This window comes from Pseudomonas sp. zfem004 (assembly GCF_032621715.1).
Classification (GTDB): Bacteria; Pseudomonadota; Gammaproteobacteria; order Pseudomonadales; family Pseudomonadaceae; genus Aquipseudomonas; species Aquipseudomonas sichuanensis.
Genome location: NZ_JAVYJF010000006.1, coordinates 48696 through 160343 on the forward strand (window position 1 = coordinate 48696; position 111648 = coordinate 160343).

Below are 111648 nucleotides of genomic sequence, written 5' to 3' on the forward strand. Positions count from 1 at the left end.
GNCAGGCAAGACTGCGTGGGAGCGGGCTTGCCCCGCGATGCATTCTGCAACCAACCGCTGGCCTCCAGGCGAGGCAAGCGAACGGCAATACGCTACAATCCCGCCCTTGTCGTTCAGCACTGCTACAGGACTTTCCATGTCGGTCTCCTTCATTCACCTTCGCGTGCATTCCGAATTCTCCCTGGTCGACGGCCTGGTGCGGATCAAGCCGCTGGCCAAGGCCCTGGCCGGGATGAACATGCCGGCGGTGGCGATCACCGACCAGAGCAACATGTGCTCCCTGGTGAAGTTCTACAAGACCGCCATGGGCGCCGGTATCAAGCCGATCTGTGGCGCGGACCTGTGGCTGGCGGGCAGCGATCCCGAGGCACCGCTGTCGCGGATCTGTTTCCTGGCCATGAACCCCCAGGGCTATCGCAACCTCACCGAGCTGATCTCCCGTGGCTGGACCGACGGCCAGCGCAACGGCCTGGTGATCATCCAGCGCGACTGGATCGCCCCGGCCAGCGAGGGCCTGATCGCCCTGTCCGCAGGCAAGGAAGGCGATATCGGCGCGGCGTTGATGGCGGGGCGCGAGCATGAGGCCGAGGCCTTGCTCGGCGACTGGATGGGCATGTTCCCGGAGCGCTTCTACGTCGAGGTGCAGCGCACCAACCGCGCCGGTGACGAAGAATACGTGCACGCCGCCGTGGCCCTGGCCGACAAGCTCGGCGCGCCGCTGGTGGCGACCAACGACGTGCGTTTCATCAAGCAGTCGGACTTCGACGCCCATGAAACCCGGGTCTGCATCGGCGAAGGCTGGACCCTCGACGATCCGCGTCGGCCACGTGGCTACAGCGACCAGCAGTACCTCAAGTCCGCCGAAGAGATGGCCGAGCTGTTCAGCGACCTGCCCGACGCCATCGCCAACACCGTGGAAATCGCCAAGCGCTGCAACATCACCGTGCAGTTGGGCAAGTACTTCCTGCCCGATTTCCCCACGCCCAATGGCATGGGCATCGACGACTACCTGCGCCATGTCTCCCACGAAGGCCTGGAAGAGCGCCTGGCGGTGCTCTGGCCGAAAGAGACCACGCCAAACTACGAAGAGAAGCGCCAGGTCTACCTGGACCGCCTGAAGTTCGAACTGGACATCATCATCCAGATGGGCTTCCCCGGTTACTTCCTGATCGTTATGGACTTCATCAAGTGGGCCAAGAACAACGACGTGCCGGTTGGCCCGGGCCGGGGCTCGGGTGCCGGCTCGCTGGTAGCCTATGTACTGAAGATCACCGACCTCGACCCGCTGGCCTACGACCTGCTGTTCGAACGTTTCCTCAACCCTGAACGTATTTCCATGCCCGACTTCGACGTCGACTTCTGCATGGATGGCCGCGACCGGGTGATCGACTACGTGGCCGAGGCCTATGGCCGCAATGCGGTCAGCCAGATCATCACCTTCGGCACCATGGCCGCCAAGGCGGTGGTGCGCGACGTGGCGCGGGTGCAGGGCAAGTCGTACGGCCTGGCCGACCGGCTGTCGAAGATGATCCCGTTCGAAGTGGGCATGACCCTGGAGAAGGCCTACGAGCAGGAAGAAATCCTGCGCGACTTCCTCAAGAGTGACGAGGACGGCCGTGAAATCTGGGACATGGCACTCAAGCTCGAAGGCGTCACCCGTGGTACCGGCAAGCACGCCGGTGGTGTGGTAATCGCCCCGACCAAGCTCACCGACTTCTCACCGATCGCCTGTGACGAAGAGGGCGGCGGCCTGGTGACCCAGTTCGACAAGGACGACGTCGAGGCTGCAGGCCTGGTGAAGTTCGACTTCCTCGGCCTGCGTACGCTGACCATCATCAAATGGGCGATGGAGATCATCAATCGCGAGCAGAAGAAGAACAATCTGCCCCACGTGAACATCGACTTCATCCCGCTGGATGACCGCAAGACCTACGAGCTGCTGCAAAAGGCCGAGACCACGGCTGTGTTCCAGCTCGAATCCCGCGGCATGAAAGAGCTGATCAAGAAGCTCAAGCCCGACTGCCTGGAAGACCTGATCGCACTGGTGGCGTTGTTCCGCCCGGGCCCGCTGCAGTCGGGCATGGTGGACGACTTCATCAACCGCAAGCACGGCCGCGCCGAGCTGGCCTACCCGCACGCCGACTACCAGTACGAAGGCCTCAAGCCGGTACTGGCGCCCACCTACGGCATCATCCTGTACCAGGAACAGGTGATGCAGATCGCCCAGGTGATGGCCGGCTACACCCTCGGCGGCGCCGACATGCTTCGCCGGGCGATGGGTAAGAAAAAGCCCGAGGAGATGGCCAAGCAACGTGGCGGTTTCATCGAGGGTTGCGTTGGCAACAACATCGATGCCGACTTGGCCGGTAACATCTTCGACCTGGTAGAGAAATTCGCCGGTTACGGCTTCAACAAGTCCCACTCCGCGGCCTATGGCCTGGTTTCCTACCAGACCGCCTGGCTGAAGACTCACTACCCGGCGCCGTTCATGGCCGCGGTACTGTCGGCGGACATGCACAACACCGACAAGGTGGTGGTGCTGGTCGAGGAAGTGCGCAGCATGAAGCTGCGTCTCGATGCGCCGGACGTGAACTTCTCCGACTTCAAGTTCGCCGTCAACGACGATGGCCGCATCGTCTATGGCCTGGGTGCGATCAAGGGCGTGGGCGAGGGGCCGGTGGAGGCGATTGTCGAGGCGCGGGCGCAAGGTGGCCCGTTCAAGGACCTGTTCGACTTCTGCGAACGCATCGACCTCAAGCGGGTCAACAAGCGTACCCTCGACGCGCTGATCCGCAGCGGTGCGCTGGACCGCCTGGGCCCGCACTTCCATGACGAGATCAAGGCCTACCAGGCCAACATCGACATCAACCGCGCCACCTTGCTGTCGGCGCTGGGCGAGGCCGTCAAGGCTGCCGAGCAGGCGGCGCATACCGCAGACAGTGGCCACGTCGACCTGTTCGGCAGCATGTTCGACGCGGCGGATGTCGACGTCTACGCCAACCACCGCAAGGTGCGCGAGCTGACGCTCAAGGAGCGCCTCAAGGGCGAAAAGGACACCCTCGGGCTGTATCTTACCGGCCACCCAATCGACGAATACGAGACCGAGATCCGCCGCTTCGCCCGCCAGCGCATCGTCGACCTCAAGCCGGCGCGTGACACCCAGACCATTGCCGGGATGATCATTGCCCTGCGGGTGATGAAGAACAAGAAAGGCGACAAGATGGGCTTCGTGACCCTGGACGACCGCTCCGGGCGCATCGAAGCCTCGCTGTTCGCCGACGCCTTCATGGCCGCGCAGGCGCTGCTGCAGACCGACGCCATGGTGGTGGTGGAAGGGGAGGTCAGCAACGATGACTTCTCCGGCGGCCTGCGCCTGCGGGTCAAGACCGTGATGACCATGGAGGATGCACGCACCAAGCTGGCCGAGAGCCTGCGCCTGAAAGTCGCCCATGAGGCGCTCAAGGGCGATCGGCTGAAGTGGCTGGGCGAGCTGATCACCCGTCATCGCGGGGGCTGCCCGATCACCCTGGAGTACACCGGCAGCGACGCCAAAGCCATGCTGCAGTTCGGCGAGCAGTGGTGTATCGACCCGGCCGATGGCTTGATTCAGGCACTGCGTGACCAGTTCGGGCGTGAGAACGTCTTCCTGCAATACCGTTGAAACGACGCATTTTAATCTCGACCTTTATGCGCCTGATCCCTTAAGGTAGGGCGCCACACGGATCAACCGGCCGGCCGCCTGGCCGTAGACCCAAGACGGAAGCCTATGAACCCGAATTTCCTCGATTTCGAACAGCCGATTGCCGACCTGCAAGCCAAGATCGAAGAGCTGCGCCTGGTGGGCAACGACAACTCGCTGAACATCAGCGATGAAATTGCCCGTCTGCAGGACAAGAGCAGCACTCTGACCGAGAGCATCTTCGGCAACCTGACCAGCTGGCAGATCGCGCGCCTGGCCCGTCACCCGCGCCGCCCGTATACCCTCGACTACATCGACCACATCTTCACCGAGTTCGAAGAGCTGCACGGCGACCGTCACTTCGCCGACGACGCCGCCATCGTCGGTGGTACTGCGCGCCTCAACGACAAGCCGGTGATGGTCATCGGTCATCAGAAAGGCCGCGAAGTGCGCGAGAAGGTTCGCCGCAACTTCGGCATGCCGCGCCCTGAGGGCTACCGCAAGGCGTGCCGCCTGATGGAGATGGCCGAGCGCTTCAAGATGCCGATCCTGACCTTCATCGATACCCCGGGCGCCTACCCGGGCATCGACGCCGAAGAGCGCAACCAGAGCGAAGCCATCGCCTGGAACCTGCGTGTCATGGCGCGCCTGAAGACCCCGATCATCGCCACCGTGATCGGTGAAGGTGGTTCCGGCGGTGCACTGGCCATTGGCGTGTGCGACCAGCTGAACATGCTGCAGTACTCGACCTACTCGGTGATCTCGCCGGAAGGCTGTGCCTCGATCCTGTGGAAGACCGCCGACCGTGCCGCCGACGCTGCCGAGGCCATGGGCGTGACCGCCGATCGCCTGAAGAGCCTGAACATCGTCGACAAGGTCATCCAGGAGCCGCTGGGCGGCGCCCACCGTGATCCGGCCAAGGTCTCTGCAAGCATCCGTGCCGACCTGATCGAACAGCTGGACATGCTCGGCAAGCTCGACAACGAAGCGCTGCTCAAGCGCCGTTACGATCGCCTGATGAGCTACGGCCTCTGATCGTAGTCTGACGCCCTCGATCGCGGGGCTAGCCCGCTCCCACGTTCTGTAGCGTGGGAGCGGGCTAGCCCCGCGATGCGATTTGAAGAGGGACTACTATGCTCGACCTCGCTGCGCAACTCTCTCCCTGGCTCAACGCCCCCGCGTGGTACATCGCCTTCTCCGGCGGCCTCGATTCCACCGTCCTCCTGCACCTGCTGGCCGACTACGCCCGCCACCACCCCGCGCCGCCGCTGCGTGCCGTCCATGTGCATCATGGTCTGCAGGCTGCCGCCGATGCATGGCCCGCCCATTGCAAAACCGTCTGTGATGCCCTGGGCATCGAGTTGGAAGTCATTTGCGTGCAGGTAGCCCCGGGTGCCAGCCTCGAGCAGGCTGCCCGCGATGCGCGCTACACCGCCTTCGAAAAGCTGCTCGCCCCGGGCGCCGTGCTGTTCACCGGCCAGCACCGTGATGATCAGGCCGAGACCCTGCTGTTCCGCCTGCTGCGCGGCGCCGGATTGCGTGGCCTGTCGGCCATGCCCGAGGCGCGACCGCTGGGGCAGGGTGGGCTCGTTCGCCCAATGCTCAAACTGTCGCGCGAGCAATTGCAGGCCTATGCCCGGAGCAAGGGGCTGGTGTGGGTCGATGATCCCAGCAATACCGACACCACCTTCGCCCGCAACTACCTGCGTGGTGAGGTGTTGCCGCTGCTCAGGCAGCGCTGGCCCCAGGCCGAAGCCAATCTGGCGCGCAGCGCCGAGCACTTGGGCGAGGCATTGGGCTTGCTGGACGAGCTGGCCGCAGCCGACCTGGCGACGGCCTGCGGCAATGCGCCGCTGCCCTGGCTCGGGCTGGACTCCCTCGACCTCGCCACCCTCGCGGCGTTGTCGCCGGCGCGCCAGCGCAATGCCCTGCAATACTGGCTTGGCCGGCGCACCCGGTTGCCCGACAGCCGCCACTGGGCGGGCTGGAACGATCTGCGCGACGCCGCAGCCGACGCCCGGCCGGTGTGGCGCCTGACTGATGGCGAGCTGCAGCGCAGCCATGGACGCATCTGGTGGTTGAGTGGCGAGTGGCAGCGCACGCCATCGGCGCAGCCGGCCTGGCAGGATCCGACCCAGCCGCTGGCATTGCCGGGCAACGGCCATGTGCGCTTGGCCGCGCAATCAACCGCTGCGGGCCTGCGCATTGCCTATCGCCAGGGCGGCGAAGTGCTGGAGCTTCCCGGCCGTGGCCGACGCGACCTCAAGCGCCTGCTCAACGAGCTGCAGGTCCCGCATTTCGTGCGTCCGCGTCTGCCGCTGCTGTATCAGGGCGAGCGCTTGCTGGCGGTGGCCAACCTGCCCGAGCTGGGGGCGGCAAATTGCCAGTTGCACTGGCAGCCGCCGACCAGCGTGCAAGGTTTGAGCTGAAGGGTACATTCCGGTAGACTACCCTCCCTTCTTGATACAACTTCTGTGGGTTCCTCGAAAACACAGGGGTTGCCGATTACCAAGCAGTTTTTTGCTGGGCTGATTCTTAAAATGACGAGCGAGCTCCATGCCGGGGATACCCCTGGTCTGTACAGACGCGGCAGTTGTTCGAGATGCACTGTGATTGACGCAGGTGATCGGGGGCTTCGGCCTTCCTTCGCTTTCTCCGGCGGCCCATGCCGCCTTAACGCAGACTTCTAGGGTTTTTCATGACGCGCTACATATTCGTCACGGGCGGTGTTGTTTCTTCATTGGGGAAAGGCATTGCCTCGGCTTCCCTGGCGGCCATCCTGGAAGCGCGGGGGCTCAAAGTCACCATGCTCAAGCTGGACCCGTACATCAACGTCGACCCGGGCACCATGAGCCCGTTCCAGCACGGTGAAGTATTCGTCACCCACGACGGCGCCGAGACCGACCTCGACCTGGGCCACTACGAGCGGTTCATCCGCACCACGATGACCCAGAACAACAACTTCACCACCGGCCGTATCTACGAGCACGTGCTGCGCAAGGAGCGCCGTGGTGACTACCTGGGCGCGACCATCCAGGTCATCCCGCACATCACCGACGAAATCAAGCGCCGCATCATCAAGGGCGCCGGCGATGCCGACGTCGCGCTGGTCGAGATCGGCGGCACCGTGGGTGACATCGAGTCGCAGCCGTTCCTCGAGGCCATCCGCCAGCTGCGCGTCGAAGTGGGCTCCAAGCGCGCCATGCTGATGCACCTGACGCTGGTGCCGTACATCGCCACCGCCGGTGAGACCAAGACCAAGCCGACCCAGCACTCGGTCAAGGAGCTGCGCTCCATCGGCCTGCAGCCTGACGTGCTGATCTGCCGTTCCGACCACCCGGTCGACGCCTCGTCGCGCCGCAAGATCGCGCTGTTCACCAACGTTGAAGAGCGTGCGGTGATTTCGCTGGAAGACGTCGACACCATCTACAAGATCCCTGGCGTACTGCACGCACAAGGCCTGGACGACTTCGTCGTCGAGCGCTTCGCCCTGCAGTGCAACAGCGCCGACCTGTCCGAGTGGGACAAGGTGGTCGATGCCAAGCTCAATCCTGAGCAGGAAGTGACCATCGCCATGGTCGGCAAGTACATGGAGCTGCTGGACGCGTACAAGTCGCTGATCGAAGCGATGAGCCACGCCGGCATCACCAACCGCACCAAGGTCAACCTGCGCTACATCGACTCCGAAGACATCGAGAACCAGGGCACCAGCCTGCTCGAAGGCGCCGATGCCATCCTGGTCCCGGGCGGTTTCGGCCTGCGCGGTGTGGAAGGCAAGATCACCGCGGTGCAGTACGCCCGTGAGAACAAGGTCCCGTACCTGGGCATCTGCCTCGGCATGCAGGTGGCCGTGATCGAATTCGCCCGTAACGTGATGGGCTGGAAAGACGCCAACTCCACCGAGTTCGACCGCAACAGCGGCCACCCGGTCGTCGGCCTGATCACCGAGTGGGCAGACGCCACCGGCGCGGTCGAGACCCGTACCGAAGCTTCCGACCTGGGCGGCACCATGCGCCTGGGCGCACAGGACTGCCAGCTGGCATCGGGCTCGAAAGTGCACGACTGCTACGGCAAGGACATCATCACCGAGCGTCACCGTCACCGCTACGAAGTGAACAACAACCTGCTGCCGCAACTGGTCGACGCCGGCCTGGTGGTCTCGGGTCGTTCCGAAGACGGCGCGCTGGTGGAAGTGGTCGAGTCCAAGGACCACCCATGGTTCGTCGCCTGCCAGTTCCACCCGGAGTTCACCTCGACGCCGCGTGACGGTCACCCGCTGTTCAGCGGCTTCGTCAAGGCAGCCCTGGCACAGAAGAACAAGGCCTGATCCATGACTCAGAAGATCATTCGCGTCGGTAACATCGAGATCGCCAACGACAAGCCGTTCGTCCTGTTCGGCGGCATGAACGTCCTGGAATCCCGTGACCTGGCCCTGAAGGTCTGCGAGGAGTACGTGCGGGTGACCGAGAAACTCGGCATCCCGTACGTGTTCAAGGCCAGCTTCGACAAGGCCAACCGCTCGTCGGTGACCTCGTACCGTGGCCCGGGCATGGAAGAAGGCCTGAAGATCTTCGAAGAGATCAAGCAGACCTTCAACGTGCCGGTGATCACCGACGTGCACGAGCCCTACCAGTGCGAGCCGGTGGCCAAGGTGTGCGACATCATCCAGTTGCCGGCCTTCCTGTCACGCCAGACCGACCTGGTGGTGGCGATGGCCAAGACCGGTGCGGTGATCAACATCAAGAAGGCCCAGTTCCTTGCGCCCCACGAGATGAAGCACATCCTCGCCAAGTGCGTCGAAGCCGGCAACGACCAGCTCATCCTGTGTGAGCGCGGTTCGAGCTTCGGCTACAACAACCTGGTGGTGGACATGCTCGGCTTCGGGATCATGAAGCAGTTCGAGTACCCGGTGTTCTTCGACGTCACCCACTCGCTGCAGACGCCGGGCGGCCGTGCCGACTCCGCCGGCGGCCGCCGTGCCCAGGTCACCGACCTGGCCAAGGCCGGCATGAGCCAGGGCCTGGCCGGGCTGTTCCTCGAAGCCCACCCGGACCCGGACAACGCCAAGTGCGACGGCCCGTGTGCCCTGCGCCTGGACAAGCTGGAGCCGTTCCTCGCCCAGCTCAAGCAGCTGGACGACCTGGTGAAAAGTTTTCCGACGGTAGAAACCGCGTAAAGCTCATTTCTCGGGTAAAGTACCGCCCGTTCCACCCCCTGACCTATCGGTCAGGGGGCTCCCTTCATCAGGCCTGCCCGTGCCATGTCGCCTGGTGAACGGCAAGAATTCCCAAAAGTTGCGTTAGTTTCGTCAATTCTGGAGTGCTTACAACAATGGCAAAGATCGTCGACATCAAAGGTCGTGAAGTTCTCGATTCCCGTGGCAACCCCACCGTGGAAGCCGACGTGCTGCTCGACAACGGCATCATCGGCAGCGCCTGCGCGCCGTCGGGTGCTTCCACTGGCTCGCGCGAAGCGCTGGAGCTGCGTGATGGCGACAAGAGCCGTTACCTGGGCAAGGGCGTGCTGAAGGCCGTCGCCAACATCAACGGCCCGATCCGCGAGCTGCTGCTGGGCAAGGACCCATCGGACCAGAAAGCCCTGGACCGCGCCATGATCGAACTGGACGGTACCGAGAACAAGGCCAAGCTGGGCGCCAACGCCATCCTGGCTGTCTCGCTGGCTGCCGCCAAGGCCGCCGCCCAGGACCACGACCTGCCGCTGTACGCGCACATCGCCAACCTCAACGGCACCCCGGGCCAGTACTCCATGCCGGTACCGATGATGAACATCATCAACGGCGGCGAGCACGCCGACAACAACGTCGACATCCAGGAGTTCATGGTGCAGCCGGTCGGCGCCAAGACCTTCTCCGACGGCCTGCGCATGGGCACCGAGATCTTCCACCACCTCAAAGCCGTGCTCAAGGCCCGTGGCCTGAACACCGCCGTCGGTGACGAAGGTGGCTTCGCGCCGAACCTGGCATCCAACGAAGACGCCCTGGCCGCCATCGCCGAAGCCGTCGAGAAAGCCGGCTACAAGCTGGGCACCGACGTGACCCTGGCCCTGGACTGCGCCGCTTCCGAGTTCTACGAAGACGGCAAGTACAACCTGTCCGGTGAAGGCAAGTCGTTCGACGCCGAAGGTTTCGCCGAGTACCTCAAAGGCCTGACCGAGCGCTTCCCGATCATCTCGATCGAAGACGGCCTGGACGAGTCCGACTGGGCTGGCTGGAAAATCCTCACCGACAAGATCGGCAAGAAAGTCCAGCTGGTGGGCGACGACCTGTTCGTGACCAACACCAAGATCCTCAAGGAAGGCATCGAGAAGGGCATCGGTAACTCGATCCTGATCAAGTTCAACCAGATCGGCTCGCTGACCGAAACCCTGGAAGCCATCCAGATGGCCAAGGCCGCCGGCTACACCGCGGTGATCTCGCACCGTTCGGGTGAAACCGAGGACTCGACCATCGCCGACCTGGCCGTGGGTACCGCTGCTGGCCAGATCAAGACCGGCTCGCTGTGCCGCTCCGACCGCGTCAGCAAGTACAACCAGCTGCTGCGTATCGAAGAGCAACTGGGTGCCAAGGCCGTCTACCGTGGCCGCGCCGAGTTTCGCGGCTGAGCAAGAGATGGTAAAAAGGCAGCAGCCGAGGCAGCCTGAACATTCGTACTGAATGTTCAGATGCTTCACACGGGTTTCTGTCGACGAAGCCTGGCCTCGGCCAGGCTTCGTGCTATCGGAAGCTCGCTGCGGCGGCCTTATACCCTGGATATCTTCATGCGCAGTCCCTATTGGTTGTTTCTCGTTCTGCTCCTGCTGCTCGGCGGCCTGCAATATCGCCTTTGGGTGGGCAATGGCAGCCTGGCGCAAGTGACCGAGCTCAAGCAGCAGATTGACGAACAGCACGCCGAGAACGAACGGCTGCTGGAGCGTAATCGCGTGCTCGATGCGGAAGTCACGGAGTTGAAGAAAGGTATGGAGACCGTGGAAGAACGGGCTCGACATGAACTGGGGATGGTCAAGGAGGGCGAAACCCTCTACCAGCTGCCGCAAAAATGACCCAGCAATTGCCGGCCTTCTGGGCCGTGATTCCTGCCGCGGGCGTTGGTGCCCGCATGGCTGCCGACCGGCCCAAGCAGTATCTGCAATTGGGCGGGCAGACAATCCTCGAGCATAGCCTCGACTGTTTTCTAGGCCACCCCGCGCTCAAGGGCGTGGTGGTCAGCATTGCCGATCAAGACCCTTACTGGCCCGGCCTGCGCTGTGCCAGCGATGGGCGCATCCAGCGTGCCCCGGGCGGGCGCGAACGTGCCGATTCGGTGCTCAATGCCTTGCTGTTGCTGCATGCCCAGGGGGCGTCGGACGACGACTGGGTATTGGTGCACGATGCGGCGCGGCCGAACCTGGCACGTAGCGACCTGGACCGCCTGCTGGCTGAGCTTGCCGACGATCCGGTGGGCGGCCTGCTGGCGGTCCCGGCCCGAGATACCCTCAAGCGTGCCGGCGCCGATGGCCGGGTGAGCGCCACGGTGGATCGCAGTACCGTCTGGCAGGCGTATACGCCGCAGATGTTCCGTTTGGGCATGCTGCACCGGGCGCTGGCCGAGTGCCTGGTGTCGGATGTGGCGGTCACCGATGAGTCCTCCGCCATCGAGTGGGCCGGCTACGCACCACGGCTGATCGAAGGGCGCAGCGACAACATCAAGGTGACCCGGCCGGAAGACCTGGAGTGGTTGCGCCAGCGCTGGGCAGGGCGCCGTTGAAAGTCGTACTCCTGTACCGGCCCCTTCGCGGGTAAACCCGCTCCCACAGGGTCCTGCGGGCTTCTGATCCTGTGAGATCCTGTGGGAGCGGGTTCACCCGCGAAGAGGCCAGCAAGGCCACCACTCCGTTTCAGCCCTGCCGATACTCCGGCAATTGCGCCAGCCCTTCCTTGAGATAGTCCACCAACCGTCGCACCTTCGGCGACAGATGCCGCTGCTGCGGATACAGCGCCCACACCGCCGTATTGGGCGGCTGGTGCGCCTCCAGCAATGACACCAGCGCGCCACTGTGCAGGTGCTCCAGCACGTAATAATCCGGTAGCTGACACAAGCCCATCCCCTGCAACGCCGCATCCAGCACCGCCTGCCCGCTGTTGCAACGCCAGTTGCCCTGCACCCGCTGGCTGAATTCACGCCCATCCTGCTGCAGTGCCCACAGGTCGGAGCTGCCGATCAGGCAATTGTGCCGCGCCAGTTCCGACAGGCTGTGGGGGCGGCCATAACGCTCAAGGTAGGCGGGCGAGGCGCACAGGTACATGCGCCGAGGCGCCAGGCGCGTGGCGACCAGCCGCGAGTCCTGCAGGCGGCCCAGGCGGATCGCCATGTCCATGCCTTCATGCAGCAGGTCGAGGGTGCGGTTGGTCAGTTCCACCTCGACCCGCAATTGCGGGTACTGCGCCATGAACCGCGTCACCAGCGGCACGATGAACCGTTCGCCGTAGGCAACGGCGCAGGTCATGCGCAGCAGGCCTTTGGGTTCGCTCGCCAGGTCGCCCATGGCGCGCAGCGCTTCTTCACGGCCATCCTGCAGGCGCTGGCAATGCTGCAGGAAAGTCTGCCCGGCTTCGCTCAGGGTCACCCGCCGGGTGCTGCGGTACAGCAGGCGGGTTTGCAGGCGTTCTTCAAGGCGGGCGATCTGCCGGCTGATATGGGACGAGGACACCCCCAGGCGCTCGGCGGCCGCGGTGAACTGGCCTGACTCGGCGACCGCGACGAACTCGTCGATGCCTTCCCAGCGACTGCTCATGGATTATCCCTGTATGGCAATAATGTTTTTTAGTTGGCCTGATTATTCATCAAATAGGCATGAATTACACTGCGAGACTGATATCGACACTCTGTCTGGAGACCCATGATGATCAAGTCCCGTGCTGCCGTAGCCTTCGAGGCCAAGAAACCCCTGGAAATCGTCGAAGTGGACGTGGCCATGCCCAAGGCCGGTGAAGTGCTGTTGCGCGTGGTCGCCTCCGGGGTCTGCCACACCGACGCCTACACCCTGTCCGGCGCCGACCCGGAGGGTATCTTCCCGTCGATCCTCGGCCATGAGGGCGGGGCGATCGTCGAGGCGGTTGGCGAGGGCGTCACCTCGGTGGCGGTCGGTGACCATGTGATCCCGCTGTACACCCCGGAATGCGGCAAGTGCAAATTCTGCCTGTCGGGCAAGACCAACCTGTGCCAGGCGATCCGCGCCACCCAAGGCAAGGGCCTGATGCCCGACGGCACCACCCGCTTCAGCTACAAGGGCCAGCAGCTGTTCCACTACATGGGTACCTCGACCTTCTCCGAGTACACCGTGCTGCCGGAAATCTCCGTGGCCAAGATCCAGAAGGAAGCGCCGCTGGAGAAGGTCTGCCTGCTCGGCTGCGGCGTGACCACCGGCATCGGTGCGGTGCTCAACACCGCCAAGGTCAAGCCGGGTGACACCGTGGCCATCTTCGGCCTGGGCGGCATTGGCTTGTCGGCGGTGATCGGTGCCGTCAAGGCCAAGGCCTCGCGCATCATCGCCATCGACATCAACCCGGCCAAGTTCGAGATCGCCCGCCAATTGGGCGCCACCGACTGCATCAACCCGAAGGACTACGACCGCCCGATCCAGGAGGTCATCGTCGACCTGACCGACGGCGGCGTGGACTTCTCCTTCGAGTGCATCGGCAACGTGCAGCTGATGCGTGCGGCGCTGGAGTGCTGCCACAAGGGCTGGGGCGAGTCGGTGATCATCGGCGTGGCCGGTGCCGGCCAGGAAATCGCCACCCGTCCGTTCCAGCTGGTCACCGGCCGCGTCTGGCGCGGTTCGGCGTTCGGTGGCGTGCGTGGCCGCAGCGAGCTGCCGAGCTACGTGGAGATGTCCGAGAAGGGCGAGATCCCGCTGGACACCTTCATTACCCACACCATGGGCCTGGAAGACATCAACAAGGCCTTCGACCTGATGCACGAAGGCAAGAGCATCCGTAGCGTTATCCACTTCTGAGGCCCCTGCCATGACGCTGGAAAACATCTCCTGCCAGAAAAGCTTCGGCGGCTGGCACAAGCGCTACCGGCACAGCTCCAAGGTGCTCGGTTGCGACATGGTGTTCGCCGTGTACCTGCCGCCCCAGGCCGAGCAGGGCGAGAAGCTGCCGGTGCTGTACTGGCTCAGCGGCCTGACCTGCACCGACGAGAACTTCATGCAGAAGGCCGGCGCCCAGCGTCTGGCCGCAGAGCTTGGGCTGATCATCGTCGCCCCTGATACCAGCCCGCGTGGCGAAGGTGTGCCGGGTGATCCGGAGGGCGCCTGGGACTTCGGCCTGGGTGCCGGCTTCTACCTCAACGCCACCCAGCAGCCCTGGGCCCAGCACTACCGCATGCACGACTATGTGGTGGACGAACTGCCGGCACTGATCGAGGCGCACTTCCCTGCGTCCGATCAGCGCAGCATCAGCGGCCACTCCATGGGCGGGCATGGCGCGCTGGTCTGCGCCCTGCGCAACCCGGGGCGTTATCGATCGGTGTCGGCGTTCTCGCCGATCAGCAACCCGATGGATTGCCCTTGGGGCGAGAAGGCCTTCAGCCGCTACCTGGGCGAAGACCGGGCGCGCTGGCGCGAGTGGGATGCCAGTGTGCTGCTGGCCGAGGCGGGTGAATGCCCGCCGCTGCTGGTGGACCAGGGGGATCGCGACGACTTCCTCGAAAAACAGCTCAAGCCAGAGGCGCTGGAGCAGGCCGCCCGCAAGGGCGGGCATGGGCTGACCCTGCGTTTGCAGCCGGGTTACGACCATAGCTACTACTTCATCGCCAGCTTCATCGATGAGCACCTGCGCCATCATGCGGTGGCACTGGGCAGGGTCTGACAACCTCGCGGGGCAAGCCCGCTCCCACTCCGAGCGTGGGAGCGGGCTTGCCCCGCGATAGGCCTGCTCCAACCCCCCAATCCCCTGCAAAGCAGGTAGAATCACGCCCTGTCTCAATCAGGGCGTTTTTCTATGCGTATTGGCCATGGCTACGATGTCCACCGTTTCGCCGACGGTGATTTCATTACCCTGGGCGGGGTGCGTATCCCCCACAAATACGGCCTGTTGGCCCATTCCGATGGTGACGTGCTGCTGCACGCCCTGAGCGATGCCCTGCTTGGCGCTGCGGCGCTGGGCGACATCGGCAAGCACTTCCCCGACACCGACCCGCAGTTCAAGGGCGCCGACAGCCGCGTGCTGCTGCGCCATGTGCTGGGTGTCGTGCGCAACAAGGGCTGGAAGGTCGGCAACGTCGACGCCACCATCGTCGCCCAGGCGCCGAAAATGGCCCCGCATATCGAAACCATGCGCCAGCGCATCGCCGAAGACCTGCAGGTCGAGCTCGACCAGGTCAACGTCAAGGCCACCACCGAAGAAAAGCTGGGCTTCACCGGCCGTGAGGAGGGGATCGCCGTGCACGCGGTTGCCCTGTTGCTGCCGGTATGAACGAACTGCAACTGCTGGGGCCGCGCGCCTCGGGTGACGCCCTGGGTACTGCGGTGCTCAAGGCGGTGGCCGAAGATTTCCAGGTCGACGAAGTGCTCGACATCCCGCTGTCCGGCCAGGGCGAGCACCTGTGGCTGTGGGTCGAGAAGCGTGACCTCAACACCGAAGAAGCCGCCCGCCGCCTGGCGCGCGCCGCTGGCGTACCGGTGCGTTCGATCAGCTATGCCGGCCTCAAGGACCGTCAGGCCCTGACCCGCCAGTGGTTCAGCCTGCACCTGCCGGGCAAGGCCGACCCAGACCTGTCCCGTGCCGAAGACGAAACCCTGCGTGTGCTCAAGCAGGTGCGCCACCAGCGCAAGCTGCAGCGTGGTGCCCATGCGGCCAACGGTTTCACCCTGCGCCTGACCGCGCTGCGGGCCGACCAGCAGGCCCTCGATGCGCGCCTCGAACAACTCAAGCAGCACGGTGTACCCAACTATTTCGGTGGCCAACGTTTCGGCCATGCCGGAGGCAACGTATACGATGCCCAGGATTGGGCGGCGCGCCAGGCGTTGCCGGAGCAACGTAACGTCCGTTCGCGATTGCTCTCGGCGGCGCGCAGCTACCTGTTCAACCAGGTGCTGGCCGCGCGCGTGGCCGATGGCAGCTGGCAGCGCGCCCAGGTCGGCGATTTGCTGGCCTTCACCGACAAACGCAGCTTCTTCCCGGCAGGAGAGGCCGAATGCAGCGATCCGCGGCTGGCGATTCTCGACCTGCACCCAACCGGCCCTCTGTGGGGCGAAGGCGATGCCCCGAGCAGTGGCGCCACGCTGGCGCTCGAATCGGCCATCGCCGAAACGCACCCGGCACTGTGCCAATGGCTGGCGCGTGCCGGCATGGATCACGAACGACGTATTCTGCGGCTCCCTATTGGGCGGCTGACGTGGCATTATCCCGAGCCTGATATCCTGCAACTGGAATTCGTCCTTCCGGCCGGATGCTTCGCCACCGTGGTGGTGCGCGAACTCGTCGATCTGGTGCCGGCAGGGCAGACGGACAGCCCATGCGTATTCTGATTTCGAATGACGACGGTGTTACCGCACCCGGCCTCGCCGCGCTGCATGCTGCGCTGGCGGATTACGCCGAGTGCGCGGTGATTGCCCCGGATCAAGACAAGAGCGGCGCCGGCAGTTCGCTGACGCTGGACCGGCCCCTGCACCCGCAGACATTGGCCAATGGCTTCATCAGCCTCAACGGTACCCCGACCGACTGCGTGCACCTGGGGCTCAACGGCCTGTTGCCGCAAACCCCTGACATGGTGGTGTCCGGTATCAACCTGGGCGCCAACCTGGGCGATGACGTGCTGTATTCCGGCACGGTCGCCGCCGCGCTCGAAGGGCGCTTCCTGGGGGGCACGTCACTGGCCTTCTCGCTGCTCTCGCGGCAAACCGACAACCTGCCGGCGGCGGCCTACATCGCCCGACGCCTGGTCGAGGCGCAGGCACGCCTGGAGCTGCCGCCGCGCACCGTGCTCAACATCAACATCCCCAACCTGCCGTTGGAGCATATCCGTGGCATCCAGCTCACCCGGCTGGGGCATCGGGCACGCGCGGCGGCACCGACCAAGGTGGTCAACCCGCGGGGCAAGGAAGGCTACTGGATCGCCGTGGCCGGCGATGCCGAGGATGGCGGGCCGGGCACTGACTTCCACGCGGTGATGCAGGGCTATGTGTCGATCACCCCGTTGCAGCTGGACCGCACCTTCAATGACGCCTTCGAGCGCTTCGACGGCTGGCTGGAGGGCGTGCTCTGATGCGCGAACAGGACGATCTGATGCGCCGAGGCATCGGCATGACCTCGCAGCGTACCCGGGAGCGGCTGATCCAGCGCTTGTGCGAGGAAGGCGTGTCGAACCCCAAGGTGCTCGACGCGATTCGCCGTACCCCGCGTCACCTGTTCGTCGACGAGGCCCTGGCGCACCGTGCCTATGAAGACACCGCGTTGCCGATCGGCCACAACCAGACCATCTCGCAGCCGTTCATGGTTGCGCACATGAGTGAACTGTTGCTGGAGGCCGGGCCGCTGGACAAGGTGCTGGAGATCGGCACCGGTTCCGGCTACCAGACCGCGATCCTGGCGCAGCTGGTGGAGCGGGTGTTCTCGGTGGAGCGCATCAAAGTCCTGCAGGACCGTGCCAAGGAGCGTCTGGTCGAGCTCAACCTGCGCAACGTGGTGTTCCGCTGGGGCGATGGCTGCGAAGGCTGGCCGGCGCTGGCACCGTACAACGGCATCATCGTCACCGCGGTGGCGCCGGAGGTGCCCCAGGCGCTGCTTGACCAACTGGCGCCCGGCGGGCGCATGGTCATCCCGGTCGGGCCGGCAGGAGAGGTGCAGCAGTTGATGCTGATCGTCCGCGAAGAGCACGGGTTCTCGCGCCGTGTGCTGGGGGCGGTGCGCTTCGTGCCGTTGCTCAACGGCCCGCTGGCCTGACAAAACACGGAATATTTGCGTCAGCAGCGAATTCCCGCGGTCGGGCCCTGTCTATCTGGCGGGGTATCTGGCGTTAGCCGGTTCACTACGGGCCACCCCAAGCGAGGCGGCTCGGTTATAATTGCAACATTATTGCATTTTGCATCGTCATCTTTCGGCACCATGAGGGGAGCGCGGGTGGGTCACACAGGCATTCGGCAGCGCAAGGAACGATCGGTTTTGAAGCTTGTGGTGATTGCGCTGGCCATGGGAACCCTGTTGGCCGGCTGCTCCAGTACCGGCTCGAGCGGTGCGCGCGTGGTCGACCGCAACAATGCTGCGCCCAAGCGCCCGGCCGTCACCTCTGGGCAGTACGTGGTCAAGCCCGGCGACACGCTGTTCTCCATCGCCTTCCGCTATGGCTGGGACTACAAGGAGTTGGCGGCGCGCAACAATATTCCCCCGCCCTATACCATTCGTCCGGGCCAGCCAATTCGCTTCAGCAGTGGTGCCGGTGGCAGTACCACGGTGGTCACCAGCGGCCCATCGTCGTCGAGCAAGACCACCGTCACTCGCCGCCCGGTCGGTACCCCGCCACCGCCGGCGAACAATGGCAAATCGGCCACTTCGGCGTCTTCGTCTTCCTCGCAAACGGTTGCTCAGGTGCCCGCCGCAGAGCGCGCCGTTGGCGGCTGGACGTGGCCGGCGAACGGCGTGCTGATTGGAAAATTCGCTTCAAACGGCAGTTTGAATAAAGGCGTTGATATCGCCGGTGATTTGGGACAGCCTGTTTTTGCTGCCGCTGATGGTGCAGTGGTTTACGCGGGGAGTGGCTTGCGGGGCTACGGCGAGCTGATCATCATCAAGCACAGCGATACCTACGTCAGTGCCTACGGTCACAACCGCAGGCTTTTGGTTCGGGAGGGGCAGCAGGTCAAGGCAGGGCAGACGATCGCAGAGATGGGATCCACGGGCACTGATCGGGTGAAGCTGCATTTCGAGATTCGCCGCCAGGGCAAACCCGTCGACCCACTCCAGTTCCTGCCACGCCGTTGATCATTGTCCCAGCCTGTTCCTCCGACGTAGAGGGGACAGGCTCCAGCGCTACCACGGAAAGGTGACGCTCGAGTCTGAGTTCGAACTCAGCAAAGGACTATAACAATGGCTCTCAGTAAAGAAGTGCCGGAGTTTGACATCGACGACGACCTGCTCTTGATGGAGACAGGCATCGTTTTGGAAACGGATGTGGTGTCAGACGAACCTGCTGTACCTTCGGTTCGGACCAAGTCGAAACAGAGCACATCGCTCAAGCAGCACAAGTACATCGATTACAGCCGGGCGCTCGATGCCACCCAGCTGTATCTCAACGAAATCGGCTTCTCGCCTCTGCTCTCGCCAGAGGAAGAAGTGCATTTCGCGCGCCTGTCGCAGAAGGGCGACCCCGCAGGGCGCAAGCGCATGATCGAAAGCAACCTGCGCCTGGTGGTGAAGATCGCCCGTCGTTACGTCAATCGTGGCCTGTCGCTGCTCGACCTGATCGAGGAAGGCAACCTGGGCCTGATTCGTGCGGTGGAGAAGTTCGACCCCGAACGCGGCTTCCGCTTCTCGACCTATGCCACCTGGTGGATCCGCCAGACCATCGAGCGGGCGATCATGAACCAGACCCGCACCATCCGCCTGCCGATTCACGTGGTCAAGGAGCTCAACGTCTACCTGCGTGCTGCGCGGGAGCTGACGCAAAAGCTCGACCATGAGCCGTCGCCGGAAGAGATCGCCAACCTGCTGGAGAAACCGGTAGCCGAGGTCAAGCGCATGCTCGGTCTCAACGAGCGGGTCTCGTCGGTGGACGTCTCGCTGGGCCCGGACTCCGACAAGACCCTGCTGGACACGCTCACCGACGACCGCCCCACCGACCCTTGCGAGTTGCTGCAGGACGATGATCTGTCGCAAAGCATCGACCAGTGGCTGGGTGAGTTGACCGACAAGCAGCGTGAGGTCGTTGTGCGCCGTTTCGGTCTGCGAGGCCATGAAAGCAGTACCCTGGAGGACGTGGGGCTGGAGATCGGCCTGACCCGTGAGCGGGTGCGGCAGATCCAGGTCGAGGGCCTCAAGCGCCTGCGCGAAATCCTCGAGAAGAACGGTTTGTCCAGCGAGTCCTTGTTCCAGTAGCACTGACGCCGTTGCAAAAAACGCCCCGATAATTTCGGGGCGTTTTTGTTCGCGCAGGCGAAATGTTTAGTTATCTACCCTTGTGCTATCGCGTGTAAGTGATCGCTTACTCGTCATGTAAGTAATCGTTGTAGGGGTTGGTAAATCAATGTCGTTTTCACTGACGTACTTTTTCTAAGTTGCTGAATATAAAGCTATTTTATGGTGTTAACGATTGTTGCGCCTGAAATCTCTTGAGAGATTCGTCGCTTGCCGGCCCCGTGGGAATCGCTAGTATTCGAACTGTGCCGACGGACAGGCACAGGTGCTCAGGATGAGTACCAGGACATCGCAGGAAGCGATTCATCAGGACGATGAGTGGGATATACAGGGACTACGGAAAAAATGTGGGCGGGTCAAACCGCCCCTTTTTTTTGCCCGCTGAAAATGAAAAAAGGCCCGTTACGGGCCTTTTTTGTATCTGGACGATCAGCGCTCCAGATCGGCGATCTTGCCGGTCTTGCCGTCCCACTCTTCAGCGTCGGGCAGGGCGTCCTTGCGCTCGGTGATGTTCGGCCAGATCTCTGCCAGCTCGGCGTTCAGCTCGATGAAGTTCTCCATGCCGGACGGCACTTCGTCTTCAGAGAAGATCGCCTGGGCCGGGCACTCTGGCTCGCACAGCGCACAGTCGATGCACTCGTCCGGGTGAATCACCAGGAAATTCGGGCCTTCGTAGAAGCAGTCCACCGGACAGACTTCCACGCAGTCGGTGTATTTGCATTTGATGCAGTTGTCGGTGACGACGAAGGTCATTTCTAATTCTCTCCTCAGGCGACGGCAGCTTGCCCTTCCTTCCAGGGCAGCGCGGTTCACGGTGGTGGCTGCAGGCCAGGCTAATAACCTGCAGCGCTCGCGAACCGCGCCGGATTCTACCAGCTTGTTTGGGTGGCCGTTATAACAGGTTCTTCAGTTGATATAGCATTTCGATAGCTTGGCGCGGGGTCATGTCGTCCAGCTCCAGCTTGCCCAGCTTCTCGATGGCCGGGTGTGGCAGGCTGGCGAACAGGTCGCTCTGGTGCGGCACGCCCGGCTCGCCCTTGCTCTTGCTGGCAATCGGCGTTTCATGGGGCAGGCTGGCGGTTTCCAGCCGGCCCAGGTGCTCACGGGCACGCTGGATCACCGGCCCCGGCACGCCCGCCAGTTGCGCCACGGCCAGGCCATAGCTCTGGCTGGCAGGGCCAGGCAGCACGTGGTGCAGGAAGACGATGCGTTCATTGTGTTCGGTGGCGTTCAGGTGCACGTTGGCCACCAGCGGCTCGCTCTCCGGCAGCACGGTCAGCTCGAAGTAGTGCGTGGCGAACAGCGTGTAGGCACGCAACTGGGCCAGGCGCTCGGCGGCGGCCCAGGCCAGCGACAGGCCGTCGAAGGTACTGGTGCCGCGGCCCACTTCGTCCATCAGCACCAGGCTGCGGTCGGTGGCGTTGTGCAGGATGTTGGCGGTCTCGCTCATCTCGACCATGAAGGTCGAGCGCCCGCCGGCCAGGTCATCGCTGGAACCGATACGGGTGAAGATGCGGTCGACCAGCGACAGCTCGCAGCTGGCGGCGGGCACGAAGCTGCCGATATGGGCCATCAGCACGATCAGGGCGGTCTGGCGCATGTAGGTGGATTTACCGCCCATGTTCGGGCCGGTAATGATCAGCATGCGGGTACTGTTGTCGAGCCCCAGGTCGTTGGCCACGAACGGCGTGGTCAGTACCTGCTCGACCACCGGGTGACGGCCCTGCTCGATGCGCAGGCAGGGTTCGTCGACGAAGCTCGGGCAGTTCAGGTCAAGGTTCAGCGCGCGCTCCGCGAGGTTGCTCAGCACGTCCAGTTCAGCCAGGGCGGCAGCGCTGTCCTGCAGCGGTGCCAGGTGGCCGATCAGGGTTTCGAGCAGGGCGTCGTAGAGCATCTTCTCGCGGGCCAGGGCGCGGCTCTTGGCCGACAGCGCCTTGTCCTCGAAGGCCTTGAGCTCAGGGGTGATGAAGCGCTCGGCGCCTTTGAGCGTCTGGCGGCGAATGTAATCGCCTGGCGCCTGCTCGGCCTGCTTGGTCGGCAATTCGATGAAATAGCCGTGCACGCGGTTGTAGCCGACCTTGAGGTTGGCCAGGCCCGTACGGGCTTTCTCGCGGGCTTCCAGGTCGATGAGGAACTGGCCGGCGTTCTCGCTCATCGCCAGCAGTTCGTCGAGCTCGCTGTCGTAGCCGGTCTTGAGCACGCCGCCGTCGCGGATCACCGCGGGCGGGTTGTCGATGATCGCCCGCTCGAGCATGCCGGCCAGTTCGGGGTAGGTGCCGGTGATCGCGGCCAGGCGCGCCAGGTGCGGCGCTTCAAGCTCGGCCATGGCGTTCTGCAGCTCGGGCAGGGCGCCGAGGGCGTCGCGCAGGCGCGCCAGGTCCCGCGGGCGCGCATTGCGCAGGCCGATACGCGCCAGGATGCGTTCGAGGTCACCGATCTCCTTGAGCTGCGGTTGCAGCTTTTCGAAGCGGTAGCCGTCGAGCAGGCAGCGAATCGAGTCCTGGCGCGCCTTGAGTACCTTGAGGTCGCGCAGCGGGCGGTTCAGCCAGCGGGTCAGCAGGCGGCTGGCCATGGCGGTCTGGCAACGGTCCAGCACCGACTGCAGGGTGTTGTCGCGGCCACCGGCCAGGTTGATGTCCAGCTCCAGGTTGCGGCGGCTGGCGGCATCCAGGATGACCGTGTCGTCCATGCGCTCGTGGCGCAGGCTGCGCAGGTGGGGCAGGGCGGTGCGCTGGGTTTCCTTGGCGTAGGTCAGCAGGCAGCCGGCGGCGCCGATGGCCAGGGTCAGCTTGTCGCAGCCGAAACCTTTGAGGTCCTTGGTTGCAAACTGCTGGCACAGGCTCTTGCGCGCCGAGTCACGGTCGAAGTCCCACGGTGCACGACGGCGTGCGCCTGGGCGCTTCTCGGCCGGCAGGCCCTGGGGCCAGTCATCGGGGATCAGCAGCTCGACCGGGTTGATGCGCTCGAGCTCTGCCAGCAGGTTCTCCCAGCCCTTGATTTCCTGCACGCTGAAGCTGCCGCTGGTGATGTCCAGCACCGCCAGGCCGAACAGGCGCTCATCGCCCAGCAGGGCGGCGATCAGGTTGTCGCGGCGCTCGTCGAGCAGGGCCTCGTCGCTGATCGTGCCGGGGGTGATGATGCGCACCACCTGGCGCTCCACCGGGCCCTTGCTGGTGGCCGGGTCACCGATCTGCTCGCAGATCACCACCGATTCGCCGAGCTTGACCAGCTTGGCCAGGTAGCCTTCCAGCGAATGGAACGGAATCCCGCACATGGGGATCGACTGGCCCGCCGACTGGCCGCGGGCGGTCAGGGTGATATCCAGCAGTTTCGCGGCTTTCTTCGCATCTTCGTAGAAGATCTCGTAGAAATCGCCCATGCGGTAGAACATCAGCTGGTCCAGGTGCTGGTTCTTCAGCTTCCAGTACTGCTGCATCATCGGGGTGTGTGCGGAGAGATCAGACATTCAGGGCCTTACAGCGGGTGGTCTGGTGGCAAATTGCGAAACGCGTAATGGTACAGGCTTTTTACGCCTGCTGCAGGGCGTATGGGTGGGGCAAAACTACGCGGCGCAGGGTGATTGCATTTACCTTGGGCGGGCGGCATTATGCACGCTATGCAAAAACGCAACGTAGCATCCACTCTCAAAGCGCTGCTCGAGCGCCACGGCCTGTCCCCGACAGAGCTGCACCGGCGCACGGGTATTCCGCAATCCACGCTTTCGCGCATTCTCAGCGAAAAGATCGCCGACCCTTCCGACAAGCACGTGTCGAAGATCGCCGAGTATTTCGGCGTGAGCACCGATCAGCTGCGCGGCCGTGCCGAACTGGGCGACACCCGTGAAGCGGCGCCGCGCACCGAGTCGCATGCGGCGCTGAGCGATATCAGCCTGTGGGACGATGAAACCCCCGTCGAGGATGACGAGGTGTCTGTTCCTTTTCTTCGTGAGGTCGAGTTGGCAGCAGGATCAGGAAGATTCGTCATCGAAGAAAGCGAGCATGCACGCTTGCGCTTCGGCAAACGCAGCCTGCGCCACAACGGCGTGCAGTTCGACCATGCCAAGTGCGTGACGGTGCGCGGCAACAGCATGCTGCCGGTGCTGCGTGACGGCGCTACGGTAGGGGTCAACACTGGCAGGTGCACCATCGGCGATATCATCGATGGCGATCTTTACGCCATCAACCACAACGGCCAACTGCGGGTGAAGCAGGTCTACCGCTTGCCCACCGGCATCCGTCTGCGCAGCTTCAACCGCGATGAGCACCCGGACGAGGACTACAGCTTCCAGCAGATGCAGGACGAGCAGATCAGCCTGCTGGGCCACGTTTTCTGGTGGGGCATGTACGCACGCTGACCCACCTTGATACCCGACGAAAACCCGCCCAGGCGGGTTTTTTTTCGTCTGCAGAAAAGCCCTACACCCCGCGTCCAGCAAGCCCTTCATGCATTTCAGCAAAATCCAACGCATAAATAGTTGAATAAATGCATTGACTGCATATGCATTGATGCATAACCTGTGTCTCAAGCCGGTCAGCAACCGGTTGTTACACAGGCAGCGATGAACAGGCCTCAACTGTTCAGAGGGTTGGCAACTGGCCCGGGTGTGCAGCGTAAAGCACCACGATCAGTTATCCGGCGGGCAGGCGGCCGCGGTCGGAGACACCAATTTGAAGCGGAACCGCGCGGCGTCACCAGTCGTGGCCAGCGGTTCGCCAACGCATTACTGAAAAGCCTGCAAGCCGGGCTTTTTGGAATGCCGAAGGCAACAAACATCCGTTCGCCGGCATGTCGCCGGCGGGCATCACACAAGGAGTACAGGACAGTGACGAACGAGCAACAGACGTTGCTGGAAATGCCGCTCTGGCTGGTGATCGTCCTGGCATTGCTGGGCGGCCTCAGCGGCGAAATGTGGCGCGCCGACAAGGCCGGTGCCCGGGGCTGGTCGCTGATCAGGCGGCTGGCGCTGCGATCCGGGGCCTGCATGGTCTGCGGGGTTTCAACGGTCATGCTGCTGTATGCAACGGGCATGTCGATATGGAGCGCCAGCGCCTTTGGTTGCCTGACGGCGATGGCCGGCGCCGATGTGGCCATCGGCCTTTACGAACGATGGGCCGCCAGGCGCCTGGGTTTGCGCGAACCGATCAACGGTGATCAACCCTGGAAGGAGGATGCATGAGCCAGCTGGCGATGTTGCAAACGACGCTGACCCAGACCATTCGTGAGGCGATACCCAATCTTGCGTCGGTAGAGGCCCAAGCAACTGTAGGAAGCAACTCGGCGTTACCGGCCCTGCGCCACGGCATCGTCGCCATGGTCGCCGACACCGCCCCCCGGGATGGCCGTTCGGTACTGGCGGTGACTTTCGAGGCCGATATCACCCTTGACGCAGCCAGCACGGATGCTCGGTTGCAAGGCAGCGAACTGGCGGCGCAACTGATGGACCTGCTGCGCCAGCAACTCTGGGGCCTGGAATTCGTCGAAGCGACCCGCAACGTCCAGGCGCAGTACCTCGGGGCCCAGTGGAAGGTGCGCTGGGAGCAGCCGGTGCTGTTGGGCGAGCCACGCTGGGAGTGGCCTGACCAGCCGCCGGGCAGCCTGGTGCTGGGCTTCGAGCCGGATACCGGGCCGGGCAACGAAGGCCGCTATATCAACCCGGAGGATCTGGCATGAGCTACGCCAGTGCCATGCACGATCGCATGCTGGCCGCTCTGGTGATCCCGTGCCGGGTAGTGGCGGTGGACCTGGCCGCTGCCCGGGTACGTGTGAGTGACGGCGGAGGCTGGACCAGCACCTGGGTGCGCTGGCATGCACTCGCTGCCGGCAAGGCCCGCCACTGGCGGGTGCCCAGCCTGGATGAACAGGGGGTTCTGGTAAGCCCCAGTGGCGAGCCCGCGCAAGGCACCTTCGTGCCGGGCCTGTATGGCAATGCCGGGGCTGCGCCGGACAACCGCGAGCATGTCGAGATCTGGCGTTTCGACGATGGCGGCTCGCTGAGCTACGACTGGCAGGCCAGCCGCTACGAGATCCAGCTGCCCAATGGCAACGCCAGCATCAAGGTGGGCGCCAGCACACTGCAGGTCAGCGATGCCGGCATCACGCTCGAGACGACAGCCATCACGCTGGATGCCTCGTCCATCAACCTGGATGCCACGTCCATCAAGCTCACTGGCAACGTCGCCATCGAGGGCCCGCTGCTGGTCAGCGGTGACATCAACGGCGGCGGTCGGATCATCGATACCGCCGGCAACACCGCCAATCACAAGCACTGAGCCCACCCCATCGGTGCCAGGGAGGCACGCCCATGCTCAAAGACCTGCGCTGCGGCCATTGCGCGCGACTGCTCGCCCGCACGGGCGATTTCACCGAACTGCAGATCAAGTGCCCGCGCTGCGGCACCTTGAATCATGCCAAGGCCTCGAGCCCTGCGCGATCGCCTGCGAGCGACCAGAGTGCGCAGCTTTGCGCACGCCATCACGCTCTTCTACAGGTAGAGAACGCCATGCATATTCATGAACGGGATGCGCCTGCGTCGGGAGGTGCCCCATGATCGGCCTGGACCGCCGTACGGGGCAGCCCCTGAGCGGCATCGCCCACCTTCGCCAATCCATCGAAGACATCCTCACCACCCCCCTCGGCAGCCGGCGCATGCGCCCCGACTATGGCAGCCAGTTGCGCCGCTACGTCGACCTGCCGGTCAACGACGGCTGGAAGAGCGCCGTGCAGGCCGAAGTTGCCCGGGCCCTCGGGCGCTGGGAGCCGCGCCTGGCACTTGAACGGGTGCGGGTGGTTGCGGTGCTCGATGGCCAGGTCAGCCTGGCCCTGAGCGGCCGTTATCTGGGCGACGACGCACTGCTGGAGGTGAGCGTATGAGCCAGGTCGACCTGTCCAGGCTACCGGCACCCCAGGTGCTCGAAGACCTCGATTTCGAAGCGATCTACCAGGATGACCTGGACACCTTCCGCAGCCGTCTGGGCGACGGCTGGAACGCCTCGCTTGAGAGCGACCCGGTCACCAAGCTGTTGGAAGTAGGGGCTTACCGCAAGCTGCTCAACCGGGCGCGGATCAACGACGCGGCCAAGGCGCTGCTGCTGGCCTACGCCGAAGGCAACGACCTGGAGCAGTTGGCCGGCAACGTCGGCCTGCAACGTCTGGTCATCCAGACAGCGGACCCAACCGCCTCGCCACCTGTCGAGGCCTTGCTCGAATCCGACGACGCCCTGCGCGAGCGGGTGCAGTTGGTCTACGAGGGCCTGACCACCGCCGGCCCGCGCAACAGCTACATCCTGCATGCCCGCAATGCCTCGGGGCAGGTTGCCGATGCCACGGCCGAAAGCGCGTCGCCGGCCGTGGTGGACATCACTGTACTGAGCCTGGACGGCGACGGTACCGCCAGCCCGGCACTGCTGGCCGAAGTGGCCAGCTACCTCAACGACGACGACATCCGCCCGGTCGCCGACCGGGTGGTGGTGCGCAGTGCCGAGATATTGCCGTACCGCATCGATGCCGTGCTGCACATGGCCGGCAGCGGCCCGGAGTACGAAGCGATCCTCGCCGAGTGCCGACGGCGCCTTGAGGCTGCGATCAACCCACGGCGGCGCCTGGGCGTTGAGGTAGCGCGTTCGGCTATCGACGCGCTGCTGCACATTGATGGCGTCAGCCGGGTCGAGCTGATCGGCTGGGCCGACCTGCAGCCGAGCAAGGCGCAGGCGGCCTGGTGCAGCGGCTTCGACCTCAAGCGCGGAGGCTGACATGCAAAGCCTTCTGCCGCTCAACCGCACACCCCTTGAACGCGCCCTCGAGGCGGCCGCCGACGAAGACCTCAAGGCGCAGCTGCGCACCTTGTACAACCCCGACAGCTGCCCGGCGCATCTGCTTTACCAACTGGCCTGGGCCTGGTCGGTGGACCGCTGGGACGACAGCTGGAGCGAGACCATCAAGCGCTCGGTGATCCGCTCGGCGTTCTTCGTGCATGCCCACAAGGGCACGCTCGGCGCGTTGCGGCGGGTGGTCGAGCCCTTCGGCTACCTGATCGAGGTGCGCGAATGGTGGCAACTCGAGCCGGTCGGCGTACCCGGCACCTTCGCTTTGAAGGTGGGGGTGGAGGAGGCCGGTATCGATGAGCAGACCTACCAGGAACTGAGCCGCCTGATCGACGACGCCAAACCGGTCAGCCGCCACCTCATCGGCCTCGACATCAGCCTCGAAAGCCTGCTGCCGGCCTATCAGGCGGTTGCCCTCAACGAGGGCGAACTGCTCGAGGTGTACCCCTGGGAAGCGGCGGACATCGACGTGCACCTGGGCGCTGCGCACTGGGTAAACGAAACCACTCTGGACATACTGGACATCTACCTCAATGGCTAACTCAACCACCCAATTCGGTGGGTTCCTGACCAACGTCGGCATCGCCCAGCAGGCCAACACCGCCGCGCTGGGGCTGCCCTGGAACATCACCCACATGCTGATCGGCGATGCCGGCGGCGAACCCTCGCAAACCCCCGATCCGACCCCGAAGCCAACCCAGAATGCGCTGGTACGCCAGGTCTATCGGGCGCAACTCAACGCGCTCTACCAGTCGCCTGCCGACCCCGGCGTGCTGGTGGCCGAGCTGGTGCTGCCGCCGGAGACCGGCGGCTGGTGGATCCGCGAACTGGCGCTGGAAGATGCCAACGGCAATTTCATTGCCGTGGCCAAGCCGGCGCCGAGCTACAAGCCACTGCTGGCGCAAGGTTCGGGGCGTACCCAGACCATCCGCATGCACGTGGTGTTCGGCAACCTGGCCAACGTCACCCTGAAGATCGACCCGAGCATCGTGCTGGCCACCCGCGACTACGTGGACAAGGCCCGTGAAGCGGCCGAGCTCTATGCACGCAATCAGCTCAAGGCCCATGTGGAGGCAGCCGATCCGCACCCGCAATACCTGCGCCGCGCCGATGTGGCCAAGGACGCCGGGCCGCTGGCCTGGCTCGGAGCCGCGGCTGGCACGGCTGATGCCTTGGTGCTGACGCTCAAGAGCAGCGAGGCGGCGCTACCTGCCTACGCGGCTGGCCAGCGCTTCCAGTTCCAGGCCGTCGCCACCAACACTGGTGCGGTAACGGCAAGCATCAATGGCCGGCCGGCGGTGGCGGTGAAGAAGGCCGGCACCGCCGGCCTGGTCGACCTGGTCGGCGGTGATGTGCGCGCCGGGGCGCTCTATGACCTGAACTACGACGGCACTTACTTCCAGCTGGGGGGCGGTGTCAGCAGCGGCAAGGCCTTCGAGCGTTTCTCGTTCGAAGCCTCGGTCGGGCAGAAAGCGTTCAGCGCCCCGCACACCGTGGGTAACCTGATCGTCATGCGCAACGGGCGTGAAATCATCGATTTCAGCGCTGATGGACAAAAGGTCACCCTGCACACTGCCTGCAACCTGGGCGACACCGTCGTGATCCTGGCTTTCGGTGCATTCCGCTCGGTAGACGGCTACACCAAGGCCGAGGTAGATGCCCTGCTGCGAACCTCGTCCGGCTTGCCCGTCGGCTCCATGCTGCCGTTCCCGCGCGATGTTGTGCCTACTGGCTTCCTTGAAGTCGACGGTAGCGTCCACAGCATCGCGATGTACCCAGATCTTGCGGCTTACCTGGGCGGCGCCTTCAACAAAGGTGATGAGAAGGCTGGCGAGTTTCGTCTGCCGGATTCACGTGGCGAGTTCTTGCGTGGCTGGGACCATACGCGCGGTGTCGATGCCGGCCGAGGTCTCGGAACCAATCAGGCTGACGAGTACAAGGCGCATACGCATACTCAACAGGGTATTAATAACGTTGCAAGCGGCACCGGTGGGATCGGAGCCCTCAACGTTGCGGGCAACGGTGTGGACGGCGTGCAGACGCGGAGTGCAGGTGGAGGCGAAACCCGGCCGCGAAACATCGCCGTGATGTGGTGCATCAAGGCCTGGAATGCACCGGTTAATCAGGGGCAGATCGACGTAGCCGCCCTAGCCGCTGAGGTCGGGAAGCAGAAGGCCGTATCTGTGATCGGTGGACACAAAGGGCTGAAAGTCTCGGCGACGGGGGCGTCGTCGCTGGTGTCGGTGATGGCGAATCAGCTGGTGCTGGGCAGCGCAGCCGAAGCAAAGAGGCTGACGGCTATCAGCCTTAGCATTGACTCTTCAAGGGTCGGCGCGGGTGGCCTTGATGCGGGCGTGCTCACCGCTTCTGCTTGGTACAGCATCTGGGTTATCTGGGGTGATACGCCTGGAGTTGCTGGGCTGCTTTCCCTGAGTGATACAGCGCCCACGCTGCCGGCTGGTTACACGCACAAAGTGCGAATTGGTTGGACTCGCACCGATGCTACCGCCAACAAGTTCCCCCTCGGCTTCGTGCAGAACGGTCGGGATGTTCAGCTTCTCGTGTTGCGTGACATGGCGGCTGGCGTGCTTTCTCAGTGGACGGCTATCGCGACCGGCAATTTCGTGCCGACTACAGCTGTCGCTGTTACAGGTCGTGTCCAGAACTCGAACCTGATTGCTGCCGTGGCGCCCAATGCGTCTTACGACCCTTACGGGGTTGCGTACGTCTACCTGCCGTCGGGGAACGGCTCGGCGGCGCAGCAATTCAGGGTTCAGCTGGAGTCCGCAAATATTTATGGGTCCAGCACTGCGAGCGGTAGCAGGATTTCGGTGCTGGGTTGGGAGGACGATCTATGAGCTTTGCAGTGAGAAACGACCTGCGCGGATGGCGGGCGGTTGGTGGGGTCGAGGATGTTGCCCAAGACGAGCACTATTGCGAGGAGCGGCCCGAACTGCCCGTAGATGTCGAAGCCGAGCGCGCTTGGCGCGACGGGGCGCTGACTGCGCTGGTCTGGCTGCGTGATCGCCACCGCGATCAGCTGGAGATTGGCGCGGCCACCACGCTGACGCCCGAGCAGTTCACCGAGCTGCTGGAGTACATGCAGCAACTGCGCGACTGGCCCCAGTCCGAGGCCTTCCCAGACTCGTCGGCGCGTCCCGTACCGCCAGCATTCCTTAAGACTGTAGGGGGTGAGCAATGAGCCGTGCCAACGATCTCGCCGCAATGGAAAGCGGTTTGCTCGCAATGCGCGGGCTCAATAACGCGGCCATCACCGCGAATAAGGTACTGACTGCTGACGAAACCGGCGTGCTCCTGGTCGACGCCTCGGCTGGGGCTGTGACCATCACGTTGCCGCCGTCCAGTCGGCCAATGGATGTGCGTGTTCAACGCGTCGACAACAGCGGGAATCGCCTTGTGGTGCAGGCCGCCGGTGATGAGGCGATCAAGTTCCACACCCGCCTGCGTGCATCGGGGTACGCCTTCTTCGTGCTGATGGGGGCCGGTGATTACTGGCACCTGCGCAGCGATGGTGCCGGTGCCTGGCTACCGTTGGACCGACTCGACCGCGCCGCCCTTGGCCGGCCGATTTTTGAGACATCGACCACGATCAGCCCAGGTGGATGGGGGTTGGCCAACGGTGCCTTGCTGAATCGAGTCGAATGGCCCTGGCTGTGGGACTACGCCCAGCAATCCGGACTGTTCATAGGTGAGGCCGAGCGCGTTGGTATGGAAGGTGCTTGGACCAGCGGTGACGGTGCTGCCACGTTCCGCACGCCGGAGCTGCGGGGTGAGTTCTTGCGAGCACTGGATGAAGGGCGCGGCATTGACAGTGGCCGGGTCGGCGGCGGTAGCCAGAAAGGTTCGCTGATGATGTCCGACTACCCAAGCTCCGGACAGGGAGCCACTACCCTGGCCCCGACTGCATCCCAGGCTGCAGCGGATTATGGGCAGGATCCTTCGGTGCATACCGAATGGCCGACAGCCTGGGGGGTCAACACGGCCTCGTTGACGCCGTTCAAGCCGAGCACCAGCTTCATGCTGGGCACTTCCAGGCCGCGCAACCTGGCGTACCCCGCGCGTATCAAACTGATCTGAGGGCAGTTATGTATATCTACTTGATTGAATCATCCGGCGCCCTGTGCGGCCCGGTGGATGTCCCGAACGTGCCAGGTATTGGTCTGCAACTGCCGGGCAATGCCATTGCTCTCGACGAAGCATTGGCGAAACCGAACGCGGGACAGGTTTGGGCCAAGATTGATAGCCAGGCGCCGGTACAGGTCGAGGATCGCCGGGGTTTGTACTTCCGTACGGACTCTGGCGAGCAGGTAAACCATTTCGAATTGGGGCCGTTGCCTCGAGAGCTGACCGAGATGCCACGTCCCGATTCGCTCCATTTCTGGGATGGTCAGGCCTGGACACTGGATACGGCCGCCAAGGCGGCGCATGATGCCGCAACCGAGCGCGATTGGCGCGATGCGCAAATCCTGGGCCACGAATGGTTCATCTCACGTCATCGCGCCGAGCGCGACTTGCAGCGCGCGACCACCCTGAGCACTGAGCGCTTCAATGAATTGCTCGCCTATGTGCAAACCCTGCGCGACTGGCCCGCCAGCGAAGCCTTCCCATCCATCGATAACCGCCCTGTGGCACCGCCGTGGGTCGCCGAATACATCCAATGAAGCCCCGCACCGCCGGGGCTTTTTTTCACCTGTAACAACCTCTCAAGGCCCTGCACCCGCAGGGCCTTTTCATACCCGAACCTGGAGTAAACCTGTATGAGTGGATTCTTCCACGGCGTCACCGTGACCAACGTCGACACCGGTGCGCGCAGCATCGCGCTGCCGTCTTCCTCGATCATCGGCCTGGTCGATACCTTCACCGAAGGCCCGAACGTCAGCGCCAAGGCCAACGACCTGGTGCTGATCACCAGCGAGCGCGACGCGGTCGCGGCGTTCGGCCTGAATGCGCCGATCACCAAGGCCTGTCGCGCCATCTACAGCCGCGCCAAGGCGGTCATCGTTGCCTGCGGCGTGGCCAAGGTCGAGGACGCCGCCGAGCAGACCTCGGCGATCATCGGCAACGTGCTGGCCGACGGCAAACGTACCGGCCTGCAGGCGCTGCTCGACGGCAAGAGCCGCTTCAACGCCCAGCCGCGCCTGCTGGTTGCGCCGAAACACAGCGCGACCCAGGCCGTCGGCACCGCGCTGGTGGCCCTGGCCGACAAGCTGCGCGCCATCGCCATCATTGACGGCCCCAACAGCACCGATGAGGCGGCCATCGCCTACGCCAAGAACTTCGGTGCCAAGCGCGCATTCCTGGTCGACCCGGGCGTGCGCTACTGGGACAACGACGCAGAGGCCACTGTCGACGCGCCCGGCTCGGCCTGGGTCGCCGGCCTGTTCGCCTGGACCGACCGTGAATACGGTTTCTGGGCTTCGCCGTCGAACAAGGAGTTCGTCGGCATCACCGGCACCACCCGCGCGGTGGAGTTCCTCGATGGCGACGACAGCTGCCGCGCCAACCTGCTGAACAACGCCAACATCGCCACCATCATCCGTGACGACGGCTTCCGCCTGTGGGGCAACCGCACCCTGTCCAGCGATCCGAAGTGGGCCTTCGTCACCCGCGTACGGACCATGGACATCGTCATGGACGCGATCCTCTATGGCCACAAGTGGGCCGTCGACCGCTCCATCACCGCCACCTACGTCAAGGACGTCACCGAGGGCCTGCAGGCCTTCATGCGCGACCTGAAGAACCAGGGCGCGATCATCAACTTCGAGGTCTACGCCGACCCGCAGCTGAACACCGCCAGCCAACTCGAGCAGGGCAAGGTGTACTGGAACATCCGCTTCACCGACGTACCGCCTGCCGAAAACCCCAATTTCCGCGTTGAAGTCACCAACCAGTGGCTGACCGAAGTCCTCGATTCCGCCGCTTAAGGAGCGCATTTACATGGCAATGATTCCCGAAACCCTGGCCAACCTGAACCTGTTCGTCGATGGCGTCAGCTTCCAGGGTGATGTACCCAGCCTGACCCTGCCCAAGCTCACCCTGAAGATGGAGGAGTACCGCCCTGGCGGCATGGACATGGCGGTCGAGATGGACCAGGGCATGGAGAAACAGGAAGCGGCCTTCACCACCACCGGTGTGCGCCGCGAAGCATTGAAGTTCTTCGGCCTGGCCGATGGCAACGGCTTCAACGGCACCTTCCGCGGTGCCTTCAAGGGCCTCAAGGGGCAGATCAATCCGGTGGTGGTCACCCTGCGCGGCACCCTCAAGGAAGTCGACATGGGTGACTGGAAATCCGGCGACAAGGCCGAGATCAAGCACAGTGTCGGCGTCACCTACTACAAGCTCGAAGTGGACGGTCGACTGGTCTACGAGATCGACGCTCTGGGCATGAAGCGGGTGATCGACGGTGTCGACCAACTGGCCGCCCAGCGCGCCGCCCTTGGCTTGTAAGGAGAACCTGCAATGGCTCAAGCGAAGAAATTGCCGCAATGGATGATGCTCAGCGCCGAGCGGGTGACCGTGCGCCTGTCGCGCCCCAGCGAGGCCAATGGCCTGCAGGTGGACAGCCTGTCGCTGCGGGCACCGACCGTGCGTGACATTCGTAACGCGCAGCTCGGTGGGGCAGGGGACGACGAGCAGCGTGAGCTGAACCTGTTCGCCTCCCTCGCCGAAGTTGGCGTCAAGGACCTCGAAGGCCTGGCACTGAAGGACTACAGCCGCCTGCAGAGTGGCTACTTTCGCCTGGTGCAGGACGACGAAGTTTGATCCGGCCCGGCAGAAGGCCGCTGCACGGCGGCTGGCCAAGGAGCTGAACTTTTCCGCCAGCGAGATCATGGGCATGTCGTTCAGCGACATGCTCTGGTGGCTGGCGGAGTGACAAGGAGGAACGCATGGCGAATACATCGGTATTCACCCTCGGCGTCACCGCCCCCCAGCCGCTGGGCAGCGTTGTCGATGCGCTGCGCCAGTCGCTCGAACGGCTGCGCAGCCAAGCTGATGACACCCGTCTCGGGCGACTGATCGGCGAGGTCATTCGCCTGGGGCTGGAGCTGGACAAGGTGCGCTTGGTGGAGCGGCAGCTCACCACCGAGCAGGCGTGGGCGCATGAAGAACAGATTGACCGACTGCGCCGGGAGGGTGATGAGGTCGAGCGTTTGCGCAGGCGCTATTTGTCGCTCGGGCGCAAGCCGATAGTGCTGACCACGATTTACCTGAGGGTGGGCTTCAACGACGGGGCCGGGTCTGCGCCGCAGACGGCCAGCCCCGTCACGCCTGAAAACGAAAGCCCGTCACCTGATGCATCAGGCTCCGAGCCTGGGGCCGAACCGTCGGAACCGACAGGTTCAGGGCGGCAGGCCAAGACTTGGGTAGTCCTCGGGTCGATAGGCAGCGGTCTTGCCGGAGTACTGGCCTACGGCGGTTATCGCAAGTTGCCTGGCCATCTCAAGACAAGTGTCCGTGAGGCGGCCGATGAGGGGGCGCCCACAGCGATTGGCAAGGGATTGCTGGCGCTGGGTGAGGAGAAGGGTGAAGACAAGGCCAAAGGCCTTGGCGCTGCTTTTGGAGAACTGGCCGGGGGTGTGTTGGGCACGCTTCTTGGCGCAGTGACCAAGAACCAACGGGCCAAGAAATATGGAGGCAAGATTGGAGAGCTGCTAGGGGAGAACCTCGGTGGTGCGTTCGGTACCTTCCTCTATGACGAGGTTTACGCCGAGCCTGCTGGCAAGGACAAGCCCGCCGATGGCAGCAAGGCTTCCGGGGCATCCACCGCTGAGGTCAAGGCAAAGCGCACTGCGGCGTCGGGGGGTAAACAGGAGCAAGTAGAGGAAGAAGAGGAAGAAGAGGAAGAAGAGGAAGAAGAGGAAGAAGAGGAAGCGCAGTTTGAAGCAAAAGACAGCGTTTCGCGCAGGCCATCGGAAAGCGCAGGCTTGGTGTCGATGGCCAGCTCGGCCGCGCTTGGCGCCACCTCGCTTGTTGGGATGATGGGCAAGGCTGGGGCGAGCCCTGCCGGTGCCTCTTTAACGGGTCGGGTTTTGCGGCGCCTACCGGGAATGAGCCAGCTCACTACTGGGCTACAACTGGCCGAAACCTACAACAGCGACGCCACGGCTGAGCAGAAACTCGAAGGTTACGGAACAGCCGTAGGTGGTCTGGGCGGTGGCCTGGCCGGTGCTGCCGTGGGCGCGGCGGTCGGTTCGGTGGTGCCTGTGATTGGTACTGCGATCGGCGGCCTGATCGGTGGTGTGCTCGGCAGCATGGGCGGGGAAAGCCTGGGTGGCTTGCTGGGTAAGGCACTGGGGGCTGGAAAGGATGATCTCCCCACCCAGCCGGCAATGGGCAATGCGGCCCGGGCTCTGGATACTCCGGCAGCGCCGGCGAACGCTCAGGTGCAACCGGCGCAGACCGCTGCACCTGCGCCCCCGGTCAATCAGCAGTTCACCTTCAACGCCAACGTGCCAGTGACTTTCACCAACAGCCTGAGCGACCCGAGTGTGGTGCAGCAGCTGGAGGCCATGATGCGCCGGCAGTTGGACGAGCTCATGCGTCAAGCCCGCTCGGTGCAGATGACCGACACCTCACATATCGCACTTTAAGGAGCATGCATGACCTATCTGGAGCAGCTGCAAGCCACGCTGCACGCCCTGGTCAAGGCGGGAGAGGCAGGGCGTCGGCGTGCCGACGCCATGCTCGACCCAATGAACGAGGCGATCGACCATATCCAAGGCGCGGTCGTCGAGCTGGAAGGGTTGCCGGTGGTCGGTCCGATCATCGGTGCCAAGTTGCAGCGCACGATGCGCGCCATCGAAACCGCCCAGGCACGGGTGGCCAAGGTGGTGGCCAAGTATGACCAGGCCGTGGCCGTGGTCCGCCAGGTGCGTGACCGCATCGACGGGTTCGCCGGCCATGTGGCCAAGGCCGGCGCGGCCATTCGGCGGATGGTGGGGGAGGTGCGTTCGACCGTCAACCGCGTGCTGTCGACCTTGGGCTTCGCGCCCCAGGCGACACCGGCGGCCGAGGCGATCAAGCCATTCCCCCATCTGCTGGTGCTGCAACCCCTCAAAGCCGGGGCCACACCTTACTACTTCAACCTCGACACCGCCGCCTTCGACCAGTTGCGCCGGCAAACACGCTTCCGTTGGGCGGGGCAGGAGCGCCTGAGCCGCGAAAACGCGCAACAGGCCGTCAGCCTGGGCGAAGAAAGCATCAGCATCCGCGGGGCGATCTTCCCCGGCTTCAAGGGCGGCCTTGGCCAGTTGCAGACGCTGCGCAGCATTGGCCGCCAGCTGTTGCCGCTGTCGTTGACCAGTGGCTACGGCGAGGTACTTGGCACCTGGTGCCTGACCAGTATCGAAGAGGAGCAAAGCCTGCTGCAGGCCGGCGGCATTCCTCGCAAACAAGGCTTTTCACTGGAGTTCGTGAGCTATGGCCAGGATCTGCATAACGTCTGAAGGCGACCTGCTCGACACCCTTTGCCAGCACTACTACGGGCAGCTCGAAGGGATGGTCGAGGCGGTGCTGGATGCCAACCAGGGGCTCGCGGACCAGGCCCAGCCGTTTCGCGCCGGGGTAAGGATCGTGCTGCCGGAACGGCCTGTGGTGGCGAGCAATACCCTTCAACTGTGGGACTGACAGGGGGCTACGCAGCCGTTTGCGCAGCGTAGCCTCCAGGGAGGCAGAATCATGAAACCTGTGTTCAGCATCCAGGCCGATGGCAAGGACATCACCACGCTGATCAATGACCGCCTGTTGCTGATGCGTACCACCGACAAACCGGGCCTTGAGTCGGACGAGTTCGAACTGCGCATCGATGCCCGTGATGGCGCCGTTGCGTTGCCGGCCCGGGGGGCGGTGCTCGAGGTGTTGCTTGGCTATGCCGGGCAGCCCATGAGCCGCCTGGGCCGTTACACCGTCGATGAGGTGGAGCTGTCCGGCCCGCCCGACGCCTTGGTGATCCGTGGCAAGGCCTGCGACCTGCGCGGCAGTGGCAAGACCATCCGCAGTGGCAGTTGGGAGAATGTGACGCTGCAGCGTATCGTCGCCGAAATCGCTGCCCGCAACGGCTGGCAGGCGGTATGCCCGGTGACGGTGCAGATACCGCGTGCCGACCAGTACAGCGAGTCGGATTTCAACTTCATCACCCGCCTGGCCCGGCTGCACGATTGCACCGGAAAACTCGCCAATGGTCAGTTGTTGGTGCTCCCGCGTCAGGGGCGACAGAGCGCCAGCGGCAAGGCCTTGGGGGTGGTCACCATTGCTCGCGACGAGGTCAGCCAGTGGCAGTTCCGCCTGGCTGACAGGAGCACCCACAAGGCCGTCCGTACCCGTCATCTGGACAGTGCCAGCGGTCGCCTGCAGGCCGTGGAGCTGGTCAACGGCGATGCCCCGGATGGCTTGCAGGCGGTGCACACCGACCGCCATCTGTACCCCAATCGCGCCGCAGCCGAACAAGCCGCCAGGGCGCGGTTGGCGAGCTTTAACCGCGATACTGCCAGTGTGCGCCTGGACATGCCCGGGCGTACCGACCTGTTCGCCGAACGTGAAATCGAGGCCCGAGGGTTTCTGGCCGGGCTCGATGGGCCGTACCTGATCGAGTCGGTGGAGCAGGTGTTCACCAGCAGTGGCTGGCGCACCACCGTGCAGTGCAGCGGTGGCCGGCAGGGCAAGGCCAGGGCCAAGGGGGCGGCGCCGCGCCGCGCGACGTCGCTCAAGGCCCAGGGTACAGGGTGAAGGTTTCCTGATGCCTGTGGGGCGGCAGGGTTTCTATAGTCGGCGCAGGCGTGGCTTTGAATTCAAGGCCGCCCAAGCCGACATCAGGGGCCAACTCGCCAGGACCTGCGCCTATGTTCATCGATTTTCGTTGTGGCCAGTGCCGCAAGCTGCTGGTCCGCATCACGCCCGCTTCCGAGCTCCAGATCAAATGTGGCCGCTGCCGCACCTTGAATCATGTGAAAGCCATGCGCTTCGAGCCATCGCCCCTGAGCGAATCACCGGCGGCACTGGCCGCCATTCGATCAGACCGTAATGGAGCCGCTATCGATGGTGTTAACCGAACCGCAATTGAAAGAAATCTATCCCGCAGCCGGCCAACGGGTCACGGCCTTCCTGCCGTCTCTCAACGAGGCCATGGCCCGTTGGGAAATCGACCACCCAAAGCGCGCCGCCGCGTTTCTTGCCCAGGTCGGCCATGAGTCCGGCCAACTGCGCCACGTCAAGGAACTGGGTGGTGATAGTTATCTGGCACGCTATGACACCGGCAGCCTGGCCCTGCGCCTGGGCAACACGCCCGAGGCCGATGGTGACGGCCAACGCTATTGTGGCCGTGGCCTGATCCAGGTGACCGGGCGCAACAACTACCAGGCATGCAGCCGCGCCTTGTTCGGTGACGAACGCTTGCTGGCGCAGCCGCAGATGCTCGAGCAACCACGCTGGGCCTGCGAATCGGCAGCCTGGTTCTGGCACTCGCGGGGGCTGAACGCGCTGGCCGACCAAGGTGAGTTCAATCGCATCACCCGCCACATCAATGGTGGCCTCAATGGCCTTTCCGATCGTCTGCTGCTGTGGCAGCGAGCCCGTGAGGTGCTGTGTTGAGCCGCTGGCAGCTCGGGCTTTGCGCGCTGCTCCTGCTGTTGGGGGCGGCGCTGGCCTGGCAACTGCAGGCCTGGCGCTATGGACGGTTGCTGGCGCAGCAGGAGCAGCAGTTGGTGCAGCAACGGCTGGATCAGGCCGAGGCGCTGCATGGCCTGCTGCTCGCCGAGCGTGAGCAGCGCCAGGGGCTGGAGCAAAAGCTGCATGACAGTGAATCGAGACATTTTCAGGAGCTTACCGATGCGCAACAGACTCAGGCTCGCCTGCGTGACCGCCTTGCTACTGCCGATCTGCGCCTGTCGGTCCTGGTCGAGCGCGGCGCCAGCTGTAGCGCAGTGCCTGCCGCCACCGCCGCCAGCGGCCTGGATCATGGCCCCGTACGCGCCCGACTTGACCCAGCGCATGCTCGACGAATTATCGCCATCACCGACACCGGCGACCGCGGACTGATCGCCCTGCGCGCCTGCCAGGACTATGTTCGTGCCCTGTCGCAGTGAGCCCTTGCCGGGTGTTAGGGTAGGGCGCAATTCACTCAGGAGCCCGTCATGGATCCGATCACCGCGCTATCCACCCGCCTGGGCGAGCACCTGCGACGCCTCAATGCCCAGGTGACCACCGCCGAATCCTGCACCGGGGGTGGCATCGCCGAAGCCATCACTCGCATCCCCGGCAGTTCGGCCTGGTTCGAGGCGGGCTATGTCACCTATTCCAATACTCAGAAGACCCGTCAGTTGGGCGTCCCGCAACCCTTGTTCGCCGAGGTGGGCGCGGTCAGCCGGGAGGTGGTCGAGGCGATGGCGCGCGGGGCCCAGCAGGCCAGCGGTGCACGCTTTGCCGTAGCGGTCAGTGGTGTGGCCGGGCCTGATGGTGGCTCGCCGGCCAAACCGGTGGGCACGGTGTGGCTGGCCTGGGCCGATGGAGCCCATGTCAGCAGCGAACGGCGTCACTTCGAAGGTGACCGCGAAGCGGTGCGCCGACAGACGGTGATCGCCGCGTTAGACGGCTTGTTACAGCTTGGCTTGGAGTAAATCGCCAAGCGGGGGTTTGCGGAAACGAATCCCTGTGGAATAATACTGGCTACTTATACAGTTATTCCGGCCGTCAGGGCCAAGTCGAACACGTGAGGATTTCAATGGACGACAACAAGAAGCGCGCCTTGGCTGCGGCCCTGGGTCAGATCGAACGCCAATTCGGCAAAGGCGCCGTCATGCGCATGGGCGACCACGAGCGCCAAGGCATCCCCGCCATTTCCACCGGTTCCCTGGGCCTGGATATCGCCCTTGGCATCGGCGGCTTGCCCAAGGGCCGTATCGTCGAGATCTACGGTCCGGAATCCTCCGGTAAAACTACGCTGACCTTGTCGGTCATTGCCGAAGCCCAGAAGAACGGCGCCACCTGCGCCTTCGTCGACGCCGAACACGCCCTCGACCCGGAATACGCCGGCAAGCTGGGCGTCAACGTTGACGACCTGCTGGTTTCGCAGCCGGACACTGGCGAGCAGGCTCTGGAAATCACCGACATGCTGGTGCGCTCCAACGCGGTCGACGTGATCATCGTCGACTCCGTGGCTGCACTGGTACCCAAGGCCGAGATCGAAGGCGAGATGGGCGACATGCACGTCGGCCTGCAGGCTCGCCTGATGTCCCAGGCGCTGCGCAAGATCACCGGTAACATCAAGAACGCCAACTGCCTGGTCATCTTCATCAACCAGATCCGTATGAAGATCGGCGTGATGTTCGGTAGCCCGGAAACCACCACCGGCGGTAACGCCCTGAAGTTCTATGCTTCGGTACGTCTGGACATTCGCCGTACTGGCGCGGTCAAGGAAGGCGACGAGGTGGTCGGCAGCGAAACCCGCGTCAAGATCGTCAAGAACAAGGTCTCGCCGCCGTTCCGTCAGGCCGAATTCCAGATTCTTTACGGCAAGGGCATCTACCGTAACGGCGAGATCATCGATCTGGGTGTTTCGCAGGGGCTGGTGGAAAAGTCCGGTGCCTGGTATGCCTACCAAGGCAACAAAATCGGCCAGGGCAAAGCCAACGCTGCCAAGTACCTGCAAGAGAACCCGGCCATCGGCGCCGAGATCGAGAAGCAAATCCGCGATAAGCTGCTCGCCACCAGCGCTGTCGCTGCTGCTGGCAAGACCGCTGCCGCTGAGGCCGATGCCGACGACATGGCTGACGCCGACGCCGGTTATTGATCTGCCCCATGTCCGCCGTACTCGACAACCCGGTCGCCGTGCGGCGGACAGCCATGGACCTGCTTGCACGCCGCGAGCATGGTCGCGTGGAACTGACGCGCAAATTGCGTCAGCGCGGCGCAACGGATGAGCTGATCGAGCCCGCGCTCGATCGGCTTGCCGAAGAAGGGCTGCTCAGTGAGGCCCGCTATCTCGAAAGCTTTATCCGCTACCGATCCAATGCAGGCTACGGCCCCGCGCGTATTCGCGAGGAGCTGGGGCAGCGTGGACTCGCCCGCAGTGATATTGACCAGGCCCTGCGTGAAAGTGAGGTGGACTGGGCGGCGCAGTTGCAAGATGTCTGGCAGCGCAAGTTCGCCGGTCAGCGCCCACATGACCCACGCAGCCGTGGGCAGCAGACACGCTTTCTCGCTTACCGTGGTTTTTCCATGGAAATGATCGGGCGGCTGCTCAGCGGCCGGGATCTCGACGACTACTGATGCCCCGCATGGCCTTCCGAAAGGAGGGCCATGCGGGGCATTTTGCGTTCAGCTCACCTTCAAAGCTTCCCGTGCCCGCTGGGTGGTGTGCATCGGCTGGGGCTTGGCCCAGTTTTCCGGCAAGTTGATAAAGTCCACCAGCTCACGCAGGCGCCCCTGGTCGCGGCCATTGAACGCGAAAGTCAGGCGTGTCAGGTGGCTGAAATTCCCCTCCTCATGTTCGGCGCCACTGTCCGGTTGTTGGTGGTAACGGCCACTCAGGCGCAAGTCGGCGAAACCTTCCTCGACGTCATGCAACGCCGCTTCGCTGAGGGGATGGTGCATGCGGATGACGAACTGGTTCTTCAACCAGCGGCTGGAGTGGTAGTTGCTGTAAAACTGGTTGATCTCATCCACGGCCTCGTCGGCACTGTGTACCAGGCGCACCAGCTTGAGGTCGCTGGGCAGGATGTAGCGGTTCTCTTCCAGCTGGCGGCTGATGAAATCAAGGCAGTCGCGCCAGAAGCTGCCACCGGGCGAATCCAGCAGCACCACAGGCACCAGCGGGCTTTTGCCGGTCTGGATCAGGGTCAACACTTCCAGGGCTTCGTCGAGGGTGCCGAAACCACCGGGGCACAGCACCAGCGCGTCGGCTTCCTTGACGAAGAACAGCTTGCGAATGAAGAAGAAGTGGAACGGCAGCAGTTTGTCGGTGCCACCGACCGTGGGGTTGGCGTGCTGCTCGAAGGGCAGGGTGATGTTGAAACCCAGGCTGTGGTCGGCGCCGGCGCCTTCGTGGGCAGCGGCCATGATGCCGCCCCCGGCACCGGTGATGACCATTAGATCGGAGCGTGCCAGCGTAGCGCCCAGCTCCCTGGCCAGGGCGTACATCGGGTGTTCCAGCGGGGTGCGCGCCGAGCCGAAGACTGTCACCTTGCGCCTTCCTTTGTAGCGTTCGAGGGTGCGGAACGACTGGTCGAGCTCGCGCAGGGCCTGCAAGGTGATCTTGGCGTTCCAGCGGTTGCGGTCGTCATGCGCCATGCGCAGGATGGTCAGCATCATGTCGCGGTACAGCGGCAGGTTGGGGCTGTTCGGGGCGACCAGCTGCAGTTGCTTGTCGATGTTGCCCAGGTCGATACCCTGGTCTCTGAAGTGGTTGAACAGAAGCTCATTCGGTTGGTAAGGCATTCAACGTCTCCTTCTGCAGCAAAACCTCTGACCGGGTCGATGGTGTGTCCCGGCCGCGGCACTGCGTGTGCCGCTGGCTGCTATGGCTCGAGTGTGCACCCCGAGCATTGCAGTAGGCCTTCAAGGCCATGATGCAGTGGCAATTCCATCTTGTTGTCGTTGTTGTGGGTCTCGTTATCAATCTAGACGCTGGCGCGCCATTGCGCCGCTTACCCTGCAAGCGGGCCGTCGGTCAGGTCAGGCCCAGCCTTTACGGGGCTTTGGTTTACTGGAGGGGTGAAAAAGCGCGACACGGGAGGTGGCGGTATGCATCGACTGGTGATCGAGGTGGATGGGCAACTGTTTCAGTGGCTGGCGCGTGAGGCGCAGGCCCATCACCTGAGCCTTGAAGGTGAATGCCTGCGTCGTCTGCAAGGTACAGAGCGGCAATCACGCTATCTACAGGCCTTGCTGGCCGAATTGCGCGCCGAGGAGGAGCAACGGCGCGCCAGCGATCAGGTGGCCTGAATCACTTCTTCTTGTTGCCGGCCACGCAACTGGCGGCGTCGAAGGCCTGATCCATGATGGGCTGGTTGGTCTTGTAGACGGTGAAACGATAGACCAGCACCGCGCCCTTGGACATCAGCTGGCGGTAGCCGGTATTGCGGCAAACGCTGTCGCCCAGCTGGCTGCGGACCTGCTGCGGGTTGGCGCGCATGCGTTCGGCATGGCTTTCTCGCACGCTGAGGTGGTTGACCAGCGCCTTGCCTTTTTCGACGGTGTAGCCTTGGTCGAGGATATCTTCGTTGATGGCGCGTGGAGTGCCGACGCTGCTTTCCTTGGCGACCTTCTCCAGCGTCTGTTTCAGCTCGTATTCCTGCTTGGAGGCGGCCTGGGCGGCCAGGGGCAGGGCGAGCAGCAGGCTCAGGGTCGGGGCAATTAGACGCAGCATGGATCTCTCCTGGTTCGATGACTGGCGCTTTGACCTGCGCCGGCAGGCGGCGTTCCCTGAAACTCGGTGTTTCCGGCCGCCACAACCGGCGATTATAAAGGAGCCGTAGGCGGGGCTGCACGGCAAATGACGCGGCCTCTGGTAGACTGGCGCCTTGTCATCCGTAGAGTCGTTTTTTGTGTTCGTCCCTTCTCAACGCCAAGGCCTGCAGCCATGAGCCATGCGGTAGCGCGGCTGCGCGCCGAGCGCCTGGCACGCAGCATCAAACCGTTCGTCGCCCGCGGCTCGCGTGCCGAACGCTGCCCGCAGTGCCGGGTCATCGCCACGCATTGCCTGTGTGCCTGGAAGCCCAGGGTGCAGGCCGAATCCGGCATGTGCCTGCTGATGCATGACACCGAGCCACTCAAACCCACCAATACCGGCTGGCTGATCGCCGACCTGATCGAGGACACCTCGGCCTTTGGCTGGCTGCGCACCTCGGTGGACGAGGCTTTGCTGGCGCTGCTGGAACATCCGCAGTGGCAGCCCTATATCGTGTTCCCCGGTGAGTTTGTCGCCCAGGAGCGGGTGGTCAGCGAGGTCGTCTGCGCACCGGGCAAGCGCCCGCTGTTCATCCTGCTGGATGCCACCTGGACCGAAGCGCGCAAGATGTTCCGCAAGAGCCCGTACCTCGACAAATTCCCGGTACTGAGCCTGCAGGCCGAACAGATGTCGCGCTATCGTCTGCGTCGCTCCAAGCGCGATGACCATTTCTGTACTGCGGAAGTGGCGGCCATGTGCCTGGACCTGGCCGGCGACAGCCAGGCTTCGCAGGCCCTGGATGCCTATCTGGATGTGTTCAGCCTGCATTACCTCAGTGGCAAGCGACGGCTGCCGCTCGATGAGCAGGATGAGGTACATCGGCGTTTGCATACCTTCCTATAGTCCAAGGGGCGGGCGCTGCGGATTGGTTCATACTGACGGAGCTGGCAGCCAGGGAGGTGGGTACGACCGGGCAATTGGCTTGACCACTCGGTGCGTGCTCGTCATCCTTGGCGCCGATTCGGGCACGACGAAGCTGCTGTTACCCCGGACTTCGCCGTGCCGTCCCGACCGGCGGCCCTGCCGTTCGCGCCTTGAGTTGCCTGCCAGGCGTATCCCGTATCCCCGCGCCTGGCACAGAACAGGATCCATAGATCGATGGCCACATACGAAATCCTGATTGCCGATGACCACCCGTTGTTTCGCAGCGCACTGCGCCAGGCCGTTACCCTCGGCCTCGGGCCGGACGTGCGGCTGGTTGAAGTGGCGAGCATCGCCGAACTGGAAGCCAGTCTGACGGAGAAGTCCGACTGGGACCTGGTCCTGCTGGACTTGAACATGCCCGGTGCCTATGGCTTCTCTGGCCTGGTCCTGTTGCGTGGGCAGTACCCGCAAGTCCCGGTGGTAATGGTATCGGCGCAGGAAGAAGCGGCGGTCGTGGTTAAATCCCGTGAATTCGGCGCCAGTGGTTTCATTCCCAAGTCCAGCGAGCTGAGCAAGATTCAGGAAGCGGTGCGCAACGTGCTCGATGGCGATGTCTGGTGGCCACCCCAGGCATTCGAGAAGGTCGATGTATCGGCTGAGGCCAAGGCCGCCAGCGAGGGGCTCGCCAGCCTCACGCCCCAGCAGTTCCGGGTGCTGACCATGGTCTGCGAAGGCCTGCTGAACAAACAGATCGCCTACGAGCTGAGCGTGTCGGAAGCGACCATCAAGGCCCATGTGACTGCAATCTTCCGCAAGCTCGGGGTGCGCACGCGCACGCAGGCCGCGTTGCTGCTGCAACAACTTGAATCGGTTTCGGCCAGCTAAGTCCCTGCGCCTTCACGCTTTTTTGACCAGTGTCGGATTAGCCTGCCAGGCTTTCATCGATGAAGTGAGTGACACATGTCGCCATTCAAGGGCCAGACCGGCCTCAAACGGATCGTCAATGCTGCCGGTTACTCGCTGGACGGCCTGCGTACCGCCTTCAAGGGCGAAGCCGCTTTCCGCCAACTGGTGTTGCTCAATGTGCTGCTGATCCCGACGGCTTTCTGGCTACCGGTGAGCCGTGTCGAGCGGGCGATCCTGATTGCCGTGTGCCTGCTGGGGCTGATCGTCGAATTGCTCAACTCGGCGGTGGAGGCGGCCATCGATCGTATTTCGCTGGAGCGCCACCCACTGTCGAAAAACGCCAAGGACATGGGCAGCGCCGCACAATTGGTGGCGATGTCCATGGTGGCGGTGGTGTGGGGCGTGATCCTGCTGGGTTGACCTTCAGGCGATCGGCGGCAGGACGATTTCGTCGCTACGCTGCACGCCTGCGGTGAAGTTGCGGCACAGTTCGAGGAACTCGCGCATGGCCGAGGTCTGGTACTTCTGCTTGTGCCAGATGAAGTAAAACTGCCGCGCCAGGTCCAGGGCCGGGGTTTCCACCGCTACCAGGCTGCCGCGGCGGAAGGCGTCGCGCAGGGCCAGGCGCGAGATGCAGCCGATCCCCAGGCCTGACTCCACCGCGCGCTTGATCGCTTCGGTGTGTTCCAGCTCAAGGCGAATATTGAGATTGGCGCGATGGTGGCGCATGGCCTGGTCGAAGGTCAGGCGTGTGCCAGAACCCTGTTCACGCAGAATCCAGGCCTCATGGGAGAGCTGCTCGATGCTGGCGTGGCCGACTTTGGCCAGCGGGTGCTGCGGGGCGCAGAACACCACCAGCTCATCTTCCACCCAGGGCTGTACTTCCAGGTCAGGGTGGTTGCAATCACCTTCGATTAGACCCAGGTCAATTTCATAGTGGGCGACCTGTTGCACGATATGCGCAGTGTTCTGCACGTGCAGTTTGACCTGGCTCTCCGGGTGTACCTGCATGAAACTGCCGATCAGCAGGGTGGCCAGGTAGTTGCCGATGGTCAGGGTGGCTCCGACCGCCAGCGAGCCGAAACCGGACTTGCCATTGAGCAGGTCCTCGATCTCTTTGGCCTGGTCGAGCAGGGCCACTGCCTGGGGCAGTAGCTGATGGCCCAGGGCGTTGAGGCTCAGGCGCTTGCCGGCGCGGTCGAACAGTTGGCAACTGGATTGGCGCTCCAGTTCGGTGATCGAGGTGCTGGCGGCTGACTGCGACAAGGCCAGCACGCCCGCAGCCCGGGACACGCTCTGGTGCTGGGCGACGGCGACGAAGACCTGAAGTTGACGAAGTGTAAATCGCATATCTATATAACCGATAACACATATCTTAATAATTCAGTTAACAGATATTGTCGCTGCCCCTAAACTATCGCGCAACTGTGCGCCTTGTGCGCGCTGCGTTTTTCTTCAGGAGCCCCATCAATGAGCAACATGAACCACGAACGTGTCCTCAGTGTTCACCACTGGAACGACACCCTGTTCAGCTTCAAGTGCACCCGCGACCCGGGCCTGCGCTTCGAGAACGGTCAGTTCGTGATGATCGGCCTGCAGCAGGAAAGCGGCCGCCCGCTCATGCGCGCCTACTCCATCGCGTCGCCGAACTGGGAAGAGCACCTGGAATTCTTCAGCATCAAGGTGCCGGATGGTCCGTTGACCTCGCAGCTGCAGCACCTGAAGGAAGGCGACGAGATCATCATCAGCAAGAAGCCTACCGGCACGCTGGTACTTGACGACCTGAATCCGGGCAAGCACCTGTACCTGCTGAGCACCGGCACTGGCCTGGCGCCATTCATGAGCGTCATCCAGGACCCCGAGACCTACGAGCGTTTCGAGAAGGTGATCCTGGTCCACGGCGTGCGCTACGTGAACGAAGTCGCCTACCGCGAGTTCATCACCGAGCACCTGCCGCAGAACGAGTTCTTCGGCGAGTCCGTGCGTGACAAGCTGATCTACTACCCGACCGTGACCCGTGAGCCGTTCGAGAACCAGGGCCGTCTGACCGATCTGATGCGCAGCGGCAAGCTGTTCAGCGATATCGGCCTGCCACCGATCAACCCGCAGGACGACCGCGCGATGATCTGCGGCAGCCCGAGCATGCTCGACGAGACCAGCGAAGTGCTGGACAGCTTCGGCCTGAAGATCTCGGCGCGCATGCGCGAGCCGGGTGATTACCTGATCGAGCGCGCCTTCGTCGAGAAGTAAGGCGAGCGCGGTAAACGAAAAACGCAGGCCTTGGCCTGCGTTTTTTTATGTCTGGATAGAGCAAAGCCATTGAAGGCTCAACTATCCCGCACGACCTCCAGCACCCGGATCTGATCGGGCTGAGGGTAGTGCCAGCGCACCTGCACATCCCAGAACTTCACCCCGTACACCCGCTCGACGGGCGGTACCTGATAGGCGGGCCGCGGGTCCTGTGCCAGGCATTGCTCGATCAACGCCACCAGCGGCTCATCCAGGCGCAGCGCATGTTCGCGAGCCTGGGGCAGGGCGCTGTCACTCCACTGTACGGCGATGGGCGCCGGTGCCGCGCCAGCCATCTGGTTGGTCGCCTCAAGGATGCTGTCGGCATAGGGCACGTAGGGTTTGATATCCAGCACCGGCGTGCCGTCGAGCAGGTCGATGCCTGAAAGCAGCAGGCGCCCGGGCTCGACGCCTTCCAGGCGCACCACCGACTGACCGATGCCGTTGGGGCGGTGGGTGGCGCGGGTGGCGAACACCCCCATGCTCTTGTTGCCTCCCAGGCGCGGCGGGCGCACCTTCAGCCGTGGCTTGTCTTCCAGCGCCTCGTGGAACAGGAACAACAGCCAGACGTGGCTGACCTGCTCCAGCCCCTCTACCGCGTCCCCCTGGTCGAACGGCGGCAGCAGTTCGAGCACGCCCCGCGCTGCTGGCGCCAGTTGTGGCTGGCGCGGGATGGCGAACTTCTCCTTGAAGCAGGAGCGGACGATGCCGACCGGCGAGACCGTGTGTTGCATCAGCCACGCACGCGCTGGGTGAGGCCCTTGAGGAAGTTGCGCAGCAACTGGTCGCCGCAAGGGCGGTAGTTGTCATGGCCGACCTTGCGGAACAGCGCGCTCAGTTCGGGCTTGGACACCGGGAAGTTGACCGCCTTGAGCACCGCGTGCAGGTCGTCTTCCTTCAGCTCGAAGGCCACTCGCAGCTTCTTGAGAATGGTGTTGTTGGTCACCGGCAGCTCGACAGGCTGTGGCGGGCGGCTGTCGTCGCGGCCGCGGCGGTGGATCACCAGACCGTCGAGGAAATACGCCATGACCTTGTCCGGGCATTGTACGAAGCCGGGCTCTTCTTCTTTCTTCACATAGCCGGCAATCGCCTCTGCGGTTACCTGCAGGCCGGCCAGGCCGATGATCTCGGCCATTTTCTGGTCGTTGGCTTTGATCATGTAGCGCAGGCTACGCATGACGTCGTTGTGGTTCATTGCAGCAAATCCTGTTCAAGAGCCGCACCTGTGCGCGCGGCAGTAATGCTAGAAACGTTCGGTGGCGGCGACATAGCGCCATTGCCCCGCAGGCAGCTTGCCCATCGACACGCCGCCCAGGCGGATGCGGCGCATGCCCAGCACCTTAAGGCCCGCGGTTTCGCACAATGCCTCGATCTGCCCGCGTTGCGGGTTCTTCAGCACCATGCGCAGGTGCTGCTCGTTCTGCCAGCTGGCCTTGGCCTTGGGCAACTCCACGCCCTTGCGCTCCACGCCGCGGGCCAGGCGTTCCAGCGCACCAGGCTTGGCTTCGCCGCTGACCTGGACGATGTATTCCTGCTCGAGGCGACGCAGGTCGGCGTCGATCTTGCGGCTGACGCGCCAGTCCTGGGTGAACACCTGCAGGCCACTGGCGCCCGGCAGCAGTGGGGCAATGCAATCCTGGCGGTTGAAATGGCCGTGCAGCGGGCGCAGGCCTTCGCGGTGGGCTTCGCTGAGGTTGGCCATGGACATGCCTGCCTGGGCGATTGCCACGCTCTGGCCAGCTTGCTGGTTGAGCAGCAAGGTCACCGGCTCCAGGGTCTCGGCGCGGGCGCCAGGCAGCAGTTCCACGCGCTGGTCGAGGATCTTGAATTGCGGCTGTTCGACCACTTCGCCATCGACCGTGACCCAGCCTCCTTCGATGTACAGATCGGCCTCTCGGCGCGAGCAGCCAAGCTGTTCGATGAGGCGTTTGGACAGGCGGATAGGCTCGGACATGGACAATGAGTTCGCAGGGCAGGGAAAGCGCTCATTGTACCTGCCCCGGTAGGTTTGGGGCTGCAAATTGGTGTCATTTGCGCCATTTCGGCAAAGCACTGCTACCTCGTAGGCAGCGCCTCACGGCGCCGTTGCATGTGCAGCAATGGATAAGGCTGCCCCAGGCCGTCCGTTGCCGAGCGGCCAATCACCTCGAAGCCTTCGTGCAAGTAGAAGCCAAGGGCCTCGGAGTTCTGTTCGTTTACGTCCAGGCGTTCGGCATTCAATTCCGCCACTGCATAACGCAGTAGCCGTTGGCCAACGCCCCGGCCGAAATGTTCGGGCGCGACGAACAGCAGGTCGACGCGACCATTGGCCACGCCGGCAAAGCCAAGGATGCGCCGCTCACGGTCCTTGCAGCAGACCAGCATCACGGCATCCAGGTACTGGGCCAGCACATGCTCACGCAACAGTTGGATGTAGGCGTCGGGGAGGAAATCATGGGTAGCCCGTACCGATGCCTCCCAGATCCGCACCAGTTCCGGGTAGTCGGCATAGCGGGGTGTGTGCAGGGTCAGCGTCGGCTTCATCCTCGGCGGCTCCGGTGTGCGTTGGCCTCTGCACAAACATAGATGCAAAAAAATACCCCGCCAGTGGGCGGGGTATTTTCAGTGCAGGGGGCTGTCAGACAGGCTCTGCCCACATGTCGTATTCATCGGCATCGACGATGCGGCAACGCACTTTGTCGCCCGGCTTGAAGCCGTGATCGCCATCGATGAACACGCTGCCGTCGATTTCCGGCGCGTCGAAGAAGCTACGGCCTACCGAGCCTTGCTCTTCGACTTCGTCGATCAGCACTTCGATTTCCTTGCCGATGCGCAGTTGCAGGCGGGCGGTGCTGATGGCCTGCTGGTGGGCCATGAAGCGGTCCCAACGTTCCTGCTTGACGTCATCCGGTACTTCGTCCAGGCCCAGGTCGTTGGCCGGGGCGCCTTCCACCGGCGAGTACTGGAAGCAGCCGACGCGGTCGAGCTGGGCTTCGGTCAGCCAGTCCAGCAGGTACTGGAAGTCTTCCTCGGTCTCGCCAGGGAAGCCGACGATGAAGGTCGAACGGATCACCAGCTCGGGGCACTGTTCGCGCCAGTTCTTGATACGGGCCAGGGTGCGGTCTTCGAAGGCAGGGCGCTTCATTGACTTGAGCACCTTGGGGCTGGCGTGCTGGAACGGGATGTCCAGGTACGGCAGGATCTTGCCGGCGGCCATCAGCGGGATCACGTCGTCCACGTTCGGGTACGGATAGACGTAGTGCAGGCGCACCCAGGCGCCCAGGCTGCTCAGCGCTTCGCACAGTTCGAGCATGCGGGTCTTGACCGGGCGGCCGTTCCAGAAGTCGGTCTTGTACTTGACGTCGACGCCGTAGGCGCTGGTGTCCTGGGAAATCACCAGGATTTCCTTGACGCCGGCCTTGACCAGGCGCTCGGCCTCGCTCAGCACTTCACCGACCGGGCGGCTGACCAGCTTGCCGCGCATCGACGGAATGATGCAGAAGCTGCAGCTGTGGTTGCAGCCTTCGGAAATCTTCAGGTAGGCGTAGTGGCGCGGGGTCAGTTTCACGCCTTGCGGCGGCACCAGGTCGATCAGCGGGTTGTGGTCCTGGCGTGGCGGTACCACTTCGTGCACGGCGTTGACCACCTGCTCGTACTGCTGGGGGCCGGTGACCGACAGCACACTCGGGTGCACGTCACGGATGCTGCCCTCTTCGACACCCATGCAGCCGGTGACGATGACCTTGCCGTTTTCCTTGATGGCTTCGCCGATCACTTCCAGCGACTCGGCCTTGGCGCTGTCGATGAAGCCGCAGGTGTTGACCACCACCACGTCGGCGTCCTCGTAGGTCGGCACGACTTCATAGCCTTCCATGCGCAGCTGGGTCAGGATGCGCTCGGAATCGACCAGGGCCTTTGGGCAACCCAGGGAAACGAAGCCGACCTTAGGGGTGGCGGGAGTGGTGGACATGGCTAACCTCGGTATTGAATACAGGTCGCCCGGCCGGTAACGGGGGCGATCCTGGCGGGCGCTTTTCGCGCCTCTGATCAAAAAGTGCGCAATTCTAGCGAGCGCAAGGTCGCTTGACCAGCAGAAATACGACGAACGCTGCGCTATGCTTCGCGCCGTTGCGCGGGGGCCTGTGGGATGCCCCGACGCGGATGGGAATTCAATCGGTCTAACAGGCCTTCTGCGGGAGTGGTCGATGGTTCAGGCAAGCAGTCACGCCGAGGGCGGGCACGAAGGAAAGCAGGGCGCGACGCGGTCGCTGGGCCTGCTCGTGGCAGCTGTTGGGGTGGTCTATGGAGATATCGGCACCAGCCCGCTGTACACCCTCAAAGAGGTCTTCAGCGGTGGTTATGGCGTACCGGTCAACCACGATGGGGTGCTGGGCATCCTGTCGCTGATCCTCTGGTCGCTGCTGTGGGTGGTGTCGTTCAAGTACGTGATGTTCATCCTGCGCGCCGACAACCAGGGCGAGGGCGGCACCATGGCGCTGACCGCGCTGGCGCGGCGGGCCACGGCCAGCCATCCCAAGCTGCGTGCGTTGATGGTCATCTGCGGCCTGATCGGCGCCTCGTTGTTCTATGGCGACAGCATGATCACCCCGGCGGTGTCGGTGCTGTCGGCGGTGGAGGGCATGGGCCTGGCGTTCGACGGTATCGATCACTGGGTGGTGCCGATCTCGCTTGTGGTGCTGGTGGCGCTGTTCCTGGTGCAGAAGCACGGCACCGAGACCATCGGCAAGCTGTTCGGCCCGATCATGGTCACCTGGTTCCTGGTGCTGGGGGCGCTCGGCGTGCATGGCATCTCGCAGAGCCCGGAAGTGCTCAAGGCCTTTAACCCGGGCTGGGCGTTGAATTTCTTCATCGTTCACCCGGGCATGGGCGTGGCGATCCTCGGTGCCGTGGTGCTGGCGCTGACGGGGGCCGAGGCGCTGTATGCCGACATGGGCCACTTCGGCCGCAAGCCGATCGCCCGCGCCTGGTTCATCCTGGTGCTGCCGGCGCTGGTGCTCAACTACTTTGGCCAGGGGGCAATGCTGCTGCAGAACCCCGAAGCCGCCCGTAACCCCTTCTACCTGCTGGCACCGAGCTGGGCATTGCTGCCGTTGGTGGGCCTGGCCACCATGGCCACGGTGATCGCCTCGCAGGCGGTCATCTCGGGTGCCTTCTCCCTGACCCGCCAAGCCATCCAGCTCGGTTACATCCCGCGCATGCAGATCCAGCACACCTCCAGCGACGAGCAGGGGCAGATCTACATCGGTGCGGTGAACTGGACGCTGATGGTCGGCGTGGTGCTGCTGGTGATCGGCTTCGAATCGTCCGGCGCCCTGGCTGCGGCCTATGGGGTGGCGGTGACCGGCACCATGTTGATGACCACCATCCTGGTGTCGGCGGTGATGCTGCTGCTGTGGAAATGGCCACCGGTGCTGGCGGTACCGATTCTGGTGGGCTTCCTGTTCGTCGATGGGCTGTTCTTCGCCGCCAACGTGCCGAAGATCGTCCAGGGCGGTGCTTTCCCGGTATTGGCGGGGATCGTGCTGTTCGTGCTGATGAGCACCTGGAAGCGCGGCAAGCAGATCCTGGTCGACCGCATCGACGAAGGCGCGTTGCCGCTGCCGCTGTTCATCGGCAGCATCCGTGTGCAACCACCGCACCGGGTCGAGGGCACGGCAGTGTTCCTCACCGCGCGATCGGACGCCGTGCCCCACGCGCTGTTGCACAACATGCTGCACAACCAGGTGCTGCACAGCCAGGTGGTGTTGTTGACCGTGGTCAGCGAAGACCGGCCGCGGGTGCCGGAGAGCGAGCGTTTCGAAGTGGAGGCCTATGGTGACGGGTTCTTCCGCGTTCTGCTGCATTTCGGCTTCATGGATGAGCCTGATGTACCGGCAGCATTGAAGCTGTGCCACCTGGACGAGCTGGATTTCAGCCCGATGCGCACCACCTATTTCCTCAGCCGGGAAACGGTGATCGCGTCGCGCCTGGAGGGAATGTCGCGCTGGCGCGGCAACCTGTTCGCGTTCCTGCTCAAGAATGCCAACGGTAACCTGCGCTTCTTCAACCTGCCGTTGAACCGGGTGATCGAGCTGGGAACCCAGGTCGAGATCTAGAAACAGCAAGGGGCCGCATAGCGGCCCCTTTTCACATCACTTCTCAGCGACGCTGGACTTCCCCTGGCGGGTCTCGATCTCGTTGATCAGACGCTTGGCCAGTGCCGGGTAGTTCTCGTCGAAGTGGTGGCCGCCGGGCAGCTTCATGCGCTCGCCCACGGCAGTCTTGTCGGTGCAGCCGCTTTCGTCGGTTTCCTCGACACCGTACACGCACACCACCTTGGCGGCGGGCAGCTTGGCCATCTCTTGCCCGGTCGGGGCTTCCTGGCCTTCCTTGCCCAACCAGCCCTCGACCTCGATCTCGAAGCTGCCGCTGCGGGCGAAGGCCAGCAGGATCACAGCATCGACGCGCTTCTGGTCTTCTTCGGGCAGGCGGTTGTAGATGGCTGGCAGTACGTCGGCGCCGAACGAGTAGCCGGTCAGCACGAAGCGCTTGGTGCCCCATTTCTGGCGGTAGTGCTGCATCAGCTCGGACAGGTCGGCGGCGCTCTGTTCCGGCGTCTTGTGCTGCCAGTAGTAGCGCAGGGTATCGATGCCCACGACTGGGAAGCCGAGCTTGGCCATCTCGCCGGCGACGTCACGGTCCAGGTCGCGCCAGCCGCCGTCACCGGAGAGGAACAGGGTGACGGTGTCGGTGGTCTGCCCGGCTGGCACTTCCACTACCGGGATCGCCAGGGCATTGCCGTCCTGGCCGACCAGGGCCTGGGTGAGCTGGGCCTTGAGTACCTGGGGCAGGTGGATGTCGTAGTCGGCAATGCTGGTTTCGGCGTTGGCCTGGTCGCGCACGAAGGCGGCGCTGGCATCGTCCGGGTTGTCGTTCCAGGCCACGTTCCAGTGGCCGTGGGCGGCGGATTTGGGCAACGCAACCTGGCAGCCCGGCTGTTCAAGGGTGAAGTCCGCCGAAATGGCGCGGGCCTTGTCGTCGCTTTGTGTAGCCAGCCAGCGCCAGGCCTGGGCGGCGCCGGGGCCGATGCCGGCGACCACGGTGGGTTTGTCGGACAACTGCGCCAGTGCCTCAGTCATGGCCGCCTGCTGTTTGCCGCAGTCGGCCGGCGGCAGGATCACCTGCACCAATTGAGCTTCGCCGGCCTGGCTCAGGTCCAGCAGCTGCTTGTCGCTCAAGGCCTGCTCCTGCGGCACGCCGATGGCTACCCGGGCCTTGGCATGCACGCCAGGGGTGGCCCGGGTCAGGCTGCTGCCGTCGCCCAGGGTCAGGTGGTCCAGGCGCGCCTCCGGCGCAGGGCGAGTCCACAGCCAGAAGGCCGCGCCGCCGGCCAGGGCGGCCAGCAGCAGGGGAATCAGTACGTACAGCCAATAGCGTCGGATCATCAACGTTTCACCAATCCAGTCAGGCCACCAGCGATCAGGGCGGCGGTATCAGCCAGTGCCACCAGCGGGTCGAGCCCGGCCGGCACGGCCATGTAACGGGGTTCCCAGTCCGGCTGGAACTTGTCCTTGAAGCGCCGCAGGCCCTGGAAGTTGTACAGCTGCTCGCCACGCTGGAACACCATCGAACCCAGACGTTGGGTCAAGGGTGCGCCGCGCCGCGGCTGCAAGCCGGAAAGGGGGACCATCCCCAGGCTGAAACGGCCATAGTCATGGCTCTTGTAGTGGAGGATCAGGCCAACCATCATGAATTCCATGGTCAGCTTCGGCGCGTCCGGGTGGGCGCGCATCAGGTCCAGGCTGGCCAGCTCGTTGCTGTGGGTTTCCAGCAGGTTGGCAAAGGCCACCGGGCGGCCCTGGAAGCGGATCAGCGCGATGCGAAAGTGCTGCAGGTATTCAGGGCTGAAGCGGCCGAGCGAGAAGCCTTTCTCGCGCACGTTCTTGCCTTCGAGCCAGGCGTCGGAGATTTCCTTGAGCTCCGCCAGCGGCGCATGGCCAGGCTCGTGGACCTCAAGGGTCAGGCCGTCGCGTCCACCGCGGTTCCAGGTGTAGCGCAGGTCCTTCATCTCCTTGCCCTTGGCTTCGAGGTCGAAGCGGCGCAGGTCGACGCGGGCTTCTTCGCCCAGCTTGATCGCGGTCAGGCCGATGTCCATGTAGAACGGCAGGTTCTCCGCGCGTACCTGGTAGAACACCGGGCGCGCGTGGTGCAGGTCGCACAGGTCGCGGAACTGCCAGATCATCTCGGCGCGCTCCTGAGCCGGCCCGATCGGGTCGTACAAAGCCACCAGGCTGCGACCACGGCGGGCGTACATGAGGAAGGCGTTGCCACTGGGATGGAACAGCAGGGCCTTGTCGCCGGTCAGCGCCAGGCCTCCGTCGGGCTGGTCCGAGGCCAGCAGGATGCGGTTGGCGCGTTGCAGTTCGTCTTCGCTGGGCAGGTGGATCACCGGGCGCGCGGTGCGCAGCAGCCAGGTCAGGGCGACGATCACCAGCAGCACGGCGCTGCCCATGGCCGCGCGCAGGCCGCGTGGGGCATCGGCATCAAGGGTGAACTGCCACCACAGTTTGTGGGTGTAGGGTACGTCCTGGTAGGCAAACAGCAGCAGCCAGATCGACGCACCGACCACGCAGGCGCTGGCCACCAGGTACACCGGCGAGAACGGCAGCTCGAGCAGCCTGCTGGGGCGATAGAACGAACGGCGGAACAGTGCCAGCAGGGCAGCGGTGAGGCACATGAGCGTGGCTTCTTCCCAGTCGAAGCCCTTGAGCAGCGACAGGACTGCGCCTACCAGCAGCAGCACGGTGGTCAGTAGCCAGGCGGCTGACAGACGGCGGCGCAGGCCCTGGGCCAGCAGCAGGCACAGCACGCCGATGAGGCTGGCGCCGAAGTGAGACGCATCGATCAGTCGGTGCGGAATCAGGAAACCCATGTGTTCCAGGCGGCTGTCGATCTCGGGGGTGGCGCCGGAGAACAGCAGCACCACGCCGGAGAGGAACACCAGGATTGCCAGGACCGGTGCCGCCAGCCCGGAAGCCGCGCGGATGGCTTGTTGGGCGAACAGCAGGCGGCGCGCTTCGTTGGCCAGCAGCAGTACGCACGCCAGCAGCAGCGGCAGCACAACGTAAATGAGCCGGTACAGCAGCAGGGCGGCGGCCAGTGGTGCGGCGCCCAGCTGGTTGGCAAAGGCGGCCAGCAGGATCGCCTCGAACACACCGACACCGCCCGGTACATGGCTCAGCACACCGGCAGCCAGTGCCAGCAGGTAGACCAGGACGAATGCGCCGAATGGCGGCGCCTCCGGCAGCAGCAGGTACAGCACGGTCGCGGCGGCGGCTACGTCCAGCGCGGTGATCAGCAGTTGCAGGCCGGCCAGGCGAGCGCTTGGCAGGCGCAGGGTGCGGCGGCCGAACTGAACCAGCAGGCTGTCCTTGAGCGGTTGCTCTGCCAGGCGGCGACGGTACAGGCCCATTACCAATGCTGCGGTCATGACCAGTACTGCCACGGCAATCCCACCCAGCAGCGGCGCGGGCAGGCGCAGTGCAGTGGCTGCTGCCGGCAGGTCGCTGAGGGTGGCCAGGGCCGCCAGCGGCGGCAGCGCGCAGCCCAGTGACAGGCTGGCGAACACGGTCATGCGTGCGACTTCCGCGGCGCTCAGGCCCTGGCGGGCATACAGGCGATAACGTACCGAACCACCGGAGAGCATCGACAGGCCGATGGCATTACCAATCGCGAAGGCGCTGAAACCACCTAGCACCAGGGTTCGCGGCGGTAACCGCACCGCCGCGAAACGGCTGGCCGACCATTCGTAGCCCAGCAGGATCAGGAAGCCGACTGCGGTAGCCAGCAGTGCTCCCAGCAGCGCGTTGGACGGCACGCTGAGCATGGCGTCATGCAGCGCGTAGATGTCCAGCTCGCTCAACAGGTGGCGGCAGGCAATCAGGCCCATGGTGAACAGCACCAGGGTCAGCGCGAGGCCCAGGGGTTGGCGGTACTTGCTCAGGCGTTCCAGCCAGGGCAGGCGTTGCGCGGCCGTAGGCAAGGCCGCAGTCAGCGGTGCCTGGGTTTCGGGGGTGGGGGCGGTCATGGGGTACCCCGTGCGGTCAGCGCGAGGTGCAAGCGAGCTACGGCCAAGTGAAAATCCCTTTGGAAAAACGTGTCCAGATATTACTCCGGCCCATGTAGTTAATCTGTTTCAGGATAGTTAAAGATAGTTCATTCAGCTATGTGGATCAGCGGCGGGGGCGAGGCGGGAGGCGCACTGCGCCTGGTCTGCATGGCTCAAAGCGATGGGCCGGAATGCAACAAGCCCCGCACTATCTTTCGATAGGCGGGGCTTGCTCTGACGAATATGGTTGCGGGAGCCGGATTTGAACCGACGACCTTCGGGTTATGAGCCCGACGAGCTACCAGGCTGCTCCATCCCGCGTCAGTGGTGCGCATTCTACCGATTGGCGAATAGCTGTCAAGCACAAACGCTTGATTTATTTGAATTTTTCTAAAAGCCTGGGCGAGGGCAATAAAAAAGGCCACTGTCGAAACAGTGGCCTTTCTAGAATCTGGTTGCGGGAGCCGGATTTGAACCGACGACCTTCGGGTTATGAGCCCGACGAGCTACCAGGCTGCTCCATCCCGCGTCAGAGGGGCGCATTCTACGGATTCTTCGAAAGCTGTCAAGCATTAATGCTCAATACCCTTTACGGTTAATCCGAGATACTTTTCAGGGATCAATAAAAAAGGCCACTGTCGAAACAGTGGCCTTTTCTTGAATCTGGTTGCGGGAGCCGGATTTGAACCGACGACCTTCGGGTTATGAGCCCGACGAGCTACCAGGCTGCTCCATCCCGCGCCTGTGAGATCGAATTCTACGGAATTCCTTCCTGATGTCAACATTTAAATCAAAAAAACCTTTCCCGTTCAAACTCTTAGCGTGCCAGATCGGTAGCTGACCCAGTGTTGGCGGGGGTTCCAGGCTGATTGTCGTGTACGGGCTGTCTGCGCTCATGGGGCTTGGGGTACTATCTGTATGAATTTACAGTACTGGCTGTCGTCCATGTCCTTGCGCAAGATCATTCATGTCGACTGTGACTGCTTCTACGCCGCCATCGAGATGCGTGACGACCCGCGTCTGGTGGGGCGCCCCATGGCAGTAGGTGGGCAGCCAGGGCAGCGCGGGGTGATTGCCACCTGCAATTATGAGGCGCGGGCCTATGGCGTGCGCTCGGCGATGTCCTCGGGGCATGCCATGAAGCTGTGCCCGGACCTGCAGATCGTCAAGCCTCGCTTTGAGGCCTACCGTGAGGCATCCCGAGAGATACACGCAATCTTCCGTGACTACACCGAGCTGATCGAGCCCTTGTCGCTGGACGAGGCTTATCTGGATGTCAGTGACAGCCAGTGGTTTGCTGGCAGCGCCACGCGCATTGCCGAAGATATTCGCAGGCGTGTCGCACAGCAGTTGCATATCACGGTTTCTGCCGGGGTGGCACCCAACAAGTTCCTGGCCAAGATTGCCAGTGACTGGCGCAAGCCCAACGGCCTGTTCGTGATTACGCCGGATCAGGTGGAGGCGTTCGTTGCCGCGCTGCCGGTCGCGCGTCTGCACGGGGTAGGTAAAGTCACGGCGGACAAGCTGTCGCGCTTGGGCATCGATACCTGCCTATCCTTGCGTGACTGGTCGCGCCTGGCATTGGTCCGGGAATTCGGCAGTTTCGGTGAGCGCTTGTGGGGGCTGGCGCGGGGTATCGATGAGCGTGCGGTGCAAAATGACAGCCGTCGCCAGTCGGTCAGCGTGGAAAATACCTACGATCATGACCTGCCGAACCTGGCCAGTTGCCTGGAAAAACTCCCCGACCTGCTGGCCAGCCTGAACGAGCGCATTGCACGGATGGACAGCAGCTATCGGCCCGACAAGCCGTTCGTCAAGGTGAAGTTCCACGACTTCAGTCAAACCACCCTGGAGCAGGCAGGGGCAGGGCGTGACCTTGAGAGTTACCGGCAGTTGCTCAGCCAGGCGTTCGCACGCGGCGGCAAGCCCGTGCGCTTGTTGGGCGTAGGGGTGAGATTGCGCGATTTGCGCGGCGCCCATGAGCAGCTGGAATTGTTCGAAGACCAATAAAGAAGGGGCGCGATGTGCGCCCCTTGCGGTTATTGCGTCAAGCCATTCATTGCGCGCCAGGGTCGGCGACCAGGCGGCCGGTTTCCTTGGTCAACGTCTTGAGGAAGTCCTGCTGCAGTTCCGGATCGTTGCGAGTCAGCTCGATCAGGCTCTGCTCCAGCTCGCTGGCTTCTTCTTCCAGGCCCAGCTCCGAGAGGCGCTTGACCCGATGTACCCACTGGCCAACGTCGTCGTCTTCGAGGTCATCGAAGATCAGCTCGTGCGCTTCCAGCAGCTTGCCGCGCAGGCTGCCGCTTACCAGCAGGCTGGCATCGCCACGCACGCCGTTGTCCTCGTCGACCACCTGCAAATGCAGGGTGCCTACGTGCTTGAGGTTCTGCTCGGAGAACGGGCTGTCGAGCAGGTTCAGGCGTAGAACACCGTTCTTGTCGGTGGTCAGCTCGTGGGTCATCTTGCCGGCCTTGACCTCGACCAGGCGCTCGTTCCAGGGCACGCTGGTGAACTCTTCGCGCTTGCCTTTCTCGACTTCGCTGATGCCGGCCAGGTTCTGTTGCGCCCGGCCGTTGGACGGCGTGTTCATGAAAGGGTTGAGCCCGGCCACGCCATAGCTGAGCCAGTCGTGGGTCATGCTCTCGGGCAGGTTGCCGAGGGCGAACACGTTGGCCACGTTGGCGCCGATACCGGCGACCACTGCAACCGCACCCAGCGGGATCTCGTAGATCTCCCGCCAAGGCTGGTAGGGCGTGTAGCGGTCGTATCGACGGGTCACCTCGAATTCGGTGACCTCGAAGCGCTGCTGTTCGTGAATGCGCACGCGCCGTTGCGGAAGCTCCATGACCTTGGGCTCGCCGACATCGATCTGCAGACTGTGTTCGAGCAGCTTGCGCTCGACGCGCTCTTCATGGTCGCTGCGCTGGGGCATCTGGTTGGCGCAACCGCTGAGGAGCAGGGCGCCGCACAGTGCGGCGCCCCCCAGGGTGTAGGTACTTCGCTTGGACATGATCACTCGCGCAACGGTTTATCAGCGGCGGATACGGGCCTGCAGGAAGCTCAGCACTTCGTTGAGCGGCAACGCCTGGGCGTCTTGCTCGGTGCGGTGCTTGTATTCCAGGTTGCCTTCAGCCAGGCCGCGATCGCTGACGACGATGCGGTGCGGGATGCCGATCAGCTCCATGTCGGCGAACTTGATGCCGGGGCTGGTCTTCTTGTCGCGGTCGTCCAGCAGCACGTCGAAACCGGCAGCGGTCAGTTCGGCGTACAGCTTGTCGGTGGCTTCGCGTACCACGTCGGTTTCGTAGCGCAGCGGTACCAGGGCGATCTGGAAAGGCGCCAGGGCGTCGTTCCAGATGATGCCCTTGTCGTCGTAGCTCTGCTCGATGGCGGCGGCGACCACGCGGGATACGCCGATGCCGTAGCAACCCATCGACAGCACCACCGGCTTGCCGTTTTCACCCAGTACCTGGCACTTGAGTGCCTCGCTGTACTTGGTGCCGAGCTGGAAGATGTGGCCGACTTCGATGCCGCGCTTGATGACCAGGGTGCCTTGGCCGTCCGGGCTCGGGTCGCCTTCGACGACGTTGCGCAGGTCGGCGACTTGTGGAACCGGCAGGTCACGCTCCCAGTTCACGCCGAAGTAGTGCTTGTCGTCGATGTTGGCACCGATGCCGAAGTCGCTCATCAGGGCGACCGAGCGGTCGATGATGCATTCCAGCGGCAGGTTCAGCGGGCCGAGGGAGCCAGCGCCGGCACCGATGGCGGCGCGCAGTTCGGCTTCGCTGGCCATGACCAGCGGCTCGGCAACCTGTTCCAGCTTGGTGGCCTTGATTTCGTTGAGCTCGTGGTCGCCACGGACGATCAGGGCGATCAGCTTGCCCTCTTCGGCACCATGCACAATCAGGGTCTTGACGGTCTTCTCGATCGCCAGGCCGAAGTTTTCCACCAGCTGCGCAATGGTCTTGGCGTCTGGGGTGTCGACCAGGCGCAGTTCTTCGGTCGGGGCCGGGCGCACGGTTTCGCGCGGGATGGCCTCGGCCTTCTCGATGTTGGCGGCGTAATCGGAGCTGTCGCTGAAGATCACGTCGTCCTCACCGGAAGAGGCGAGCACGTGGAATTCGTGGGAGTAGCTGCCACCGATGGAGCCGGTGTCGGCCTGTACTGGGCGGAAGTCCAGGCCCAGGCGGGTAAAGATGTTGCTGTAGGCCAGGTGCATGCGGTCGTAGGTTTCCTGCAGGGAAGCCTGGTCGGCATGGAAGGAGTAGGCGTCCTTCATGATGAACTCGCGGCCGCGCATCAGGCCGAAGCGCGGACGGATCTCGTCACGGAACTTGGTCTGGATCTGGTACATGTTCAGCGGCAGCTGCTTGTAGCTCGACAGCTCGTTGCGCGCGAGGTCGGTGATGACCTCCTCGTGGGTCGGGCCGACGCAGAAGTCGCGGTTGTGGCGGTCCTTCAGGCGCAGCAGCTCCGGGCCGTACTGTTCCCAGCGGCCGGATTCCTGCCACAGCTCAGCGGGCTGGATGCTTGGCATCAGCACTTCAAGGGCACCGGCGGCGTTCATTTCCTCGCGGACCACGGCCTCGACCTTGCGCATCACCCGCAGGCCCATCGGCAGCCAGGTGTAGAGGCCGGAGGCCAGTTTGCGGATCATGCCGGCACGCAGCATGAGCTGGTGGCTGATGACCACGGCATCTGCCGGGGTTTCTTTTTGGGTGGCGAGCAAATATTGACTGGTGCGCATGGTGAGCCGTGTCGATTGCCTGAATGTGAAATGACCCCGCATTGTACGGGGGCGAGACGAAAGCGTACAGAATGCAGCAGTCGTGCGCTTGTGTCAGCCATGAAAAAGCCCGGCCTAGGCCGGGCTTCTTCATTCGCGAAGCGTTGCAAGCACAGGCTTACAGGATGCTCAGCGGGTACTCGACGATCAGGCGCAGTTCGTCGATCGAGCTCGAACCGTAGTACACGCCGTCGGCGGAGCGGTAGGTGGCTTGACGGACGCGGAAGCTCAGGTCTTTCGCCGGGCCTTCCTGCAGCACGTACTTGATGTCTACGTCGCGTTCCCATTCCTTGCCGTTGTCGGTGCCAGTAACGTTGGCGCCGGTACCACGCACGTAACGGGTCATGAACGACAGGCCTGGAATGCCGTACTCGGCGAAGTTCAGGTCGTAGCGAGCCTGCCAGGACTTCTCGTCTTCGGCGTTGAAGTCGGAGCGGGCAATGGAGTTGGCCAGGAAGATGGTGCCGCCGCCGTCCACGCCGTAGGCGTAGTCGCCGTCACCGGTGACCTTCTGGTAGGCCAGGGTGAAGGTGTGTGCGCCGATGTTATAGGCGCCGGACAGGCTGAATGCACGGTTGTCCAGTTTGTCGCCGTCGTAGGCCTTGACCAGGGCTGCGCCGTCGCTCTTGGTGTCATAGATGTTGAAGTCGAACACCAGGCCTTGCTTGTCGGAGATCGGCAGCGCCCAGTTGATGTTGGCGTAGTATTTGCGCCAGTAGTCTTCAACGTTGGAGTAGTACAGGCTGGTGCTCAGGGTATCGGTAAAGGCGTAGGTGCCGCCGATTACGTCAGCTTCCTTGAGGTGCAGGCTGTCGCGGTTGGTCTCGGCTTGCGCGGTCAGGCTGGTGAAACGACCGGCGTGCAGGGTCAGGCCCTTGATTTCGTTGCTGGTGATCAGGCCGCCCTGGGCGATCTCTGGCAGCAAGCGGCTGTCGTCGGTGGCGAAGACCGGCAGAGCGGTGAACTGGTCGCCAACCTTCAGCACGGTGTCGGATACGCGGAATTTGACCGCGCCGCCGGCTTTAGAGTAGTCGTCCTGCGAGCGGCCGTCGGAGCCGGTCGGGAACAGGCCGGTGCCGGCGCGGCCTTTGCCGCTGTCCAGTTTCAGGCCCAGCATGCCGATGGCGTCGACGCCGACACCGACGGTGCCTTGGGTGAAGCCGGATTCGTAGGTGCCCAGGAAGCCCAGGCCGGTTTCTTCCACGCGGCTCTGACGGTTGCCGTCTTTGTCACGATCGTTGTTGCGGAAGTCACGGCTGAAATACAGCATCCGGGTCTTGACGTTGAGCTTGCTGTCTTCGAGGAAGCCCTTGGACTCATCCTGCGAAGAGGCGACAGCAAACTGCGAGGTCCCTGCTGCTACTGCCAGGGCGATCATGCTCCACTTCATCACGCGCATCGTGATTTGCTCCTTTGGTTTTTAGGAAGAGTACCGCTGCGCCCTGGTGTTTTAGTTATAGGGGGCAGCTCTTTCTTGTTATGTCGGCGAAAATGTATATCACGCAGACTATTCTTGGCGATACGGGCAAAAACAACCTTTCGATAACTTTATGGCCGTGTCGCGTACAGTTATTTCCATGTCGCAAATCACGCCCTGTTTAGTTGGGCGTACAACGCCAGCGCTGTTGTCAAGCCATCAAGAGTGCGTAATCACAAAGTTGTGGCTTGAAAACTCCCTGGTGGATCCGATGCCGCTGTTGTTATTTGTCGCGTCCACCCGACGATGCAGGTGTCGTGCCGACTTGGCGTCAAACGAATGCAACAAGCGTGCTCAAAATCACGAACGCTTGATGAAATTTTCACAATTGCCGAAGCGCCAGGGTGGAAATCACCGTAAACACGGGGCGGCGCCTGTCTTATGGTGTGCCAAGGATCAATGTCCTGCTTGTCGCCAACAGTTGCCTTCAAAGTCAAGGTGTTACCCGTGACTGTTGATCCTGCGTGTTTTGTGTGAAGAAAGTGTGGTGATGCGGTGACGATTGGCATCATTTTGGTGCGAAAAGTAGCGTGGTGTTACCGTCGCCGGCTCAAACGGGTGCGCGTAGCTGTTGGGTGCCTGTTCTCGCTGATGTGGCACAAGAGGAAGCAGGGTATCCTTCGCCCCTGTTTTCGCCCTGTGGGGCGTCATTGTTTTTCAGGAGGTACGCCGTGTTCACTCTCGATTCGCGCCTGCAGCAGGATTCCCTGGTGCTGGGCGACCTGCCGCTATGCCGCTTGCTGTTGAGCAAGGATGCCAACTACCCCTGGTTCATCCTGGTTCCGCGTCGCGCCGACATCAGCGAGCTTTTCGACCTCGAAGAGGCTGATCAGCAGCAGCTCTGGCAGGAAACCAATGCCTTGGCCGAAGCGTTGAAGGATGCCTTTGCTGCCGACAAGATGAACGTTGCCACGCTCGGTAACGTTGTCAGTCAGTTGCACATGCATGTCATCGTCCGTCGCCACGGCGATGCTGCTTGGCCTGCGCCGGTATGGGGCAAGGTGCCGGCCATCGACTATGCGCCGGAACAGGTGGAAGGCATTCGCCAGCGTATGCGTGCGTTGCTCGGTGAAAGCTTCAAGGAGGCCTGAGGCATGTCGCTGGAAATGCAGATCGTCGAGCTCCAAACCCGGCAGGCGTTCCAGGATGACACCATCCAGGCGCTGAATGACGTGGTGGTCGAACAGGGGCGGGTGATCGAGCGCCTGCAATTGCAGGTGGCCGAGTTGATCAAGCGTTACGAAGAGATGGTTGGCCAGTACGGCAGCGAGGGAGAAGAGGCTCCGCCGCCTCATTATTGAAGGCGGCGGAGACTGTGGTCAGCGGCGCGAGACCGCGACCACGTCTTCGGCCTGCAGGCCTTTGTCACGGTGCATCACAGAGAATTCCACGCGCTGGCCTTCGACCAGGACGCGGTGGCCTTCGCCACGGATGGCGCGAAAGTGCACGAAGATATCGTCACCGGTGTCGCGAGAGATGAAGCCGAAGCCCTTCGAGGTATTGAACCACTTCACCGTACCGGTATCGCGCAGGCCTGCGTCTTGCGCTACGCCCTGGCTGCGGGCCTTGCGTGGCGTGCGGGCAAAACCCGCCGCCAGGTGCAGGGCGCAGGCGAGGATGGCGCAGGCCAGTGCAGGCAGGCTGCCCAGTTCCGGACGCGCCAGCAGGGTGAGTGTCTGCAGGGCGACGGCCAGTACCAGCAGGATGCTGGTCGCGCGCTGCAATTGCTGGCGCATGCCGTTGTAATACAGCGGCAGGGCCGGGGCCAGGATCAGGTTGAGCAGCCCGAGCAAGGCCAGGTATACGGCCTCGGGTTGTTGCAGCAGGGGTGTTGCGTCGGTTCTGAGGCTGGGTATGAGCGATAGCAGCAAGGCAGCCACGCCCGTCACCAGATGGACGATCTTGAACATTTGATTTGGCTCGCATTGATAAGGCCGATCACAGGATGAGCTGGCTGCACGGTGCGCGTGAGGTGTAAGCGCAAAAACGTGACATCCCAGCCTATGCACCCGGCAATAACAGTCCGCACGGGTGGCACGCTGCCTATTTAACAGCAAAGGCGCAGGCATCTCAAACCGCGTGCGCCGGCTGGCCGTCGCGGCCTGCGTGGCGGGGAATCTCTTGCTAGGGTTTGTAGGGTTGTCGCGCAGGCTCGTTTCGCAGTGACTGGCGCCCGCTTGATCAACCAGGCCTACAAGGAGAGGGGAACGTCATGGCAATCGATATCGGTATCAGTGAAGAAGATCGCAAGTCCATTGTCGAAGGGTTGTCCCGGCTGCTGTCGGATACCTATGTGCTGTACCTGAAAACCCACAATTTCCATTGGAATGTCACCGGGCCGTCGTTTCGCACGCTGCACCTGATGTTCGAGGAGCAGTACAACGAGCTGGCGCTGGCGGTGGACTCCATTGCCGAACGCATCCGTGCGCTGGGTTTCCCCGCGCCGGGTTCCTATGCCTTTTATGCGCGCCATTCGTCGATCAAGGAGGAAGAGGGGGTACCCGTCGCCGATGAAATGATCCGGCAGCTGGTGCAGGGCCAGGAGGCGGTGGTGCGTACCGCGCGCAGCATCTTCCCGGTGGTGGACAAGGTCAGCGACGAGCCAACCGCCGACTTGCTCACCCAACGCATGCAGGTGCATGAGAAAACCGCGTGGATGCTGCGGGTTTTGCTCGACGGGAAGTAATTGCTGCTTGACCCTTGCGCAAGCATTGAAGGCAGGGGCGGCGCCACAGTGGGTGCCGTGCCCTGTTCGTTTAAGGGGAAGGCTTTGCTGCTGCTACCGACATGCGTGGCGGCGCTTCATTGACGTCTAGGTCTCGTCCGGAGCGACGGACGGGGATGGTTCGTGTCGATGGAGCGAAGCGATGTACGGTATTACGCAAGGTGTGAATGCTGGGAGCAGGCAGGGGCTGGGAAGTGGTCGGCCGCGTATTGATCCGTTCAAGATGGATTTCGACATGCAGCAGGCCGGGCCGGTGTCGCGTTCCGTGCGGCTCAATGGTTTTGCAACCTGCCTGCGCCTGGAGGCTGTCTACTGGCGGATCCTTGAGCGGATTGCCGAGGCCAATCGGTGTTCGGTGAGCGCCGTGCTGTCCTATGTTGATCGTGAGGTGCACCTGCGCCATGGCGGGGTGAGGAACTTCAGTGGCCTGATCCGGGTGATCTGCGTGGCATGGTTGCAGGATGCGCCGGATTCACACTGATCGCCGGGCGGGCTGCACTGCTCCGGTTAACCATATATAATCCCGCTCTTTGCTGCCGTGGGCAGCCTGCAATGTGGTTGACGAGAGACACCATGCCCCTTTACGACTATCAATGTGCATCCTGCGAACACCGCATGGAGGTGTTGCAGAAGATCAGTGCCGCGCCGCTGACCGATTGCCCGGCGTGTCAGGCCCCGGCATTGAAAAAGCTGCTGTCGGTCCCCGGCTTTCGCCTGAGTGGCAACGGCTGGTACGAGACCGACTTCAAGACCGGGGCAAAAAAGAATCTGGCAGGCGGCGACAAGGCCGACTGAGTTGAATTGCACCGACCGGGTCTTGCAGTATTAGCCCCTTGGGCGGCGAAGACCTCCACCGAATACACGAATCACGAGAAGCGAAACCACGACCATGATGCGCAGCCATTATTGCGGCCAACTGAACGAGAGCCTGGACGGCCAGGAAGTCACCCTTTGCGGCTGGGTCCATCGTCGTCGCGACCACGGCGGGGTGATCTTCCTCGATATCCGTGACCGCGAAGGCATGGCCCAGGTCGTATTCGACCCGGATCGCGCCGAAACCTTCGCCGCCGCCGACCGCGTGCGCAGCGAATACGTGGTGCAGATCACCGGCAAGGTGCGCAAGCGTCCGGAAGGCGCGGTGAACGCCAACATGGCCTCCGGCGCCATCGAAATCCTCGGCTACCAGCTGACCGTGCTCAACGAAGCCGAAACGCCGCCGTTCCCGCTGAACGAATACTCCGACGTTGGCGAGGAAACCCGCCTGCGTTACCGCTTCATCGACCTGCGTCGCCCGGAGATGGCCGAGAAGCTGCGCCTGCGTTCGCGCATTACCACCAGCATCCGCCGCTTCCTCGACGAAAATGGCTTCCTCGACGTCGAGACGCCGATCCTGACCCGCGCCACTCCGGAAGGCGCCCGCGACTACCTGGTGCCGAGCCGCACCCACGCCGGCAGCTTCTTCGCTCTGCCGCAGTCGCCGCAACTGTTCAAGCAGTTGCTGATGGTCGCCGGCTTCGACCGCTACTACCAGATCGCCAAGTGCTTCCGTGACGAAGACCTGCGTGCTGACCGTCAGCCGGAATTCACCCAGATCGACATCGAGACCAGCTTCCTCGACGAGTCCGAGATCATGGGCCTCACCGAGAGCATGATCCGCAAGCTGTTCAAGGAAGTGCTGGACCTGGAATTCGGTGAATTCCCGCACATGACCTTCGAAGAGGCCATGCGTCGCTACGGTTCCGACAAGCCTGACCTGCGCAACCCGCTGGAACTGGTTGACGTTGCCGACCAGCTGAAGGACGTGGACTTCAAGGTCTTCGCCGGCCCCGCCAACGATCCGAAATGCCGCGTCACCGCCCTGCGTCTGCCAGGCGGCGCGAGCATGCCGCGCAGCAAGATCGACGAGTACACCAAGTTCGTCGGCATCTACGGTGCCAAGGGCCTGGCGTACATCAAGGTCAACGAGCGCGCCAAGGGTGTCGAAGGCCTGCAGTCGCCGATCGTCAAGAACATCCCTGAGGCCAACCTCAACAACATCCTCGACCGCGTGGGTGCGGTCGACGGCGACATCGTGTTCTTCGGCGCCGACAAGTTCAAAGTCGTCAGCGAAGCCCTGGGCGCACTGCGTATCCGCCTGGGCCACGATTTCGAACTGCTGACCTGCGAGTGGGCCCCAATGTGGGTCGTCGACTTCCCGATGTTCGAAGAGAACGAAGACGGCAGCTTCACCGCACTGCACCACCCGTTCACCGCGCCGAAGTGCACCCCGGAAGAGCTGGAGGCCAACCCGGCCACCGCGCTGTCCCGCGCCTACGACATGGTGCTCAATGGCACTGAACTGGGTGGCGGTTCGATCCGTATCCACCGCAAGGAAATGCAACAGGCGGTCTTCCGTCTGCTGGGTATCGAGGCGGCGGAACAGGAAGAGAAGTTCGGCTTCCTGCTCGACGCCCTGAAATTCGGTGCGCCGCCCCACGGTGGCCTGGCCTTCGGTCTGGACCGTCTGGTCATGCTGATGACAGGCGCCCAGTCGATCCGTGAAGTGATCGCCTTCCCGAAAACCCAGAGCGCCGCGTGCGTGATGACCCAGGCCCCTGGCCTGGTCGACGCCAAGGCCCTGCGCGAGCTGCACATCCGTCTGCGCGAGCAGACCAAGGTCGAGTAATCACGGCCTCGGGCGCATCGATAGCGCTGCGCCCATGTATTTCATGCGTTCCGCCCTTCGGGGCGGAACCTGTTTCTGTTTCAAGGATTTGGAGTCGTTATGGCTGGTCATTCCAAGTGGGCGAACATCAAGCACCGCAAAGAGCGCCAGGATGCCAAGAGAGGCAAGATCTTCACCAAGTGGATCCGCGAGCTGACCGTCGCCGCCAAGCAAGGCGGTGGTGACCCGGCTTCCAACCCGCGTCTGCGCCTGGCGCTGGACAAGGCCCTGGGTGCCAACATGAGCCGCGACATCATCGACCGCGCCGTGGCCCGAGGGGCCGGCACCAACGAAAGCGACAACGTCGAAGAGCTCAGCTATGAGGGTTACGGCCCGGGTGGCGTGGCGATCATGGTCGAAGCCATGACCGACAACCGCAACCGTACCGCCGCGGCCGTGCGCCATGCCTTCACCAAGTGCGGTGGCAACCTGGGCACTGACGGTTCGGTGGCCTACCTGTTCGAGCGCAAGGGGCAGATCAGCTTCGCCGCAGAGCTGGCCGTCGACGAAGATGCGCTGATGGAAGCCGCGATGGAGGCCGATGCCGACGACGTGGTGGCCAACGACGACGGCTCCTTCGATGTGTTCACCTCATTCAACAGCTTCTACGCGGTGCGTAATGCACTGGAAGAAGCCGGCTTCAAGGCTTCGGATGCCGAGATCGTGATGCAGCCGACCACCAGTGCCGAGCTGGATCAGGAAGGCGCCGAGAAGGTGCTCAAGCTGATCGACATGCTCGAGGATCTGGACGACGTGCAGAACGTCTACTCCAATGCACAGATCTCCGACGAGATCATGGAAGCGCTGGGCTGACAGTTTCGGCGACAGGCGCTATCGCGGGGCAAGTCGCAACGGCGCACCGCCGCTCCCACGAGGTCTGGGTGGGAGCGGGCTTGTCCCGCGATAGGGCCGGCAAATTCGTAAATACCTGTAGGCGTTATGACTCTGATTCTTGGTATCGACCCCGGTTCGCGCATCACCGGCTTCGGTGTGGTCCGGCAGACTGCGCGCGGCTGCGAGTACGTCACCTCGGGCTGTATTCGCACCGGTGATGGCGAGCTGCACGATCGGCTGCTCGTGGTCTTTCGCGGTGTCAGCGAGATCATTCGTCAGCACGGGCCGGTGACCATGGGTATCGAGCGGGTGTTCATGGCGCGCAATGCCGATTCGGCGCTCAAGCTGGGGCAGGCGCGCGGTGCCGCAATCGTGGCCGCCGCAGAGGCGGGCCTGGAGATCGCCGAATATACCGCCAGCCAGGTCAAGCAGGCGGTGGCGGGCACCGGTGGGGCCAACAAGGACCAGGTGATGTTGATGGTCATGCACCTGCTCAAGCTCACCCAGAAGCCGCAAGTCGACGCCTCCGATGCCCTGGCCATCGCCCTGTGCCATGCCCATACCCGCTCCAGCCTTATTCCCCATGGCTTGACCACGGCGCGGCGGCGCGGCGGGCGCTTGCGTCTGTAACCGCTTCATGCGCTGATACACATTTTGTCCGGGTGGCCCGTTCACCCGAAGCATTTGCTGATAGGGTTGTGCGGTTTCTGACCGGCGCCCCAGAGAAAGGATCGGAACGTGATTGGACGTTTGCGCGGCACCTTGGCGGAAAAACAGCCGCCGCACCTGATTGTCGACGTCAATGGCCTGGGCTACGAGCTCGAAGTGCCGATGACCACCCTCTATCGCCTGCCCAAGGTGGGGGAGGTCGTGACCCTGCATACCCACCAGGTGGTGCGTGAAGATGCCCACCTGCTTTATGGCTTCGCTGAAAAACGTGAGCGTGAACTGTTCCGTGAGCTGATCCGGCTCAATGGCGTTGGCCCGAAGCTGGCGCTGGCGTTGATGTCCGGGCTTGAAGTCGACGACCTGGTGCGCTGTGTACAGGCGCAGGACGCCGCCGTGCTGGTGCGCGTGCCGGGCGTTGGCAAGAAGACCGCCGAGCGCTTGCTGGTCGAGCTCAAGGACCGCTTCAAGGCCTGGGAAGCCTCGCCGGCGATGTTCGCCCTGGTGTCCGACGGCCCGCTGCCGGTGGCCAGCGTCAACACGGCCGAGGCCGACGCGGTGAGTGCGCTGGTATCGCTGGGCTACAAGCCGCAGGAGGCCAGCAAGGCCATTTCCGCCATCGAAGGCAAGGCCAACCTCAGCAGTGAAGAGCTGATCCGCCGCAGCCTCAAAGGGATGATTACCAAGTGATCGAGACCGACCGCCTGATTGCCGCCTCCGGACGCGACCGCGAAGAGGTCCAGGACCGCGCAATCCGTCCGCTGCGCCTGGAGGAATACATCGGCCAGCCAGTGGTTCGCGAGCAGATGGCGCTGTTCATTCAGGCTGCGCGCGGTCGCAACGAGTCCCTCGACCATACCCTGATCTTCGGCCCGCCGGGCCTTGGCAAAACCACGCTGGCCAATATCATCGCCCACGAAATGGGTGTGTCGGTCAAGAGCACCTCAGGGCCGATCCTCGAGCGCCCGGGCGACCTGGCGGCGATGCTGACCAACCTGGAACCGCACGATGTGCTGTTCATCGACGAAATTCACCGCTTGTCGCCGGTGGTCGAGGAAGTGCTGTATCCGGCCATGGAAGACTTCCAGCTGGACATCATGATCGGCGAAGGGCCGGCTGCGCGCTCGATCAAGCTCGATCTGCCACCGTTCACCCTGGTCGGTGCCACCACCCGCGCAGGCATGTTGACCAACCCCCTGCGTGATCGTTTCGGTATCGTTCAGCGCCTGGAGTTCTACAGCGATCGGGACCTGGCGACCATCGTCAGCCGTTCGGCCGGCATTCTCGGGTTGTCGATCGAGGACACCGGTGCCTTCGAGATCGCCCGCCGTGCGCGCGGTACCCCGCGCATTGCCAACCGCCTGTTGCGCCGTGTGCGTGACTACGCCGAGGTGCGCGGCAAGGGCGAGATCACCAAGGCCGTTGCGGACATGGCGCTCAACCTGCTGGACGTCGACGAGCGCGGTTTCGACCATTCCGACCGGCGCCTGCTGCTGACCATGATCGAGAAGTTCGACGGTGGCCCGGTGGGCGTGGACAACCTCGCCGCAGCTATCAGCGAAGAGCGCCATACCATCGAAGACGTGCTGGAACCGTACCTCATCCAGCAAGGCTATATCATGCGCACCCCGCGAGGCCGCGTGGTCACTCGCCATGCCTACCTGCATTTCGGCCTGAACATTCCCGGGCGCTTCTGTGAAGGCGGGGAATATTCCGCGCAGGACGACGAATGACAGATCGAACCGGCGATTTCGTGGTCCTACCGCAGGCATGCCCACCAAACGCTGGCAATACGACATTAACCCGGCAAAAACAGTTGCCTGGGCGGATTGGCAAGTTCAGGAGTAAGCACTAGAGTATGCGCGCGCAAAATGGGCTGGAACCGTTCGCACACCGCTGTCGCGTCTATTACGAGGATACCGACGCGGGTGGGGTGGTGTACTACGTCAACTACCTCAAGTTCATGGAGCGAGCGCGCACCGAGCGCCTGCGTCACCTGGGTTTTTCCCAGGCGCAACTGGCGGGTGACAATCTTTTGTTCGTCGTGCACTCCAGCGAAGCGCGCTACCACGCGCCGGCGCGGCTGGACGACGAATTGCGGGTAACCGCGCAAGTGCTTGAATTGAATCGCGCCAGCCTGCGCTTCGTGCAGCAGGTATGGCGAATAAAGGATGAAGTGCTGCTCTGTGAAGGGCAGTTCCTTGTGGCCGCCGTGCGTGCCGACACTTTCAAGCCCCGGGCCATTCCCCCAGAACTGCGCGATGCGTTCCTGGCGGATGGTACGGGTACTCAATCCAACGCAGGAGAATAAGCGTGGAAGCAAACGTCGTCGACCATACCTCCATGTGGAGCCTGGTCGCCAATGCCAGCGTCGTGGTTCAGCTGGTAATGCTCACCCTGGTGGCCGCTTCGGTCATGTCCTGGATCATGATCTTCCAGCGCAGCACCATGCTGCGTGCCGGTCGTCGTGCCCTGGATGCCTTCGAGGAGCGCTTCTGGTCGGGTATCGACCTGTCCAAGCTGTACCGCCAGGCCGGTAGCAACCCCGACCCGGATTCGGGCGTCGAGCAGGTATTCCGTGCCGGCTTCAAGGAATTCTCGCGCCTGCGCCAGCAGCCGGGTGTCGACCCGGACGCGGTGATGGAAGGTGTTGGCCGTGCGATGCGCGTTGCCATCTCCCGCGAAGAAGAGAAGCTCGAGCAGAGCCTGCCGTTCCTGGCCACCGTCGGCTCCACCAGCCCGTACATCGGCCTGTTCGGTACCGTCTGGGGCATCATGAACTCGTTCCGCGGCCTGGCCAGCGCCCAGCAGGCGACCCTCGCCACCGTGGCCCCCGGTATCGCCGAGGCCCTGATTGCCACCGCGATCGGCCTGTTCGCCGCTATCCCGGCGGTTATCGCCTACAACCGCTTTGCCGCACGCAGTGAAGTACTGATTGGTCGTTACTACACCTTCGCCGACGAGTTCCAGGCGATCCTACACCGCAAAGTACACACCAGCGAAGAGTGATCAGGTAGAAACCCATGGCCCGAGTTCGCCACAAACGCAAGCCGGTCGCCGAGATGAACGTGGTGCCCTACATCGACGTGATGCTGGTGCTGCTGGTCATCTTCATGGTGACCGCTCCCATGCTCAACCAGGGCGTGAAAGTAGACCTGCCCAAGGTGTCCAGCGAAGCCCTGCCGCAGGACAACAACGTGCAGATCCTGACCATCTCGATCAAGGCCGACAAGACTTACTTCTGGAACCTCGGCAGTGAAGTCGACACCGACAAGCAGATGGACAAGGCCATGACCTTGCCGGAAATGACCAGCGCGGTAACCAAGATCATTGCCGCCGGTCGCGACCAGGGCAAGCAGACCCAGGTCTTCATTCGTGGCGACAAGTCCGTCGACTACGGCGCGGTCATGGGTGCCATGGGCGGGTTGCAGAAGGCCGGTGTCGGTAACGTTGGCCTGATTACCGAGGCGCCCTGATGCAGCAGCGAGAGCCATCCGCCTCGGAAAGCTACTTCTGGCCCAGTGTCTGGGCCATTGGCCTGCATGTGCTGGTGTTCGGCATGCTGTTCGTCAGTTTTGCCATGACGCCTGAGCTGCCGCCCTCCAAGCCGATCGTCCAGGCCACGCTCTACCAGCTCAAGTCCAAGAGCCAGGCGACTACCCAGACCAATCAGAAGATTGCCGGGGAAGCGAAGAAGACCGCGTCGCGTCAGACCGAGGTCGAGCAGCTGGAGCAGAAGAAGGTCGAGCAGGAAGCCGTGAAGGCTGCGGAACAAAAGAAAGCCGACGCTGCTCAAAAAGCTGAAGAAGCCCGCGAAGCCGCCGAGGCCAAGAAAGCCGAAGAGGCCGCCAAGGCGACCGAGCAGAAGAAAGCCGCAGAAGCCAAGAAGGCCGAAGAAGCGAAGAAGGCGGCTGAAAAGCAGCAGGCCGACATCGCCAAGAAGAAGGCTGAAGAAGAAGCGAAAAAGCAGGCCGAAGAAGAGGCCAAGAAACAGGCAGCGGAAGAGGCGAAGAAGAAAGCCGCCGAAGACGCCAAGAAAAAAGCAGCCGAGGACGCCAAGAAGAAAGCGGCGGCCGAGGAAGCGAAGAAGAAGGCAGCTGAAGAGGCCAAGAAAAAGGCCGCTGCAGACGCCCAGAAGAAAAAAGCACAGGAAGCGGCCCGCAAATCGGCGGAAGACAAGAAGGCTCAGGCACTTGCCGAGCTGTTGTCCGACACCACCGAGCGCCAGCAGGCGCTGGCCGATGAGCAGGGCGACCAGGTGGCCGGCGATTTCGACGACCTGATCCGTATGCGAGCAGCCGAAGGCTGGGCGCGTCCTCCTTCTGCGCGCAAGGGCATGACGGTAGTTCTGCAGATCAACATGTTGCCGGACGGTACCCTCACTAACGTGAGCGTGGCCAAATCCAGCGGCGATGGTCCGTTCGACAGCTCGGCCGTGGCCGCGGTGAAGAACATTGGTCGGTTGACCGAGATGCAGGGCTTGAAGCCGAACGAATTCAATCCGTATCGTTCATTCAAGATGACATTTACACCTGAGGATCTAGCGTTGTGATTAAACGTCTGAGAGGACTCCTGGTCTTGCTCTGCTGCGTGGCAGGCATGGCCATGGCGGAGGAAAAGAACATCCTGGTCACCAGCGGCAGCGACCGGGCAACCCCAATCGCGGTAGTGCCCTTCGGCGTGCAGGGCGGCAGCGTGCTGCCCGAGGACATGGCCGATATCATTGGCAATGACCTGCGCAACTCCGGCTACTACTCGCCGATTCCGAAGCAGAACATGATCAGCCAGCCCACCCAGGCCAGCGAAGTCATCTTCCGCGATTGGAAAGCACTGGGCGCGCAGTACGTCATGGTCGGCAGCATCGTGCCTGCCGGTGGCCGCCTGCAGGTCAGCTATGCGCTGTTCAACGTCGCCACCGAGCAGCAAGTGCTGACCGGCAGCGTCGCGGGTGGTGTCGATCAGCTGCGTGACATGTCCCACTACATCGCCGACCAGTCGTTCGAGAAGCTCACCGGCATCAAGGGTGCGTTCTCCACCCGCATGCTGTACGTGACTGCCGAGCGTTTCTCGACCAACAACACCCGTTACACCCTGCAGCGTTCGGACTACGACGGCGCCCGCGCGGTCACCCTGCTGCAGTCGCGCGAGCCGATCCTGTCGCCGCGCTTCGCACCGGATGGCAAACGCATCGCCTACGTGTCGTTCGAGCAGAAGCGTCCGCGCATCTTCGTCCAGCACATCGATACCGGCCGCCGCGAGCAGGTCACCAACTTCGAAGGCCTGAACGGCGCGCCTGCCTGGTCGCCCGACGGTACTCGCCTGGCGTTCGTGTTGTCGAAGGACGGTAACCCGGACATCTATGTGATGAACGTCGCCTCGCGCCAGATCAGCCGTGTCACCGCCGGCCCCGGTATCAATACCGAGCCGTTCTGGGGCAAGGATGGCAACACCCTCTACTTCACTTCCGACCGTGGCGGCAAGCCGCAGATCTACAAGCAGTCGGTGAGTGGCGGTGGTGCCGAGCGGGTAACTTTCGTTGGCAACTACAACGCCAACCCGAAACTGTCGGCGGATGAAAAGACCCTGGTCATGATCCATCGCCAACAGGGTTTCACCAACTTCAAAGTGGCTGCCCAGGACCTGCAACGCGGAAGTGTAAAGATTCTCACCGAGACCAGTCTTGATGAGTCTCCCACTGTTGCGCCAAACGGCACCATGCTAATCTACGCCACCCGCCAGCAGGGCCGGGGAGTCTTGATGCTCGTGTCGCTTAACGGCCGCGTGAGGCTCCCACTTCCTACCGCTCAAGGCGAAGTCAGAGAACCGTCCTGGTCCCCTTACCTGAACTGATTGCGGCGTAACACGTTTTGCTTAACACATTGGGGTTTCATTAGGAGTTTCAAGATGGAAATGCTGAAGTTTGGTAAATTCGCTGCGCTGGCTCTGGCCATGGCCGTAGCTGTAGGTTGCTCCTCGAAAGGCGGCGACAACGCTGGTGAAGGCGCTGTTGATCCGAACGCTGGTTACGGTGCCAACACTGGCGCTGTTGACGGCTCCCTGAGCGAAGAAGCCGCCCTGCGCGCAATCACCACCTTCTACTTCGAATACGACAGCTCGGACCTGAAGCCAGAAGCCATGCGCGCTCTGGACGTTCACGCCAAGGACCTGAAGTCCAACGGCAACCGCGTTGTTCTGGAAGGCAACACCGACGAGCGCGGCACCCGCGAGTACAACATGGCTCTGGGTGAGCGTCGTGCGAAAGCCGTTCAGCGCTACCTGGTTCTGCAGGGCGTTTCCCCTGCTCAGCTGGAACTGGTTTCCTACGGCGAAGAGCGTCCAGTTGCCACCGGCAACGACGAGCAGTCCTGGGCTCAGAACCGTCGCGTAGAACTGCGTAAGTAAGTTCCTATGCGTATGTGCCGCCGTGTAGTAACCGTCCTCGCACTCAGCCTGCCCCTTTCGGCGTGGGCTGCGGTTCCCGTAGTAGATGACAACGCGGGTGGTTTGCCACCTGCGGGTTATGGCACGAGCGGCGCCTATGCCGGAGCAGGGGCTTCGGCCCCTGCTTCTGCAAACGGCCAACTGTTCATGCAGCTGCAGCAGATGCAGGACCAGCTTTCCCGCCAGCAAGGCATCATCGAAGAGCTGCAGAACGATGTGTCGCGCATGAAGCAGGAAAACCTCGAGCGCTATCAGGAACTGGACCGCCGCATTGGCAGCGGAACGGCACCTGCCGCGACTCCCGATAATTCCTCCACCGGTGGTGCGAACAACGCAGCCACGGGTGCCGCCGCCGGCGCCAGCGCCGCGCAGCAACCGGCCGCCAGCAGCGAGCCGGGTGATCCGGCGAAAGAAAAGCTCTATTACGACGCCGCTTTCGACCTGATCAAGCAGAAGGACTTCGACAAGGCCAGCCAGGCCTTCAACGCCTTCCTGCGCAAGTACCCCAACAGCCAGTACGCCGGTAACGCGCAATACTGGCTGGGCGAAGTGAACCTCGCCAAAGGCGACCTGCAGGGCGCCAGCCAGGCCTTTGCCAAGGTCAGCCAGCTGTATCCGGAACACAGCAAGGTGCCGGATTCGCTCTACAAGCTGGCCGACGTCGAGCGCCGCCTGGGCCACACCGACAAGGTCAAGGGCATTTTGCAGAAGGTGGTCACCGACTACCCTAAAACCACCGCCGCCAAACTGGCCGAGCGTGACCTGCAAAAGCTCTGAGTCAATGCTTCATGAAGAAACCCGCGCCTGTCGCGGGTTTTTTCGTTAGAATCACTGCCCTTTTTTCGTAAACACGCTGCTGCGGATAACGCCATGTCGAGTCCGCGACAGTGCCTGACGGAGGCGGACAGCCTGTTCAGCTGTCACGCCCGTGGCGATCATGCAAGACACATTACGCATCACCGAAGTCTTTTACTCGTTGCAGGGTGAAACGCGAACGGCTGGGCTGCCCACGGTATTCGTGCGCCTGACCGGTTGCCCCCTGCGCTGCCAGTACTGCGACAGCGCCTATGCCTTTACCGGCGGCAGCATCCGTACGCTCGATTCGATTCTCGAGCAGGTGGCCGGCTTCAAGCCGCGCTATGTCTGCGTCACCGGCGGCGAGCCGCTGGCTCAGCCCAACGCACTGCCGCTGCTGCGCAGCCTGTGCGATGCCGGTTACGAGGTATCGCTGGAAACCAGCGGCGCGCTCGATATCAGCGGGGTCGATACCCGGGTCAGCCGCGTGGTCGACCTGAAGACGCCAGGCTCCGAAGAGTCGCACCGTAACCGCTACGAGAACATCGAGCTGCTGACCCGCAACGATCAGGTCAAGTTCGTTATCTGCTCGCGCGAAGACTACGACTGGGCGGTCTCCAAACTGATCCAGTACAACCTGGCCGAGCGTGCCGGCGAGGTGCTGTTCTCGCCCAGCCACCATCAGGTGAGCGCCTCCGACCTGGCGGACTGGATCGTCGCCGACAACCTGCCCGTGCGTTTCCAGCTGCAGTTGCACAAGCTGCTGTGGAACGACGAACCTGGACGCTGAGAGAAAAGACATGACTGAAAAACGCGCGGTAATCCTGCTCTCTGGTGGCCTCGATTCGGCCACCGTGGTAGCCATGGCCAAGGCTGAAGGCTACGCCTGCTACACCATGAGCTTTGACTATGGCCAGCGCCATCGTGCCGAGCTCGAGGCCGCGGCGCGGGTCGCCCGTGACCTGGGCGTGGTCGAGCACAAGGTGATTGGCCTGAACCTGAACGGCATCGGCGGCTCGGCCCTGACCGACAGCAGTATCGACGTGCCGGAAGCGCCAAGCGAAGGCATCCCGGTGACCTACGTGCCGGCGCGCAATACCGTGTTCCTCTCGCTGGCACTCGGCTGGGCCGAAGTGCTTGAGGCTCGCGATATCTTCATCGGTGTCAATGCGGTGGACTATTCCGGTTACCCGGACTGCCGCCCCGAGTTCGTCGAGGCCTTCGAGCGCATGGCCAACCTGGCCACCAAGGCCGGGGTCGAAGGGCAGGGCTTCCGCATCCAGGCGCCGCTGCAGAACCTGAGCAAGGCGCAGATTGTCCAGGCCGGTATCGCTCGCGGTGTGGACTACAGCCTGACCGTGTCCTGCTATCAGGCCGATGACGAAGGGCGCGCCTGTGGCAAGTGCGACAGCTGCCGCCTGCGGGCCGATGGCTTCAGTGCGGCCGGTGTAGCGGACCCAACCCGCTATTTTTAAAAAAATGCGAATGGGGTGTTGATTTCTCCTGAGAAATCAGTAATATACGCGCCATCCAACGGGTCGTTAGCTCAGTTGGTAGAGCAGTTGGCTTTTAACCAATTGGTCGTAGGTTCGAATCCTACACGACCCACCATATTCACAGCGGTTCGTGAGTACTAGAGAGGGGGGCTTGCCACAGCCTTTGCTAGTCTTGCAGCCGTCTGGAGCGAACCTTAGGCTCGCTTCGATGTGATGTCAATATGGAATAGCCCGCCTCTCATGGCGGGTTTTTCCGTTTCTGGGTCAAAAAAGTCAAAGACTTAGCGCATTTTCGAGCTGTCACAGCTCATTCATAAGATGCGTCAAATGGATCCCAAAACCCGCGCAGCCAAAGGCATGGCGCCAGATTCCTAGCACCATGAGCTGGCTCAGAGTTGATCCTCGAACCTGCTTCAGCTAACTCTGTGGTGGCTGAATGCCACTCGTCGGCTCTTGCCTATGGAGATGCCCGCGTGCTGTACATCGTGACTGCTTCAGTAGATGAAGAGCGCACAAACGGCGTGTTGCCGATGGCCGATGTCATCAGGCTGAAGAGTAGGCTGGGGGGGTAAAGCTCCTCGGGGGGAAGCATAGGACTGACACAGATATGCTCGATGTTCTGTTGAAGACCTGGTGCAGGTCCGCCGCCACCGTGATGATTCTGTTCAATCGTTCGTCGTTCACCTGACTCGATCCGGGCTTGAGCCTGGCCGACCCTCGATCCCGGGGCACCGCTTTCATCGACCCGACGCACCAGGTGCAGCGCTCCCTGCTGCATGCTGCGCTCGTGCAGCACATCTCTCATGTGATCGTAGTCAGCCTCGATGTAGCTCATCGTCGTCGCGATATTCGAGTGGTTCAGCAGGTTCTTTGTGAGGTGGATGTTCCTCTCCGGCTGCTTCATCAGGTCGGTCGCCAGCGTGTGCCTGAAGCGGTGCGGCGTCATGCGAACCCCAAGCTTGTCGATCAGCTTCTTGTACATCGCTTCGACCTGGTCGGAGTTCATCTCGCGCCGTTTGTAGTGACGGGAGAAACGGTTGACGTTGAAAAGTTGGTCTTCGGCGGCGAAGCCAGCTCGGGCAGCTTCTTCCAAGAGTCGATTAAGGTGAGGCACTAGCCCGTCGGGGATGGGGATGCGGAATTCGCGATGGGTCTTTTCGGTTTCACCCCTGACCAGGATGAGTTGTCGATCCCAGTCGACATCCTGTAATCGAATACACAGCAGGGCGTTCAGCCGGATGCCCGTGTAATAGAAGATTTCGAATGTCGCGAGCCAAAACCATGCAGGGGTGATTCTGGCTCGCTCGCCGGTTGATTTTTCTTGGTCGACCAGGCTTTGGAGCCAGCGCCGAGCGCGATGTATGGCCTCGCCGGCGATGATTTTACTCGGGCGTTTCGGGGCGATGACGGTGGTCTTTTTGAAGGGATTCATCCCTGTGTTGAGCAGGATCCCGTACTCGATGCCATAGCCCCAGATCGTCCTGAGATGGTTTGAGTAAGTGTTCCAGCTGCGCTTAGACAGGCCTTCGTCTATGACCTTGTTACGCCAGGCGAGAATACCCCGTCGATCAACCGCCTCCACGTCGACAGACTTGCCGAAGTGCTTTTCAAGCGACTTCATGGCGGCACTGTAGATTTTCGCGCTCGCAGGCCGAAGGTCATGGTCGACCAGGTACTCCTGCAGCAGTTCGTGAGGCGTCATTCTGCCGCCCCTTCCATCACCCTGCGCAAGCTTGGGTTGTTCATGGGCTGCTCAGTGAAAAGCAGTTTCGAGTCAAGTAGGAGGTAACCCCGCAGTTGGGTCGTCTTCCTTGGGCCTATGACGTCGTAGGTCCAGATGTTCAGTTGCTTGTTGGTCTTCTGGTGGGCCTTCTCTTTTTCAAATGCACGTTGTACTTGCTGCCAGGCCGCTGTCCCCGGTTTACCGACACTTTTCTCTAGATCCGGATGCTCAAGCACATACCGCTTGAAGATTCCGGGAGTTACGAGCATTGCCGTGTCGTCGACGGTGTGGATCAGCGCCTTGACATCATTGATGATCAATTTGTGGGAGGCGACGCCTGCTTTTACCCAGGCAATGAAAGCCCCTCCCAGCGAACTACTAATGGGCATTTTGGTAATGTCTTTCTGTGCAGCAATCCTTGCTGGGGCTGCTAAAGAGTCTTCGGCCGGCTCTGCCTCCCCTATTCCTTGAGGAGGAGGCGAGACGACTTCTGAGCCTTGGCTAGCGTATAGCTCTTCTGGTGGCGCAGTGATATCACTATACAGTGCTAGCAGCTCCTCGCGTTCAGACGATTGGATCCCTTCCGTCGGCCCGGGTTGGACCAACGCACGTGGTCGAGATGCTGCAGGAGGGGCTTCGGCATCGGGCATCAGCGGATCATCTGGTACCGGGCAAACCGTTTCTACCCCAGCGCCTGTGGCCACGGCTGGCTCTTGTTCCTGCTCCACCGTGAGCGTCCCGCCATAGATTGGGGGGCGGTCGTCAGGGTTGGGCCACACGAGCGCCGGCGATATCTTCAAGAAGGTGAAGTTGTTCTTCCAACCGCGGCCGTTATCGATAGTGGCTTTCCAGATCGCTTTATCCTGTGCATTGGTCTGGATGATCGCCTGGTCTTGCAGCATGTTGAAAAACGGGGCGTTGGAAGTTGGCACCCCCTCAATGCCCTGGGTCAGCATGTACGCTCGGAGTTGGTCTGCAGCAGGCTTGCTTACCAACCACAGGGCGTCCTCAGCCAGCCAGCCATCTGCTGGCCCATCGGGGTGGTTGAGCTTGAACTTGTCGCGCACCAAGAACCGCAGTCCATCAACCAGTTGACGCTGGAGCGATTGTTTGGGGGCGGCGAGTGCTCGCTCTGGATTCCCGCCCAATTGCTGGGCGACGGATGCCTTGTCGGCCTGGACCACTATTTCGGCCAGAATGCCGGCGTGCTCGTGTTGACCAGCCAGGAGGTAGATCAGCTGCCTCCAAAGTTCAGGGAAGCCACTGAGCCAGTCGAGAATCCCGTTGTCCAGGACCTGCGTGTACACAAGGGCTGACGCAGCACCATGCAGTTGGTACTCCCTACCTTTCACGTACTTGAACCGGTAGGGGCGGGGGATCGGTCCATGCCATGGATGCCACAGCTGGCCACCCTCGAGCTCCACACGGACATCAACAGCGATCTTTCCCAAGTCGTGCAGCAACGCGCCGTAGGCAGCTGCCGCAGTCCAGGCTTCGGCCTGAGCAGACTGCGACTCAGGTGGGGCCCCGATCGGCAGAAGATGGGTCTGACGGATCTTAAGGGCGTAGGCCATGATCTCCAGGCCGTGGTCCAGAAGGCCGCCAAGGTGGGCATGGTGATGATTCTCAGAGGCAGGGAGCAGCTGCACCAGTTCGGCGTAGCGCTCAAGCGGCTTCAGGTAGAGGGTGTTGAACTGAGCTCGTGAGAGCGATGCCCGGCGCCAGATGTTCTCCAGGAGCTGCTGGCGGAGTGGGCTCTGCAAGAGCGCCGTAGCTTTCGCCGGCAGGTGGAAGCCTTGCGGTGAGGCTTCTGGCGTTGATTGAGCCGCTTTGCGGCTCAACCAGGAGAGGAGGTGCATATAGTGCTCCATGGGGTGTGCATGGAGCGGGCTTTTCTCTTAATGCCAAGATGGCATCAACGTTAAAGCGAATGTCTGCTTCTACGGATTTCCTGGCAAATAGCCATCATCATCAGCCAGGACCGCTGGGCGATGAACTAGGCGTATGATTGATGCGCGGTGCTGGAGGCGCGGGCTTCAGCTCTTGGCGATACTGCTCCAGGCTCATGCTTCCGATGAGCTTGCCAGTTTTTGAAACCCCCATAACTGTCAGCATGCTTTCGTTCGAAACATGGGTTGCGAGGCCACGTCCGCCGCTACCACGTGCATCGGGTATTCTGAAGCTTTGCAACTTCTCCAGGTAGTCCATGAAGGTGGAATGGGTTACCCCGGTGTTCAAAATATCAGTTACTTCCAGGCAGCATTCGCCTGGTTCGAAGTATTTTTGATTCGCAAGAAACAGTTCGTCATCTTCTGTAAGCGCACCGTAAACTATCCAGTGGTGGCCGTAACGATTCAGTGCCGCAGCGGCTGCTTCATAGTCATTGAATATGGTTTTTTCTGATTCTATTTCGGAGTAATCTTTTTTAAATTCGACAAGTACTAGTTTGCTGTCTTTGCCGAAAATTCCATCGGCTGATGATCGCTCATGTCGGCCTGCGACCGGTGCTGCGAAGTCTAGCTGGCCATAGTTGGCAAGTCTGATAACGAAGTCGTACTCAACAGTCTTTTCCCACCAAGTTGCTTGCATCTGAAGCTCCTAACTTTTCCTTTTATCGGACTATGTCCGCCCTTTCGGATAAGGCTTTTACCCTTGTGGTCCATTCCATTATCCATTCAAGCCCATTTGCTTCTGAGCCATTTACCTTTTACTGCTGATGCGGGTAGTTCAAATGCCGAGCGATCTCCATGGCGTCGTGGAGAACCCGTAGGATCTCAACGACCTGGTCTGTTCCAGTGCGGTAGAACACGATATGGCGTGGACTCACCACGCGGCCGTCAGTCATCTGCAGCACGTTGAATGACAGATGCAGGCTGCGAAGGCCTGGTGAAAGCTCATCTCGCAATCTGCTGTTGATATGTACCGGCTCTTCTGCAAGCGAGTGAAAGGTTGCCTGAAGCAGGTCTTGATACTGGCTCCTGAGGGCCTCACCCAGCCTGACTTCCGTGAAGCGAAGTGTGTCGGCGATGTCAGTGTATGCCTGGGGAGATATGCGCACTACGAGCCTATTCATGCTTTATCGCTCGCGAGTCGTCCCAGATTTTCGAGATAAGCTTTGAGATTGGCCGGATCGACTTCGTCGTACTGGCCTGCTTCGACCTGCATGATGCCCACTGATGTGGCGTTCCGTAGAGCCTCGAGCCTGGCTGACTCAGCTGCTTCATACTCAAGCAGCATTCGGATGCCGGCCCGCACGACCTCGCTGAAATTTTGGTAGCGCCCAGTGCTGACGAGATCATCAATCGACTGCTCCATCGGCTTTGGGACGACGACGTTGTGGGTGGCCATAGAGGGATCCTGATGAATGGTTATGGCGTTTTATGCCATGCCTCTTGCGAAAAAGCCAAAGGTGTCGTATATCTGATGGCAAGATGCTCTCACAGAGCAAGGAGATGAATCATGACTGCAGCCGCCAAACACTCGATTGCCTTCCGCCTGGGTCGGGCACTTGGGAGCATGGCGCGGTTTTGTCTCCAAGATCGCAACAATCATGTGCGATGGATTAAGCGTGGCGTTGCTTTTACTGTGGCGCTGCTTATCCTCGTGAATTCCTTCAGTTGGATACTTAGCACTATTTTGACCTTGGTCTGCCTACTGCTGGGTTTGGTTGTGCTTTCGAAAGTTGACATCAGCCAAACACACTCATCCTCGAAAAGTTGGTTGCACAGCCCAGGTGTTCCTCGAAACGGGCCGTGCGGTTATGGTTTCTACGATATGTATGGAAATTTCAAGGGGCTCTCAGACCCTGATGATGACGAGTGATTTTTCGCTGGGGTGGAGTTTTAATTACTTTGGTGAGATAGATTTTACTGCGTCCTCTGCCATCGCCCCCGCCTTTGAGCCTGCCCCCTTAACATCTTTCGATCCGCTAGCGAGCCCTTCCAGAACCGATCCGGTCTTGATTCCAGCCCAACCCAAAGCGCCTATCCAGAAGACTGGCAAAATGATAAACATTGCTCCCATGACGAAGTTTAATATTGCGTCTTGAGTAGTGGTATTCAGTCCCATAACTGGGTCAAATGATAAGTGCGGTGATCCTGAGCCGTATAGAACGTCGATAATGGTGCTGTCGACCCAACGAGCAAGTTGGAACCAGAAGTCGACGAAGATTAGCGCAAACATTGTTACTGACATAGTCATCGCCACCTCGAGTCGATATGCACCTATGATCAGAATCATCGGAATGCAGATCACCATAGCCATCTTCAAGAATGCCATCACCATCGGGAGTGCTTGCCGCACCATGTCCATCGCGGGGAAGTAGGCCAGGGAGCCAACCGCGACTCCGAGTGTTCCGCCTGCACGGGCCAAACCGTTCCACGCGGTACCACCGATCTGCCCGCCGTAATCCGTGTACACATCCCCGTTGACCTGGCTGGAGGGCGACACGAGCTGGCGGATCATCGAGTCGGTCACTTCCTCCTGAGACAGCCACTTTGCCCACCCGAGGAACTGGTTCAGCAGGCTTGGATCGACCTGGCCTTTCAGCCGGTCCCTCAGCCCGATACTGCCATCCGACCACCACTGCTTGCAGGTTGGATATCCACCACCACCGGTGACCTGTGGCATTCCGTCATCCCGTTTCACGTCATAGGGCCAAGCTGTGCGCGGTGTCCTGGAGTAGTCGGTGTCGTAGTACCCCGCGGTGTTCAACAGGAAGTGGGAGCCGATCCAGTTCAGGTCCTGCAGGGCCTTCTGGTCTTTGGCGATCGACCCAATATCGGGCTGACGCATGAACAGGCGTGCCCGGGAAGGACCGAAACAATCGTGGGTGAAGTCAGCTACTTCCTGGGCGAGGAGGGGGTTGCCAATCCTCATCGCGTCGACCTCCATGCGCATCTGTCTAAGGTCGGTACCGCACGGTATTGCTGCAACAGCACCACTGTTCAACCCCTTGGACATCGCGTGTACGAGTGCCCACCAGATCGGCAGCTGGGCGCTTTTGCCGGCCAGCGAGCTGAACGTGGTGTTCCAGCCAGTCTCGGAAGGGGCCGGGGTCATCACCTGGCATTGGCGGGCGCGTTGCTGATCGAACTCGAGCGTGTCGAAGCCCACGGAGACAACCGGGACAGCACACATTGATACCACTACGTAGCCGAGGTAGATCTGGGTCTCAATGCGAGCCAGGGACAGCACGCCTTTGTTGCCTTCATCCGCACCCTCCCCGCGAACCTTAATCCACTCCCGGGCCACGATAATGATGAAGGGCAGGGCGAACAGCCCCGTGTCGGAGATCATGTCCCAGATCCCGTTGTTGATGATCCATCCAACCAGGGTGAGGTAGTACTCCAGGTAGTCGTTCGTATAGAGGGTCATAGCACCTCCGACCAGGCGATGGGTGCCTTCGAGATCTCGATGATCACGAACAGCAGGAGTACCAGGAATTCGATCCGCTGAGCTTTGGATGGCTGGCCAGCCTCGACCCCTGGCAGGCGCGCCTTCAGCATCATCCAGGCGTAGACGATGCTGACGTAAAGGGTTAGTCGCCAGACCAGAAGTGGCAGGTAATTGCTCTCCCGCCACTTCAGCCAGGTATCGAATACACCCAGGTGGTTGACCGCGATGATGCCGAGCAGCACGCTGAACGCCAGCAGAATGGTGCTGAAGAGCAGCCCGCCCAGCAGGATCTTGAGGGAGTTGGTTTTCTTCTCGACTTCCTGAGTCATGGTTATTCCTTGCTGGCAGGCTTCTGCAGCTGGATCATGCGGTCCTGTTCGGGCGCTGCGTCGTAAATCGTCCGAGAGTTCTCGGCGCGCGCTTTCCCACGCTCGATGATCTTCATCGGGGAGTTGTTCGCGAGCTGCTGTCGCATATCGAGCTCGGTCTTGAGGTTCGTGATGAGCTGTTGAAGGGTGTCGACCTGCCCAAGTGTCGCCTCGACGGCCAACTTGTTGGAATTCACGTTGGGTTCCTTGCTGCCCGTGATCAGCATGCGCTGCAGGAGCAAGCCCTTTTCCAGAACGTCAGCAAGCGCGACTTCGGAGGCCAGGCGGCTCGCGAGTACGGCCTGGTCTCTCTCGTCTCTCAGTGCCGTGATGACGCCGCGAGTGATGGGCAGAGAGTCGCTGCTGGCCTCTCGCAGCTTCTCCGAGGTGATCTGGGTTCCAGGTTTCAGCAGGTCCTGCAGTGCGGTCAGTTTCTTCTCGTAGGTCTCCTGGATCAGCGGCGTCAGGCCTACACCCGGGGTGGATGTCGTGCTGCAGCCCTCACAGGTCTGGATCTGCTGCTCTCCGAGCACACGGTTCGCGAACTGGGCGGCCTCGGCAGGCGACTCCCAGCTGCCGCACAGCAGTCCGTTGGCGCAGCTCGCCTTGGGAATGCTCGAAGTCGCCTCCGGCGCGCGGTTGTTGAGCAAGTTGTAGCCTGCTTTGGCAACATCCCCCACGACCTTGATGGGTTGCTGGCCGTTGCCACCGGCCTGTTTGCCGCCGACCCAAGTGACTCCGTTGGTACCTGGTGCGTTCTCGACTTTGTCGACCACAGCTACAGCATCGGTGTTCGAGGCCAGGGCCTGGCCCATCTGCTGACCTTCCGCGACTTTGCCCCAGCCCATTTGCCCGCCGGCGATGTCGGCCATGCGCTCTGCGATCGCGCGGCAAGTACCTTTCGACCGATCGTAGTCGAGCCGCGCCTGCAGGATCCCGTTGGTCAGCAGGTTGTAGAGGGCGGGGTTTGCCCGCTGCAGGATCAGTGCCGGCAGCGAAGAAACCGCACCAGTCGCATTCTGGATTACGCTGCCCATGATCTGTTGAAAGCCCTGGGTCGCGCCGTTCAGCTGGTTCTCCAGGGTATTGCTGAGGTTCATGTTTCCGCAGACCAGGTTGTTTTGCCAGCCCGCGCCAACGGTGATGCTCTCCATCTGGCCAGCGCTACCCATCTGCACCGCGCTGCCCCCGCCAATGCTGTACAGCACGTCGTCGCCGATAACGCTGCCCTGCGATTCGACCTTGATCGGGTCGGCGGCCTCGGCCACGCACCAGGTGCTGCTCATGCTCACAGCAAGAGCGATTGCTGCAGTCATTCTTTTCATTGGGCACTCCAGGTCATATCTCATTGGAAGTCTGTGCTTCCGAGGAAGGTTTGGCCGCGACGTTTGCAGCACGAGTAAGGTCGCCAGAGGGCCCAGGCGTAGGCTTCATCGACAGCATCGACGTTGATGCCGGCGTTGGGGAAAACCGCACAGGTGGGGCTGATGGCAGGGGAGAGTTGTTGCCATTTGCCAGTGGTGGCATCGCCCTCCTTCAACTCGCCGGCGGGCCAGTAGCCAGGCTCTGCCATTGCCCGCATTGGCTGGTACACATGAGGCTGGCCAATGCGCGTGGTGATGTCGCCGGCCCGCTGCGCGATCACGGCTCCAGCTTTGAAGTCATCGGTCTGGTGGAGGAAGCCGCTGCGCGGGTAAAGGTTGCCCCACAGATCACCGGAGAACATTCCCCCGACCTCGCGCAGGCCTGGCACCAGAGCTTCTGGGTAGACGGACTCGGGGACGCCGTAGCGCCAAGCCAGCGTGTCCAGCGTGCTGAGCATGTAAGGCACCAGCGGAGTGGTCGCGCCGTGGCAGGAGTAGCCGTAGGAGCTGGCGAACTGGTTGAACACCGTCGCACCTGGATGTCCGATAACGTCAGCCTCCTTGAACTTCGTGATGTTGTTCTCGGCGTTGTGGTTGGTGGTGCCGTCGTTACCGGCCTGCGCGGTGGCATTCGGCATCCCCATCGGGCTCACCTCCGTCCAGGGGTTGCCACCGGTATTGGCGTAAGCCGACACCACCGCGTCTGGGATGTAGTGCCGGACTTTCGTGGACGTTTTCACGGTGCAACCCAGCGGGGTGCAGAGCAGCCAGTAGCAGATCCCTACCACCTTGTATTCGAGGCACGCAGGTGAGCTGGTGGAGGCCAGGATTGCTGCTGAATTGACAGTGGCGAATGCTGAAAAAGACATGGCTGACGTCAGCAGCCCGGCCCAGGCGCGTCGGGATACCTTTTTCACCGTTGCCCCCTCGCCTGGCTGATGGCCCGCAAGGCCGCTGTCACGTCAGGTTGGCCGTAGACCACATACCGGCGATCAACAACCACTGCAGGCACTTTCGAGACACCGACACTCCAGGCATCGGCATTACCCTGCTGGGCGGCGGCCAGCTGCTGCATCAGTGCAGCTCCGGCCGGAGAGCTCATCAACTGCCGGGCGGCAAGAGCGGCCTGGTGTGGATTGGGCGGTAACTTCTGGGACAGCTGTGCCTCGATGCGCTGTTGGTCATCGAGCTGGATCACTCGCACGCCTGCGGGCACGGCGGTCAGTGGATGCGCCGAGTCCGTAACGGCCCAAGTCTCGGCATGGACGGTGCCGGAGGCTAGCGCGAGAGCGAGCGCTGAGACAGCTCGCCAGGTTGGCGGGAGAAGTTTGAGCATTGGGCTGTACCTGAAGTGAGGACCGGTACAGGAAAACGGATCGACCTTCTAGGTGCAGCAGAAAATAGATACTCCACGCTGCTTGGATTTCTTCCTAAGGGCTCAATCACATCAAGTCGAATGTGACGAACGGGGCATCCATGACCTCGGCTTTTCTGATCCGAGCATTTCGGATCGCACTCTCCTTTGGGAGGGTATATTGAACGCTCAACAAAGCGCGGTGGAATTTCAGTATGCTTGGGAACTTGAGCAAGCCATTACAATTGGCGGCTCCCAGCCACTGGCAGAAGCCAGGCTCGGGCGGCCATGCCGCCATCTTGAAGGCTACGTACCTTGGACATGGTCGAGAGCGCGGGTAGCTTCCCAGCCGTTGAGTCGTATCTGCAAAGAGTGGAGCTGGGTACCTATTAATAAGGGTTTTATTCGAGCGCTATTAATAGCGGCGGTACTTACCCAAACATTGGTAGTGCTCGCGAGAGAGCTGGTTCATATTTGGGTGGCTCCATGCACTGGGATGGAAAAAAGCATAAAGCTTTTAGCTATTTATCGCGCAGACATATATTGAGGGGCGTACTTGAGTATCGCACTTTGATAACTAGACGGTCTGGATAGATCGCGCTGGCTCTCAGCACTTGGCTGCTCAGTGCATCATGTAATTTAAACTCCGCTAAAAGCAATCTTTCATCTATAAAAACAAGATATTAGCGCTTTTCCAAAACGTAACCAACGCCGCGCAAAGTATGAATTAGCTTGCTTTCAAAGGGGTCATCTATTTTTGCCCTGAGCCTACGAATGGAGACCTCAACAACATTGGTGTCGCAGTCGAAGTTCATGTCCCAGACCTGCGAGATGATCTGAGTGCGGCTCAGTACCACGCCTGTATTGCGCATCAGGTAGTGTAGCAGGGCAAACTCTTTTGTCGTCAGATCAATTCTCTGCCCGTCCCTGAAGGCTCTGTGGCGGCTCTGGTCGAGCTCCAGGTCAGCTACGCGAATGATCTCCACGGATGCGGGGTGATCAGACCTACGCATCAAGGCGCGGACCCGCGCCAACAGTTCAGGGAACTCAAATGGCTTTATCAGGTAGTCATCTGCGCCGTTTTCCAACCCTCGTACCTTATCCACCAAACGGCTTCTCGCCGTGAGCATCATGATGCGCGACGGGCAATTCTTACGCCGTAGCAGTTCAAGAACCTGCCACCCGTCCATCTCTGGCAAATTGATATCAAGGATGATCAGCTCGTATTCGTGTTGCTTAGCCAAGAATAGTCCATCGGATCCGGTATGGACGCAATCTACTACATAGCCACATTCGGTAAGGCCCTGACGCACATATTCCGCAGTTTTTACTTCATCCTCAATAACCAGAATTCGCATGGGATTTTGTCTCGATATCACAGAGCAATTAACCGCGCGCGCGCGCCGGCATTATTGAGAGGAATGGTAAATCAAAATTGAGGGGGCGGGGTCTAAATTACGGATTTGTAATTTCCAGGTAATATGATTGATAGCCTGCCGGTATATCTTGTCGCGGTCTGGATTTTACGTTTTCGGGTCCTCGCTCAACTAGGTAATTTGACCTTATGAGGTATTGGGTTTTTTTCTTTTTTGTGTTGGCTTCGTTCCGTTCAGATGACGGTGAAGTCACGCACACTGAGGAGCCTGGGCATTGGTGCAGCCATGAGTTGCATCGCGCACTCGAACGATTGATCGGGTTTTAGGCAAAAAAAAGGCGCCCGAAGGGCGCCAAATATCCACCTTTTACCAAAGGAGCACTTAAGCCACTCAAGGTGAATGCGTAATGCACGTTTTTTCTGGAAGGACCAACTTAAAAATAAACTGGTCCGCTCAGAGAATTACAGAATCGACAGCGGGTATTCAATGATCACGCGAGTTTCATCCAGATCCGATTCGAATGCAGTGGCACGCGTGGTGGCTTGGCGCAAACGGAAGGAGAGGTCTTTTGCCGGACCGGTTTGCACGACATATTTGACCTCGATGTCACGCTCCCAACGTTTCTGATTGGTAAGCGGATCACCGTTGGCATCGGTGCGCATGTAGAACTGGTTGGCGTTCGAATAGTCGGCGCCCGAGCCCCTGGCGTAGCGGGTCATGAACGTCAGACCAGGAATGCCGTAGCTGGTGAAGTTCAGGTCATAACGCAGCATCCAGGAGCGCTCTTTCGGTGAGTTGAAGTCGCTGTACTGGATGGAGTTATCGACGAAGATCGAGTCTGACTGACGCAAGTAGTCGAAGTCGTCGTCGCCGTTGTTGCGCTGGTGCGAGAGGGCGAGGGTGTGAGCGCCGTAACGGACGCCGACTTTGGCACTCCAGATGTTGTTGTCGAACTCACCCAGGCGTCGTTTACCCTCATCTACGGCTTTGTAGTAATTGAAGCCGCCCAGCAGTGCGAGGTCGTCGCTCAGCGGGTAGACGACGCTAGTACCGGCATAGTACTGATTCCAGACATCCTTCAGTTGGCTGGCGTATACGCTCACGGTGACATTGTCGTTGACCTGATAGTCGCCACCACCGTACCCAATCCAAGGCGAATTAACTGGGCCGCCATAGAAGGTGACGAAGTTATCATTCAAGTTACTGGAAACTGGCTGGCTCATCGCATGCAGTCGACCACCCTGTAGGGTGAGGCCCTGGATGCTGGTGTTCTCAACGGTCACACCGCGGAAGCTTTCAGGCAATAGGCGCGAGTCGCCTGATGCAACAACCGGAGTCGACGGGAAGACATCACCTACTTTCACTACAGTATCGAACAACCGGACTTTGGCCGCGCCGCCTATCTTGGTGTATTCATCGCGAGCTTCGCCCTTGTTATCAACAGGCAGCACGTCGAAGGAGCTACGACCGCCATTGCGCCCGTCACCGGTGTCGAGCTTAAGGCCGATCATGGCAAAGGCATCAACACCAAAGCCGACGGTACCCTGGGTAAAGCCAGAGTTAAATTTGGTGATGATCGCGTGCGCCCAGGCTTCGGAGTAGCCATTGGTGTTGCCCTTGCCACTGTTGTAAGTGGGGGCCGAACTGTCGCGATTATCACGATTGAAGTAGAAGTTGCGGTTGAGCACTGTAAGGCTGCTGCCTTCGATGAAACCTTCCTGCTTATCTTCAGCTTGAGCAGTAACTGCAAAGCTTCCAGATAGCGCCGAAACTGCCGCCAAATACAGTGGTACTTTTGTTTTCATCCGATGCTCCTTTGATTTACGGCAGTTTTTATTATGTTTACCGGCGCGGGCGTCGTTATAAATTGTGGCCCGGCGGCGCGCCTAGCGTAGCGCCGAGCTCATAATTGCAGGCTGAAGATAACGGGAGGGTGATAGGACAATTACAATTTCGTCATCTGCTCGTTATTTGGGTGTTCCACACCGCGTGCTAGCGATCTCTCTCGTTAGCAACAAAATCCTATGGATCGGCTGTTTTTTCAGTGTTTTCGGGCATTACGAGCATTTATTACGAAATTGTAATTTTCTAGCCACCCCTCTGATAGCTAGCGCTCTTTAGAGTGCCATCACCTAATCCAGTGGGGCTTGGCAGCTGTTTCGGCGTTCTGGCCAAGCTTTAACGAAGTTTGTGCACGAGGACCAAGAAAGTGCCCCGGTATAACCGCAATGTCTTATCCAAGACCTACGTCTCACCTTGGAAGATCGCCGCGCTCTGTGCGGTGATGTCCGGGGTGTTGGCACCCGCAGCACTTGCCCAAAGCATCAGCTTGCCCCAAGCGCTGTCGACGGCAATGGATGCCAACCCAGACCTCGCGGCTGCACGACAGGAAATCGGCATCGCGGACGGTGCGCGCAAGCAAGCTGGGCTGATTCCTAACCCCGAAATCTCCTATGAGATGGAGGACACACGACGTAGTACCAGCACAACGACCGTAACTCTAAGTCAGACTTTGGAGCTAGGTGGTAAGCGGGGAGCTCGCGTAGAGGTCGCTACATACGGCCAGAGCGTTGCGCAGCTTGAGTTAGACCGTCGCGTGAATGGTCTGCGTGCAGACGTTGTGCAGGCGTTCTATGCGGCATTACGAGCCCAAACCGGACTCGACCTGGCCAAACAATCCCTTGACCTTACAGAGCGCGGCCTTCGCATTGTTGATGGTCGTGTTCGCGCAGGTAAATCTTCGCCCGTGGAGGCAACCCGCGCCCAGGTGCAACTGGCTGAAGCCAGGCTGCAGGTCCGTCGTGCCGAAACGGAAAAAACGACGGCCTACCAGCAACTCGCCCAAGTTACGGGGAGTTCAGTGACCGTATTTGATCGCCTTGAATCACCGACCCTGTCTCCAGGCTTGCCGCCGCGGACTGAAGAGTTGCTGGCACAGCTCGATCAGACTCCGGAAATGCGCCAGGCAGTGGTGCAAATTGATAAGAGCGACGCCTCGCTTGGTGCAGAGAAAGCTCAGCGCATTCCAAACCTCACCGTAAGCGTGGGTAGCCAGTACGACCGCTCGGTTCGCGAGCGAGTGAATGTCGTTGGACTGTCCATGCCTCTGCCGCTGTTTGATCGTAACCAAGGCAACATTCTTTCCGCTTCTCGACGCGCCGATCAGGCCCGCGACCTGCGTAACGCTGTCGAGCTGAGACTGCGTGCCGAAACCCAAACCGCGTTGAACCAGTGGTCTACCGCCATGCAAGAAGTCGAATCCTACGACAAGACCATTCTGCCCTCAGCCCAGCAGGCTGTGGACACCGCAACCCGCGGATTCGAAATGGGGAAATTCGGCTTTATCGAAGTGCTGGACGCGCAGCGCACGTTGATCGTTGCCCGCGGCCAGTATCTCGAGTCGCTAGCCGCGGCGACCAATGCGCGTGCGCAAGTAGAAAGGGTTTATGGCGAAGTCGGTTCGACTGCCGGCGCCCGTTGAACGGGCCGTACATTTTCTTCGGCACTCGGCGTTAAACACGCCAGTGCCTACGATCAGCAGGAGTAGCAATGGATAACAAACGCAAGATCGCCCTCGCGGTAGCCGCTGTGGCAGCCCTTGGATTTGGCAGCCTCGCCTGGAACAACAGTTCCGAACAGCAAGCCGCAACTAGCACAGAACACGGTACTGACGATGGTCATGGCCATGAAAAGAAGGCCGGATCAGCCAACAAAGAGCAGGGTGATGCGGGACATGATGAAGAGGGTCATGGCGAGGAAGGTCACAGCGAAGAGGGCGGGGAAGAAGAAGGCAAGCTGACCCTCAGCGCAGAGCAAATCAAAGCTGCCGGCGTTTCTCTGGAATCTGCCGCGCCCCGAGACTTGGGCACGGTCGTGAGCTTCCCGGGCGAGATTCGTTTCGACGAAGATCGTACTGCGCACGTTGTTCCTCGTGTCCCTGGCGTTGTTGAAGCTGTTCTGGCCAATCTGGGCGAGACCGTCAAGAAGGGCCAGGTCCTTGCTGTAATTGCCAGCCAACAGATCTCTGACTTGCGCAGCGAACAACAGGCTGCACAGCGTCGCGTAGAACTGGCTCGAGTGACTTTCGATCGAGAGAAGCAGCTGTGGCAGGACAAGATTTCCGCTGAGCAGGACTACCTTCAAGCTCGCCAGGCGCTGCAGGAAGCGGAGATCTCTCTGGCCAATGCCAAGCAGAAGGTGGGCGCAATCGGCGCCTCGGTTAACTCCGTTGGCGGTAACCGTTATGAGCTCCGGGCTCCCTTCGACGCCGTAGTGGTGGAGAAGCACTTGACCGTCGGTGAAGTCGTCAGCGAGGCGACTAACGCCTTCATCCTGTCAGACCTCACTCAGGTCTGGGCCACTTTCGCCGTTCCGCCTACAGACTTGGGCAAGGTCACGACCGGGCGTGCCGTTAAGGTTTCTTCGCCAGACATGAACGTCGAGGTCGAGGGCAAGGTGGGCTATGTCGGCAGCCTGTTGGGTGAGCAAAACCGTGCAGCAACCGTCCGTGTCACCCTGACCAACCCTAACGGGGCCTGGCGCCCCGGCCTTTTCGTCAATATCGCAGTGACTTCCCAGACTGATCGCGTAGCGGTGGCCGTCCCTGAACATGCCGTGCAGACCGTTGAGGACAAACCATCGGTATTCGTCCGCACCGCAGAAGGCTTCGACACCCGTCCAGTGAAACTGGGCCGACGTGACAATGGGTATGTGGAAATCACCGACGGTGTCGAAGCGGGCGCCCAAGTGGCTACCAATGGCAGCTTCACACTCAAGTCTGAGCTCGGCAAAGCATCTGCCGAGCACAGTCACTGATGCGAACTGACAGGATGATTTCTCATGTTTGAACGTATCATCAGATTCGCCATTGAGCAGCGCATCGTTGTAATGATCGCTGTCTTGATCATGGCCGGCATCGGTATCTACAGCTATCAAAAGCTGCCCATCGATGCGGTACCCGACATCACCAACGTCCAGGTGCAGATCAACGCTGCAGCGCCTGGCTATTCGCCATTGGAAACTGAGCAGCGGATCACGTTTCCAGTAGAAACGGCCATGGCCGGTCTCCCGGGTCTTCAGCAGACCCGTTCCCTGTCTCGCTCTGGCCTGTCTCAGGTCACCGTGATCTTCAAGGATGGCACCGACATTTTCTTTGCCCGCCAGCTGATCAACGAGCGGCTGCAGGTTGCGAAGGAGCAGCTGCCAGAGGGCGTAGAAGCCGTCATGGGACCGGTCTCCACCGGCCTCGGGGAAATTTTCCTGTGGACCGTAGAGGCCGAAGATGGCGCGGTCAAAGAAGACGGTACGCCATACACTCCCACCGACCTGCGGGTAATCCAGGACTGGATCATCAAGCCCCAGCTGCGCAACGTTCCTGGCGTGGCAGAGATCAACACCATCGGTGGTTTTGCCAAGCAGTTTCTGGTTGCGCCGGATCCGAAGCGTCTGGCTACCTACAAGCTGACACTGAATGATCTGGTCGCAGCGTTGGAAAGCAACAACGCCAACGTCGGTGCCGGTTACATCGAGCGTAATGGCGAGCAGTTGCTCATCCGTGCACCAGGCCAGGTGGGCAACATCGAAGACATCGCCAACATCGTAATCACCAGCGTGGATGGTGCACCGATTCGCATCAGCAATGTCGCTGACGTCAGTATCGGTAAAGAGCTCCGTACGGGTGCTGCTACCGAGAATGGGCGTGAGGTCGTGCTCGGTACCGTGTTCATGTTGATCGGTGAAAACAGCCGTACTGTGTCCCAAGCTGTCGCTGCGAAGCTGGCGGACATCAACCGGACCCTGCCAAAGGGCGTGGTTGCCGTCACCGTTTACGACCGTACCAACCTGGTTGAAAAAGCCATTGCGACTGTGAAGAAGAACCTGGTGGAAGGCGCGATCCTGGTTATCGCCATTCTCTTCCTGTTCCTCGGCAACATCCGTGCTGCGCTGATCACCGCGATGGTCATTCCACTGTCCATGCTGTTCACCTTCACAGGCATGTTCAACAACAAGGTCAGTGCCAACCTAATGAGTCTAGGGGCACTCGACTTCGGCATCATCGTCGACGGTGCCGTGGTTATCGTGGAGAACGCGATCCGTCGATTGGCCCATGCGCAGCACAAACATGGTCGCATGCTTACCAAAACCGAACGCTTCCATGAAGTCTTTGCCGCTGCTCGAGAAGCGCGTCGGCCGCTGATCTTCGGGCAGCTGATCATCATGGTGGTGTACCTGCCGATCTTCGCCCTCACTGGCGTTGAGGGCAAAATGTTCCACCCCATGGCTTTCACTGTCGTGATGGCGCTATTGGGCGCAATGATCCTCTCCGTTACCTTCGTGCCTGCGGCGATCGCCATGTTCGTCACTGGCAAAGTCAAGGAGGAGGAGGGCGTGGTCATGCGCACCGCGCGGCTGCGTTATGAGCCGGTACTGCAATGGGTGCTTGGGCACCGGAACATTGCTTTCTCGGCCGCAGTTGCCCTGGTCGTGCTCAGCGGCGTGCTTGCCAGTCGCATGGGCAGTGAGTTCATCCCGAGCTTGAGCGAAGGTGACTTCGCTCTTCAAGCCCTGCGTGTGCCGGGTACCAGCCTGAGTCAGTCGGTGGACATGCAGCAGCGCTTGGAAAAAGCGGTCATCGAACAGGTACCGGAAGTCGAGCGGATGTTCGCCCGTACCGGTACTGCTGAAATCGCTTCTGACCCGATGCCGCCTAATATTTCCGACGCCTACGTCATGCTCAAGCCAAAGGAGCAATGGGCCGATCCCAGCAAGTCGCGAGACGCGCTGATTGCCGATGTGCAGAAGGCCGCCGCCAGCGTGCCGGGCAGCAACTATGAGCTGTCCCAGCCGATCCAGCTGCGTTTCAACGAACTGATCTCCGGGGTACGCAGTGACGTTGCGGTCAAGGTTTATGGTGACGATATGGACGTGCTCAACACCACGGCCAACAAGATCGCCGCAGCACTCAAAGCGGTACCGGGTTCTTCGGAGGTCAAGGTTGAGCAGACCACCGGCCTGCCGGTGCTGACCATCAATATCGACCGGGAAAAAGCAGCACGTTATGGCCTGAACATTGCGGATGTGCAGAATTCGATCGCGATTGCTGTAGGTGGCCGCACAGCCGGAACGTTGTACGAGGGTGATCGTCGATTCGACATGGTGGTTCGCCTGCCTGAGGCCGTACGTACCGACGTAGCGGGTATGTCTAGCCTGTTGATCCCTGTTCCTGCCAATGCGGCTCAGGGCACCAACCAGATAGGCTTCATTCCGCTGTCACAGGTCGCTAACCTTGACTTGCAGTTGGGCCCGAATCAGATCAGCCGCGAGAACGGCAAGCGTTTGATCATCGTTAGCGCCAACGTTCGGGGGCGCGACCTTGGGTCGTTCGTTGATGAGGCGGCAACCACGCTGGCAACGAGGGTGGAAGTCCCTGCGGGTTACTGGACCAGTTGGGGCGGCCAGTTCGAGCAGCTGCAATCGGCAGCCAAGCGCCTGCAGATCGTTGTACCGGTTGCCTTGTTCCTGGTCATGACCTTGCTGTTCCTGATGTTCAACAACCTGAAGGACGGCATGCTGGTCTTCACCGGTATTCCATTCGCACTCACCGGGGGCGTCGTGGCGCTATGGCTGCGGGATATCCCATTGTCGATCTCGGCAGGGGTGGGCTTCATTGCGCTGTCGGGCGTTGCGGTATTGAACGGGCTTGTGATGATCGCCTTCATCCGCGGCTTGCGAGAGGAGGGGAGAACGCTCAGGCAGGCCGTTGACGAAGGCGCATTGACCCGCCTGCGACCTGTGCTGATGACAGCTCTGGTGGCTTCCCTGGGCTTCATCCCGATGGCCTTGGCTACCGGTACCGGTGCAGAGGTTCAACGCCCGCTGGCAACGGTGGTGATTGGCGGAATCCTGTCCTCCACTGCGCTGACCTTGCTGGTACTGCCGGCTCTGTATCACTGGGCACACCGCAAGGATGAAGACGGTGACGAGTCCGAAGTGGTGAGCTAATAGGCAATTACAGAAAAGCCCACAACGCGTGTTGTGGGCTTTTTTTGTTTTTATATGAAGCAGATGCACTTACCTTTCAAAATTGTAAGTTTCTCGTCATGCCGGTGATGCCTGTGCGTTGCTAAAGTTACGCCCGAGAAGACTTGAAACTGAGAGGTTTATATGAAAAAGCTAATGGTTGCTGCTGCACTTGTTATGTTCTCGATGGCTTCGCAAGCTAATACTTTCTCCGAAAGCAAACAGCTGCAATACATCAGTGAGCATCAGACTGCTGTGGCAAGCTATGCAGAGAAAAATGGCAAGCCTATGCCGGAGATTCAAGACTACAAGTACGGCATGAAGATTGATGTTGCCAAATTCGTGCGTCAGTCCCAAGACCCCAGGACTTGCCAGGTCTACCCGCGGTTGATGACCTTTGAAGACTCCCAGGGTACGCTCAAGACGGTTCGCTACTCCATGTACTCGCAATGCATCAACAACAAGTAGTGACCGCTGTGAATAGAACAATTAGAGAATTCACAAATGCCAGGCAGTGCCTGGCATTTTTTATGGCGACCGATGAGGCCCGTTAAAGGCCTAAGCCTTAATGGCTGGCCGTGGGCAAGCCGTGAAATAGATCTTAGGTGCTCAAACACGATGGCTTTCAACTGCAGAGGGCAGTTTTTAGCCTTGACCCCAGAAGGGACGAGTTATGAAAAGTTTGCTTGAACGCCCAGACGACCAAGCAGGGCATGATGGCCATAGCCATGAGCATGACGGCATCTTTGGCATGAACACCGAACTGGTTTTCGCGCTGATCTGTGGTGCCCTTCTCGGTGCCGGTGCTCTCGCAGAACAGCTCGGGCTGATCGACAGGATGTCGCTAGTTCTGTACGTGTCTGCCTACGTTTTCGGTGGATGGTTTACCACCAAGGAAGCGATCAGCAACATCCGCCAGAAGCGATTCGAGATCGACACGCTGATGCTGCTCGCCGCCGCAGGGGCTGCGAGCATTGGCGCTTGGGCAGAGGGGGCGCTGCTCCTGTTCCTTTTCAGCTTGGGGCACTCCCTGGAAAGCTATGCGATGGGCAGGGCTAAGAAAGCCATCGAGGCGCTTTCTAAGCTCGCACCCACCACTGCAATGGTGCGAAGCACAGACGGCACGAATGAACTGCCTGTGGAGCTCCTCGTTCCAGGCGACGTTGTCATCGTGCGCCCAAATGATCGTCTGCCGGCCGATGGCTTTGTGGTCGCCGGGTTCTCAAGTATCAATCAGGCGCCAGTGACGGGTGAGAGCGTCCCCGTGGACAAACGGCCTGTCACCGATGCTGCGCTCGCTCGTAGCAAGCCAGATGCCGTGGATGCTGCTTCGAAAGTCTTCGCCGGCACCATCAATGGCGAAACCCTGATCGAGGTCGAGGTAACACGTCGCTCCACGGAAAGCACCCTGGCGCGGGTCATCAAAATGGTCAGTGAAGCCGAGGTTAGGAAGTCGCCGACACAGCGCTTCACCGACCGCTTCCAACGAGTGTTCGTTCCGTTGGTCCTGCTCCTGGTAGCAGCGCTGATGTGTGCCGGCATATTCATCGATGAGCCATTTCGTGATTCGTTCTACCGAGCGATGGCCGTCCTGGTCGCCGCAAGCCCATGTGCGCTTGCGATCGCAACACCCAGCGCCATTCTTTCCGGCATCGCCAGGGCTGCTAGAGGCGGAGTACTGATCAAGGGCGGTGCGCCGCTCGAAGAACTCGGCTCCTTGAATGCCATGGCTTTTGACAAAACCGGTACCCTGACCGAAGGACGCCCTCGCATCACCGATGTGATACCGCTAGCCGGTACTCAGGTTCAAGATCTGTTGGCCGTCGCCATCGCCGTGGAGTCGATGAGCGACCACCCACTCGCTGCGGCTATCGTGCGCGACGGCGAGGAGATGATTGGCACCAGGGACAAATCTCAGGTAATCAACCTGACGAACCTGGTTGGCCGCGGCGTGCGCGCTGAGGTGGATGGCCAGTTCGTCTGGATTGGTAAAGTCGAGATGTTCGGTACCGACGGCATTCCCACGCTCAGTAAGGCTGCCCTGGAGGCGGCGGAACGTCTGCGACAGTCGGGACGCACCACCATGGTGGTGCGCCGTGCTGACAAAGATCTGGGGGTTATCGGTTTGTTGGATACCCCACGAGAGGGCGCCAAGGAGGCACTCCAGAAACTCAGGGAGATGGGCATTGGTCGCATGATCATGATTTCGGGGGACCATAACCGCGTTGCTGAAGCCGTAGCCAGGCAAGTCGGCCTGGACGAGGCGTGGGGAGATCTGATGCCGGACGAGAAGGTTCAGGCGATCAAGAACCTGCGCCTCAGCTCTAAAGTTGCCATGGTTGGGGACGGCGTGAATGATGCGCCTGCCATGGCCCATTCGAGTGTCGGCATCGCTATGGGGGCTGCCGGCTCTGATGTCGCCTTGGAAACGGCTGACATCGCACTTATGGCAGACGACATCCGACAGCTTCCCTTCGCGGTCGGCCTAAGCCGTCACACCCGCTCGATCATCCGCCAGAACTTGTTCGTCAGTCTCGGGATTGTGGCCATTCTGGTGCCCTCTACCATCATGGGCTTGAGCATTGGCGCTGCCGTTGCTATTCATGAGGGCTCTACGCTTCTGGTTGTGTTTAATGCCTTGCGCTTGTTGGCCTACCGCAAAGAAGCTTGATCTTTGGTTCACACGGGCAAAAAAAGCCGGGAGCGCACTCATTGCTCCCGGCTTTTTTGCGCGACCTGTTGAGGGGATCAGAACACGTATTGGAGGCGAGTCACGAAGGCGTTGCCGCTGTCGTCGCCAACGGTGTTCTCGTTATTGTCGGTGCGCACATTGATGTAGTTGGCACTGACTTTCACCGCCTCATTGACGTACCAGTTCACGCCGACCGTGTGGCTTTTGGCTTTGCGCTCATCGGACTGATCCGCAGTGGCCACCAGGTTGCCGTCCTCGACCTTGATGTCGTCAAATCGGTAGAAGACTTCCCAGGCACCCAGCTCTTTGTCTTGTGGCTTGATGGTGTCGAACTTGGCACCGTCAAGCTTGTAGATGCGTGGCTCGCCGGTCAGGGTATACGCCATCTGGGCGTAGTAACCGGAAGCCTTCATGTCATTGTTGGCTCGGTCGGCTTTCAGTTTCCGGCGCAGGTATTCAGCTTGAACCGAGAATGGGCCAGTGGCCCAGGCACCCTCTAGCCCCCAGACCGAATCGTTGTCCCACAGGCCTTCTTGCGCTGCAGCGCCACCGAACAGCATACGGTTGCCGTTGGTGCCAGCATCACTGCCGCCGTTGGTATCTACGCCGCGAACACCCAGGCGCGAACGTACGCGGGTATCGACGGCGCTGTCCTTGAGGTCGCGATAGGCGTACTGGGCACCGACATGCAGGACGTTGCCATCAGAGTGCAGCGGTGCGAACACACCACGCACGTTGTAGCGCTTGGTGCTGTCGCCATCGGAGTTGTTGTTGGTCTCGCTGAAAACGCTACCTGACAGGTAGGCCATGTCAGCGATGGTGCTGGTGGCCTGTACACCCATACCGGCGTTGTCGTTGATCCATTCAGCCAAGTCGTAGGTGAGGTTTCGCTCCATGCCGGTTGTCCACTTCGAGCTGGTCGCTTTCTCAAGACCGAAATCGGTGTAGAACCGGCCGAAGCGCAGCTGGACCGGGGCGAAGCCGGTGTAGGTCAGGCTGGCTTCATCAAAGTAGCCATCGGAATCGTTGCCGGTGTTGCGGGACAGATCGTAGTTGATCTGGTATTTCCAGTCGCGGTACAGGGTGCCACCAAATTCGATATAGGCGCGGCGGAAGTAGGCCGCGTCGGCGGTGTCGCCGTTCTTGGTGTAGACACCATCGAATCGACCATAGTCGGCTTGAACCCGGCCACCCAGTTTGAAACTGAATTCCTTGTCAGTGGTGGAAAGTTCAAGACCGCCCTTGGTTTTGAGAACGAGGTCAGCTCCGTCAGTAGTCACTGTGCCGGAGAATGCTTGCGAGGAAAATGCGCCTACTATTGCAGCGGCCAACAGCTTTTCCCGCATGTTCGAAGAACGGATCATTGCTTGCCTCTCGTGTGTTAAGTACTTAGCAGCCGACGGATTATTTCGCCCTGCGCCGGCCTATATAGATCTTGCAGATTGGGGCAGGTCACAATCGTCACCCGCTGTAACAAGATGCCTGTGTTCTAAGTGCTCTGACTAGTTTGCAAGCAAAAATGACAGTTATGTTTCTGTAGTGTTAACGAGGGAGGTTTATAATCTAACAAATCTGTCAGCGAACAAGCCAATCCTTCTTGTCGAGGAAGCTTTTTTTGATCAGTCTTCGAATTTCCAAAACCTGCGGATGGCGTACAAAATTCGATTTGATAACAAGATAGACATCTTTTTCTTCCAGATCATCCAGGAAGCCCGGTACGGGTAAGATGTTCTTCTCCATTTTTCGACTATAATCTGGCAGTACACCGATGCACGCACCGCCAACGACAAGACCGCGGGATAAGTTATAGCTCTTAACCCGAGTGGTACCACCCTGGTGGTCAGCCACGATCGATGCCCACTTTTGTGAGCCGGCCAGAATCTCATCATCCCAAGGAACAACAAGCATGAAGTTGTGCAGATCCAGGCTATGCACGGGAAGCGTGACGCTTCTTGAGTAGCGGCTGGAAATGAACAATGCATGCCCAATCCGGCCAAGCTGTTCAAACCTGTAGTCAGGATGGCGACCCAAGACGTCTTCGTCATCGGGGCTCATGAAAATGATGCCGACATCGACTTCCCCCTCAGAGAGCATTCGGGGGGTGCACTCAGAGTGGATTTCCAGCTGCATTTCGGCATGGTCCCGTACATAGGCAACCAGATCACGGTTGACGATGTCGCTTAGCACTGGCTCGGTGATCGCCAGGGTAAGCCTGGGAATCTCCTTCTCGCCGTCCTTGCCAAGTCCGTCCGGGCCGAAGAGCTGGCATAGGTATTGGCTGACTCTTTCGCCTGTGCGGGTCAGGGCAAGCTTGTTGTGCTTGTACACAAACACGGGAGCACCCACATGCTCCTCCAGCTTCTCCAGGCGCTTTCGTAGTCCTACCACCGGAACATTAAGCCCCCGGGCCGCCTGTTTGAAACTCGCACATCGTGCTGTTGCGAAAAACTCTAACGCTAACTGATCATCAATTGGCAAATCATCCAATATGTCAGGACTGTAAGGAGCAGCGCCGCCTGTATGTGTTTCATTTTGTGTAACCATTTGATCCCCCTTGATCCGGGGAATTTATCTCAATGCTGTCCGGAATTTCCTTATTGTGTCAACATTGTAATGTGTAGGTCATGCATACGTTATGGGAGGTGCTGTTTTTCGAAAGCGTAATGTTCAGGCAATGTTTTTGATATTGTGGCGTGCTAGCCTGGTGCGCCAGCCTCACTGCCGATTATATGTAAATTTGATTGGCTGCGCGCTTGGACTTAATTCACTTTTTTTTCACCTTCGCCTCCATAGTCTTCGGGCATGAAAAATATAAGCCCGTCTCTTGTTGTCTTGCTGATTCGTTATCTTGGGGTCGGATTCATTGCTACGGGGGTTCACTATGCGGTGTTCCTGGCGCTGGTCACGACAGCGTTTGCTACTCCATTGCTGGCCAGTGTTTGTGGCGGCATGGTAGGCGCTATTGCAAGTTTTGTTGGTAATAGGGCGCTCTGCTTTGTGGCGGATGGTCCTCGTAAATTTCAGCCTGTTAGGTTTGCACTGGTCGGGCTGGCAACAAACTTCGGCAATGGTGTGGGGATGTGGTTCCTCATCAAGTCGAATCTGTCACCGCTTATCTCCCAAGTCCTAGTGACTGTAACGCTCACTGTATTTGGGTTCATTGCACACCGTTTCTGGACTTTCAATCATGCAGACATTGCATCGCTTTCCCGAGCGCCCTGATCCGTTGTTAACCATCGTGGTTCCCTGCTTTCAAGAAGAGGAGACCATTCCCGAGTTCCATCAGCGCATTACCAGTGTCGTAAGGTGTTTACCCGTCTCTTGCGAGATTCTCTACATCGATGATGGCAGCAATGATCGGACCGCGAACCTGCTGCGTGAGTACCAGGATGGCGCGGCCGTCCGCTGCCTGTTCCTGAGCCGCAATTTCGGCAAAGAGGCTGCACTGAGCGCAGGGATCGATCACGCCCGCGGCAGTGCATTGATTTTCATCGACGTCGACCTGCAGGACCCACCCGAGCTCATCCCAGCCATGGTGGACTTCTGGCAACGCGGCTACGACGTGGTGAACATGCAACGCAACCTGAGAATTGGTGATTCTTGGTTCAAACGCATGAGTGCCCGGGCCTACTACTGGGTCATGCAGCGCCTTGTGGAGAAGGTGGATCTTCCCGCTGATGTCAGTGACTTCCGGCTGATTGGACCGGCTCCATTGGCGGCTTTGCGGGCATTGGATGAGCGCTCCAGAATCCTCAAGGGCATGATCGGTTGGGTTGGCTTTCGCACTGTCGAACTGCCCTACAACCGCACGGTTCGTCATGCCGGAAGCAGCAAGTGGAATGCAGCCGGTCTGTTCAATTTGGCCATCGAAAGCATTGTCAGTTTCTCCCGCAAACCGCTGCGCATTTTCAGCCTCGTCAGCTTCGGCCTCTTCGTTTCCAGCTTCTGCTACATCCTTGCATCACTCCTGGCGGGCAGCTTCGACGTCCACCATTTACTCGTCGGCATGGCGTCTTTCATGTGCGTTGGTGTCGCCATTGTGGGGGAGTACCTGGGTGTGACACTCGCGGAAGTGAAGCGCCGGCCTCTCTATTTCCTGAAAAGCAGCAAGGCGGATACCGTGTCCCTCCACCCTTCGGTTTCTTCGATCGAGGGTAAGCAATGCTGAGTCTGAAAAACGAGCGGACGCTGTGGTGGATCCTGGGTTCGATTTTGCTTTTGCGTCTGTTGGGGTTGGGTATCTACCCACTGATGGACACGTCAGAAGCTCGCTACGCCGAGATGGCACGCAAGATGGTCGAGCTGAACGACTGGATCACGCCCATGTTCGACTACGGGGTGCCGTTCTGGGGTAAACCACCGCTGTCGTTCTGGACCCAGGCCGCAAGCATGACAGTCTTCGGCGTGAACGAGTTCGCGGCCCGATTCCCAGCCTGGCTGCTGCACCTGGCCAGCTGTTTCATCATCATCAAGCTCGGCACCCAGCAGATCTCGCGTAACGCGGGCATCTGGGCCGCCATCATCTTTTCCAGCACAACGCTTGGCCTGGTCTCCAGCGGCGTTGTGCTGACTGACCCTGTTCTGTCCTTCTCTATTTTGCTGGCCAGCTATGGGTTCTGGCGTTGGATGAAATGTGGCGACAGATCGAATGCTTACCTGATGTTCGCGGGCCTCGGCTTGGGCCTGCTTGCCAAGGGGCCGCTGACGTTGGTGCTGATGGGCACGCCGGCATTCATCTGGATCGTCATCTACAAGGAGTGGGGGCGGGTGCTGCGGCTTCCCTGGATGGGCGGCCTGATCCTCATGCTCGGGATATCAGTGCCGTGGTATGTCGCGGCTGAGATGAAAACGCCTGGATTCATGGAATACTTCTTCGTTGGTGAGCACTGGAGTCGATACGTCGTCAGTAACTGGGCAGGTGACCTCTACGGCAGCGCTCATGCCAAACCATACGGGACTATCTGGCTCCAATTAGGATTGGCGCTACTGCCGTGGGCCTTTTTCCTCCCGATGCTGATTCGCAGGCGTGAATCCATGCAGCGGTTTGAGGCCTACATCTGGCTTTGGGCTATGGCAACACCGGTGTTTTTCACGTTCGCTGGCAACATCCTGTGGACTTACCTGCTCCCGGCTTTGCCAGCCTGGGCGTTGCTTCTGTCTGGGCGGATCAGTGAGGCTGGTCCAAAGACCTCCCGGGCTGCCGTTACCAGCGCTTGGGTGCTGCCAGTCATCGGCGCCGGCATCATCTATGCCGGCGTGCTGGAGCAGAGGCCGCAGAACCAGCGCGATGTAGTTCAGGCCTGGCTGGATGTGCCGTCAGCTCAATCGGCTCCTCTGATCTACCCTGGCCGCCGCTCGTATTCGTCGGAGTTCTACAGTAGTGGGAAGTCCGAAAACATTCAGAACCCCGCGAAGTGGCCTCGTGATGGCTCGTTCTACCTGTCCAGGCGGCTGCGTGACAGCAGGGCTGAACTGCCTGCCGATCTGGGCTGCGTCAAGATCACCGAAGCGAACGCAAGCCAGCTGCTGCTGTGCCGTTGGAAAGGCGCCAAGCAAGGTGCAGAAGGTCTGGCTGGAGAGCGAGATGAGGAAACGCCTCGTACAAACGAAGGCTAAATCCCAGACACAAAAAAGCCAGGTTTTACCCTGGCTTTTTTGTCGATTGCTTTCGTCATTTGAATTCCTTTTTAACCACCGATTAATTATCGGCTTGATCCTTACCATCTTTGTTTTCTTTCTCTTGCTCTTGAGCGACTTGCTGTTTGTTCTGGTCCGAAGAGTCATCGCTCCATAGGCGAGCCTGTTCATTTCGGAAGTTTTCCTGGAACTGCTTCGCTCGCTCGTAGCCACCTTCAGCGTAAGCAGTACCCATGAGACCAAGCAGCAGGCTGCCAATAGCGATAGATTTGAAAAGTTTCATTGTATGCCTCGGTTCTTACTAGGCCTGCCTGACTGACGGCCTTTGTTGGTTTGTAGTTTAGGAACGCGAAGCTAACGGCAAGGTGAGTCAATAATTACAATTCCGTAATTTTTACGATCAACAGGATGCTTAAAATTTTCAAATCTGAAAGGATCATGTCTATCTCGGCATTGTCGAGGGCGACTGAGTGGTTCCTCTTTAATTACAATTTTGATATCTAGCGCGAAAATTCAGCGCGGTGTTGTAGGCCGCTCTAGGAGATAGCTATGAATGACATAGAGCCCTGGGCAGTTGCCATCGGTGACTTCCGTCGAAGCACAGAAAAACTCAATGCCCAGCTCGATGAGCTGGCTTCCCAGACGCGGTCCTGCTGCGCCGTGCTGGAAAAGTCTAACGATCTGGTGGAGCAAGTTGATGCTGCCGGCCGGCAGATTCAGGAGGAGGTGCGAAAGGCCGAGAAAGCGTGGTCGAATGCCGAAGCAGTCGCCTTGCGCGCTGCGGCAGAAGCGTATTCCGCTGCGTGTCGTGGCGTCGACACTGCCATACAACCGTTGATAACGGAGCTTGGCGCCGCGACAAAGTCGGCGAATGCGTCAATCTTGGAGCTGAAGCGTGCGCCTGTGCTGGCCAAGCGCTATGTGATGGTCGTGGCGACAGCCTTCTTCATCCTGGGACTGATTTGTGTCTACTCAACCATGCGCCTCATTGATGCCGCTGGCAGCGTGAGCGCTCAGGAAAAATTGAACGCCCAGTATTTCTCCCACCTGTGGCGGAACGCCAATGCAGAAGAGCAAAAAATCATGCAATCGGTAATGCTGCGGTCACCCATGGATCCTGTAGTCCTCAGACACTGAGGGATTGCAGTAAAACAGACAGGCCCGTCGATCGACGGGCCTTTTCAAGTCAGCTGGGATCAGGCAGCGGTGATTGCCGGCTGCTCTAGCTGAGCTTCTGGGAAGTGCAGGTGGAACCAGGTGAAGTTTTCCTCGGTCACCTCCACGCTCGCCGAGCCTTGATGCAGGCTCATGATCGACTGGACGATGGCCAGGCCAAGACCGGTACCCCCTTCGCTACGTGCTCGACTCTTATCCACACGGTAGAACCGCTCAAACAAATGCGCATGGTGTTCCTTGGCGATGCCGCGGCCCGGGTTGCCGACACTCAAGGTTGTTCCACTCGTGCCGTGTTGCACCTTCACGTAGACCGTGCGACCGCGAGGGCAGTAGCGGATGGCATTCGACACCAGGTTCGACACGGCTCGTTGAACCATCAGGCGGTTACCGCGCACCACATCATCACAGCCTGAAATCTGCAGCTGGATCTCGCCTTCCTCTGCCGAAATGCTGAAGAGATCGCACACTCTTTGAACCTCATCGACCAAGGACACGGGTTCGAATTCAACCATGGACGCCGGATGGCTAACCTGGGCCAGGAATAGCATGTCGGAAACCATGCGGCTCATGCGGTCCAGCTCTTCTGAGCACGACTCCAGCACGTCCCTGTACTCGGGAAGCGAGCGTTCTCTGGTCAGCGCAACCTGGGTTTTACCCATCAGGTTGGAAAGCGGCGCTCGCAGTTCGTGAGCAAGATCGTCTGAAAACTGCGAGAGCTGCTGAACGCCCTCATCCAAGCGAGCCAACATGATGTTGATACCATCGGCGAGCTCTTTAAGTTCTGCCGGCATCCCATCAGTGGGCAGGCGATGGTCGAGGCTCTCGGTGGAGATCTTCGAGGCGACCTTCAGGAATTTGGTTAGAGGCAGAAGACCTCTGCGGACGGTCCACCAGCCGATTGCGAGAATCAGCGCGATGATGAACGGGGAAATCATCAGGGCCCAGGTGAGCAGTGCATCGAGCAGGGCTTCATTGGACGACTGGTCCATCGTCATATATACGCTGACTTCGGTACCGTCGCCCAACTTCATGATGCGAGAAGCACTGAGCAAGGGACGGTCTTGAGTATCGCGCCACTCATGCTCCTTTGGCTGTGCGGCGGGTTGGAACTTGTGCACTTCCAAATTGACTTGCTTCGAGCCTATCGAAAGCAGTGGCGTTTGACTTTGTCCCGAAGCGAAGATGCTGACGTACAGGTTATTGTGGCCCATGACCAGGTCCACAAGCTGATGCGCGTCTGCGTTGACACCTGAGATTTCAGAAATGGTGGACAGGTTGTGAGCCATGCCAGCCATTTTCACTTCCAGGTCACTGCGGGCATTTCGTTCAAGCGCCTGACCCACCATCAGATAACCGAAGGTGGCGAACAGAAGCAGCAACGCTGCGCTCATCAACCCCACTTTTAATCCCAGCTTTGCAGCCAGGCTGAATGGCCTCATGCGCGTTCCTCAAAAACGTACCCAACGCCACGAAGCGTGTGAATGAGCTTGGTCTCAAACGGGTCATCGATTTTCGAGCGAAGACGCCGGATAGCGACATCGATGACGTTGGTGTCACAGTCAAAATTCATGTCCCAGACCAACGAGATGATCTGGGAACGAGTCAGCGCTTCGCCCGTCCTACTCATGAGTAGGTGCAGGAGCGCAAATTCCTTGGTGGTGAGATCGATGCGTGTGCCAGCGCGGAAAACTCGATGGCGCACGGAATCGAGTTCCAAGTCGGCAATTTTCAGCGAGCTTTTCTCGACTATTTCATCACCACGCCGCTGCAGCGAACGGATGCGAGCAAGCAGCTCTGGGAATTCAAAAGGCTTGACGAGGTAGTCGTCGGCGCCGCCATCTAACCCCTTGAGTTTGTCATTGATGCGCCCGCGGGCAGTCAGCATGATGATGCGGACCCGGCTGGTTTTCCTGATGGTTTCCAAAAGGTCCCATCCGTCGATACCTGGGAGGTTAACGTCCAGCAGTACCAACGAATAGACGTTAGTATTGAACAGATGCAGGGCGTCAACACCATTGTGCACGATATCTACGACATACCCGCTTTCGGATAGGCCCTGCTGAAGATATTCGGCAGTTTTAATTTCGTCTTCCACAACTAGAACGCGCATAACTTATCTCAAGGTGTGAGGAAGGGACTTGCCTAATCCGCTAAGACTATGGTTGCAGGCTGTTTGAAAGTTCGGCTGAGTGTATGGCATGTGGTATTCGCTACCTCTATCCATACGCCGAGGTCACCTGAGGACGCTTAAATCTTAACGCGAAGAAGCTGGCTACGGGGAAATCTTACAAATTTGTAATGTGACCGCAAGAATGCTGACAGTCAAGACGGCTTACCCTTCTGAGCTTAGCGGATTCTCTGGCTTGTAGCTGTTTTCAG

Annotated in this window: 109 protein-coding genes, 4 tRNA genes and 2 pseudogenes; 78 read left to right on the forward strand and 37 right to left on the reverse strand. The window is 61.2% G+C overall.

Annotation, left to right across the window (positions count from 1 at the left end):
- Window positions 1-136 precede the first annotated feature (136 nt).
- The 8 genes from dnaE to ispD all read left to right on the forward strand — a co-directional run bounded on the left by dnaE (window position 137) and on the right by ispD (window position 11442).
- The gene (gene dnaE, locus RTH46_RS08295; RefSeq protein WP_316905411.1) at window positions 137-3661 is read left to right on the forward strand and encodes a DNA polymerase III subunit alpha; all 3525 of its coding nucleotides are present in this window, start codon (window positions 137-139) and stop codon (window positions 3659-3661) included.
- A gap of 105 nt (window positions 3662-3766) precedes the next feature.
- A complete protein-coding gene (locus RTH46_RS08300; protein WP_316905412.1) occupies window positions 3767-4714 on the forward strand; it encodes an acetyl-CoA carboxylase carboxyltransferase subunit alpha in 948 nt (315 codons plus the stop codon).
- Window positions 4715-4812: 98 nt separating this feature from the next.
- On the forward strand, window positions 4813-6108 hold the full coding sequence (gene tilS / locus RTH46_RS08305) for a tRNA lysidine(34) synthetase TilS (protein WP_316905413.1): 1296 nt from the start codon (window positions 4813-4815) through the stop codon (window positions 6106-6108).
- A gap of 269 nt (window positions 6109-6377) precedes the next feature.
- Window positions 6378-8006 carry a CTP synthase gene (locus RTH46_RS08310; protein WP_110992406.1) on the forward strand — a complete coding sequence of 543 codons (1629 nt, stop codon included), beginning with the start codon at window positions 6378-6380 and terminating at the stop codon, window positions 8004-8006.
- Window positions 8007-8009: 3 nt separating this feature from the next.
- A complete protein-coding gene (kdsA, locus tag RTH46_RS08315) occupies window positions 8010-8855 on the forward strand; it encodes a 3-deoxy-8-phosphooctulonate synthase (RefSeq protein WP_125859890.1) in 846 nt (281 codons plus the stop codon).
- A gap of 155 nt (window positions 8856-9010) precedes the next feature.
- Window positions 9011-10300 (forward strand): phosphopyruvate hydratase, encoded by a 1290-nt coding sequence (gene eno, locus RTH46_RS08320; RefSeq protein ID WP_153787578.1) that lies wholly within the window; start codon window positions 9011-9013, stop codon window positions 10298-10300.
- A gap of 156 nt (window positions 10301-10456) precedes the next feature.
- A complete protein-coding gene (gene ftsB, locus RTH46_RS08325; RefSeq protein WP_153787579.1) occupies window positions 10457-10738 on the forward strand; it encodes a cell division protein FtsB in 282 nt (93 codons plus the stop codon).
- Complete coding sequence (gene ispD / locus RTH46_RS08330; RefSeq protein ID WP_316905414.1) at window positions 10735-11442, forward strand: 2-C-methyl-D-erythritol 4-phosphate cytidylyltransferase; 708 nt, start codon at window positions 10735-10737, stop codon at window positions 11440-11442. The genes ftsB and ispD overlap by 4 nt, the downstream gene beginning before the upstream one ends.
- 130 nt (window positions 11443-11572) lie before the next feature.
- Here the strand turns inward: ispD and RTH46_RS08335 are convergent, their stop codons facing one another.
- Window positions 11573-12469, reverse strand: coding sequence for a LysR substrate-binding domain-containing protein (locus tag RTH46_RS08335; protein ID WP_316905415.1), 897 nt, complete (start codon window positions 12467-12469; stop codon window positions 11573-11575).
- 108 nt (window positions 12470-12577) lie between these two features.
- Here RTH46_RS08335 and RTH46_RS08340 point away from each other — a divergent pair, with 108 nt between their 5' ends.
- The 8 genes from RTH46_RS08340 (at window position 12578) to rpoS (ending at window position 19772) form a co-directional block, all read left to right on the forward strand.
- Complete coding sequence (locus RTH46_RS08340; RefSeq protein ID WP_016712915.1) at window positions 12578-13690, forward strand: S-(hydroxymethyl)glutathione dehydrogenase/class III alcohol dehydrogenase; 1113 nt, start codon at window positions 12578-12580, stop codon at window positions 13688-13690.
- Window positions 13691-13700: 10 nt separating this feature from the next.
- Window positions 13701-14549, forward strand: a complete 849-nt coding sequence (fghA, locus tag RTH46_RS08345) for an S-formylglutathione hydrolase (RefSeq protein WP_125465198.1) — start codon at window positions 13701-13703, stop codon at window positions 14547-14549.
- 132 nt (window positions 14550-14681) lie between these two features.
- The gene (gene ispF / locus RTH46_RS08350) at window positions 14682-15155 is read left to right on the forward strand and encodes a 2-C-methyl-D-erythritol 2,4-cyclodiphosphate synthase (protein WP_125465197.1); all 474 of its coding nucleotides are present in this window, start codon (window positions 14682-14684) and stop codon (window positions 15153-15155) included.
- On the forward strand, window positions 15152-16210 hold the full coding sequence (gene truD / locus RTH46_RS08355) for a tRNA pseudouridine(13) synthase TruD (RefSeq protein ID WP_316905416.1): 1059 nt from the start codon (window positions 15152-15154) through the stop codon (window positions 16208-16210). Before ispF ends, truD begins: the two co-directional genes overlap by 4 nt.
- The gene (gene surE, locus RTH46_RS08360; protein ID WP_316905417.1) at window positions 16198-16947 is read left to right on the forward strand and encodes a 5'/3'-nucleotidase SurE; all 750 of its coding nucleotides are present in this window, start codon (window positions 16198-16200) and stop codon (window positions 16945-16947) included. The genes truD and surE overlap by 13 nt, the downstream gene beginning before the upstream one ends.
- A gap of 38 nt (window positions 16948-16985) precedes the next feature.
- Window positions 16986-17624 carry a protein-L-isoaspartate(D-aspartate) O-methyltransferase gene (locus RTH46_RS08365; RefSeq protein WP_178125836.1) on the forward strand — a complete coding sequence of 213 codons (639 nt, stop codon included), beginning with the start codon at window positions 16986-16988 and terminating at the stop codon, window positions 17622-17624.
- A gap of 177 nt (window positions 17625-17801) precedes the next feature.
- Complete coding sequence (locus RTH46_RS08370) at window positions 17802-18659, forward strand: peptidoglycan DD-metalloendopeptidase family protein (RefSeq protein WP_316905418.1); 858 nt, start codon at window positions 17802-17804, stop codon at window positions 18657-18659.
- Between the two features lie 105 nt (window positions 18660-18764).
- A complete protein-coding gene (gene rpoS / locus RTH46_RS08375; protein WP_153787587.1) occupies window positions 18765-19772 on the forward strand; it encodes an RNA polymerase sigma factor RpoS in 1008 nt (335 codons plus the stop codon).
- A gap of 468 nt (window positions 19773-20240) precedes the next feature.
- Here the strand turns inward: rpoS and fdxA are convergent, their stop codons facing one another.
- Together fdxA and mutS are read right to left on the reverse strand one after the other, a co-directional pair.
- Window positions 20241-20564: a ferredoxin FdxA gene (fdxA, locus tag RTH46_RS08380; protein ID WP_027595821.1), complete on the reverse strand. Its 324-nt coding sequence runs from the start codon at window positions 20562-20564 to the stop codon at window positions 20241-20243.
- 139 nt (window positions 20565-20703) lie between these two features.
- Window positions 20704-23277, reverse strand: a complete 2574-nt coding sequence (gene mutS / locus RTH46_RS08385) for a DNA mismatch repair protein MutS (protein WP_153787588.1) — start codon at window positions 23275-23277, stop codon at window positions 20704-20706.
- A gap of 150 nt (window positions 23278-23427) precedes the next feature.
- Here mutS and RTH46_RS08390 point away from each other — a divergent pair, with 150 nt between their 5' ends.
- The 25 genes and pseudogenes from RTH46_RS08390 to recX all read left to right on the forward strand — a co-directional run bounded on the left by RTH46_RS08390 (window position 23428) and on the right by recX (window position 41914).
- Window positions 23428-24165 (forward strand): helix-turn-helix transcriptional regulator, encoded by a 738-nt coding sequence (locus RTH46_RS08390; RefSeq protein WP_316905510.1) that lies wholly within the window; start codon window positions 23428-23430, stop codon window positions 24163-24165.
- A gap of 468 nt (window positions 24166-24633) precedes the next feature.
- Entirely contained in the window at window positions 24634-24987 is a 354-nt protein-coding gene (locus RTH46_RS08395; protein WP_153787590.1) for a phage holin family protein, read from the forward strand.
- Window positions 24984-25481 carry a hypothetical protein gene (locus tag RTH46_RS08400; protein WP_153787591.1) on the forward strand — a complete coding sequence of 166 codons (498 nt, stop codon included), beginning with the start codon at window positions 24984-24986 and terminating at the stop codon, window positions 25479-25481. The genes RTH46_RS08395 and RTH46_RS08400 overlap by 4 nt, the downstream gene beginning before the upstream one ends.
- A complete protein-coding gene (locus tag RTH46_RS08405; RefSeq protein WP_279845540.1) occupies window positions 25478-26080 on the forward strand; it encodes a phage baseplate assembly protein V in 603 nt (200 codons plus the stop codon). The genes RTH46_RS08400 and RTH46_RS08405 overlap by 4 nt, the downstream gene beginning before the upstream one ends.
- 32 nt (window positions 26081-26112) lie before the next feature.
- Window positions 26113-26259 (forward strand): annotated as a pseudogene (locus RTH46_RS08410) (Com family DNA-binding transcriptional regulator); the annotation flags it as partial.
- Between the two features lie 95 nt (window positions 26260-26354).
- Window positions 26355-26681 (forward strand): GPW/gp25 family protein, encoded by a 327-nt coding sequence (locus RTH46_RS08415; protein WP_110992385.1) that lies wholly within the window; start codon window positions 26355-26357, stop codon window positions 26679-26681.
- Window positions 26678-27559, forward strand: a complete 882-nt coding sequence (locus RTH46_RS08420; RefSeq protein ID WP_279845541.1) for a baseplate J/gp47 family protein — start codon at window positions 26678-26680, stop codon at window positions 27557-27559. The genes RTH46_RS08415 and RTH46_RS08420 overlap by 4 nt, the downstream gene beginning before the upstream one ends.
- A 1-nt stretch (window position 27560) precedes the next feature.
- Window positions 27561-28172 carry a phage tail protein I gene (locus tag RTH46_RS08425; RefSeq protein ID WP_316905419.1) on the forward strand — a complete coding sequence of 204 codons (612 nt, stop codon included), beginning with the start codon at window positions 27561-27563 and terminating at the stop codon, window positions 28170-28172.
- Complete coding sequence (locus tag RTH46_RS08430; protein ID WP_316905420.1) at window positions 28165-30489, forward strand: phage tail protein; 2325 nt, start codon at window positions 28165-28167, stop codon at window positions 30487-30489. The genes RTH46_RS08425 and RTH46_RS08430 overlap by 8 nt, the downstream gene beginning before the upstream one ends.
- Complete coding sequence (locus tag RTH46_RS08435) at window positions 30486-30833, forward strand: phage tail assembly chaperone (protein WP_316905421.1); 348 nt, start codon at window positions 30486-30488, stop codon at window positions 30831-30833. The genes RTH46_RS08430 and RTH46_RS08435 overlap by 4 nt, the downstream gene beginning before the upstream one ends.
- The gene (locus RTH46_RS08440; protein WP_316905422.1) at window positions 30830-31729 is read left to right on the forward strand and encodes a phage tail protein; all 900 of its coding nucleotides are present in this window, start codon (window positions 30830-30832) and stop codon (window positions 31727-31729) included. Before RTH46_RS08435 ends, RTH46_RS08440 begins: the two co-directional genes overlap by 4 nt.
- Before the next feature lie 8 nt (window positions 31730-31737).
- Entirely contained in the window at window positions 31738-32313 is a 576-nt protein-coding gene (locus tag RTH46_RS08445; RefSeq protein ID WP_316905423.1) for a phage tail assembly chaperone, read from the forward strand.
- 96 nt (window positions 32314-32409) lie between these two features.
- Window positions 32410-33576: a phage tail sheath family protein gene (locus tag RTH46_RS08450; RefSeq protein WP_316905424.1), complete on the forward strand. Its 1167-nt coding sequence runs from the start codon at window positions 32410-32412 to the stop codon at window positions 33574-33576.
- 13 nt (window positions 33577-33589) lie between these two features.
- The gene (locus RTH46_RS08455; protein ID WP_125465178.1) at window positions 33590-34099 is read left to right on the forward strand and encodes a phage major tail tube protein; all 510 of its coding nucleotides are present in this window, start codon (window positions 33590-33592) and stop codon (window positions 34097-34099) included.
- 12 nt (window positions 34100-34111) lie between these two features.
- Window positions 34112-34414 carry a phage tail assembly protein gene (locus tag RTH46_RS08460; protein ID WP_110992378.1) on the forward strand — a complete coding sequence of 101 codons (303 nt, stop codon included), beginning with the start codon at window positions 34112-34114 and terminating at the stop codon, window positions 34412-34414.
- Window positions 34415-34539: 125 nt separating this feature from the next.
- Window positions 34540-36243 (forward strand): hypothetical protein, encoded by a 1704-nt coding sequence (locus RTH46_RS08465; protein WP_316905425.1) that lies wholly within the window; start codon window positions 34540-34542, stop codon window positions 36241-36243.
- 9 nt (window positions 36244-36252) lie between these two features.
- On the forward strand, window positions 36253-37098 hold the full coding sequence (locus RTH46_RS08470; RefSeq protein WP_316905426.1) for a phage tail protein: 846 nt from the start codon (window positions 36253-36255) through the stop codon (window positions 37096-37098).
- Entirely contained in the window at window positions 37073-37279 is a 207-nt protein-coding gene (locus tag RTH46_RS08475; RefSeq protein WP_316905427.1) for a tail protein X, read from the forward strand. Before RTH46_RS08470 ends, RTH46_RS08475 begins: the two co-directional genes overlap by 26 nt.
- Before the next feature lie 51 nt (window positions 37280-37330).
- Window positions 37331-38377 carry a phage late control D family protein gene (locus RTH46_RS08480; RefSeq protein ID WP_316905428.1) on the forward strand — a complete coding sequence of 349 codons (1047 nt, stop codon included), beginning with the start codon at window positions 37331-37333 and terminating at the stop codon, window positions 38375-38377.
- 113 nt (window positions 38378-38490) lie between these two features.
- A pseudogene (locus RTH46_RS08485) lies at window positions 38491-38658 on the forward strand (zinc finger domain-containing protein); the annotation flags it as partial.
- A gap of 28 nt (window positions 38659-38686) precedes the next feature.
- Window positions 38687-39238, forward strand: coding sequence for a glycoside hydrolase family 19 protein (locus RTH46_RS08490; RefSeq protein WP_153787605.1), 552 nt, complete (start codon window positions 38687-38689; stop codon window positions 39236-39238).
- A complete protein-coding gene (locus RTH46_RS08495; protein WP_316905429.1) occupies window positions 39235-39732 on the forward strand; it encodes a lysis system i-spanin subunit Rz in 498 nt (165 codons plus the stop codon). The genes RTH46_RS08490 and RTH46_RS08495 overlap by 4 nt, the downstream gene beginning before the upstream one ends.
- Before the next feature lie 48 nt (window positions 39733-39780).
- The gene (locus RTH46_RS08500; protein ID WP_316905430.1) at window positions 39781-40263 is read left to right on the forward strand and encodes a nicotinamide-nucleotide amidohydrolase family protein; all 483 of its coding nucleotides are present in this window, start codon (window positions 39781-39783) and stop codon (window positions 40261-40263) included.
- A 104-nt stretch (window positions 40264-40367) separates the two neighbouring features.
- Window positions 40368-41435 (forward strand): recombinase RecA, encoded by a 1068-nt coding sequence (recA, locus tag RTH46_RS08505; RefSeq protein WP_153787608.1) that lies wholly within the window; start codon window positions 40368-40370, stop codon window positions 41433-41435.
- Between the two features lie 8 nt (window positions 41436-41443).
- Window positions 41444-41914, forward strand: coding sequence for a recombination regulator RecX (recX, locus tag RTH46_RS08510; protein ID WP_153787609.1), 471 nt, complete (start codon window positions 41444-41446; stop codon window positions 41912-41914).
- 48 nt (window positions 41915-41962) lie between these two features.
- Here the strand turns inward: recX and RTH46_RS08515 are convergent, their stop codons facing one another.
- Window positions 41963-43081: an LOG family protein gene (locus tag RTH46_RS08515; protein WP_153787610.1), complete on the reverse strand. Its 1119-nt coding sequence runs from the start codon at window positions 43079-43081 to the stop codon at window positions 41963-41965.
- A 306-nt stretch (window positions 43082-43387) separates the two neighbouring features.
- Between RTH46_RS08515 and RTH46_RS08520 the strand changes: the two genes are divergently transcribed.
- Window positions 43388-43588, forward strand: coding sequence for a hypothetical protein (locus RTH46_RS08520; protein ID WP_316905431.1), 201 nt, complete (start codon window positions 43388-43390; stop codon window positions 43586-43588).
- Window position 43589: 1 nt separating this feature from the next.
- Here the strand turns inward: RTH46_RS08520 and RTH46_RS08525 are convergent, their stop codons facing one another.
- The gene (locus RTH46_RS08525) at window positions 43590-44012 is read right to left on the reverse strand and encodes a quorum-sensing-regulated virulence factor family protein (RefSeq protein ID WP_110992365.1); all 423 of its coding nucleotides are present in this window, start codon (window positions 44010-44012) and stop codon (window positions 43590-43592) included.
- A gap of 213 nt (window positions 44013-44225) precedes the next feature.
- Here RTH46_RS08525 and RTH46_RS08530 point away from each other — a divergent pair, with 213 nt between their 5' ends.
- The 3 genes from RTH46_RS08530 to RTH46_RS08540 all read left to right on the forward strand — a co-directional run bounded on the left by RTH46_RS08530 (window position 44226) and on the right by RTH46_RS08540 (window position 46283).
- A complete protein-coding gene (locus tag RTH46_RS08530) occupies window positions 44226-44936 on the forward strand; it encodes a tRNA-uridine aminocarboxypropyltransferase (protein WP_279845556.1) in 711 nt (236 codons plus the stop codon).
- 255 nt (window positions 44937-45191) lie between these two features.
- Window positions 45192-45842, forward strand: a complete 651-nt coding sequence (erdR, locus tag RTH46_RS08535; protein ID WP_316905432.1) for a response regulator transcription factor ErdR — start codon at window positions 45192-45194, stop codon at window positions 45840-45842.
- Between the two features lie 75 nt (window positions 45843-45917).
- Window positions 45918-46283: a diacylglycerol kinase gene (locus RTH46_RS08540; RefSeq protein WP_153787614.1), complete on the forward strand. Its 366-nt coding sequence runs from the start codon at window positions 45918-45920 to the stop codon at window positions 46281-46283.
- A 3-nt stretch (window positions 46284-46286) separates the two neighbouring features.
- Here the strand turns inward: RTH46_RS08540 and finR are convergent, their stop codons facing one another.
- Window positions 46287-47213 (reverse strand): LysR family transcriptional regulator FinR, encoded by a 927-nt coding sequence (gene finR, locus RTH46_RS08545; protein ID WP_279845558.1) that lies wholly within the window; start codon window positions 47211-47213, stop codon window positions 46287-46289.
- Window positions 47214-47333: 120 nt separating this feature from the next.
- On the opposite strand from finR, the gene fpr reads away from it, so the two are divergent.
- Window positions 47334-48113, forward strand: coding sequence for a ferredoxin-NADP reductase (gene fpr / locus RTH46_RS08550; protein ID WP_110738446.1), 780 nt, complete (start codon window positions 47334-47336; stop codon window positions 48111-48113).
- Window positions 48114-48190: 77 nt separating this feature from the next.
- Here fpr and tsaA read toward each other — a convergent pair whose 3' ends face one another.
- The 5 genes from tsaA to rimO form a co-directional block, all read right to left on the reverse strand.
- Complete coding sequence (tsaA, locus tag RTH46_RS08555; RefSeq protein WP_153787616.1) at window positions 48191-48886, reverse strand: tRNA (N6-threonylcarbamoyladenosine(37)-N6)-methyltransferase TrmO; 696 nt, start codon at window positions 48884-48886, stop codon at window positions 48191-48193.
- Window positions 48886-49347, reverse strand: a complete 462-nt coding sequence (locus RTH46_RS08560; protein ID WP_153787617.1) for a DUF1456 family protein — start codon at window positions 49345-49347, stop codon at window positions 48886-48888. Before RTH46_RS08560 ends, tsaA begins: the two co-directional genes overlap by 1 nt.
- Window positions 49348-49395: 48 nt before the next feature.
- Window positions 49396-50106, reverse strand: a complete 711-nt coding sequence (locus tag RTH46_RS08565) for an rRNA pseudouridine synthase (RefSeq protein WP_316905433.1) — start codon at window positions 50104-50106, stop codon at window positions 49396-49398.
- 101 nt (window positions 50107-50207) lie between these two features.
- Window positions 50208-50675: a GNAT family N-acetyltransferase gene (locus tag RTH46_RS08570; protein WP_316905434.1), complete on the reverse strand. Its 468-nt coding sequence runs from the start codon at window positions 50673-50675 to the stop codon at window positions 50208-50210.
- A 94-nt stretch (window positions 50676-50769) separates the two neighbouring features.
- A complete protein-coding gene (rimO, locus tag RTH46_RS08575; RefSeq protein ID WP_153787620.1) occupies window positions 50770-52101 on the reverse strand; it encodes a 30S ribosomal protein S12 methylthiotransferase RimO in 1332 nt (443 codons plus the stop codon).
- A gap of 235 nt (window positions 52102-52336) precedes the next feature.
- Here rimO and RTH46_RS08580 point away from each other — a divergent pair, with 235 nt between their 5' ends.
- Window positions 52337-54247: a potassium transporter Kup gene (locus RTH46_RS08580; RefSeq protein ID WP_153787621.1), complete on the forward strand. Its 1911-nt coding sequence runs from the start codon at window positions 52337-52339 to the stop codon at window positions 54245-54247.
- 36 nt (window positions 54248-54283) lie between these two features.
- Here the strand turns inward: RTH46_RS08580 and RTH46_RS08585 are convergent, their stop codons facing one another.
- From RTH46_RS08585 to RTH46_RS08605, 5 genes are all read right to left on the reverse strand, one after another.
- On the reverse strand, window positions 54284-55576 hold the full coding sequence (locus RTH46_RS08585; protein WP_316905435.1) for a virulence factor family protein: 1293 nt from the start codon (window positions 55574-55576) through the stop codon (window positions 54284-54286).
- Window positions 55576-58218 (reverse strand): bifunctional lysylphosphatidylglycerol flippase/synthetase MprF, encoded by a 2643-nt coding sequence (gene mprF, locus RTH46_RS08590; RefSeq protein ID WP_316905436.1) that lies wholly within the window; start codon window positions 58216-58218, stop codon window positions 55576-55578. Before mprF ends, RTH46_RS08585 begins: the two co-directional genes overlap by 1 nt.
- A gap of 265 nt (window positions 58219-58483) precedes the next feature.
- Window positions 58484-58560: transfer RNA gene (locus RTH46_RS08595), tRNA-Met, on the reverse strand.
- Between the two features lie 131 nt (window positions 58561-58691).
- Window positions 58692-58768: transfer RNA gene (locus RTH46_RS08600), tRNA-Met, on the reverse strand.
- Window positions 58769-58903: 135 nt separating this feature from the next.
- A tRNA-Met gene (locus RTH46_RS08605) sits at window positions 58904-58980 on the reverse strand.
- Window positions 58981-59190: 210 nt separating this feature from the next.
- On the opposite strand from RTH46_RS08605, the gene dinB reads away from it, so the two are divergent.
- The gene (gene dinB / locus RTH46_RS08610) at window positions 59191-60249 is read left to right on the forward strand and encodes a DNA polymerase IV (RefSeq protein WP_316905511.1); all 1059 of its coding nucleotides are present in this window, start codon (window positions 59191-59193) and stop codon (window positions 60247-60249) included.
- A gap of 46 nt (window positions 60250-60295) precedes the next feature.
- Here the strand turns inward: dinB and RTH46_RS08615 are convergent, their stop codons facing one another.
- From RTH46_RS08615 to RTH46_RS08625, 3 genes are all read right to left on the reverse strand, one after another.
- Window positions 60296-61249 (reverse strand): hypothetical protein, encoded by a 954-nt coding sequence (locus RTH46_RS08615; RefSeq protein WP_110992352.1) that lies wholly within the window; start codon window positions 61247-61249, stop codon window positions 60296-60298.
- Between the two features lie 21 nt (window positions 61250-61270).
- Window positions 61271-62986: a proline--tRNA ligase gene (locus RTH46_RS08620; RefSeq protein ID WP_153789069.1), complete on the reverse strand. Its 1716-nt coding sequence runs from the start codon at window positions 62984-62986 to the stop codon at window positions 61271-61273.
- Between the two features lie 157 nt (window positions 62987-63143).
- Window positions 63144-64424 (reverse strand): OprD family porin, encoded by a 1281-nt coding sequence (locus RTH46_RS08625; RefSeq protein ID WP_153789070.1) that lies wholly within the window; start codon window positions 64422-64424, stop codon window positions 63144-63146.
- Between the two features lie 749 nt (window positions 64425-65173).
- Between RTH46_RS08625 and RTH46_RS08630 the strand changes: the two genes are divergently transcribed.
- Both RTH46_RS08630 and RTH46_RS08635 read left to right on the forward strand, forming a co-directional pair.
- Window positions 65174-65593, forward strand: coding sequence for an HIT family protein (locus RTH46_RS08630; RefSeq protein WP_153789071.1), 420 nt, complete (start codon window positions 65174-65176; stop codon window positions 65591-65593).
- A 3-nt stretch (window positions 65594-65596) separates the two neighbouring features.
- Window positions 65597-65803 (forward strand): SlyX family protein, encoded by a 207-nt coding sequence (locus RTH46_RS08635; RefSeq protein ID WP_258642829.1) that lies wholly within the window; start codon window positions 65597-65599, stop codon window positions 65801-65803.
- An 18-nt stretch (window positions 65804-65821) separates the two neighbouring features.
- Here RTH46_RS08635 and RTH46_RS08640 read toward each other — a convergent pair whose 3' ends face one another.
- Window positions 65822-66412, reverse strand: a complete 591-nt coding sequence (locus RTH46_RS08640) for a cold-shock protein (RefSeq protein ID WP_279845567.1) — start codon at window positions 66410-66412, stop codon at window positions 65822-65824.
- 302 nt (window positions 66413-66714) lie between these two features.
- Here RTH46_RS08640 and RTH46_RS08645 point away from each other — a divergent pair, with 302 nt between their 5' ends.
- From RTH46_RS08645 to RTH46_RS08730, 18 genes are all read left to right on the forward strand, one after another.
- Window positions 66715-67188: a Dps family protein gene (locus RTH46_RS08645; protein WP_016392255.1), complete on the forward strand. Its 474-nt coding sequence runs from the start codon at window positions 66715-66717 to the stop codon at window positions 67186-67188.
- A 181-nt stretch (window positions 67189-67369) separates the two neighbouring features.
- On the forward strand, window positions 67370-67708 hold the full coding sequence (locus tag RTH46_RS08650; protein WP_256671425.1) for a ribbon-helix-helix domain-containing protein: 339 nt from the start codon (window positions 67370-67372) through the stop codon (window positions 67706-67708).
- Window positions 67709-67800: 92 nt separating this feature from the next.
- Entirely contained in the window at window positions 67801-68022 is a 222-nt protein-coding gene (locus RTH46_RS08655) for an FmdB family zinc ribbon protein (RefSeq protein WP_003254776.1), read from the forward strand.
- Between the two features lie 94 nt (window positions 68023-68116).
- Window positions 68117-69892: an aspartate--tRNA ligase gene (gene aspS / locus RTH46_RS08660; protein ID WP_110992346.1), complete on the forward strand. Its 1776-nt coding sequence runs from the start codon at window positions 68117-68119 to the stop codon at window positions 69890-69892.
- Window positions 69893-69991: 99 nt separating this feature from the next.
- A complete protein-coding gene (locus tag RTH46_RS08665; protein ID WP_153789074.1) occupies window positions 69992-70744 on the forward strand; it encodes a YebC/PmpR family DNA-binding transcriptional regulator in 753 nt (250 codons plus the stop codon).
- A gap of 126 nt (window positions 70745-70870) precedes the next feature.
- Entirely contained in the window at window positions 70871-71395 is a 525-nt protein-coding gene (gene ruvC / locus RTH46_RS08670) for a crossover junction endodeoxyribonuclease RuvC (RefSeq protein WP_125465144.1), read from the forward strand.
- Window positions 71396-71503: 108 nt separating this feature from the next.
- On the forward strand, window positions 71504-72121 hold the full coding sequence (gene ruvA / locus RTH46_RS08675) for a Holliday junction branch migration protein RuvA (RefSeq protein WP_316905437.1): 618 nt from the start codon (window positions 71504-71506) through the stop codon (window positions 72119-72121).
- Window positions 72118-73164: a Holliday junction branch migration DNA helicase RuvB gene (gene ruvB / locus RTH46_RS08680; RefSeq protein ID WP_110992342.1), complete on the forward strand. Its 1047-nt coding sequence runs from the start codon at window positions 72118-72120 to the stop codon at window positions 73162-73164. The genes ruvA and ruvB overlap by 4 nt, the downstream gene beginning before the upstream one ends.
- A 125-nt stretch (window positions 73165-73289) precedes the next feature.
- Window positions 73290-73742: a tol-pal system-associated acyl-CoA thioesterase gene (ybgC, locus tag RTH46_RS08685; protein ID WP_110992341.1), complete on the forward strand. Its 453-nt coding sequence runs from the start codon at window positions 73290-73292 to the stop codon at window positions 73740-73742.
- 2 nt (window positions 73743-73744) lie between these two features.
- Entirely contained in the window at window positions 73745-74440 is a 696-nt protein-coding gene (tolQ, locus tag RTH46_RS08690; RefSeq protein WP_110992340.1) for a protein TolQ, read from the forward strand.
- A gap of 14 nt (window positions 74441-74454) precedes the next feature.
- Window positions 74455-74907, forward strand: coding sequence for a protein TolR (gene tolR / locus RTH46_RS08695; RefSeq protein WP_110992339.1), 453 nt, complete (start codon window positions 74455-74457; stop codon window positions 74905-74907).
- Complete coding sequence (tolA, locus tag RTH46_RS08700) at window positions 74907-75983, forward strand: cell envelope integrity protein TolA (RefSeq protein WP_125465141.1); 1077 nt, start codon at window positions 74907-74909, stop codon at window positions 75981-75983. The genes tolR and tolA overlap by 1 nt, the downstream gene beginning before the upstream one ends.
- Before the next feature lie 47 nt (window positions 75984-76030).
- A complete protein-coding gene (tolB, locus tag RTH46_RS08705) occupies window positions 76031-77281 on the forward strand; it encodes a Tol-Pal system beta propeller repeat protein TolB (RefSeq protein WP_218575553.1) in 1251 nt (416 codons plus the stop codon).
- 54 nt (window positions 77282-77335) lie between these two features.
- A complete protein-coding gene (pal, locus tag RTH46_RS08710; protein WP_008090230.1) occupies window positions 77336-77833 on the forward strand; it encodes a peptidoglycan-associated lipoprotein Pal in 498 nt (165 codons plus the stop codon).
- A 6-nt stretch (window positions 77834-77839) separates the two neighbouring features.
- Window positions 77840-78649: a tol-pal system protein YbgF gene (gene ybgF / locus RTH46_RS08715; RefSeq protein ID WP_153789076.1), complete on the forward strand. Its 810-nt coding sequence runs from the start codon at window positions 77840-77842 to the stop codon at window positions 78647-78649.
- Window positions 78650-78809: 160 nt separating this feature from the next.
- The gene (gene queE / locus RTH46_RS08720; protein WP_316905438.1) at window positions 78810-79457 is read left to right on the forward strand and encodes a 7-carboxy-7-deazaguanine synthase QueE; all 648 of its coding nucleotides are present in this window, start codon (window positions 78810-78812) and stop codon (window positions 79455-79457) included.
- A gap of 10 nt (window positions 79458-79467) precedes the next feature.
- Window positions 79468-80142: a 7-cyano-7-deazaguanine synthase QueC gene (gene queC, locus RTH46_RS08725; protein WP_153789078.1), complete on the forward strand. Its 675-nt coding sequence runs from the start codon at window positions 79468-79470 to the stop codon at window positions 80140-80142.
- Between the two features lie 60 nt (window positions 80143-80202).
- Window positions 80203-80278, forward strand: a tRNA-Lys gene (locus tag RTH46_RS08730).
- A 342-nt stretch (window positions 80279-80620) separates the two neighbouring features.
- Here the strand turns inward: RTH46_RS08730 and xerC are convergent.
- The 5 genes from xerC to RTH46_RS08755 all read right to left on the reverse strand — a co-directional run bounded on the left by xerC (window position 80621) and on the right by RTH46_RS08755 (window position 85234).
- Window positions 80621-81865 (reverse strand): site-specific integrase, encoded by a 1245-nt coding sequence (gene xerC, locus RTH46_RS08735; protein ID WP_316905439.1) that lies wholly within the window; start codon window positions 81863-81865, stop codon window positions 80621-80623.
- Window positions 81862-83745, reverse strand: a complete 1884-nt coding sequence (gene mobH / locus RTH46_RS08740; RefSeq protein ID WP_316905440.1) for a MobH family relaxase — start codon at window positions 83743-83745, stop codon at window positions 81862-81864. The genes xerC and mobH overlap by 4 nt, the downstream gene beginning before the upstream one ends.
- A 112-nt stretch (window positions 83746-83857) precedes the next feature.
- Window positions 83858-84475: a hypothetical protein gene (locus RTH46_RS08745; protein WP_316905441.1), complete on the reverse strand. Its 618-nt coding sequence runs from the start codon at window positions 84473-84475 to the stop codon at window positions 83858-83860.
- A gap of 118 nt (window positions 84476-84593) precedes the next feature.
- A complete protein-coding gene (locus tag RTH46_RS08750) occupies window positions 84594-84959 on the reverse strand; it encodes a type II toxin-antitoxin system RelE/ParE family toxin (RefSeq protein ID WP_316905442.1) in 366 nt (121 codons plus the stop codon).
- Window positions 84956-85234, reverse strand: coding sequence for a type II toxin-antitoxin system ParD family antitoxin (locus RTH46_RS08755; protein WP_316905443.1), 279 nt, complete (start codon window positions 85232-85234; stop codon window positions 84956-84958). Before RTH46_RS08755 ends, RTH46_RS08750 begins: the two co-directional genes overlap by 4 nt.
- A 111-nt stretch (window positions 85235-85345) precedes the next feature.
- On the opposite strand from RTH46_RS08755, the gene RTH46_RS08760 reads away from it, so the two are divergent.
- Complete coding sequence (locus RTH46_RS08760; protein WP_316905444.1) at window positions 85346-85708, forward strand: DUF3742 family protein; 363 nt, start codon at window positions 85346-85348, stop codon at window positions 85706-85708.
- 24 nt (window positions 85709-85732) lie between these two features.
- Here RTH46_RS08760 and RTH46_RS08765 read toward each other — a convergent pair whose 3' ends face one another.
- From RTH46_RS08765 to RTH46_RS08795, 7 genes are all read right to left on the reverse strand, one after another.
- Window positions 85733-87262 carry a conjugal transfer protein TraG N-terminal domain-containing protein gene (locus tag RTH46_RS08765; protein ID WP_316905445.1) on the reverse strand — a complete coding sequence of 510 codons (1530 nt, stop codon included), beginning with the start codon at window positions 87260-87262 and terminating at the stop codon, window positions 85733-85735.
- Window positions 87259-87612: a hypothetical protein gene (locus RTH46_RS08770; protein ID WP_316905446.1), complete on the reverse strand. Its 354-nt coding sequence runs from the start codon at window positions 87610-87612 to the stop codon at window positions 87259-87261. The genes RTH46_RS08765 and RTH46_RS08770 overlap by 4 nt, the downstream gene beginning before the upstream one ends.
- Window positions 87613-87614: 2 nt before the next feature.
- Window positions 87615-88976 carry an integrating conjugative element protein gene (locus tag RTH46_RS08775; protein WP_316905447.1) on the reverse strand — a complete coding sequence of 454 codons (1362 nt, stop codon included), beginning with the start codon at window positions 88974-88976 and terminating at the stop codon, window positions 87615-87617.
- Window positions 88977-88996: 20 nt separating this feature from the next.
- Window positions 88997-89884 (reverse strand): TIGR03756 family integrating conjugative element protein, encoded by an 888-nt coding sequence (locus tag RTH46_RS08780; RefSeq protein WP_316905512.1) that lies wholly within the window; start codon window positions 89882-89884, stop codon window positions 88997-88999.
- A 44-nt stretch (window positions 89885-89928) separates the two neighbouring features.
- Window positions 89929-90351 carry a TIGR03757 family integrating conjugative element protein gene (locus RTH46_RS08785; RefSeq protein ID WP_316905448.1) on the reverse strand — a complete coding sequence of 141 codons (423 nt, stop codon included), beginning with the start codon at window positions 90349-90351 and terminating at the stop codon, window positions 89929-89931.
- A gap of 701 nt (window positions 90352-91052) precedes the next feature.
- Complete coding sequence (locus RTH46_RS08790) at window positions 91053-91727, reverse strand: heavy metal response regulator transcription factor (protein WP_232882462.1); 675 nt, start codon at window positions 91725-91727, stop codon at window positions 91053-91055.
- Between the two features lie 479 nt (window positions 91728-92206).
- Window positions 92207-93550, reverse strand: a complete 1344-nt coding sequence (locus RTH46_RS08795; RefSeq protein WP_316905449.1) for an OprD family porin — start codon at window positions 93548-93550, stop codon at window positions 92207-92209.
- A 404-nt stretch (window positions 93551-93954) separates the two neighbouring features.
- Here RTH46_RS08795 and RTH46_RS08800 point away from each other — a divergent pair, with 404 nt between their 5' ends.
- The 5 genes from RTH46_RS08800 (at window position 93955) to RTH46_RS08820 (ending at window position 102435) form a co-directional block, all read left to right on the forward strand.
- Window positions 93955-95226: a TolC family protein gene (locus tag RTH46_RS08800; RefSeq protein WP_232882460.1), complete on the forward strand. Its 1272-nt coding sequence runs from the start codon at window positions 93955-93957 to the stop codon at window positions 95224-95226.
- 68 nt (window positions 95227-95294) lie between these two features.
- On the forward strand, window positions 95295-96560 hold the full coding sequence (locus tag RTH46_RS08805) for an efflux RND transporter periplasmic adaptor subunit (protein ID WP_316905450.1): 1266 nt from the start codon (window positions 95295-95297) through the stop codon (window positions 96558-96560).
- A 24-nt stretch (window positions 96561-96584) separates the two neighbouring features.
- Window positions 96585-99746, forward strand: a complete 3162-nt coding sequence (locus RTH46_RS08810) for a CusA/CzcA family heavy metal efflux RND transporter (RefSeq protein WP_232882458.1) — start codon at window positions 96585-96587, stop codon at window positions 99744-99746.
- Window positions 99747-99908: 162 nt separating this feature from the next.
- On the forward strand, window positions 99909-100232 hold the full coding sequence (locus RTH46_RS08815) for a DUF2790 domain-containing protein (protein WP_316905451.1): 324 nt from the start codon (window positions 99909-99911) through the stop codon (window positions 100230-100232).
- A gap of 205 nt (window positions 100233-100437) precedes the next feature.
- Window positions 100438-102435: a heavy metal translocating P-type ATPase gene (locus RTH46_RS08820; RefSeq protein ID WP_316905452.1), complete on the forward strand. Its 1998-nt coding sequence runs from the start codon at window positions 100438-100440 to the stop codon at window positions 102433-102435.
- A gap of 77 nt (window positions 102436-102512) precedes the next feature.
- Here the strand turns inward: RTH46_RS08820 and RTH46_RS08825 are convergent, their stop codons facing one another.
- Window positions 102513-103802 carry an OprO/OprP family phosphate-selective porin gene (locus RTH46_RS08825; protein ID WP_410478555.1) on the reverse strand — a complete coding sequence of 430 codons (1290 nt, stop codon included), beginning with the start codon at window positions 103800-103802 and terminating at the stop codon, window positions 102513-102515.
- A gap of 229 nt (window positions 103803-104031) precedes the next feature.
- Window positions 104032-105000 (reverse strand): LysR family transcriptional regulator, encoded by a 969-nt coding sequence (locus tag RTH46_RS08830; RefSeq protein WP_316905454.1) that lies wholly within the window; start codon window positions 104998-105000, stop codon window positions 104032-104034.
- 258 nt (window positions 105001-105258) lie between these two features.
- Between RTH46_RS08830 and RTH46_RS08835 the strand changes: the two genes are divergently transcribed.
- The 3 genes from RTH46_RS08835 to RTH46_RS08845 are packed head-to-tail and all read left to right on the forward strand — an operon-like array spanning window position 105259 to window position 108072.
- The gene (locus RTH46_RS08835; protein ID WP_316905455.1) at window positions 105259-105678 is read left to right on the forward strand and encodes a GtrA family protein; all 420 of its coding nucleotides are present in this window, start codon (window positions 105259-105261) and stop codon (window positions 105676-105678) included.
- The gene (locus RTH46_RS08840; RefSeq protein WP_316905456.1) at window positions 105644-106624 is read left to right on the forward strand and encodes a glycosyltransferase family 2 protein; all 981 of its coding nucleotides are present in this window, start codon (window positions 105644-105646) and stop codon (window positions 106622-106624) included. Before RTH46_RS08835 ends, RTH46_RS08840 begins: the two co-directional genes overlap by 35 nt.
- On the forward strand, window positions 106618-108072 hold the full coding sequence (locus tag RTH46_RS08845) for a glycosyltransferase family 39 protein (RefSeq protein ID WP_316905457.1): 1455 nt from the start codon (window positions 106618-106620) through the stop codon (window positions 108070-108072). Before RTH46_RS08840 ends, RTH46_RS08845 begins: the two co-directional genes overlap by 7 nt.
- Before the next feature lie 82 nt (window positions 108073-108154).
- Here the strand turns inward: RTH46_RS08845 and RTH46_RS08850 are convergent, their stop codons facing one another.
- Entirely contained in the window at window positions 108155-108376 is a 222-nt protein-coding gene (locus tag RTH46_RS08850; RefSeq protein ID WP_316905458.1) for a hypothetical protein, read from the reverse strand.
- Window positions 108377-108642: 266 nt separating this feature from the next.
- Between RTH46_RS08850 and RTH46_RS08855 the strand changes: the two genes are divergently transcribed.
- The gene (locus tag RTH46_RS08855; protein WP_316905459.1) at window positions 108643-109230 is read left to right on the forward strand and encodes a hypothetical protein; all 588 of its coding nucleotides are present in this window, start codon (window positions 108643-108645) and stop codon (window positions 109228-109230) included.
- 59 nt (window positions 109231-109289) lie between these two features.
- Here RTH46_RS08855 and RTH46_RS08860 read toward each other — a convergent pair whose 3' ends face one another.
- On the reverse strand, window positions 109290-110708 hold the full coding sequence (locus RTH46_RS08860; protein ID WP_316905460.1) for a heavy metal sensor histidine kinase: 1419 nt from the start codon (window positions 110706-110708) through the stop codon (window positions 109290-109292).
- Window positions 110705-111379, reverse strand: coding sequence for a heavy metal response regulator transcription factor (locus tag RTH46_RS08865; RefSeq protein ID WP_232882447.1), 675 nt, complete (start codon window positions 111377-111379; stop codon window positions 110705-110707). Before RTH46_RS08865 ends, RTH46_RS08860 begins: the two co-directional genes overlap by 4 nt.
- Between the last annotated feature and the right edge of the window lie 269 nt (window positions 111380-111648).

What these genes read in the sequence shown, in the direction of transcription:
- dnaE (WP_316905411.1), top strand. Translation starts at nt 137, where the DNA reads ATGTCGGTCTCCTTCATTCACCTTCGCGTGCATTCCGAATTCTCCCTG.
- RTH46_RS08300 (WP_316905412.1), top strand. Translation starts at nt 3,767, where the DNA reads ATGAACCCGAATTTCCTCGATTTCGAACAGCCGATTGCCGACCTGCAA.
- tilS (WP_316905413.1), top strand. Translation starts at nt 4,813, where the DNA reads ATGCTCGACCTCGCTGCGCAACTCTCTCCCTGGCTCAACGCCCCCGCG.
- RTH46_RS08310 (WP_110992406.1), top strand. Translation starts at nt 6,378, where the DNA reads ATGACGCGCTACATATTCGTCACGGGCGGTGTTGTTTCTTCATTGGGG.
- kdsA (WP_125859890.1), top strand. Translation starts at nt 8,010, where the DNA reads ATGACTCAGAAGATCATTCGCGTCGGTAACATCGAGATCGCCAACGAC.
- eno (WP_153787578.1), top strand. Translation starts at nt 9,011, where the DNA reads ATGGCAAAGATCGTCGACATCAAAGGTCGTGAAGTTCTCGATTCCCGT.
- ftsB (WP_153787579.1), top strand. Translation starts at nt 10,457, where the DNA reads ATGCGCAGTCCCTATTGGTTGTTTCTCGTTCTGCTCCTGCTGCTCGGC.
- ispD (WP_316905414.1), top strand. Translation starts at nt 10,735, where the DNA reads ATGACCCAGCAATTGCCGGCCTTCTGGGCCGTGATTCCTGCCGCGGGC.
- RTH46_RS08335 (WP_316905415.1), bottom strand. Translation starts at nt 12,469, where the DNA reads ATGAGCAGTCGCTGGGAAGGCATCGACGAGTTCGTCGCGGTCGCCGAG.
- RTH46_RS08340 (WP_016712915.1), top strand. Translation starts at nt 12,578, where the DNA reads ATGATCAAGTCCCGTGCTGCCGTAGCCTTCGAGGCCAAGAAACCCCTG.
- fghA (WP_125465198.1), top strand. Translation starts at nt 13,701, where the DNA reads ATGACGCTGGAAAACATCTCCTGCCAGAAAAGCTTCGGCGGCTGGCAC.
- ispF (WP_125465197.1), top strand. Translation starts at nt 14,682, where the DNA reads ATGCGTATTGGCCATGGCTACGATGTCCACCGTTTCGCCGACGGTGAT.
- truD (WP_316905416.1), top strand. Translation starts at nt 15,152, where the DNA reads ATGAACGAACTGCAACTGCTGGGGCCGCGCGCCTCGGGTGACGCCCTG.
- surE (WP_316905417.1), top strand. Translation starts at nt 16,198, where the DNA reads ATGCGTATTCTGATTTCGAATGACGACGGTGTTACCGCACCCGGCCTC.
- RTH46_RS08365 (WP_178125836.1), top strand. Translation starts at nt 16,986, where the DNA reads ATGACCTCGCAGCGTACCCGGGAGCGGCTGATCCAGCGCTTGTGCGAG.
- rpoS (WP_153787587.1), top strand. Translation starts at nt 18,765, where the DNA reads ATGGCTCTCAGTAAAGAAGTGCCGGAGTTTGACATCGACGACGACCTG.
- fdxA (WP_027595821.1), bottom strand. Translation starts at nt 20,564, where the DNA reads ATGACCTTCGTCGTCACCGACAACTGCATCAAATGCAAATACACCGAC.
- mutS (WP_153787588.1), bottom strand. Translation starts at nt 23,277, where the DNA reads ATGTCTGATCTCTCCGCACACACCCCGATGATGCAGCAGTACTGGAAG.
- RTH46_RS08390 (WP_316905510.1), top strand. Translation starts at nt 23,428, where the DNA reads ATGCAAAAACGCAACGTAGCATCCACTCTCAAAGCGCTGCTCGAGCGC.
- RTH46_RS08400 (WP_153787591.1), top strand. Translation starts at nt 24,984, where the DNA reads ATGAGCCAGCTGGCGATGTTGCAAACGACGCTGACCCAGACCATTCGT.
- RTH46_RS08405 (WP_279845540.1), top strand. Translation starts at nt 25,478, where the DNA reads ATGAGCTACGCCAGTGCCATGCACGATCGCATGCTGGCCGCTCTGGTG.
- RTH46_RS08415 (WP_110992385.1), top strand. Translation starts at nt 26,355, where the DNA reads ATGATCGGCCTGGACCGCCGTACGGGGCAGCCCCTGAGCGGCATCGCC.
- RTH46_RS08420 (WP_279845541.1), top strand. Translation starts at nt 26,678, where the DNA reads ATGAGCCAGGTCGACCTGTCCAGGCTACCGGCACCCCAGGTGCTCGAA.
- RTH46_RS08425 (WP_316905419.1), top strand. Translation starts at nt 27,561, where the DNA reads ATGCAAAGCCTTCTGCCGCTCAACCGCACACCCCTTGAACGCGCCCTC.
- RTH46_RS08430 (WP_316905420.1), top strand. Translation starts at nt 28,165, where the DNA reads ATGGCTAACTCAACCACCCAATTCGGTGGGTTCCTGACCAACGTCGGC.
- RTH46_RS08435 (WP_316905421.1), top strand. Translation starts at nt 30,486, where the DNA reads ATGAGCTTTGCAGTGAGAAACGACCTGCGCGGATGGCGGGCGGTTGGT.
- RTH46_RS08440 (WP_316905422.1), top strand. Translation starts at nt 30,830, where the DNA reads ATGAGCCGTGCCAACGATCTCGCCGCAATGGAAAGCGGTTTGCTCGCA.
- RTH46_RS08445 (WP_316905423.1), top strand. Translation starts at nt 31,738, where the DNA reads ATGTATATCTACTTGATTGAATCATCCGGCGCCCTGTGCGGCCCGGTG.
- RTH46_RS08450 (WP_316905424.1), top strand. Translation starts at nt 32,410, where the DNA reads ATGAGTGGATTCTTCCACGGCGTCACCGTGACCAACGTCGACACCGGT.
- RTH46_RS08455 (WP_125465178.1), top strand. Translation starts at nt 33,590, where the DNA reads ATGGCAATGATTCCCGAAACCCTGGCCAACCTGAACCTGTTCGTCGAT.
- RTH46_RS08460 (WP_110992378.1), top strand. Translation starts at nt 34,112, where the DNA reads ATGGCTCAAGCGAAGAAATTGCCGCAATGGATGATGCTCAGCGCCGAG.
- RTH46_RS08465 (WP_316905425.1), top strand. Translation starts at nt 34,540, where the DNA reads ATGGCGAATACATCGGTATTCACCCTCGGCGTCACCGCCCCCCAGCCG.
- RTH46_RS08470 (WP_316905426.1), top strand. Translation starts at nt 36,253, where the DNA reads ATGACCTATCTGGAGCAGCTGCAAGCCACGCTGCACGCCCTGGTCAAG.
- RTH46_RS08475 (WP_316905427.1), top strand. Translation starts at nt 37,073, where the DNA reads ATGGCCAGGATCTGCATAACGTCTGAAGGCGACCTGCTCGACACCCTT.
- RTH46_RS08480 (WP_316905428.1), top strand. Translation starts at nt 37,331, where the DNA reads ATGAAACCTGTGTTCAGCATCCAGGCCGATGGCAAGGACATCACCACG.
- RTH46_RS08490 (WP_153787605.1), top strand. Translation starts at nt 38,687, where the DNA reads ATGGTGTTAACCGAACCGCAATTGAAAGAAATCTATCCCGCAGCCGGC.
- RTH46_RS08500 (WP_316905430.1), top strand. Translation starts at nt 39,781, where the DNA reads ATGGATCCGATCACCGCGCTATCCACCCGCCTGGGCGAGCACCTGCGA.
- recA (WP_153787608.1), top strand. Translation starts at nt 40,368, where the DNA reads ATGGACGACAACAAGAAGCGCGCCTTGGCTGCGGCCCTGGGTCAGATC.
- recX (WP_153787609.1), top strand. Translation starts at nt 41,444, where the DNA reads ATGTCCGCCGTACTCGACAACCCGGTCGCCGTGCGGCGGACAGCCATG.
- RTH46_RS08515 (WP_153787610.1), bottom strand. Translation starts at nt 43,081, where the DNA reads ATGCCTTACCAACCGAATGAGCTTCTGTTCAACCACTTCAGAGACCAG.
- RTH46_RS08520 (WP_316905431.1), top strand. Translation starts at nt 43,388, where the DNA reads ATGCATCGACTGGTGATCGAGGTGGATGGGCAACTGTTTCAGTGGCTG.
- RTH46_RS08525 (WP_110992365.1), bottom strand. Translation starts at nt 44,012, where the DNA reads ATGCTGCGTCTAATTGCCCCGACCCTGAGCCTGCTGCTCGCCCTGCCC.
- RTH46_RS08530 (WP_279845556.1), top strand. Translation starts at nt 44,226, where the DNA reads ATGAGCCATGCGGTAGCGCGGCTGCGCGCCGAGCGCCTGGCACGCAGC.
- erdR (WP_316905432.1), top strand. Translation starts at nt 45,192, where the DNA reads ATGGCCACATACGAAATCCTGATTGCCGATGACCACCCGTTGTTTCGC.
- RTH46_RS08540 (WP_153787614.1), top strand. Translation starts at nt 45,918, where the DNA reads ATGTCGCCATTCAAGGGCCAGACCGGCCTCAAACGGATCGTCAATGCT.
- finR (WP_279845558.1), bottom strand. Translation starts at nt 47,213, where the DNA reads ATGCGATTTACACTTCGTCAACTTCAGGTCTTCGTCGCCGTCGCCCAG.
- fpr (WP_110738446.1), top strand. Translation starts at nt 47,334, where the DNA reads ATGAGCAACATGAACCACGAACGTGTCCTCAGTGTTCACCACTGGAAC.
- tsaA (WP_153787616.1), bottom strand. Translation starts at nt 48,886, where the DNA reads ATGCAACACACGGTCTCGCCGGTCGGCATCGTCCGCTCCTGCTTCAAG.
- RTH46_RS08560 (WP_153787617.1), bottom strand. Translation starts at nt 49,347, where the DNA reads ATGAACCACAACGACGTCATGCGTAGCCTGCGCTACATGATCAAAGCC.
- RTH46_RS08565 (WP_316905433.1), bottom strand. Translation starts at nt 50,106, where the DNA reads ATGTCCGAGCCTATCCGCCTGTCCAAACGCCTCATCGAACAGCTTGGC.
- RTH46_RS08570 (WP_316905434.1), bottom strand. Translation starts at nt 50,675, where the DNA reads ATGAAGCCGACGCTGACCCTGCACACACCCCGCTATGCCGACTACCCG.
- rimO (WP_153787620.1), bottom strand. Translation starts at nt 52,101, where the DNA reads ATGTCCACCACTCCCGCCACCCCTAAGGTCGGCTTCGTTTCCCTGGGT.
- RTH46_RS08580 (WP_153787621.1), top strand. Translation starts at nt 52,337, where the DNA reads ATGGTTCAGGCAAGCAGTCACGCCGAGGGCGGGCACGAAGGAAAGCAG.
- RTH46_RS08585 (WP_316905435.1), bottom strand. Translation starts at nt 55,576, where the DNA reads ATGATCCGACGCTATTGGCTGTACGTACTGATTCCCCTGCTGCTGGCC.
- mprF (WP_316905436.1), bottom strand. Translation starts at nt 58,218, where the DNA reads ATGACCGCCCCCACCCCCGAAACCCAGGCACCGCTGACTGCGGCCTTG.
- RTH46_RS08615 (WP_110992352.1), bottom strand. Translation starts at nt 61,249, where the DNA reads ATGTCCAAGCGAAGTACCTACACCCTGGGGGGCGCCGCACTGTGCGGC.
- RTH46_RS08620 (WP_153789069.1), bottom strand. Translation starts at nt 62,986, where the DNA reads ATGCGCACCAGTCAATATTTGCTCGCCACCCAAAAAGAAACCCCGGCA.
- RTH46_RS08625 (WP_153789070.1), bottom strand. Translation starts at nt 64,424, where the DNA reads ATGCGCGTGATGAAGTGGAGCATGATCGCCCTGGCAGTAGCAGCAGGG.
- RTH46_RS08635 (WP_258642829.1), top strand. Translation starts at nt 65,597, where the DNA reads ATGTCGCTGGAAATGCAGATCGTCGAGCTCCAAACCCGGCAGGCGTTC.
- RTH46_RS08640 (WP_279845567.1), bottom strand. Translation starts at nt 66,412, where the DNA reads ATGTTCAAGATCGTCCATCTGGTGACGGGCGTGGCTGCCTTGCTGCTA.
- RTH46_RS08645 (WP_016392255.1), top strand. Translation starts at nt 66,715, where the DNA reads ATGGCAATCGATATCGGTATCAGTGAAGAAGATCGCAAGTCCATTGTC.
- RTH46_RS08650 (WP_256671425.1), top strand. Translation starts at nt 67,370, where the DNA reads ATGTACGGTATTACGCAAGGTGTGAATGCTGGGAGCAGGCAGGGGCTG.
- RTH46_RS08655 (WP_003254776.1), top strand. Translation starts at nt 67,801, where the DNA reads ATGCCCCTTTACGACTATCAATGTGCATCCTGCGAACACCGCATGGAG.
- aspS (WP_110992346.1), top strand. Translation starts at nt 68,117, where the DNA reads ATGATGCGCAGCCATTATTGCGGCCAACTGAACGAGAGCCTGGACGGC.
- RTH46_RS08665 (WP_153789074.1), top strand. Translation starts at nt 69,992, where the DNA reads ATGGCTGGTCATTCCAAGTGGGCGAACATCAAGCACCGCAAAGAGCGC.
- ruvC (WP_125465144.1), top strand. Translation starts at nt 70,871, where the DNA reads ATGACTCTGATTCTTGGTATCGACCCCGGTTCGCGCATCACCGGCTTC.
- ybgC (WP_110992341.1), top strand. Translation starts at nt 73,290, where the DNA reads ATGCGCGCGCAAAATGGGCTGGAACCGTTCGCACACCGCTGTCGCGTC.
- tolR (WP_110992339.1), top strand. Translation starts at nt 74,455, where the DNA reads ATGGCCCGAGTTCGCCACAAACGCAAGCCGGTCGCCGAGATGAACGTG.
- tolA (WP_125465141.1), top strand. Translation starts at nt 74,907, where the DNA reads ATGCAGCAGCGAGAGCCATCCGCCTCGGAAAGCTACTTCTGGCCCAGT.
- tolB (WP_218575553.1), top strand. Translation starts at nt 76,031, where the DNA reads ATGGCCATGGCGGAGGAAAAGAACATCCTGGTCACCAGCGGCAGCGAC.
- pal (WP_008090230.1), top strand. Translation starts at nt 77,336, where the DNA reads ATGGAAATGCTGAAGTTTGGTAAATTCGCTGCGCTGGCTCTGGCCATG.
- ybgF (WP_153789076.1), top strand. Translation starts at nt 77,840, where the DNA reads ATGCGTATGTGCCGCCGTGTAGTAACCGTCCTCGCACTCAGCCTGCCC.
- queE (WP_316905438.1), top strand. Translation starts at nt 78,810, where the DNA reads ATGCAAGACACATTACGCATCACCGAAGTCTTTTACTCGTTGCAGGGT.
- queC (WP_153789078.1), top strand. Translation starts at nt 79,468, where the DNA reads ATGACTGAAAAACGCGCGGTAATCCTGCTCTCTGGTGGCCTCGATTCG.
- xerC (WP_316905439.1), bottom strand. Translation starts at nt 81,865, where the DNA reads ATGACGCCTCACGAACTGCTGCAGGAGTACCTGGTCGACCATGACCTT.
- mobH (WP_316905440.1), bottom strand. Translation starts at nt 83,745, where the DNA reads ATGCACCTCCTCTCCTGGTTGAGCCGCAAAGCGGCTCAATCAACGCCA.
- RTH46_RS08745 (WP_316905441.1), bottom strand. Translation starts at nt 84,475, where the DNA reads ATGCAAGCAACTTGGTGGGAAAAGACTGTTGAGTACGACTTCGTTATC.
- RTH46_RS08750 (WP_316905442.1), bottom strand. Translation starts at nt 84,959, where the DNA reads ATGAATAGGCTCGTAGTGCGCATATCTCCCCAGGCATACACTGACATC.
- RTH46_RS08755 (WP_316905443.1), bottom strand. Translation starts at nt 85,234, where the DNA reads ATGGCCACCCACAACGTCGTCGTCCCAAAGCCGATGGAGCAGTCGATT.
- RTH46_RS08760 (WP_316905444.1), top strand. Translation starts at nt 85,346, where the DNA reads ATGACTGCAGCCGCCAAACACTCGATTGCCTTCCGCCTGGGTCGGGCA.
- RTH46_RS08765 (WP_316905445.1), bottom strand. Translation starts at nt 87,262, where the DNA reads ATGACCCTCTATACGAACGACTACCTGGAGTACTACCTCACCCTGGTT.
- RTH46_RS08770 (WP_316905446.1), bottom strand. Translation starts at nt 87,612, where the DNA reads ATGACTCAGGAAGTCGAGAAGAAAACCAACTCCCTCAAGATCCTGCTG.
- RTH46_RS08775 (WP_316905447.1), bottom strand. Translation starts at nt 88,976, where the DNA reads ATGAAAAGAATGACTGCAGCAATCGCTCTTGCTGTGAGCATGAGCAGC.
- RTH46_RS08780 (WP_316905512.1), bottom strand. Translation starts at nt 89,884, where the DNA reads ATGTCTTTTTCAGCATTCGCCACTGTCAATTCAGCAGCAATCCTGGCC.
- RTH46_RS08785 (WP_316905448.1), bottom strand. Translation starts at nt 90,351, where the DNA reads ATGCTCAAACTTCTCCCGCCAACCTGGCGAGCTGTCTCAGCGCTCGCT.
- RTH46_RS08790 (WP_232882462.1), bottom strand. Translation starts at nt 91,727, where the DNA reads ATGCGAATTCTGGTTATTGAGGATGAAGTAAAAACTGCGGAATATGTG.
- RTH46_RS08795 (WP_316905449.1), bottom strand. Translation starts at nt 93,550, where the DNA reads ATGAAAACAAAAGTACCACTGTATTTGGCGGCAGTTTCGGCGCTATCT.
- RTH46_RS08805 (WP_316905450.1), top strand. Translation starts at nt 95,295, where the DNA reads ATGGATAACAAACGCAAGATCGCCCTCGCGGTAGCCGCTGTGGCAGCC.
- RTH46_RS08810 (WP_232882458.1), top strand. Translation starts at nt 96,585, where the DNA reads ATGTTTGAACGTATCATCAGATTCGCCATTGAGCAGCGCATCGTTGTA.
- RTH46_RS08815 (WP_316905451.1), top strand. Translation starts at nt 99,909, where the DNA reads ATGAAAAAGCTAATGGTTGCTGCTGCACTTGTTATGTTCTCGATGGCT.
- RTH46_RS08820 (WP_316905452.1), top strand. Translation starts at nt 100,438, where the DNA reads ATGAAAAGTTTGCTTGAACGCCCAGACGACCAAGCAGGGCATGATGGC.
- RTH46_RS08825 (WP_410478555.1), bottom strand. Translation starts at nt 103,802, where the DNA reads ATGCGGGAAAAGCTGTTGGCCGCTGCAATAGTAGGCGCATTTTCCTCG.
- RTH46_RS08830 (WP_316905454.1), bottom strand. Translation starts at nt 105,000, where the DNA reads ATGGTTACACAAAATGAAACACATACAGGCGGCGCTGCTCCTTACAGT.
- RTH46_RS08835 (WP_316905455.1), top strand. Translation starts at nt 105,259, where the DNA reads ATGAAAAATATAAGCCCGTCTCTTGTTGTCTTGCTGATTCGTTATCTT.
- RTH46_RS08840 (WP_316905456.1), top strand. Translation starts at nt 105,644, where the DNA reads ATGCAGACATTGCATCGCTTTCCCGAGCGCCCTGATCCGTTGTTAACC.
- RTH46_RS08845 (WP_316905457.1), top strand. Translation starts at nt 106,618, where the DNA reads ATGCTGAGTCTGAAAAACGAGCGGACGCTGTGGTGGATCCTGGGTTCG.
- RTH46_RS08850 (WP_316905458.1), bottom strand. Translation starts at nt 108,376, where the DNA reads ATGAAACTTTTCAAATCTATCGCTATTGGCAGCCTGCTGCTTGGTCTC.
- RTH46_RS08855 (WP_316905459.1), top strand. Translation starts at nt 108,643, where the DNA reads ATGAATGACATAGAGCCCTGGGCAGTTGCCATCGGTGACTTCCGTCGA.
- RTH46_RS08860 (WP_316905460.1), bottom strand. Translation starts at nt 110,708, where the DNA reads ATGAGGCCATTCAGCCTGGCTGCAAAGCTGGGATTAAAAGTGGGGTTG.
- RTH46_RS08865 (WP_232882447.1), bottom strand. Translation starts at nt 111,379, where the DNA reads ATGCGCGTTCTAGTTGTGGAAGACGAAATTAAAACTGCCGAATATCTT.